Annotated in this window: 88 protein-coding genes, 6 pseudogenes and 3 CRISPR repeat arrays; of the genes and pseudogenes, 39 read left to right on the plus strand and 55 right to left on the minus strand. The window is 70.1% G+C overall.

The genetic code is table 11. From position 1 onward, the window contains the following. The first annotated feature begins 1,171 nt into the window (after nucleotides 1-1,171). Nucleotides 1,172-1,918 carry a hypothetical protein gene (locus ACFYUY_RS34575; protein ID WP_387906627.1) on the plus strand — a complete coding sequence of 249 codons (747 nt, stop codon included), beginning with the start codon at nucleotides 1,172-1,174 and terminating at the stop codon, nucleotides 1,916-1,918. Between the two features lie 5 nt (nucleotides 1,919-1,923). Continuing rightward, entirely contained in the window at nucleotides 1,924-2,460 is a 537-nt protein-coding gene (locus tag ACFYUY_RS34580) for a hypothetical protein (RefSeq protein WP_387906630.1), read from the plus strand. Between the two features lie 524 nt (nucleotides 2,461-2,984). On the opposite strand, the gene ACFYUY_RS34585 is transcribed toward ACFYUY_RS34580, so the two are convergent. The 3 genes from ACFYUY_RS34585 to ACFYUY_RS34595 all read right to left on the minus strand — a co-directional run bounded on the left by ACFYUY_RS34585 (nucleotide 2,985) and on the right by ACFYUY_RS34595 (nucleotide 6,675). Next, on the minus strand, nucleotides 2,985-3,329 hold the full coding sequence (locus ACFYUY_RS34585) for a hypothetical protein (RefSeq protein WP_387906633.1): 345 nt from the start codon (nucleotides 3,327-3,329) through the stop codon (nucleotides 2,985-2,987). Next, nucleotides 3,319-3,759, minus strand: coding sequence for a contact-dependent growth inhibition system immunity protein (locus ACFYUY_RS34590; RefSeq protein WP_387906636.1), 441 nt, complete (start codon nucleotides 3,757-3,759; stop codon nucleotides 3,319-3,321). Before ACFYUY_RS34590 ends, ACFYUY_RS34585 begins: the two co-directional genes overlap by 11 nt. Nucleotides 3,760-4,836: 1,077 nt before the next feature. Beyond that, nucleotides 4,837-6,675 (minus strand): hypothetical protein, encoded by a 1,839-nt coding sequence (locus ACFYUY_RS34595; RefSeq protein WP_387906639.1) that lies wholly within the window; start codon nucleotides 6,673-6,675, stop codon nucleotides 4,837-4,839. A gap of 734 nt (nucleotides 6,676-7,409) precedes the next feature. Between ACFYUY_RS34595 and ACFYUY_RS34600 the strand changes: the two genes are divergently transcribed. Together ACFYUY_RS34600 and ACFYUY_RS34605 are read left to right on the plus strand one after the other, a co-directional pair. Continuing rightward, nucleotides 7,410-7,787 (plus strand): hypothetical protein, encoded by a 378-nt coding sequence (locus ACFYUY_RS34600; RefSeq protein WP_387906641.1) that lies wholly within the window; start codon nucleotides 7,410-7,412, stop codon nucleotides 7,785-7,787. 308 nt (nucleotides 7,788-8,095) lie between these two features. Then, complete coding sequence (locus ACFYUY_RS34605; protein ID WP_387906643.1) at nucleotides 8,096-8,683, plus strand: DUF6939 family protein; 588 nt, start codon at nucleotides 8,096-8,098, stop codon at nucleotides 8,681-8,683. 288 nt (nucleotides 8,684-8,971) lie between these two features. Here the strand turns inward: ACFYUY_RS34605 and ACFYUY_RS34610 are convergent, their stop codons facing one another. Both ACFYUY_RS34610 and ACFYUY_RS34615 read right to left on the minus strand, forming a co-directional pair. Beyond that, nucleotides 8,972-11,452: an NACHT domain-containing protein gene (locus ACFYUY_RS34610; protein WP_387906644.1), complete on the minus strand. Its 2,481-nt coding sequence runs from the start codon at nucleotides 11,450-11,452 to the stop codon at nucleotides 8,972-8,974. Between the two features lie 504 nt (nucleotides 11,453-11,956). Beyond that, nucleotides 11,957-12,460 (minus strand): hypothetical protein, encoded by a 504-nt coding sequence (locus ACFYUY_RS34615; RefSeq protein WP_387906647.1) that lies wholly within the window; start codon nucleotides 12,458-12,460, stop codon nucleotides 11,957-11,959. Nucleotides 12,461-13,070: 610 nt separating this feature from the next. Here ACFYUY_RS34615 and ACFYUY_RS34620 point away from each other — a divergent pair. Both ACFYUY_RS34620 and ACFYUY_RS34625 read left to right on the plus strand, forming a co-directional pair. Then, the gene (locus ACFYUY_RS34620; protein ID WP_387906650.1) at nucleotides 13,071-13,538 is read left to right on the plus strand and encodes a transposase family protein; all 468 of its coding nucleotides are present in this window, start codon (nucleotides 13,071-13,073) and stop codon (nucleotides 13,536-13,538) included. Nucleotides 13,539-13,547: 9 nt separating this feature from the next. After that, complete coding sequence (locus tag ACFYUY_RS34625) at nucleotides 13,548-14,279, plus strand: transposase (protein WP_387906653.1); 732 nt, start codon at nucleotides 13,548-13,550, stop codon at nucleotides 14,277-14,279. 323 nt (nucleotides 14,280-14,602) lie between these two features. Here ACFYUY_RS34625 and ACFYUY_RS34630 read toward each other — a convergent pair whose 3' ends face one another. Further along, the gene (locus ACFYUY_RS34630) at nucleotides 14,603-15,343 is read right to left on the minus strand and encodes a hypothetical protein (RefSeq protein ID WP_387906655.1); all 741 of its coding nucleotides are present in this window, start codon (nucleotides 15,341-15,343) and stop codon (nucleotides 14,603-14,605) included. A gap of 543 nt (nucleotides 15,344-15,886) precedes the next feature. Here ACFYUY_RS34630 and ACFYUY_RS34635 point away from each other — a divergent pair. From ACFYUY_RS34635 to ACFYUY_RS34680, 10 genes are all read left to right on the plus strand, one after another. Continuing rightward, nucleotides 15,887-16,369, plus strand: a complete 483-nt coding sequence (locus tag ACFYUY_RS34635) for a hypothetical protein (RefSeq protein WP_387906657.1) — start codon at nucleotides 15,887-15,889, stop codon at nucleotides 16,367-16,369. Nucleotides 16,370-16,446: 77 nt separating this feature from the next. Beyond that, nucleotides 16,447-20,076: direct repeats of the CRISPR family, unit length 29 nt; unit sequence CGGCTGACCCCCGCGGGTGCGGGGAGGAG. A gap of 393 nt (nucleotides 20,077-20,469) precedes the next feature. Continuing rightward, on the plus strand, nucleotides 20,470-23,292 hold the full coding sequence (gene cas3 / locus ACFYUY_RS34640; protein ID WP_387906659.1) for a CRISPR-associated helicase Cas3': 2,823 nt from the start codon (nucleotides 20,470-20,472) through the stop codon (nucleotides 23,290-23,292). Between the two features lie 216 nt (nucleotides 23,293-23,508). Beyond that, nucleotides 23,509-25,119 carry a type I-E CRISPR-associated protein Cse1/CasA gene (casA, locus tag ACFYUY_RS34645; RefSeq protein WP_387906661.1) on the plus strand — a complete coding sequence of 537 codons (1,611 nt, stop codon included), beginning with the start codon at nucleotides 23,509-23,511 and terminating at the stop codon, nucleotides 25,117-25,119. Further along, nucleotides 25,116-25,955: a type I-E CRISPR-associated protein Cse2/CasB gene (casB, locus tag ACFYUY_RS34650; RefSeq protein ID WP_387906664.1), complete on the plus strand. Its 840-nt coding sequence runs from the start codon at nucleotides 25,116-25,118 to the stop codon at nucleotides 25,953-25,955. Before casA ends, casB begins: the two co-directional genes overlap by 4 nt. Nucleotides 25,956-26,007: 52 nt before the next feature. Beyond that, nucleotides 26,008-27,204, plus strand: a complete 1,197-nt coding sequence (gene cas7e, locus ACFYUY_RS34655; RefSeq protein WP_387906666.1) for a type I-E CRISPR-associated protein Cas7/Cse4/CasC — start codon at nucleotides 26,008-26,010, stop codon at nucleotides 27,202-27,204. Next, complete coding sequence (cas5e, locus tag ACFYUY_RS34660) at nucleotides 27,201-28,025, plus strand: type I-E CRISPR-associated protein Cas5/CasD (protein WP_387906669.1); 825 nt, start codon at nucleotides 27,201-27,203, stop codon at nucleotides 28,023-28,025. The genes cas7e and cas5e overlap by 4 nt, the downstream gene beginning before the upstream one ends. Further along, nucleotides 28,022-28,678, plus strand: a complete 657-nt coding sequence (cas6e, locus tag ACFYUY_RS34665) for a type I-E CRISPR-associated protein Cas6/Cse3/CasE (RefSeq protein ID WP_387906671.1) — start codon at nucleotides 28,022-28,024, stop codon at nucleotides 28,676-28,678. The genes cas5e and cas6e overlap by 4 nt, the downstream gene beginning before the upstream one ends. Before the next feature lie 59 nt (nucleotides 28,679-28,737). Beyond that, nucleotides 28,738-29,661, plus strand: a complete 924-nt coding sequence (gene cas1e / locus ACFYUY_RS34670) for a type I-E CRISPR-associated endonuclease Cas1e (protein ID WP_387906825.1) — start codon at nucleotides 28,738-28,740, stop codon at nucleotides 29,659-29,661. A 43-nt stretch (nucleotides 29,662-29,704) separates the two neighbouring features. Continuing rightward, complete coding sequence (gene cas2e, locus ACFYUY_RS34675) at nucleotides 29,705-30,025, plus strand: type I-E CRISPR-associated endoribonuclease Cas2e (RefSeq protein WP_387906673.1); 321 nt, start codon at nucleotides 29,705-29,707, stop codon at nucleotides 30,023-30,025. A gap of 1,785 nt (nucleotides 30,026-31,810) precedes the next feature. Further along, nucleotides 31,811-32,938, plus strand: coding sequence for a DUF6183 family protein (locus ACFYUY_RS34680; RefSeq protein ID WP_387906676.1), 1,128 nt, complete (start codon nucleotides 31,811-31,813; stop codon nucleotides 32,936-32,938). A gap of 61 nt (nucleotides 32,939-32,999) precedes the next feature. Here the strand turns inward: ACFYUY_RS34680 and ACFYUY_RS34685 are convergent, their stop codons facing one another. From ACFYUY_RS34685 to ACFYUY_RS34695, 3 genes are all read right to left on the minus strand, one after another. Next, nucleotides 33,000-33,389: a hypothetical protein gene (locus tag ACFYUY_RS34685; protein ID WP_387906678.1), complete on the minus strand. Its 390-nt coding sequence runs from the start codon at nucleotides 33,387-33,389 to the stop codon at nucleotides 33,000-33,002. Nucleotides 33,390-33,558: 169 nt separating this feature from the next. Next, nucleotides 33,559-34,695, minus strand: coding sequence for a hypothetical protein (locus ACFYUY_RS34690; RefSeq protein WP_387906680.1), 1,137 nt, complete (start codon nucleotides 34,693-34,695; stop codon nucleotides 33,559-33,561). 140 nt (nucleotides 34,696-34,835) lie between these two features. Continuing rightward, nucleotides 34,836-35,024, minus strand: coding sequence for a hypothetical protein (locus ACFYUY_RS34695; RefSeq protein ID WP_387906682.1), 189 nt, complete (start codon nucleotides 35,022-35,024; stop codon nucleotides 34,836-34,838). Nucleotides 35,025-35,538: 514 nt separating this feature from the next. On the opposite strand from ACFYUY_RS34695, the gene ACFYUY_RS34700 reads away from it, so the two are divergent. The 3 genes from ACFYUY_RS34700 to ACFYUY_RS34710 all read left to right on the plus strand — a co-directional run bounded on the left by ACFYUY_RS34700 (nucleotide 35,539) and on the right by ACFYUY_RS34710 (nucleotide 38,375). Then, a complete protein-coding gene (locus ACFYUY_RS34700; protein WP_387906684.1) occupies nucleotides 35,539-35,820 on the plus strand; it encodes a hypothetical protein in 282 nt (93 codons plus the stop codon). Then, entirely contained in the window at nucleotides 35,817-36,053 is a 237-nt protein-coding gene (locus ACFYUY_RS34705) for a hypothetical protein (protein ID WP_387906686.1), read from the plus strand. Before ACFYUY_RS34700 ends, ACFYUY_RS34705 begins: the two co-directional genes overlap by 4 nt. An 894-nt stretch (nucleotides 36,054-36,947) precedes the next feature. Next, nucleotides 36,948-38,375, plus strand: coding sequence for an ISL3 family transposase (locus ACFYUY_RS34710; RefSeq protein WP_387906689.1), 1,428 nt, complete (start codon nucleotides 36,948-36,950; stop codon nucleotides 38,373-38,375). Between the two features lie 993 nt (nucleotides 38,376-39,368). On the opposite strand, the pseudogene ACFYUY_RS34715 reads toward ACFYUY_RS34710, so the two are convergent. Continuing rightward, nucleotides 39,369-39,617, minus strand: a pseudogene (locus ACFYUY_RS34715) (transposase); the annotation flags it as partial. Here ACFYUY_RS34715 and ACFYUY_RS34720 point away from each other — a divergent pair. Together ACFYUY_RS34720 and ACFYUY_RS34725 are read left to right on the plus strand one after the other, a co-directional pair. Further along, nucleotides 39,547-39,978, plus strand: a complete 432-nt coding sequence (locus ACFYUY_RS34720; protein WP_387906840.1) for a hypothetical protein — start codon at nucleotides 39,547-39,549, stop codon at nucleotides 39,976-39,978. The pseudogene ACFYUY_RS34715 and the gene ACFYUY_RS34720 overlap by 71 nt on opposite strands. Before the next feature lie 295 nt (nucleotides 39,979-40,273). Next, nucleotides 40,274-40,738, plus strand: coding sequence for a hypothetical protein (locus tag ACFYUY_RS34725; protein ID WP_387906691.1), 465 nt, complete (start codon nucleotides 40,274-40,276; stop codon nucleotides 40,736-40,738). 305 nt (nucleotides 40,739-41,043) lie between these two features. On the opposite strand, the gene ACFYUY_RS34730 is transcribed toward ACFYUY_RS34725, so the two are convergent. From ACFYUY_RS34730 to ACFYUY_RS34760, 7 genes and pseudogenes are all read right to left on the minus strand, one after another. Further along, nucleotides 41,044-41,187, minus strand: a complete 144-nt coding sequence (locus tag ACFYUY_RS34730) for a hypothetical protein (protein ID WP_387906843.1) — start codon at nucleotides 41,185-41,187, stop codon at nucleotides 41,044-41,046. Nucleotides 41,188-41,377: 190 nt separating this feature from the next. Then, a pseudogene (locus ACFYUY_RS34735) lies at nucleotides 41,378-41,712 on the minus strand (recombinase family protein); the annotation flags it as partial. 124 nt (nucleotides 41,713-41,836) lie between these two features. Further along, nucleotides 41,837-42,445 carry a Fic family protein gene (locus ACFYUY_RS34740; RefSeq protein WP_387906694.1) on the minus strand — a complete coding sequence of 203 codons (609 nt, stop codon included), beginning with the start codon at nucleotides 42,443-42,445 and terminating at the stop codon, nucleotides 41,837-41,839. Continuing rightward, nucleotides 42,432-43,154, minus strand: coding sequence for a hypothetical protein (locus ACFYUY_RS34745; protein WP_387906697.1), 723 nt, complete (start codon nucleotides 43,152-43,154; stop codon nucleotides 42,432-42,434). Before ACFYUY_RS34745 ends, ACFYUY_RS34740 begins: the two co-directional genes overlap by 14 nt. Nucleotides 43,155-43,292: 138 nt before the next feature. Continuing rightward, nucleotides 43,293-43,553, minus strand: coding sequence for a Tn3 family transposase (locus tag ACFYUY_RS34750; RefSeq protein ID WP_387906827.1), 261 nt, complete (start codon nucleotides 43,551-43,553; stop codon nucleotides 43,293-43,295). 99 nt (nucleotides 43,554-43,652) lie between these two features. Then, a pseudogene (locus ACFYUY_RS34755) lies at nucleotides 43,653-43,784 on the minus strand (Tn3 family transposase); the annotation flags it as partial. A gap of 21 nt (nucleotides 43,785-43,805) precedes the next feature. Then, nucleotides 43,806-44,216, minus strand: a complete 411-nt coding sequence (locus ACFYUY_RS34760) for a ribosomal protein L7/L12 (RefSeq protein WP_387906699.1) — start codon at nucleotides 44,214-44,216, stop codon at nucleotides 43,806-43,808. Between the two features lie 221 nt (nucleotides 44,217-44,437). Between ACFYUY_RS34760 and ACFYUY_RS34765 the strand changes: the two are divergent. The 7 genes and pseudogenes from ACFYUY_RS34765 to ACFYUY_RS34795 all read left to right on the plus strand — a co-directional run. Beyond that, nucleotides 44,438-44,665 (plus strand): annotated as a pseudogene (locus ACFYUY_RS34765) (transposase); the annotation flags it as partial. 827 nt (nucleotides 44,666-45,492) lie between these two features. After that, nucleotides 45,493-46,329, plus strand: a complete 837-nt coding sequence (locus ACFYUY_RS34770; RefSeq protein ID WP_387906701.1) for a tyrosine-type recombinase/integrase — start codon at nucleotides 45,493-45,495, stop codon at nucleotides 46,327-46,329. Beyond that, the gene (locus tag ACFYUY_RS34775; protein ID WP_387906704.1) at nucleotides 46,326-46,505 is read left to right on the plus strand and encodes a hypothetical protein; all 180 of its coding nucleotides are present in this window, start codon (nucleotides 46,326-46,328) and stop codon (nucleotides 46,503-46,505) included. Before ACFYUY_RS34770 ends, ACFYUY_RS34775 begins: the two co-directional genes overlap by 4 nt. A gap of 5 nt (nucleotides 46,506-46,510) precedes the next feature. After that, nucleotides 46,511-46,720: pseudogene (locus tag ACFYUY_RS34780) on the plus strand (hypothetical protein); the annotation flags it as partial. A gap of 324 nt (nucleotides 46,721-47,044) precedes the next feature. Next, entirely contained in the window at nucleotides 47,045-47,404 is a 360-nt protein-coding gene (locus tag ACFYUY_RS34785) for a hypothetical protein (protein WP_387906829.1), read from the plus strand. 84 nt (nucleotides 47,405-47,488) lie between these two features. Next, nucleotides 47,489-48,073 carry a hypothetical protein gene (locus tag ACFYUY_RS34790; protein ID WP_387906705.1) on the plus strand — a complete coding sequence of 195 codons (585 nt, stop codon included), beginning with the start codon at nucleotides 47,489-47,491 and terminating at the stop codon, nucleotides 48,071-48,073. A 183-nt stretch (nucleotides 48,074-48,256) separates the two neighbouring features. After that, nucleotides 48,257-48,511 (plus strand): ATP-binding protein, encoded by a 255-nt coding sequence (locus ACFYUY_RS34795; protein WP_387906706.1) that lies wholly within the window; start codon nucleotides 48,257-48,259, stop codon nucleotides 48,509-48,511. 577 nt (nucleotides 48,512-49,088) lie between these two features. Here ACFYUY_RS34795 and ACFYUY_RS34800 read toward each other — a convergent pair. From ACFYUY_RS34800 to ACFYUY_RS34860, 13 genes and pseudogenes are all read right to left on the minus strand, one after another. Further along, complete coding sequence (locus ACFYUY_RS34800) at nucleotides 49,089-50,078, minus strand: tyrosine-type recombinase/integrase (protein ID WP_387906709.1); 990 nt, start codon at nucleotides 50,076-50,078, stop codon at nucleotides 49,089-49,091. Then, nucleotides 50,075-51,007, minus strand: coding sequence for a tyrosine-type recombinase/integrase (locus ACFYUY_RS34805; RefSeq protein WP_387906712.1), 933 nt, complete (start codon nucleotides 51,005-51,007; stop codon nucleotides 50,075-50,077). The genes ACFYUY_RS34800 and ACFYUY_RS34805 overlap by 4 nt, the downstream gene beginning before the upstream one ends. Then, a complete protein-coding gene (locus ACFYUY_RS34810; protein WP_387906715.1) occupies nucleotides 51,004-51,621 on the minus strand; it encodes a tyrosine-type recombinase/integrase in 618 nt (205 codons plus the stop codon). The genes ACFYUY_RS34805 and ACFYUY_RS34810 overlap by 4 nt, the downstream gene beginning before the upstream one ends. A gap of 32 nt (nucleotides 51,622-51,653) precedes the next feature. Continuing rightward, on the minus strand, nucleotides 51,654-52,103 hold the full coding sequence (locus tag ACFYUY_RS34815) for a hypothetical protein (RefSeq protein WP_387906717.1): 450 nt from the start codon (nucleotides 52,101-52,103) through the stop codon (nucleotides 51,654-51,656). A 251-nt stretch (nucleotides 52,104-52,354) separates the two neighbouring features. Further along, nucleotides 52,355-52,645, minus strand: a pseudogene (locus ACFYUY_RS34820) (ATP-binding protein); the annotation flags it as partial. A gap of 27 nt (nucleotides 52,646-52,672) precedes the next feature. Continuing rightward, the gene (locus ACFYUY_RS34825) at nucleotides 52,673-53,116 is read right to left on the minus strand and encodes a hypothetical protein (RefSeq protein ID WP_387906720.1); all 444 of its coding nucleotides are present in this window, start codon (nucleotides 53,114-53,116) and stop codon (nucleotides 52,673-52,675) included. A gap of 59 nt (nucleotides 53,117-53,175) precedes the next feature. Next, on the minus strand, nucleotides 53,176-53,613 hold the full coding sequence (locus tag ACFYUY_RS34830) for a DUF6262 family protein (RefSeq protein ID WP_387906832.1): 438 nt from the start codon (nucleotides 53,611-53,613) through the stop codon (nucleotides 53,176-53,178). A 219-nt stretch (nucleotides 53,614-53,832) separates the two neighbouring features. Then, entirely contained in the window at nucleotides 53,833-54,372 is a 540-nt protein-coding gene (locus ACFYUY_RS34835; RefSeq protein WP_387906722.1) for a hypothetical protein, read from the minus strand. Nucleotides 54,373-54,406: 34 nt separating this feature from the next. Continuing rightward, nucleotides 54,407-55,231 carry a hypothetical protein gene (locus ACFYUY_RS34840; RefSeq protein WP_387906724.1) on the minus strand — a complete coding sequence of 275 codons (825 nt, stop codon included), beginning with the start codon at nucleotides 55,229-55,231 and terminating at the stop codon, nucleotides 54,407-54,409. A 5-nt stretch (nucleotides 55,232-55,236) separates the two neighbouring features. Continuing rightward, entirely contained in the window at nucleotides 55,237-55,935 is a 699-nt protein-coding gene (locus ACFYUY_RS34845) for an integrase core domain-containing protein (RefSeq protein WP_387906727.1), read from the minus strand. Nucleotides 55,936-55,995: 60 nt separating this feature from the next. After that, nucleotides 55,996-56,148: a helix-turn-helix domain-containing protein gene (locus tag ACFYUY_RS34850; RefSeq protein ID WP_387906730.1), complete on the minus strand. Its 153-nt coding sequence runs from the start codon at nucleotides 56,146-56,148 to the stop codon at nucleotides 55,996-55,998. 169 nt (nucleotides 56,149-56,317) lie between these two features. Then, nucleotides 56,318-59,488: a tetratricopeptide repeat protein gene (locus tag ACFYUY_RS34855; protein WP_387906733.1), complete on the minus strand. Its 3,171-nt coding sequence runs from the start codon at nucleotides 59,486-59,488 to the stop codon at nucleotides 56,318-56,320. A 78-nt stretch (nucleotides 59,489-59,566) separates the two neighbouring features. Next, nucleotides 59,567-59,899 (minus strand): trypco2 family protein, encoded by a 333-nt coding sequence (locus tag ACFYUY_RS34860; RefSeq protein ID WP_387906735.1) that lies wholly within the window; start codon nucleotides 59,897-59,899, stop codon nucleotides 59,567-59,569. Nucleotides 59,900-60,823: 924 nt separating this feature from the next. Between ACFYUY_RS34860 and ACFYUY_RS34865 the strand changes: the two genes are divergently transcribed. Beyond that, entirely contained in the window at nucleotides 60,824-61,384 is a 561-nt protein-coding gene (locus ACFYUY_RS34865) for an RNA polymerase sigma factor (RefSeq protein WP_387906738.1), read from the plus strand. Between the two features lie 1,551 nt (nucleotides 61,385-62,935). Here ACFYUY_RS34865 and ACFYUY_RS34870 read toward each other — a convergent pair. Then, nucleotides 62,936-63,091, minus strand: coding sequence for a hypothetical protein (locus tag ACFYUY_RS34870; RefSeq protein WP_387906741.1), 156 nt, complete (start codon nucleotides 63,089-63,091; stop codon nucleotides 62,936-62,938). A 507-nt stretch (nucleotides 63,092-63,598) separates the two neighbouring features. Further along, nucleotides 63,599-63,796 carry a helix-turn-helix domain-containing protein gene (locus ACFYUY_RS34875; protein ID WP_387906834.1) on the minus strand — a complete coding sequence of 66 codons (198 nt, stop codon included), beginning with the start codon at nucleotides 63,794-63,796 and terminating at the stop codon, nucleotides 63,599-63,601. Between the two features lie 179 nt (nucleotides 63,797-63,975). Between ACFYUY_RS34875 and ACFYUY_RS34880 the strand changes: the two genes are divergently transcribed. Beyond that, nucleotides 63,976-64,296, plus strand: coding sequence for a transposase (locus tag ACFYUY_RS34880; RefSeq protein ID WP_387906744.1), 321 nt, complete (start codon nucleotides 63,976-63,978; stop codon nucleotides 64,294-64,296). Between the two features lie 76 nt (nucleotides 64,297-64,372). Here the strand turns inward: ACFYUY_RS34880 and ACFYUY_RS34885 are convergent, their stop codons facing one another. Continuing rightward, nucleotides 64,373-65,101 carry an endonuclease domain-containing protein gene (locus ACFYUY_RS34885; protein WP_387906747.1) on the minus strand — a complete coding sequence of 243 codons (729 nt, stop codon included), beginning with the start codon at nucleotides 65,099-65,101 and terminating at the stop codon, nucleotides 64,373-64,375. 49 nt (nucleotides 65,102-65,150) lie between these two features. Beyond that, entirely contained in the window at nucleotides 65,151-66,593 is a 1,443-nt protein-coding gene (locus ACFYUY_RS34890) for a hypothetical protein (protein ID WP_387906750.1), read from the minus strand. On the opposite strand from ACFYUY_RS34890, the gene ACFYUY_RS34895 reads away from it, so the two are divergent. Beyond that, nucleotides 66,592-66,921, plus strand: a complete 330-nt coding sequence (locus tag ACFYUY_RS34895) for a hypothetical protein (RefSeq protein WP_387906752.1) — start codon at nucleotides 66,592-66,594, stop codon at nucleotides 66,919-66,921. The genes ACFYUY_RS34890 and ACFYUY_RS34895 overlap by 2 nt on opposite strands. A 55-nt stretch (nucleotides 66,922-66,976) precedes the next feature. Here the strand turns inward: ACFYUY_RS34895 and ACFYUY_RS34900 are convergent, their stop codons facing one another. Together ACFYUY_RS34900 and ACFYUY_RS34905 are read right to left on the minus strand one after the other, a co-directional pair. Then, nucleotides 66,977-68,446, minus strand: a complete 1,470-nt coding sequence (locus ACFYUY_RS34900) for a hypothetical protein (protein ID WP_387906755.1) — start codon at nucleotides 68,444-68,446, stop codon at nucleotides 66,977-66,979. Between the two features lie 913 nt (nucleotides 68,447-69,359). Further along, on the minus strand, nucleotides 69,360-69,782 hold the full coding sequence (locus ACFYUY_RS34905) for a hypothetical protein (protein ID WP_387906757.1): 423 nt from the start codon (nucleotides 69,780-69,782) through the stop codon (nucleotides 69,360-69,362). Nucleotides 69,783-70,059: 277 nt separating this feature from the next. Here ACFYUY_RS34905 and ACFYUY_RS34910 point away from each other — a divergent pair, with 277 nt between their 5' ends. Continuing rightward, the gene (locus ACFYUY_RS34910; RefSeq protein ID WP_387906759.1) at nucleotides 70,060-70,410 is read left to right on the plus strand and encodes a hypothetical protein; all 351 of its coding nucleotides are present in this window, start codon (nucleotides 70,060-70,062) and stop codon (nucleotides 70,408-70,410) included. Nucleotides 70,411-70,528: 118 nt separating this feature from the next. Here ACFYUY_RS34910 and ACFYUY_RS34915 read toward each other — a convergent pair whose 3' ends face one another. The 4 genes from ACFYUY_RS34915 to ACFYUY_RS34930 form a co-directional block, all read right to left on the minus strand. Beyond that, nucleotides 70,529-71,284 carry a hypothetical protein gene (locus ACFYUY_RS34915; protein ID WP_387906762.1) on the minus strand — a complete coding sequence of 252 codons (756 nt, stop codon included), beginning with the start codon at nucleotides 71,282-71,284 and terminating at the stop codon, nucleotides 70,529-70,531. A gap of 95 nt (nucleotides 71,285-71,379) precedes the next feature. Beyond that, nucleotides 71,380-72,003 (minus strand): hypothetical protein, encoded by a 624-nt coding sequence (locus tag ACFYUY_RS34920; protein WP_387906764.1) that lies wholly within the window; start codon nucleotides 72,001-72,003, stop codon nucleotides 71,380-71,382. A gap of 200 nt (nucleotides 72,004-72,203) precedes the next feature. Continuing rightward, nucleotides 72,204-72,329 (minus strand): hypothetical protein, encoded by a 126-nt coding sequence (locus ACFYUY_RS34925; RefSeq protein WP_387906767.1) that lies wholly within the window; start codon nucleotides 72,327-72,329, stop codon nucleotides 72,204-72,206. 254 nt (nucleotides 72,330-72,583) lie between these two features. After that, nucleotides 72,584-72,778, minus strand: coding sequence for a hypothetical protein (locus ACFYUY_RS34930; protein ID WP_387906770.1), 195 nt, complete (start codon nucleotides 72,776-72,778; stop codon nucleotides 72,584-72,586). 142 nt (nucleotides 72,779-72,920) lie between these two features. Here ACFYUY_RS34930 and ACFYUY_RS34935 point away from each other — a divergent pair, with 142 nt between their 5' ends. Then, entirely contained in the window at nucleotides 72,921-73,067 is a 147-nt protein-coding gene (locus ACFYUY_RS34935) for a hypothetical protein (RefSeq protein WP_318277776.1), read from the plus strand. A 7-nt stretch (nucleotides 73,068-73,074) separates the two neighbouring features. Here the strand turns inward: ACFYUY_RS34935 and ACFYUY_RS34940 are convergent, their stop codons facing one another. From ACFYUY_RS34940 to ACFYUY_RS35010, 15 genes are all read right to left on the minus strand, one after another. Next, a complete protein-coding gene (locus tag ACFYUY_RS34940) occupies nucleotides 73,075-74,529 on the minus strand; it encodes a transfer protein (protein WP_387906773.1) in 1,455 nt (484 codons plus the stop codon). A 1-nt stretch (nucleotide 74,530) separates the two neighbouring features. After that, nucleotides 74,531-75,364 (minus strand): hypothetical protein, encoded by an 834-nt coding sequence (locus ACFYUY_RS34945; RefSeq protein ID WP_387906776.1) that lies wholly within the window; start codon nucleotides 75,362-75,364, stop codon nucleotides 74,531-74,533. A gap of 106 nt (nucleotides 75,365-75,470) precedes the next feature. Then, nucleotides 75,471-75,980, minus strand: a complete 510-nt coding sequence (locus tag ACFYUY_RS34950) for a hypothetical protein (protein WP_387906778.1) — start codon at nucleotides 75,978-75,980, stop codon at nucleotides 75,471-75,473. A 14-nt stretch (nucleotides 75,981-75,994) separates the two neighbouring features. Further along, the gene (locus ACFYUY_RS34955) at nucleotides 75,995-77,569 is read right to left on the minus strand and encodes a hypothetical protein (protein ID WP_387906780.1); all 1,575 of its coding nucleotides are present in this window, start codon (nucleotides 77,567-77,569) and stop codon (nucleotides 75,995-75,997) included. 939 nt (nucleotides 77,570-78,508) lie between these two features. Beyond that, nucleotides 78,509-78,691 carry a hypothetical protein gene (locus ACFYUY_RS34960; RefSeq protein WP_387906782.1) on the minus strand — a complete coding sequence of 61 codons (183 nt, stop codon included), beginning with the start codon at nucleotides 78,689-78,691 and terminating at the stop codon, nucleotides 78,509-78,511. Nucleotides 78,692-78,695: 4 nt separating this feature from the next. Beyond that, on the minus strand, nucleotides 78,696-79,211 hold the full coding sequence (locus ACFYUY_RS34965; RefSeq protein WP_387906785.1) for a hypothetical protein: 516 nt from the start codon (nucleotides 79,209-79,211) through the stop codon (nucleotides 78,696-78,698). Nucleotides 79,212-79,373: 162 nt separating this feature from the next. Further along, nucleotides 79,374-79,523, minus strand: a complete 150-nt coding sequence (locus ACFYUY_RS34970; protein WP_387906787.1) for a hypothetical protein — start codon at nucleotides 79,521-79,523, stop codon at nucleotides 79,374-79,376. A 118-nt stretch (nucleotides 79,524-79,641) separates the two neighbouring features. After that, on the minus strand, nucleotides 79,642-81,363 hold the full coding sequence (locus ACFYUY_RS34975) for a hypothetical protein (protein ID WP_387906790.1): 1,722 nt from the start codon (nucleotides 81,361-81,363) through the stop codon (nucleotides 79,642-79,644). 32 nt (nucleotides 81,364-81,395) lie between these two features. Beyond that, a complete protein-coding gene (locus tag ACFYUY_RS34980) occupies nucleotides 81,396-81,902 on the minus strand; it encodes a hypothetical protein (RefSeq protein WP_387906793.1) in 507 nt (168 codons plus the stop codon). A gap of 102 nt (nucleotides 81,903-82,004) precedes the next feature. Then, nucleotides 82,005-82,250, minus strand: coding sequence for a hypothetical protein (locus ACFYUY_RS34985; protein ID WP_387906796.1), 246 nt, complete (start codon nucleotides 82,248-82,250; stop codon nucleotides 82,005-82,007). Nucleotides 82,251-82,437: 187 nt separating this feature from the next. Further along, nucleotides 82,438-82,713, minus strand: coding sequence for a WhiB family transcriptional regulator (locus ACFYUY_RS34990; protein WP_387906837.1), 276 nt, complete (start codon nucleotides 82,711-82,713; stop codon nucleotides 82,438-82,440). A gap of 30 nt (nucleotides 82,714-82,743) precedes the next feature. Further along, nucleotides 82,744-83,199, minus strand: coding sequence for a hypothetical protein (locus tag ACFYUY_RS34995; protein WP_387906799.1), 456 nt, complete (start codon nucleotides 83,197-83,199; stop codon nucleotides 82,744-82,746). A gap of 91 nt (nucleotides 83,200-83,290) precedes the next feature. After that, complete coding sequence (locus tag ACFYUY_RS35000) at nucleotides 83,291-83,797, minus strand: ATP-binding protein (protein ID WP_387906801.1); 507 nt, start codon at nucleotides 83,795-83,797, stop codon at nucleotides 83,291-83,293. Between the two features lie 341 nt (nucleotides 83,798-84,138). Then, entirely contained in the window at nucleotides 84,139-84,561 is a 423-nt protein-coding gene (locus ACFYUY_RS35005) for a hypothetical protein (RefSeq protein WP_387906804.1), read from the minus strand. A gap of 107 nt (nucleotides 84,562-84,668) precedes the next feature. Continuing rightward, nucleotides 84,669-85,436, minus strand: a complete 768-nt coding sequence (locus ACFYUY_RS35010; RefSeq protein WP_387906807.1) for a hypothetical protein — start codon at nucleotides 85,434-85,436, stop codon at nucleotides 84,669-84,671. Nucleotides 85,437-85,825: 389 nt separating this feature from the next. Between ACFYUY_RS35010 and ACFYUY_RS35015 the strand changes: the two genes are divergently transcribed. The 6 genes from ACFYUY_RS35015 (at nucleotide 85,826) to ACFYUY_RS35040 (ending at nucleotide 90,923) form a co-directional block, all read left to right on the plus strand. Next, nucleotides 85,826-86,584, plus strand: coding sequence for a GntR family transcriptional regulator (locus tag ACFYUY_RS35015; RefSeq protein WP_387906809.1), 759 nt, complete (start codon nucleotides 85,826-85,828; stop codon nucleotides 86,582-86,584). Further along, nucleotides 86,584-87,315, plus strand: coding sequence for a histone deacetylase (locus ACFYUY_RS35020; protein ID WP_387906811.1), 732 nt, complete (start codon nucleotides 86,584-86,586; stop codon nucleotides 87,313-87,315). Before ACFYUY_RS35015 ends, ACFYUY_RS35020 begins: the two co-directional genes overlap by 1 nt. A gap of 889 nt (nucleotides 87,316-88,204) precedes the next feature. Continuing rightward, nucleotides 88,205-89,497 (plus strand): hypothetical protein, encoded by a 1,293-nt coding sequence (locus tag ACFYUY_RS35025; RefSeq protein WP_387906814.1) that lies wholly within the window; start codon nucleotides 88,205-88,207, stop codon nucleotides 89,495-89,497. Further along, nucleotides 89,494-90,342 carry a DciA family protein gene (locus ACFYUY_RS35030; protein ID WP_387906817.1) on the plus strand — a complete coding sequence of 283 codons (849 nt, stop codon included), beginning with the start codon at nucleotides 89,494-89,496 and terminating at the stop codon, nucleotides 90,340-90,342. The genes ACFYUY_RS35025 and ACFYUY_RS35030 overlap by 4 nt, the downstream gene beginning before the upstream one ends. A gap of 75 nt (nucleotides 90,343-90,417) precedes the next feature. Then, complete coding sequence (locus tag ACFYUY_RS35035) at nucleotides 90,418-90,735, plus strand: hypothetical protein (RefSeq protein WP_387906820.1); 318 nt, start codon at nucleotides 90,418-90,420, stop codon at nucleotides 90,733-90,735. Next, the gene (locus ACFYUY_RS35040; protein ID WP_387906823.1) at nucleotides 90,732-90,923 is read left to right on the plus strand and encodes a hypothetical protein; all 192 of its coding nucleotides are present in this window, start codon (nucleotides 90,732-90,734) and stop codon (nucleotides 90,921-90,923) included. The genes ACFYUY_RS35035 and ACFYUY_RS35040 overlap by 4 nt, the downstream gene beginning before the upstream one ends. Before the next feature lie 141 nt (nucleotides 90,924-91,064). Next, nucleotides 91,065-92,069: a CRISPR direct-repeat array (repeat unit 29 nt; unit sequence CGGGCCACCTCCGCACGGGCGGAGCGGAC). A 770-nt stretch (nucleotides 92,070-92,839) separates the two neighbouring features. After that, a CRISPR array of direct repeats spans nucleotides 92,840-93,851; the repeat unit is 29 nt; unit sequence CGGGTCACCTCCGCGCAGGCGGAGCGGAC. The last annotated feature ends 1,024 nt before the right edge of the window (nucleotides 93,852-94,875 follow it).

Below are 94,875 nucleotides of genomic sequence, written 5' to 3' on the forward strand. Positions count from 1 at the left end.
CCAACACCCCCCCCCGCGCGGGGGGCGCCCCGCCCCCCCCGGCGATGCCCCACGGGGGCAACCCCCCCCCCCCGCCCGCCGGGCGCCGGCCCCGGGGGGGGGGGGGGGCCCCGCGGCCGCCCCCCCCCCCCACCGCCGTTGTGCGCGGCGGCTCTCCGCGCGGTTCCTCCTGAAGGACGGCCTTGCCCGCCAGGAGGAACCCCGGGAACCGGACGGGCGTCCAGCCGATCGGCCCGGGAACGTGCAGGGCGCTCATCACGCGCTGGACGCGGGGCACGTCGTTCGCCCGTCCGGGCACGCGGCTGGGGCACAGCGGCAGGCGGCGACCTACCGGGCACTCCGCCGCGCGCATGATCGATAGCCTGCCGGAGGATCGCCGGGAAGCGGCAGGCTCCTCCACCCGCTCCGCACGAGGCCGTCGTCGCGGCGGAACGCGTCATCGGATCCGCCTTCCCCTCCCGCTTCTGCTGCCGAGGGCGGCTGCTGGCCGCAGGGGATCGATCGCGCCCAGTGGCTGGTAGCCGCGGCGGACGGGGAACTGTGCTTCGCCTGACCCCTGGTGGCGTGCTCCAGAAGGCGGCCAGCGCCCGTCCCACCGACCTGCAGGCGGGATCCGCGCGAAGCCGGGCACGGGCCTCTCGCGCTCAGGACCGTCCGGGTCCCAGACCTTCCCGGCCCCGCCAGCGGGCAGGTCCCGGGATGGGTCCCGCGTAGGCACGCCCCGCGCAAGAGCGATGCCATGACGCTCAGGGAGGGCGACCGTGGAGCGGTGAAGGCCGGATGGAGGCCGGCCCGTCCGCACTCCGGGCACACGTACGCTGCCGGTGCGGGCTCGTCGAGCCGGCCCTTCCGGTGGACGTCGAGCCACGTCGGGATCCTCGTCGGACCGATTTCGGGTCGCTGCCGTAAGGCCGGCCGGGATGCTCAGAGGATCCGGTCCGGCGAATTTCCGCGGAAAATTCTGTGGCTCCGGACGGTCGGCAGCACCGGTGTCCGGCTCGTCGACTCGGCCAGCCGAGGAGCGGAAGCCGCAGTCAGCCCGATCCCCCGGTCGCCGGTTCGGGCGGCTGCCCCGCCGGTGGCGTCGGGTCGCGGCGGAGCCGAATGCGGGGAGAGCAGCCGGGTCAGGAATTCGGATGTCCTGCCGGTGAGGCCGTGCGAGCATCGGCGGGTGATCGACGATGAGGAGTTGTTCGGCGCCGACCTGATCGGGAGGCGACTGCTGAAGGTGACCACGGCCTGGCACCACTACGCGGACGACGAGCCGTCGCTGGTGCACCTGTGGCTCCACCTGGAGGGGCTGGGCCCGGTCCTGTTCCGCACGCCCTCGACGGGCTTGTCGCTGCGGGCCTCCCAGCCGTATGAGCCGTACTCGATGGACGAGGACGGAAGCGTCTCGGTGAGCGAGTACGGTTCGCCGGACGTTGCGGTGACCCGCTTCATCGGGCAGTCGATCCGCTCGGTCCGGGAGATCGATTACGACGACGGCCGGGTCCGCTTCACCGCCGGTCTCACGCTCCAGTTCCAGGACGGGAGCGTCCGCCTGCTCGGCCTCGTCGACGAGCTCCTCATCGCGCACGACCAGTACCTCGGCCCGGTCGAGGCCCATCTGCACGAGGACGTGACCATCGCGCGAGTGGTGCGGGCCTGCAGGAGCGGCCCTTCGCAGTGGGACGCCTGGACGACCACGGGCCAGTACCTGTACCTGCGGTACCGGCACGGCGAGGGAAGTGTCGAGCGGCATCCGGACCAGTCCACCGGCACCTGGGACGGCGAGGAGTCGATCCTCTGGGCCAGGTGGGATGACGGAACCGACGGCGACTCGATCGCACTCACCGACTTTCTCGTCATGGCCGGCCTGCGGCTGGCCCCGGACGCCGAGGTCCACACCACACCGCCGACCGACCCGAAGGCCTGAGAACGATGGCCACGAGCCCCAGTCGCGATTACGCGATCACCGCGATGTACTCCGTACCTGACGACGCGTGGTATCTGGAACTGGACCTCGTCCGGGAGCAACGGGCCGTGGTGACCGCGGTCATCCCCGACGAGGATCCGGCATGCGAGCCGACGGTGTGCTTCGATCCCCAAGGACGGCACCTCGACATCCCGTACGAGGTCATGCGTTGGTTCATGGACCAGGTCGCGGAGGAGATCCGGACGGCCCGCGCCTGGATGCGGCTGCGGCCCGAGCTGGTGGAGGTCGTCCACCGCCTGCGTCAGGAGTATCTGGGCTGCGTCGATGACACCGACTTCCCCGATGTCCTGGCGGAGGTACGCGCGGCTGTCCCCGATGCGGATCTCCCCGCTGTCCTCGCGGCCGCCTTCGGGCGAGAGCCCGACGGCTCCTTCATGGACGGCACACAGGTGTTCCAGCTCGTCGATGCGATGGCGGCGGGAAGCGATCACCGCCCCGCCGCTCCCTCATCCGGGGTCGATGTCTCGTGTCAGGCCGGGTGAGTACCCGTTGGCCGGTGGCCCGCCACGCCACGGGTGCTCGTTCCTCCGGTCGACCGGCCAGGGTGACGACCTCGTTCGAGGTCGGTGATGCGGTGGCCACGCTCCAGGGCGTCGGCCGTGGCGTCCTGGAGCGACCCTGGCTCCGGTACATGTCGGAGCGGGCTCCGCCTCTCTCCCGGGCCTCTTCGACCTGAACCCGCTGGACCCGGACGTGCCGCCTGCCTCCGGGGCGGGCCGTCGCTGAGCGGGGATCACCGGTATGGCTGAGCAGCGGAGGTACAGCACCGCCGATCCGGCCGGGCGGAGGTGCCAGTGCGCGCTGGCCGGCTGGCTCGCGATTTTCTGCGGAAAATTCATGGCGCGGAGATCCGTGGACGGTGGAGCGTGCCTGAAGTCCGCCGGGTCCCGTTGCCGAGGCGTTGCCGGGCTCACCGTGAGCCGCTCGTTCGGCAGTCCTCGCAGACGGTCGGCCGACCTCTCGTCGGCGGTAGCATTCGTCGGACCAGTGATCTGCCCGCAAAGGTTCACCGGGTGCGCTGCACCCCTGGCGGGGAGTACTCCTTGCGCTGGCTCTCGATCTCGGCAGACAGCACGACCATGTCGTGCAGATGCTTGTAGTACTTGGCCGCGTACTCGTCGTCGATCGCCGGAAGGACCTTCCCGAACGCCGACGTCAGCCGCGTCAGGCGCGCGTGGGCCTGCTCGCTGAGCAGGTCTTCGTAGACGCAGGCGGCGTAGGCATAGGCGTCCGAGTCGAGCATCACCATGTCCCGACCCTCGATGTCCAGGCCGCGGAAGCCGGGCGGGAACGGCCTGGCCATGTGCTCTGCCATCATCTGCGCAAGCGCGTCGAGCTTCTCATCCAGCATGGGGAGATCCTGCCAGGCAACCCGGCGAACCTTTGCGGTCACAGCACTGGAGAGCCAGAAACGCCTCGACCTCGGGTGCCAGGGCAGGCGGTATGTCGGCCAGCCCCGAGATGGCCAGGCGGACATCCCGCCTGAGGTCGGGACGCTCGCTCCAGACCTCGGCACTCCTGGTGAGAACGGCGGCCAGGAGATCGCCCTCGTACATGTCACCCTCCGCCAGCGGGTCGACCCGGAGGGCCTCGACCGCCAGGGGGAGGACGTAGGCGAGGCCCACGTCCTGTCTGATCAGCAACCGCATGTCCTCGACCGTCAGGCTGCCGATCGGCTTGCGCCGAAGTTCGCGCACGGTCGCCGTCAGCCGGGTCTCGCCGGCCGATGGGGCCGCCCAGCGGTCGCGCTCAAGATCCTCGAGAGAGCGGTCACGGTTCACGTGTCGTAGCACCGCCCGATAGTTTCAGGCCGGATCCCGCACGCGGTCCCGGTACTGCCGACCGTGCGCCGTCGCGCGCCCTCCGGTGCCCGTCCTCGGAGGCGGTTTCCCGGGGCCCGGATTTTCCGCGGAAAATCGAAGCCCGGTGTCTGGGGGTCGCCGGGCGGTGATCCCGGGGCCTGCCGGCTCTCCCCCACCGGCGACCTCGCGGGGCGGAGATCTGCTGTGGGCCGGCCTCCGGCGGGTCCGGATTTTCCGCAGAAAATCCTCTGCGGGGACCGCGGTCAGTCCCGGCGGACCTAAGCCGGCACCGGAGGCACGCCAGCTGCTCCGGCTTCTCCTCGTAGTCCACGGGTGTGTCGCCGAGGTGGTGGGCGCCCTCCGCACGCGCGTCGATGGTGAAGAAGCCACTCCGGTCGTAGTAGCCGACGAAGACGTTCTCGGCGACACTGCCGGGGCAGTTGGTCGGGGGCGTGAGCTTCAGCCGGGCGCCGTCGTGGACGTCGTGGAAGCCGACTGTCCAGCCCTGCCCGGTCGGGGATCGGCGGGCCCGCTCCGTCGCCTCGGCGGCCTGTTCGTGGGTGAGCCCGGTGAGCGTGAAGGCGGCGCTGACCGCCGCCGTGCCGGGTTCGTGCGGAGGGGTTGTCCCCCAGGTTGCCGACGAAGTGGGCGAGCCCCCGTCGGTGGCAGTCGGAGGTGTCGGCCTGGACACCGGGGTTGTGCAGCAACTCGATCGGCAGCCCGTCGGACAGGCCGAGCGCGTCGTAGACGGCCAGCGTCGGGCCGTTCAGGTGCTCGGCGGTGGCGGCCGGATCGGCGACCGGGAAGAGCTCCCCCCTCCCAGACCCCGGTGACCCTCACCCCGCCGAACACCACCGCACCCGCCGCCGCGTAGCCCGCGAGCATGAGGGCCGCCCTGCGTGTCCGACTGCCCCGCCGACAGCCGATTCCCATGGTTCGTATCGTGTCCCGCGAGGTCCGGCCGTTTCATGAGTACCCGTACTCGACCCGGCGTCCTGTCCTCAGCTCCGCCCTTCCCGCCCACTCCCCCGCAGGCTCCGGTGTCTCCCGGCGGCGTCAGGCGAGCATCCGGAGGGCCGTCTCGCGTAGCTGTTCGTCCAGGTGCCGCTCCTCGACGGGGAACCACGGGTCGTACTCGCGCAGCAGGCGGCGCTCACTGGTCCCGTAGTGCGGCAGGCGCGGTGCCAGGTCTGACGGGTAGGGCGGTCCGATCCGGTGAAGTGCCTGCAGGGCTCGTACCCCCACCGGGAGGGACGGTTCGACCAACGCGGTCAGGACGGGAACCGCGAGAGACGGGTCGCCGATGATGTGCCAGTGGGCCTCGGCGGAGTGCAACCGGGTCCAGTCGGAGCCGTCGTCGAGATGCCGCTCGATCAGGGGCAGCAGGGGAGCGGCGGCTTCACCCAGGCGGCCCGCCTCCACGATCTGGCGTGCGCTGTCCGCCAGCCCGTGCTCCAGCAGCCGCAGGGCGGCGTCCGGATCGCCGCCGAGGCAGGCGGCGGTGACCGTCGCGGCGGTGGCGAGGCTGTCGTCGCTGGTGGTGCGGGCGAGGGTTTCCAGTCGGTCGAGGAGTTCGGCGTCCCGGATCGCCCAGTCGGCGAAGCGGTGGACGAGGGCCCGGGTGGGATGCCGCAGCAGCAGGCGCGTGAGGTCGGGCAGATGGGCGAGGGCTTCCTCGGGGGAGAGGCCGGCGTAGAGGCCGTCCAGTCCGGTGCCGTCAGGGTGCCGCAGGGCGAGGCGCTGGTGCTCGGGGCTGCGGGTCCGGACGGCGAGTGCGGCCAATGCCTCCGGGCTCGGGTCGGGAACCTCGGTGAGCAGGCGTGGATCACCGAGCTGACCGAGGACCGTCTGGGCCATGCGGGCGGCGAGGAAGTCGCTGCGGGTGTGGGGGAGGAGGCCGTCGGCGAGCGCCGGGTCGGGGTGGCGGACGTAGGGCAGCCACCGGGAGACGGCGCCGATCAGGATGCCGAGGTCCCAGGGGGAGTGCTCGTGCGGCAGGGTGGCGCCGAGCAGGCCGACGGTCTCGTCCTCGCGGTCGCGCCACAGCTCGGACAGCTGACGGGCGCGGCGTAGGCCTCGGCCCTGGTGGTCTCCTCGGGCGATCCAACCGCGGGCCACCGCCGCGAGGGCGTCCGCGTCCTCGGTCAGGATCCAGGCGCGTTCGTCGGTGGTTCCGATCCCCGGAACGAACTCGTCGGTGTCGGCGTCGAAGTCCGGGTCGCCTCCGGCCTCGGCCAGGACGGCGACCACGTCGGCCGGGTAGGGCGCCTCGGTCCGTTCCAGGAGAGCCAGGGCGGCCGCGGCGCGGACGGCCGGCACCGGGTCGGTGAGGGCGGAGCGGAGACGGCGGTGGGCGGCGAGCGGATCAGGGTCGAGGAGGGTCAGGACGGTCAGCGCCTCGGCGCGGACCGTGTCGGCGGGGTCGGAGTCGTAGCAGCCGGTCAGCTCGCGGAGCACCGTCGGGAGGGTTCCACCGGTGGCACGGCGGGCGACTCGGACGGTGTTCCGGCGTACGAGCGGATCGTCATCGCGCAGCAGGGGCAGCAGCCCACCCACCTCGGCGGCCACCTGGGCGCATCCCCGTACCTCGTCGTCGGACTCCGGCTCCGGCGTCGCCGCGGTGCCCCCGCACCCGGCCAGAGCCGCGAGCAGGGCGACCCGCTCGTGGGCGGTGTGCACCGCCGCGTGGGCGAGGAAGGGGACGGCGGCCGCGGCGGCCGATGACACCGACCCCTGGTGCAGGGCTCGGCCGAAGAACTCGAAGACGGCCGTGCGCGCCTGCTCCCGGTCGTCGGAGTAGAGGGCGCGTATCCAGCCGGGGACGTCGCCGCCGTCGCCGTAGGCGTGGCCGAGGGACGGCCAGTCGATGGTGTCCAGTTCTTCAGGTGGTCTCACGTTCGCGAACTCTAGGCGCCGGTGCCGACACGCGGGCCGGACGCGGAGCGGGCTGGGGCGGCCGGACGTGAACGTGCTCCCCGGCCAGGCGTCATCCGGCCCGTGCCCTGCCGATCGATTTTCCGCGGAAAATCCCACGGGCCCTGGTGCCTGTGACCGGGCCGGTGACACGGGCGCCGAGTGCGAGCGGCGATCCAGGCGGTGCCGAGGCATCGCCTCGCCAGGTCGGACGGGTCACTGCGGGCCGTGAATTTTCTGCGGAAAATTCCGTAGCACGGACTCAGCCGGGCCTCCGTGCGGAGTGTGACCGGTGGGGACGGCTGTCACTCGGAGCGGGCTCAGGCCTGGTTCTTTCGGAAGACTCTGATCGTCGTCGGCACCATCTGGTCGATCGATCTGTCACCGGCGCCGGGCTTCTCGCTGCGTCGTCACCGTGATCAGCTCTCACCTTGGAACGGGATACCGGCTGCCGTGGACCCACCCGGTGCCGAATCCCGTAGCCACCGTTGCGTTCGGTCTCCACAGTCACCGCATGGCCACCGAGGACGAGCAGGCAGGTCAGCCAGACATCTCCGCGATGCTCGGATGATCGAATGTCAAACGTACGCACGCACTGGCTCCGGACCACTGCGGAAGCGTGTTCTGCTGGCCCCGTGACCGTGCCTCGGCCGATCTCGCGTACCGGAGCGCAGAAGACGTGGGCCAGCTGGGTAAGGACATGGTCCACTGCGTGCATGAGCTTGTCGGTAGACGTGTTCACCGCTGATGAGAACGGTGAGTCCCGCTTTCTTGACGCCCCCGAAGGGTCGTCTGATCTTGCCGGCTTCGAGAGCTGGCGCACCACGGTGTGGGGATCGGAAACCGTCCGCTCACTCGGTGCGCGGTTCTTCCCTCAGCTGGCTGGAGACGATCTCCGTGTTCCCCCGGAGGACGTTCCGGAGTTCATCGAGGAAGTCCTCCTGCTCCAGGGAAACGTCGAGTCCATCGCCGCTCGCATGGACTCGTCCAAGCCCGTCGCCCAGCGCGTCGGCGAGATCGCCGGTCGGCTGAACAACATCCTCGACGCCGCCCACCGGGCCTCGCGGATCCGCGGCGGAGTCCAGATCTGGTAGGCAACGCGCCGATTCTGCGAGGCGGCCGATCACTCGCCGCGGACCGACCACAACGGTGCGACCGGAATCGAAATCGGTGAACAAGCCAATCGGCAGCCGATCGTCGTCGACACACCTGAACCACACAGTCCAGCGACCTGCCGAATCCACCGGCTCGTGGAACCGGTGCCGCTGACGGATTCCGGCGGGCCGGTGGCATCCCTCTCGACCAGCCACACGCAGTCGCGTCCACGTCCACGGTCGGGGTGGGATGTCAGTGCCATCGGGGATGCTCGGTGGCTGACGACCTCACGACAGGGGGACTTCAGGTGTCGATCAATACTGCCAGCCGTCGCCGTGCGACGCCGTCGCTGACCGCCGCGTTCCCCGGTGCGGAGATCATCGACGTGACCTCCAAGGCACCGGACCCGTGGGTGCGGCTGAGCCCGTTCTACCCGCACGGCGGCATTCCCGTCCCGTACAGCGACGGTGTGACCGGTGAATCGGTGGAGGGGATCTGGCAGGCCCTCAAGGTCTTCCAGGACTCCGACGTCGACCCCGCGAAGCTCGGCGTCACCACGATGAAAGGCCTGAAACGGACGGTCCGTCGACACGGCCCCGTCCGGGGACACCGAGCCGGCCTGCACGGCGACCGGCTGCTGTCCTACGAGACGGCCCGCCGTCGGATCTATCTGCCGGCCTACCGCTGGATCCTGGAGCACCGCGCCGCGGATCTGGTCGAGCTGATCGGGAGCAAGGACGACGTCGTACTCCTCGACTACACCACCAACGGGGACGTCACCGACCTCACCAGCCCGCTCTCGCACGCGGCGCTCATCCAGCTCTACATCGAGGGGCGCTGGTACGACGAGGAGGGGATCGAGGAGTCCGGCGGGATCGCCGGGCGAATGCCATGAGTGCCGCCGGGACGGGGCGCGACGGGTGGGCCGGGGTCCGCGGATGCTCGGTCGTCGCTGGGCGGGATCGGACCCGCTGATTTTCCGCGGAAAATTCCGAAGGACCCCGGAGCACCGACCCAGGGCCGGGATCCGCCTCACGGGGCACCCGGTCCGTGCCGCCAGGATCGGTGCCGTCGGGGTCCATGTCGACCGACTTCCCTCCGTCTCGAATTTTCCGCGGAAAATTCCCGAGGCCGATCCAGGAGCCGTCCGGAGCGTGCTCGGTCCGGGACGGCGCCTCAGGCCTCAGACATCACGGCGCCAGCGATCGCCGGCGAAGCGGGACAACGCGGCCTCCAGGGCCAGCGGCACCACCTCGGTGGAGCCCAGCTCCCACACCCTGACCCAGCCTTGCGAGTCGGTGAGGTGCCGCGGGGTCGCCAGCCCGGTCACCGGCCTCATCACGAGGCAGTAGGAGACGTTCACACCGGGGGCGCCGTCCTCCGCGTTCCGACTGAACCGGATCCGGCGCACCCGGACCTCCGTCACCTGGTCCCACCGCAGCCGCAGGCGGCGGCCCTCGTTGAGCTGCACGCCCTCGCCGTCGATGCGAAGCCGCGTCGCCACCATCCGCAAGGCCAGTCCTCCCAGGACGAGGACGCCGAGCACCGCCGCCAGCAGAGGCCACCAGCGCGCCAGCAGGAGCCAGCTCTGGTGCAGATCGGCACGGAAGTCCGGCCCCGAGGCCATCGGGGAGACCACCAGAAGGAAGACGGCGGTCAGCGCCGACAGGTCGGACGTCAGCGCCCGCAGGGCCCTGACGGTGCCCACGCTGCTCCTGAGGACCACCTCGCGTGGATCCTCGGCGCTATCGGCCGTCCCGCCTGGCGCCGCACCCGCAAGCCTGTCCCTGAGCGCGGCGTGCCGGAACTGGTAGACCGTGCCGACCCGCCGGAGCACGCCCAGCCGGCGGCCCTCCTCGAGGAAGCCCAGGACATCCCGTGGCAGACGTCGCCGTCCCGCAAGGAAGAGGCGTGTGGCGTACCAGCGGCCCCATCGGCTGAGAGCCATCAGCACCGCGGCCGAGCACGACCAGGCGATGGCGAGCCCGCCGACGATGAGAAGCGGATCACCGTAGAGCCAGTGGAAGAACGCCACGGACGTCCCTGCGACGGCCGGAGCGACCACCACGGCCTCCACCCGGGCGACCCTGCGCTCGCCGCGCAGCAACTGCGCCGGTCTGGCCGCCAGATCGGACTCGGACGAACGGGCCAGCAGCACACCGGACACCAGGGGGAGGACGAACACGCACAGGTACGCCGATGTGCTGCCGGGCAGGGCGACGCCGACGGCCGCGGTGGTCAGCGCCGACCCTGCCAGGAACAGCTGTCCACTGGTTCCGGGCGCGGGCCGGCGCGGGCGGTCGTCGAAGCCGCTGAACAGGTGCCTCGTCAGGATCCTCCCGAACGCCGTGGTGACGATGGCGACCGAGGCGACGGCCCCGAGTGCCTGGCCCACTCCCGCGATCCCGAGCCCGGGGCATGGGGGAGAGGCCCCGAAGAGGGCGGCGAGCCCCGCGAACGCGTAGCTCGCCGACGTGCCGCAGACGGCTGCGGCGACGATGACGACGGCGCCCCAGACGCCCGGTTCGGTCGGCAGGCTCCGCAGCTTCCACCACGCGATGGTGTGGGTGCGCCGACGGTGGAGCTCGGCGGCGAGGAAAGCGAAGTACGCGGGCGCCCTGGTGGGCCTCCAGCGGCGCACCGGTCCGGGGAGGTAGGACGGCCGCGGCCCCTGCGCGCAGACGGCGGGGATCACCCCGTCCAGGAGATGGCCCTCGACGTCGGCCCGCGTGGGCAGCCGCTTCGCGTCGAGCAGCTCACGCGGGTCGGCCTCCTTCGGCGTGTACACCGTCGCCGCGAGCCCGAGCATCAGGGGTGAGGAGAGGGCCTGGGCGACCGGGCCCTCGGGATCGCTCTCCATCGTCTCGAAGACCTGGCGCCAGGATCCGAGGCGTTCTTGATCGCACAGCTGGTCGAGGTAGGTCCGTCCGGCCTCGGGCGGTACCGGCAGGACACGCAGCACCGGAACACCCCGCAGGAGGGGCACCTCGTCGACGGCGTCCTGGTAGGCCTCCGGTCTGGACGTCAGGACCAGCGACTCTCCCGTATCGAACAGAAGGGTGAGCGCTTTGGCGGCATCCCCGCGGGCGAGCGGCAGGAGCTCGTCGAAGCCGTCCAGTACCGGAACGATCCGCCGGTTCTGCACCAGCGCCTTCACCGTGTACGGATCGAGGCCTTTGACGCGCTCCTCGTAGTCCTCGCTCACCCGCCTGACGACCCAGTCCCAGAGGTTGACCTCCGGGTTCCAGTCCGACAGTGACAGGATGACGGGAACGGCCTCCCCGGAGTCCGGCTCCCTGCCCTTCAGCAGTCCGAGGACGAGAAGGACGGCGATGGAGGACTTGCCTGCTCCGGGTGCCCCGGTGATCACCAGCTGGTGCGGCGAGAGCGCGGTGGCACGTGCGACCAGAGCCTCGAGCCCGACCGGCTCAGGGCGCCCCTCGTCCGGCTCGTTTCCGTGCCCCTGCTCCAGCTCGCAGGGAATCCCCATCGGAACGCGCCTCCGCAGGCCGCGAACGCCGGCCTCATCCCGCCATTGATCCAGGACCTCGCGGGCCAGCCCGTCCAACGCATAGCTCTCGGCGTCGGCGGAGGCGGAGCGTGCGCGATGGGAGCCGGGGGAGGAGCCCACGTAGATGTCGCGGGCGCTCCCGGTCTGGATCAAGTTCCGGACCGGACCCTCGTTGCGGTTGTGTACCTCTTCAGTCACCTCGACATGCTGTCAGGCGGGACGCCGGTGGCGAGGGGCTTCGATGGACTGCGCGGGCAGTGCCGCTCTGACTGACGCGGCTTGATGGAGCTTAGGTCTTCAGCGGAACATCGGAGTCCTGTTCAATCAAGATCTGTGCTCATGTCTTTGAACATAAAAGACATGGATAAACATGTTCTAGTCGTAAGCGATCAAGTCCCAGCCCGGCTCGTCCATCGGATGACCTTCACGATCACCGTCCGACTGGCCTTGGCCACGGTGATGCAGAACCCAAGCAAGCTGGCTGACGCGAAAGGCATCAGCGGGTACCGCCTCTTGCCGACGAATGGTACTGTCCGGCAAGTCAGCGCGGGCCCAGTGCTGACACAGGACTTGTGCATGACGGCCTGTCCGCAGTCTCACCGGCGGTCAACGGCTTGCCCCACGGGTGCGGGGCGGACCCTGCCCTCGGGGTCGCCCTCATGCGGGTTGGCCTCGGAGGAAGGCGTGGCCGGCCTCGTGGAGGGTGTACTCGTGTCGTGGTGTGGCGTGGCCGGTGGGTCCGGCACTCCAGAGCAGCCGTCCGCTCTCGGGGGCGACCGGGGGCGCGCCGATGAGGCCTGCGGCTCGGGTGGTGGCGGTGACGCGTACGTGGGCGCAGACGACGGAGCCTTCGTACTGGTCGCTGGAGAGGACCAGGCACAGGGGCGGCCGGTTGACTGGGTCGTGGATGAGACCGGCCGTGCGGACCATGAGTTGCTCGATTTCGTCCGGGCCGGCCGCGCGGATGGTGAGGGGCCCGAAGCTCTCCAGCAGGTCGACGGCCCTGACCCCGTCGAACCAAACGTCGAGCGTTTCCTGCCCTTCGTGCCAGGCGGCGCTGCGCAGCAGCAGCGTCATGTGGCCAATGCCGTAGCGCCAGATACGAAAACGCCGCCCCGTCGGGAAGCTTGATGATGCCACGTCGAGGGCTCGATCGTTCATCGCTCCATGATCGCCGACCCGGCCGGTCGGCGGAAGCCTCACCGCGGACCTCCGCCGCCTCCGATTGCTGCATCCTGGCCAGCCGTCAGACCTCCCGATGCGGCGGGGACCGGCTCGGGGCGAGCATCGGTGGCCTGTTCGTGCCTGCTCGTCCGGACTCCAGCCGGGTCCGGGTGCCAGCGCAGGTGATGGTCGACGCCGTCGCGCTGCTCCATGATCCGGGCGGCGCGTCCCGTCGGTCGGCCCGCGGCCGCCGGTCCGCCGTTCCGTCCCGCTGCCGTTCAGTCCCGTCTGCCGCCGGCGGGACGGTGTTGCTGGTGCTGGGTCGCGGCCTGCCGTCCGTCGTGGTGCCGTGCTTCCCGCCCGCTATCGGGCCTCGCGGTCCTGGTTGGCTGCCGGGCCCGGTCCGGGGCGGTGTCGAGGACGTGTTCGTCCGCTCGTCGGGCGGCCGCCTGTCGGTCGGTGCCGCTGGCTTTGTTCACGAGTTGCGGTTTCGGCTCAACTTCCGTGGTCTGAAAGCGGTGAGTGGTGGTGGAGCGGTGCGATAAGCGTCGGGAAGTCGCCCGAATGTCGCCAGCCTCCGGGCCGCGGTGGCCGACAGCGCGGAACCGTGGGTGATCTGGTGCCCCGGCTGGAGGGCTTGCTGTCTCCGTCGGTCGCGGGTGTCGCGGTGCTGTCGGTCGACGTGAACATCGAGTCGGTGAACGTGAGGCTCAAGTCCTCGGCAACGGGCCACAGCTGCCCGGGGTGTGAGGAGTGGTCGACCCGGGTTCACAGCTCCTACCTGCGGTTTCCCGTCGACGGGCCAGTCGGGGGTAGACGGGTGCGGCCGAGCCTGCGGGTGCGGCGCTTCGTGTGCCGCAACTCATCGTCCGGGCGGCGGACCTTCGTCGAGCATGTACCGGGGTCGACCCGTCGCCACGGCCGGTGGACCGAGCGGTTGCGGGCGGCGCTCGCCGCGGTCGGTCTGGCAATGGCCGGGGGAGCCGGGGCCCGGGTGGCCGCCGTGTTCGGGGTGTCGGCGAGCCGGAGCACGGTGCTGCGGCTGGTCGAGGAACTTCCCGATCCGGAGCCGTGAGCCCCGCGGGTGGTGGGCGTCGACGAGTACGCGACGCGCAAGGGCCGCGCCTACGGGACGGTCCTGGTCGACGCCGAGACCCGACGACCCGTGGACCTGCTGCCCGACCGGGAGGCGTCGAGCCTGGCGGCCTGGCACACCCAGCGGCCGGGCGTCGAGATCGTACGCCGGGACCGCGCACCGTTCTTCGCCGAGGGCGCCACCGTCGGAGCGCCGCAGGCCGTCCAGGTCGCGGACCGGTGGCATCTGTGGCACAACCTCAGCGAGGCGGCCGAGCGGGCCGTCGCCCGCCACCGGCAGCGCCCACACGCGGCAACTCCCCTGCCAAATTCGGCTGTTGTCGCCGATCCCGTGGTCCAGGAGGAAGACGCGGACCAGCCCTGGCCGACGGGCTTCCGGTTCGCCGACCGTACCCGGGCCCGGCACGCGGCCGTGCACGCCCTGCTGTCCGCGGGCCACAGCAAGCGCGCCGTCCAACGGCAGCTCGGCATGACCTACCGCACGGTCAGGGCCCTGGCCGACGCCGCGAACCCGGAGGAATTCTTCCGGGGCCAGTGGCAGAACCGGCCGTCCGTCCTCGACGAGTACAAGCCCTACCTCGACGACCGCTGGAACGAGGGCTGCACCAATGCCTGGAAGCTCTGGGAGGAGATCGTCCCGCTCGGATACAAGGGCAGCTACCAGCGCGTCGGCGCCTACCTGCGGCGGAAGCGGACCTCTCCCCGGCCCGTGACCGCGTAGCCGCCGTCGCCCCGCACCGTCGCAGGTCGGATCCTCCGGCGGCCCACGGCGCTGTCCGAGGCCGAGAAACTCCGGCTCCAGACCGTCCCGGCACGTCCGCTCCTTCGCCGTCATGCTGACGGATCGCCAGGGTGAACGGCTCCGGGAATGGCTCGACGCGGTCCGGCAGGACGACCTGCCCAGCCTCCACAGCCTCGCGGCAGGCATCGACCGCGACCAGGACGCCGTCATCGCAGGACTCGCCCTGCCCTGGAACTCGGGCGTCGTAGAAGGTCATGTCAATCGGATCATTCTGTGGAATCAGCTCTGTCAAGCAGCGGACGTCATCCGGTGGCTGACAGGGTCTGCTGTGTGGCCGCCGCTCGAGCAGCGGCCTCTTCAACCTGGCGTCGGCCAGCTTCACCTCGGCTCCAGATGAATGCGCGCCAACGACGTGGCGCGCCGCTGCTCCAGCTCCGGAACTCCTCGACCGCGACGTTGTCGGACAGCCGCCATCGAATGGTGCTGCCTGATGCTTCGGGAATGTCGGTGAGGCCGTCGAGTTGCTCGGCGAGTGCGAAGCTGTGGACCTCGGCGGTGGTGCGGTCCCAGGTCGAGACCGTGTCGGTGAGAGCGTGGGATTCGATGAGTGCCGGGATGGACGGGGCGATTTCGAGGAACGTGCCGCCTCCATCGTCCACTCCGACTCGTCCGTCCGTGTGCACCAGGTAGCGCACTGGGGAGGACACACGTTCCCCGAACCAATCGAAGTACCAGCCGTCAGCGGCGCCGGTCCACATGTTCTGGCCCAGGTCGTAGTGCCAATCGCGAAGCACCTCGCGGCGTTCGCCCTCGACGGTGTAGCTGCTTCGTACTTGGTAGCGGAGTCCGCCGTACTTCTGCTCGAATCCCTCCCGGCGGATCACGAGCATCATGGGAGTGGGAATCAACTGGCCGAAGTAGTCCCGGATCCGCAGGAACTCGGTGGAGAGCCGGGGTTCCGGCGGATCATCGCGCCGGCCGGTTCGTTCAAGCAGACTCTTTGCGCGAGAGGAAAGACTGGTGAGGTCATCCAGGATGTGCATCCTGCACTTCTTTTCCCAAGACAGGGTGTGGGTTCGCAGGACGGCACGATACCGGGTCGAGGCGGTTCGGTGCAGCGCGAACTCCAGTGGCCGCGACCGCCGTGGGTTCAGCATGGACCTCCCGGACCGCGCTCTCGGGGACTGGCGGTCACGTTGACGACAGGCAGGAGTGTCGCGGTGGCTGGGACACCGATCTGACGTGGCGTAGGCCCTGCTGGCGTGGGGGCATCGGCAAGCCGTTCCAGTAGCTGGTCCAGAGCGGACTGGCCGTCGTCGACGGCGGCTCGTTCGTCGTCGGTGAGTGGGATGGCCACGAGCATCTTCTGCAGCTTCTCCTTTGCCTCCAGCGGCTGGCCCTTGCTGCAGGCCTTCGGCGTGTAGAAGTCGCAGCGCGCGCAGGCCATGCGGTGCTGGCATTGCTCGAAGAATGTGTAGCTGCAGTAGCCGAGGCGACGGCGTCGCGCCAGATGTACGGACGTGCCGGCTGCAAGCGCGTCCTGTTGGCGGGGTAAGTGCTTCCCCGACCTGCGAACGGTAGAGATCATGGTTGACATGAATAGCCGGCCCGAGCAGGACACGACCGACACCAGCAGCGCTCCTCAGCCGAAGTGGACCGAGGAGATAGGCCTTCGGACCATCGACGCGGCAGGCCTGGTTCGTCACGTCAGCATCTACCTCGGCGATCCTTCCACAGCTCACATCACACTCCTTGATGCCGGCTCACGTATGGAGTTCAGCGGCGCCGACTATCTCGACTGCCTCACCCAGGTCCGGCGACAGCTGGAACGTGACGGCCGCCTGCTGTGCTGCCAAGGGGCTCGGCCCAATGTCCACCCTTCCGGACAACTACGACAGTTCACCAACGGGCGACAGGCATATGTTCGCCGCTCGGAACTGTCGAGCGAAGCCCCCGAGACAGTCGATATCTTCGCCCCGGCATCCCCCGAGGAGATCGTGAATCTCGACGACCAGCGAACAGCGATCATCGACTCCTGGAACGCCAGGCACCCGGGAAATCTAGTCTGACCACCTCGCCGCTTCGGTCACGCAGCGTGAGGAGGCCAAGGAAGTTGAGTCAGAACCGAAACTCGTGAACAGAGCCACGGCTGACCCCTGCGGGTGCGGGGAGGAGCTCGACGGCGTCGGCATCGGGGACCCGGTGTTCGGCTGACCCCCGCGGGTGCGGGGAGGAGAGCCTGCTCCGCGAGTTGGCGCAGCCGGTCCGCGGCTGACCCCCGCGGGTGCGGGGAGGAGTCGAACACCAGCATCACCGCCAACACTCGAGTCGGCTGACCCCCGCGGGTGCGGGGAGGAGTCGTACACCTCGACCATGGAGCCGCGCATGCCCGGCTGACCCCCGCGGGTGCGGGGAGGAGGACACCCGGTGGAAGAACCTCCAGGGGCACATCGGCTGACCCCCGCGGGTGCGGGGAGGAGTCGATCACCGCCCGCGCCCACGCCCCCAGCTCCGGCTGACCCCCGCGGGTGCGGGGAGGAGCACCACCTGCCGACGAAGACCTTGTTGCCCACCGGCTGACCCCCGCGGGTGCGGGGAGGAGAGCGTGGCGCCGGTCGGGGTGCGCCGGTCCGCCGGCTGACCCCCGCGGGTGCGGGGAGGAGTACGCGAAGGCTCGGGACTGCGAATCCCGGGCCGGCTGACCCCCGCGGGTGCGGGGAGGAGCTCCCCGGCGGCGTCCGCAGCGACGTCGTCGGCGGCTGACCCCCGCGGGTGCGGGGAGGAGCTGCCCGCGCACCTGCACCGCCGCGGCTACCGCGGCTGACCCCCGCGGGTGCGGGGAGGAGGCGGCCCCCAAGGCCGGCATCGTCTGGCGGGCCGGCTGACCCCCGCGGGTGCGGGGAGGAGGGATCTACCGGGCGATCTTCGAGCAGCCACTCCGGCTGACCCCCGCGGGTGCGGGGAGGAGCTGGCGACGGCACACTCCGAGGCCGAGGCCGTCGGCTGACCCCCGCGGGTGCGGGGAGGAGCGCGGCTTGGACTACAGGGAGACCTTCCAGATCGGCTGACCCCCGCGGGTGCGGGGAGGAGGGCCCGGTTCCAGGGCGGCCGGAACCCGAGGTCGGCTGACCCCCGCGGGTGCGGGGAGGAGACAACACGAAGGAGAGGTGGACCTGTGTCCATCGGCTGACCCCCGCGGGTGCGGGGAGGAGCTCAGCGCCAACGGCATCGACGTCCCGTGGAACGGCTGACCCCCGCGGGTGCGGGGAGGAGCACGTCCAAGACGCCTGGCACAGCATCGCCAACGGCTGACCCCCGCGGGTGCGGGGAGGAGCCCGTCGAGAGCGCCTCCGGCGCCGTCACCGGCGGCTGACCCCCGCGGGTGCGGGGAGGAGTCCACCTGCCGATCGCCCGACGGGCCCGCGCGGGGCTGCCCCCCGCGGGTGCGGGGAGGAGGACTCGGTGCCGGTCGCCGTGGACCGGTAGACCGGCTGACCCCCGCGGGTGCGGGGAGGAGGGATGCCAGGAGACGGAGAGCATGGCGGGAGCCGGCTGACCCCCGCGGGTGCGGGGAGGAGCGCCGCCGCGAGGTGGCGGCCGGCCTGGACGACGGCTGACCCCCGCGGGTGCGGGGAGGAGTCGCCCCGGGCTTCTCCAGCCAAAGCAGCCGGTCACGGCTGACCCCCGCGGGTGCGGGGAGGAGGTAGACCTGGGTAACACGCAGCTCTCGCTGGACGGCTGACCCCCGCGGGTGCGGGGAGGAGGCTGCACCGACGAGGCCTGCGTCGAGAAGACCGGCTGACCCCCGCGGGTGCGGGGAGGAGGATACCGAGCGCTGCCGCGGCTATGTCGTCCGCGGCTGACCCCCGCGGGTGCGGGGAGGAGTTCGCCACCGGGGCCTGTGCCGGCTGCGCCCCCGGCTGACCCCCGCGGGTGCGGGGAGGAGGTGGGGGAAGCGGGCGAGGTGGCGGCGCTCGGCGGTTGACCCCCGCGGGTGCGGGGAGGAGATCACCTCGCGCACGGCGGCGGCGACCGACAGCGGCTGACCCCCGCGGGTGCGGGGAGGAGAGCGCGTTGGTGTCGCAGCCCAGCTCGGACGACGGCTGACCCCCGCGGGTGCGGGGAGGAGGGACGCGGAACACGCCGAGCTGGCCCGTCGAGTGGCTGACCCCCGCGGGTGCGGGGAGGAGGTGTACTGCTTCGTCTTCTTGCCGTTGCGGACCGGCTGACCCCCGCGGGTGCGGGGAGGAGCACGTCCGCCGCGATGCCGACCGGCGCACAGCCGGCTGACCCCCGCGGGTGTGGGGAGGAGGCCCCGTCGGCGGGCCTGAACCTCAATCAGAGCGGCTGACCCCCGCGGGTGCGGGGAGGAGGGTGACCGGCCCCGACCTGCGGTGATGGACTGCGGCTGACCCCCGCGGGTGCGGGGAGGAGGACAGCGCCCGGCGGGCGTCCCGCACGAGCGGCGGCTGACCCCCGCGGGTGCGGGGAGGAGCTCACGGGCCTGCGCCTGGCGGGCGCGGAGTTCGGCTGACCCCCGCGGGTGCGGGGAGGAGGCCGTCGGCGCCGCGGTCTCGGCCTCGCGGGTCGGCTGACCCCCGCGGGTGCGGGGAGGAGTCCCGCGTCGTCCTGATCAGCACCGACAAGCCCGGCTGACCCCCGCGGGTGCGGGGAGGAGGCCCTCGACTACGCCTTCGCCGGAAGGGGACGAGGCTGACCCCCGCGGGTGCGGGGAGGAGCTGCGCAGCCAGTCCCGGCCGTTGTCGACCAGCGGCTGACCCCCGCGGGTGCGGGGAGGAGGCCAGCGCCTCTTCGTCCGTGCCGTTCAACTCCGGCTGACCCCCGCGGGTGCGGGGAGGAGATCCCTGGCACCGGTGTGTCAAAGGGGGGTCCCGGCTGACCCCCGCGGGTGCGGGGAGGAGACCAACGTCATCCGGGAGTGTGGAGCAGTGCCCGGCTGACCCCCGCGGGTGCGGGGAGGAGAGCACAGCCCGTAAGGGTTGGGCCGGAACCCTCGGCTGACCCCCGCGGGTGCGGGGAGGAGCGGCGGGCGGGGCGCACGGCGACGCCCGCGCCCGGCTGACCCCCGCGGGTGCGGGGAGGAGCGCCCGATCTCGGCGCGGGCCCGGGGGGACAGCGGCTGACCCCCGCGGGTGCGGGGAGGAGGACACGCCGACCAGATATGACGATGGCTGGATCGGCTGACCCCCGCGGGTGCGGGGAGGAGGCCTCCCCGGCTACGGCAAGACGATGCTGATGCGGCTGACCCCCGCGGGTGCGGGGAGGAGGACCTGCGCGCCCGGGTCGACGCCGTGATCGACGGCTGACCCCCGCGGGTGCGGGGAGGAGGACCTGCGCGCCCGGGTCGACGCCGTGATCGACGGCTGACCCCCGCGGGTGCGGGGAGGAGCAGTCCCTGCGGATCAAGCCGCAGGCCTGGGGCGGCTGACCCCCGCGGGTGCGGGGAGGAGATCCTAGTGTCTCCGCCGATTGTGATGCACAACGGCTGACCCCCGCGGGTGCGGGGAGGAGACCCAGAGCGGCCCGGCCCGGTCGGTCTACTACGGCTGACCCCCGCGGGTGCGGGGAGGAGGACCCCGATGTCCCTCAGTTCCACCCCGAGGACGGCTGACCCCCGCGGGTGCGGGGAGGAGGCTCCACAGCCTGAACCGCGCCGCACACCGCGCGGCTGACCCCCGCGGGTGCGGGGAGGAGCCAGCCCGGCAGGGCAACCTCCCGGATCTGGGCGGCTGACCCCCGCGGGTGCGGGGAGGAGACTTCGTGACCTGCGGCGTTGTGGAGGCTTTGCGATTTCTTGACCATGCGGGTGGTGTGTCTGATGCCCAGTATCGAAGTGTCAAGGAGCGCTCACATGATGCCACGGGTGCCGGTGACAGGCGGCGGCCCCCGCAGAGTAGGGGGCCGACCTGATCGCCGGAGGCTCGCCGCTCTCGTGTCGGACCCGCGAGTGGCCAAAAGCTCCAACTTAAAGGGTGGTTGGGGCTGGATGGAGGTGCCTGAATCGTTACACGACCTACGCCGCACGCTCCTCGGGTCCCAGTGACTTCGGACGATGCGTCGAGGGGCCCGTCGGCCAGGCTCTCGCCTGCCCTTGAATCCGATGTGAGGGCCATCAGCATTGTCAGTGACGGCTGATAGACCCTCAGGTATGAACGAGAGCCAGCCCATTGGTGGATTCGAGCCGGTCGATCCCGACTCCCGCCTGTGGGGCAAGAGGGCCGGCCTGCCTGGTCCGTACCCCGTGATCTGCCACCTCCTGGACACCGCCGCGGTCGCAGGCGCGCTGTGGGACGCGGTCCCTAGCGAGCGCGTGCGGGCGCGGGTCGCTGGGGCCGTTGGCGTCAGCGAGTCCGAGGCCCGGGCGATGGTGATGCTGTGGGCTGGGCTCCACGACGTCGGGAAGATCTCGCTGCACTTCCAGCAGCAGGTCGCCGGGGAGTTCGCGAAGCTGGTGGGGGACCCGGCGTACGCGGAGGACAATCCGGCGGCGAGGCGTAGCGGAAACCTGAGGCACGAGACGGCCACGCACTGGGGGCTGGTGGAGTTCTTCAAGCAGTGCGGCTACCCGCTCCACAAGCCGGTCAGGAAGTCGCCGGCCCACCAGATCGCCCAGTTGCTCGGCGGGCACCACGGATGCTTCGCCCCCACGCTGCAGGTGAAGGAGATCAATAACCCGTCTGGCTACCAACCCGCTCTCGGCACCGCCGAGGGCTGGCGCGAGCAACGGCTCGCGCACGCCCACGCGGTCAGGCGGACGGTTGGGGCCGAGAAGCCGCTGGGGTCCGTGCTGCCCGGTGAGCTGGCGGTGGTCGTCGCCGGGCTGGTCGTGGTGGCCGACTGGCTGGTCAGCCAGGTCGACGTCATCGAGCCGCGGATGCCCGGGGAGGGCTGGAAGACCGGGGACTCGGAGCTCGCCGAGCACTTCGATGTGGCAGCCAAGGCCGCGCCGACGTGGGTGCGGGAGGCGGGCCTCGGGCGGGCGGCGTTTCCGGGGAAGGCGTTCTCCCAGCAGTTCCCGTTTCCCCCGAACATGCTGCAGGCCGACGTCGCGGAGCACCTTCCCGCAGTGGTGGAGGGGCCGGGGCTGCTGCTGGTCGCGGCCCCGACCGGGGACGGCAAGACCGAGACCGCCCTGCACGCGGCCTCCGTGATCGCGCGGGCCTCGGGTGCCTCCGGGCTCTATTTCGCGCTGCCGACGATGGCCACGGCGGACGCGATGTTCACCCGCGTCCGCCGGTTCGCGAAGAAGAACGTCGAGGGCGATCGCGCGCTGACGCTGCTGCACAGCATGGCCTGGCTGAGCCCGGACTACGCCCCCGGGCAAGGGGCGACGGACGGGTCGGCGGTCCTCGCGGACACCGAGGCCGGCCAGTGGCTGCGCACGGGGCGGCGGGGCCTGCTGGCGCCGCTCGCCAACGGCACCGTCGACCAGGCACTCACCGGGGTGCTGCCGGTCCGCTACGGCTTCCTGCGGCTGTTCGGCCTGTCGGACAAGGTGCTGGTAGTGGACGAGGCGCACGCCTACGGCCCGTGGATGCACAGCCTGCTGGTGCGGCTGCTGGAGTGGCTCGGCGCGTTCGGCGCCCCGGTCGTGCTGCTGTCGGCGACCCTGACCGGCAGGGCGGCCTCGTCGCTCGTCGACGCCTACCGGCGCGGTGCGGGGTTCCAGGAGCCCTCCGCGGTGGAGCCCTGCTACCCGGGGTGGCTGTTCGTGGACGCGGGCAGCGGGGAGGTGTCCACGCCGCGCCAGGTGGGCAGCAGCCGCACCAGGACCCTGTGTATCGAGACCCGCCGGGTGCACTGGGACGTCCGGGACGAGGAGGTCGCCGGGAAGCCCAGACGGCAGGGGCGCCGGGATGCCCTGCGTGAGATCCTCGAACCGGTGACCACCGAGGGCGGCTGCGTCCTCGTCTGCTGCACCACCGTGGACGAGGCCCAGCGCACCTACCGCTACCTGGCGTCGGTCCTGCCCGACCTCGCCGCGCGCGAGGGCGGCCTGCGGCTGCTGCACTCCCGCTATCCCGCCCACGAGCGCCGGCGTATCACCACCGAGTGCGAGGCCGCGTACGGGACGCCCGCGAGCGACACGGCGGCGGCCCCGCGCCAGGGATCGATCCTGGTGGCCACCCAGATCGTCGAACAGTCCCTCGACCTCGACTTCGACCTGATCGTCTCGGACCTCGCCCCGCTCGCGCAGCTCCTGCAGCGGGCCGGCCGTGCCAAGCGCCACGAGCGCGCCGACCGTCCCGCCTGGACCGGTCCGGTGGCCGAGCCGCGCATGGTCGTGCTGGAGCCGACCGACGGGAAGGGCCGCGTGGCCGCACCCCGCTCCTGGGGCACCGTCTACGACGCATCGCTGCTGCGCCGCACCAGCCTGCTGCTCGCCCGGCAGTCCGGCGGCGTCGTCGAGGTGCCGGGCGATGTCCAGCGGCTCGTGGACGAGGTCTACGCGGACGACTTCGGCGCCGACCTGGAGAAGGCCGCCTCGGCCGAGCTCCAGCGCATGGACGTCGAGCGCATCGCCTCGGAGGCCGCCGAGGAACAGCTGGCGGAGATCACCGTGATCCCGTCACCGGACGACGTGGTCGACGACCTCTCCAAGCTCAGCGAGCGCGGCTTCGCCGTCTCGGAGGATCTGCTGACCACCCGACTCGGGGCGGACAGCGGCCGCGTCGTATGCCTCTTCGAACGGGGGACCGGATGGAGCCTCGATCCCGACCACGACGTTCCGCTGCCCACGGGTGCGGCGAACCGGGACGAGATCGCGCTGATCATGCGGCACACCGTGCCGCTGCCCGGGCGGTGGACAGCCGGTCGCACGGAGGAGAACGCCGTACCGAAGGCGTGGGGTGACCGGCCCCTGCTCGCCGACCTGGCGCTGCTGCGCATGCGCCCTGACGGTGACCGGTGGACGGCCCGGCTGGGGGAGCGGCGACTCATGTACTCGAACGTGGGAATTTCCGAGAACTAGCGTCATAGGCACCGCACTTGACGCTACGTTGGCTATGCCGGTCCCCGAGCGGGATCGTCGTCCGTCAGGGACCGGCGTGACCCCCGCGCGCGCGGGGACAGGTCTGCCGACACGGCCGTTTCCTAGGCACCGCACGGCTCACCCCCGCTCGCTCGCGGGGACCGCGCAGAGCCTACCCATCCTGTGACCACCCGCACCCGCCTCGCCGGAGGCCGCATGTCATCCGCACCACCTGCCTACGACCTCCTCGACGAACCGTGGATCCCCGTCCGCTGGATCGCCGTCCAGGGGACGAACGATACGGCGGTCTCCGCCACCGTCCGCCCGCCCAGGGTCGGCCTGCGGGAACTCCTCCTGCGCGCCCACGAGATCGCGCAGATCGCGATCGCCGACCCACCGGCGCTCTCCGCCCTGTACCGCGTCCTGTACGCGATCACCGCCCGTGTGGCCGAGCTCGACGAGGCCGGTCCCGGCGACTGGTCCGCGCGCCGGGACGACCTGATCACCGAGGGGCGGTTCGGCGATGAGCGGGTCGACCGGTACCTGACGCCGGTGCGCGGCCGCTTCGACCTCTTCGACCCCGTGCGTCCGTTCCTGCAGGACCCCCGGCTCGCCGAGCAGTGCGACCCCGCGAACACCGCCGGTGTCGACAAGCTCATCACCACCCGCCCCTCGGGCAACAACCACTCCTGGTTCCAGCACGTCAACAGTGCCGCCCCCGAGCTGCCGACCTCGGACCAGGCCGTAATGCACCTGCTCGTCTGGCACTACTACGGCCCCTCCGGACGGTGCTCCAGCCGTACCGTCGGCGGCGTCAAGGCGGCGAGCAGCAAGGCCGGACCGCTGCGAAGCACGCTCTCCTACCACCCGGAGGGCGAGACCCTGTTCGAGACCCTCCTGGCCGGACTGCCCGAGCCCGGCAAGGGCGTCACCCGCGAAGGCGACCTGTGCCCGTGGGAGCGTGCGGAACTGCCCGACCCCGCAGCCGCTCCACCGCCGCTGAAAGGGCCGTGCTCCGCCCTCACGGCCCGCTCCCAGCACGCGCTGCTGCTGGTGCCCGACGCCACGGGCCGGTACGTGCGCGACGCGTTCATCACATGGGCGAACCAACTGAAGATCCCCCGTGAGGGCGACCCTTACCTGATCTGGCAGACCAGCAAAGAGGGCAACCTCTACCCCCGCCCCGCCGACTCCCAGCGTGCTCTGTGGCGCGACCTGGACGCCCTGCTGCTCGAGAACCCCGCAGGCAGCACCCGCCCACGGCGCCCCGAGGTGTTCCGTACCGCACTGGACGTCTCGGAAGACCTGAGGGTCCGCGCGCTGGGATTCGAACAGGACGGCCAGGCCAAGGACATCCAGTTCGTCGACGCGCTCACCCCGCCGGTACTCGGCCTCGCAGAGGGCAAGGAGCCCGCGGTCGCGGTCACGGTCGCCGTCGAGATCGGCCGTCTGCGCGTCCTGGGGGAGCGGTACGGCAACCGGCTCGACCGGGCCGTCAAGAAGGCGTGGGCGGCCTTCACCTCCGCTCCCAAGATCCGCGACTGCACCTGGGCCGTCGAAGCCGCGGCCCGCTACTGGCCCGCCGCCGAGGCCGAGTTCTGGAAGCGCCTGAACGAACGCGACTTCGACGGAGCGGCCGCGGCGTTCCGCGTCCTCGCCGAGCAGGCCTACGACACCGTCACCTACGGCGCGCTGGGCACCATGCGCGGGGCCAGGGCCTGCACCACCGCCCGCATCGAGCTGTACGGCGGGCCGGTGAAGCGCCCCGCCAAGACCGGCGCGGCCGGCGCTACCGGCCGCAGCGACACCAGTACGGAGGACGCATGAGCACGACCGGCACCATTCCGGGGCCCGCCACACCGCTGGACGACGCGGTCGGCACGCCGAAGGGGACCTCCCTCATCCCCTCGCTGGGGCGGGCGCGTGCCTTCACCGCCAGGATCGACAAGCGCAGTCACGAGGACCCCGGCGTCCGCGCGGCCCTGCGCCGCGGCGTCGGCAAGGACCTGGACGCGGTGCCCTTCATGCACCGCTACGTGGCGTCCTGGCTCACCGAGGAGCAGACGCGCAGCCGCGACGTCCAGCGCGCCTTCTACACCGTCGCCTCCCTGATCGCCGCGCAGCGCCGCGACCAGTACGCCGCCGCGAAGGCCGAGGCGTCGAAGGAGAGCGAGCCGAAGGGCGAGGACGCGGCGGACGCGGCCGGTCACCAGGCGGACCGTCCGGAGGACGAGGAGACCGCGACGGCCAGGCGGATCCCGTCGCGCAGCCTCGGCCACGCCTTCGCCGACGGTGTCATCAAGGGCGGCCAGACCGGCGGTCTGCGCGAGAGCTCGGCCGAGACCCGCCTGAACCTGCTGAGCCGGCAGAGCGTCGACGGACTGCACCGCCACCTGCCCGGCGCGGTCCGCCAGCTCCGCGGCTGCGACGTGGAGGTCGACTGGGCCCAGCTCCTCGTCGACCTCTGCCAGTGGCGGCGCCACTCCGGCACCGTCAAGCGGATCTGGCTCCAGGACTACCACCGGGCCCTGCAGAGGGACGGCGAGCGCCGGGCCCGCGAGCACGACGACCAGAACGACACGGCGGAAGCCGCCGACGCCGACACCACCGACGCCGACACCACGGACGCCAGCACCACCGACGCCGCCGCCCCCGGGGCCTGAGCACTCCGGCCACCGACGGACCGCCACCCGCACCCACTCCAAGGAGCAGAGCATGCCCGGCCCCGACCGCACCACCGCCCGCTTCCTCGACATCCACGTCGTCCAGAGCGTCCCCTTCGCCAACCTCAACCGCGACGACAACAACTCGGTCAAGACCGTCCGCTACGGCGACACCGAGCGCACCCGCGTCAGCAGCCAGTCCTGGAAGCGCGCCGTCCGCGAGTACTTCCAGGACAGCTTCGGCGAACGGGCCCTGCGCACCCGCCGCATCGGCGCCCGCGTCACCCGCCTCCTCGAGGAGCAGCACGGCTGGCCCGCCGAACTCGCCCAGCGCGCCGGGCAGCACGTCGCCGCGGGCAGCAGCATCAAGTTCGAGACCGCGAAGGACTCACCCGTCATCACCACCAACGCCATGGTGTACGTGCCCGAGACCGCCGTCGCCGAACTCGCCGCCCTGGCCGAGGAGCACCGCGCCGAGCTCGAGAGCGCCAAGGACATCAAGAAGGCCGGCGACAAGAGCGTCCTGCCCAGGGACGCCGTCGACGCCGTCCTGCGCGGCCGCAACGGCGTCATCAACCTCTTCGGCCGCATGCTCGCCGAGGTCGACGACGCCGGGGTCGACGGCGCGGTGCAGGTCGCCCACGCCCTGACCACCCACGGTACGGATATCGAATTGGATTACTTTTCGGCGGTCGACGACGTCACCTCCGCCTGGGGGGACACGACCGGCAGCGCCCACATGGGACACGCCGAGTTCAGCGCCGGCGTCTTCTACCGCTACGCCACCGTCGACCTCGCCGACCTGGAGGCCAACCTCGGCGGCGACCGCGAGGCCGCCCGCGAACTCGCCGCCGGGTTCGCCGAGGCGTTCATCCTCTCCCTCCCGCGCGCCAAGAAGACCGCCACCGCCCCGCACACCATCCCCGACCTCGTCCACATCGCCGTCCGCAGCGACCGCCCGCTCTCCTACGCCGCCGCCTTCGAACAGCCCGTCGCCTCCCACGAGAACGGCGGCTACGGCCCCGCCTCCCGCGCCGCCCTCGCCCGCTACGCCGTGGCCGCCAACAGGCTCCTCGGCAGGCGCGGCACCCTCGCCGCCGCCTGGGCCAGCCTGGAGGACAAGGACCTCGAGGGCCTCGGCACCCGCGTCGACTCCTTCCCCCAGCTCATCGACACCGCCATCGCCGAGGCCTTCACCACCGGCCGCACCGGGGCCGCCGCGTCCGTCACCGCCGGAGCCGGCGCATGAGCACCCCCGCCCCCACCCGAGGACTTCTGCTGCGCCTGGCCGCGCCACTGCAGTCCTGGGGCGAGACCGGCCAGTTCAACGAGCGCGACACCGCGCTCTTCCCGACCCGCTCCGGCGTCATCGGCCTGCTCGCCTCGGCCCTCGGCCGCAAACGGGGCGAGGACATCAACGACCTCGCCGCTCTCTCGCTGACCGTCCGCACCGACCGTCCGGGCGTCATCCTGCGCGACCTGCACACCGTCGGCGGCGGCCTGCCCGCACCCCGCACGGTCACCACCGCCGAGGGCAGGAAGCGAAGCGGCGCCACCGCGACCCTGCTCTCCCACCGCTACTACCTCGCCGACGCCGCCTTCACCGCCGTCGTCACCGCGCCCCCCGGCCGCCTCGACGAGTGGGCCCAGGCGCTGCGCGACCCGCACTGGCCCCCCTACCTGGGACGCCGATCCTGCCCGCCCGAAGGCCCCCTGCTGCTCGGCCTCGTCGACGAACCGCTGCACCACCTCGTCCACCTGCCGATCGCCCGACGGGCCCGCGCGGGCACCAGGACCGTCGACGTCGTCTTCCACGGCGACCAGCCGCTCGACCGCCTCGGCGACCACCCCCAGCCCGGGGACGACGACGGCAGCACACCCGCCGGCGAGGTCACCGACGACCCGATCGACTTCCACCCCCGGCGCCGGGCCTACCGCGCCCGCCCCCGCTACCAGCGCACCCTCACCCTGCCCGCCGACCGCTGCAAGGGCCTCGCCGCCGGCTACCTGACCGCCCTCGGCGACCACCTGGCCCGGCACACCACCCGCCCGGAAAGCATCCCCGCATGACCCTGTGGCTCACCCGCATCATCCCCGACCCGCGCAGCCGCGAGGCCCGCCGCGACACCGCCGGCGCCGTCGACCTGCACCACCGCATGATGTCGCTCTTCCCCGACCACGTAGCCACCGATGAACCGCGCCGCCGGCTCGGCGTGCTCTTCCGCACCGAATCCACGCCCGCCGGCGACCAGATCCTCCTCCAGAGCGCCCAACGGCCCGACCTCGACCGTCTTCCCACCGGCTACGGGCAGGCGGTGACCAAGACCCTCACCCCGCTCCTGGACGCCCTGCGGCCCGGCCTCCACATCCGCTACCGCATCGCCGCCAACCCCATCCGCAAGCCCGGCCGCGCCACCCGTGAGCTCTACCGGCTCAAAGCCGTCGTCCCCCTCCAGGGCACGGCCGCCGACGAATGGTGGGCCCGCCAGGCCCGGTCCTGCGGCCTCGACCTCGCCACCCTCCACTCCAGCCCCCTCGACGCCGCCACGGGCCACCGCCGCAGCGACCAGCGCCGCATCAAGCACGACCGCGTCCTGTTCGAAGGCACCGCCGCCATCACCGACGCCGACCTCCTGCGCACCCGCCTCACCGACGGCATCGGCAAGGGCAAGGCCTACGGCTGCGGCCTGCTCAGCATCGCCCCCCACCCGGGGCCCCAGTGACCGCCCACCGCCCCGACCCCGGCAGCGCCCGGCGCAGACTCGCCGCCCCCACCGTCGCCATGCTGCCCCGCATCGCCGACTCCCTCTCCTTCCTCTACCTCGACATCGTCCGCATCGTCCAGGACGACACCGGCGTCTGCGCCGAGGTCACCAGCCCCCACCGCGGCACCGAAACCGTCTACCTCCCCACCGCAGCCCTCAGCTGCGTCCTCCTCGGCCCCGGCACCTCCATCACCGCCCGCGCCCTGTCCACCCTCGCCCGCCACGGCACCACCGTCGTCATCGCCGGATCCGGCGGCGTCCGCTGCTACGCCGCCACCGTCCCCGAGTCCCTCAGCACCACCTGGCTCGAACGCCAGGCCCGGGCCTGGGCCGACGACACCACCCGCCTGGCCGTCGCCACCGCGATGTACGAACAGCGCTTCGGCCCCGGCACCGCACCGGCCGGCAGCGGCCTCACCCAACTCCGCGGACTCGAAGGCCAGAGGGTCAAGGCCCACTACCGCCTCCTCGCCCAGCAGCACCGCATCGGCCGCTTCCGCCGCAACTACGACCCCAACTCCTGGGACACGCAGGACCCCGTCAACCTCGCCCTCTCCTCCGCCAACACCTGCCTCTACGGCATCGTCCACGCGGCCGTCCTCGCCCTCGGCTGCTCACCCGCCCTCGGCTTCGTCCACAGCGGCAACCAGCAGGCCTTCGTCTACGACGTCGCCGACCTGTACAAGGCCGAACTGACCATCCCGCTCGCCTTCTCCCTCCACGCCTCCCCGCAGCCCGAAGCCGACGCCCGCCGCGGCTTCCGTGACGGCCTGCGCCTGTTCCGCCTGCTGCCGCGCATCGTCACCGACATCCAGCGCCTCCTCGCCCCGGACCAGGAGATCGCCCTCCCAGACCCGGAGGAGCAGCTCGTCGACCTGTGGGACCCGGTCTCCGGCCCCATCCCGGGCGGGGTCAACTACGCGGGGGAGGAACTGCTGTGAGGGCCCGCAGGCCGGCGTGCCCTCGCGGGGGCGGGAGGTACCCGTGGCAGCCATGACCGTCCTGTCCGCCACGGCGGTCCCCGACCACCTCCGCGGCGCCCTCACCCGCTGGCTCATCGAGGTCACGCCCCAGCTCTACGTCGGCACCGTCTCCGCCAAGGTGCGCGAGGAACTCTGGCAGGCCGTCAGCGCCTGCGTCGGCGACGGCGTGGCGGTGCTCATCCACACAGCGGCCAACGAGCAGGGCTTCGAACTGCGGACTGCCGGCGAGCAGCGCCGCCAGCCCGTGGACTTCGACGGGCTGACTCTGGTCGCGATGAGGGGTATCCAGTCCATGAACGGTCGCGCCATGGTCGAAACGTAGGGACGATGCTGTCCGAACGGATCGATCCGGCATCATCGCCGGTCTTCCTTGTGCCAAGGGTGCAGCCGAGCAGTGGCGGCTGCACCTGGTCAAGGCCTTCTGACTTACCGGCGGTGCTGTCGCAGGCCAATCAGACAGCACCGGGACAAGGATCCTCGAGCGACCCCCGACGCTCGTCCAAGTCGTCGCCAGCGCATCGCAGCTGAAGGAACACGGTCGAACGCTCTCGTGGCTTGACGACATGGACCGTTGAGAGCTTCTGCTTGCTCGCACGTATTGTCCAGCGCCTACTCCTGCTGTGGGGGCGGATTGCCAGGACCACCGAGCCGGACGTGATCAGGCCCGTGTCGACCCTTCAGCGCTTTACACGGCGGCTTCCGCAGCAGAGCCGCCGTTCACGTTCCGAGCCCTTCTGCGGCGGGCGCGTGCGGCCCGCTGGTCGGCGGATTCCTGTACGACCGCGGCCTTGAAATCGGCGCCCGGCGCGAGGCCGGCCCTGCTGCCTTGATTTGCGGTCCTGCAGGCGCCGGATGAGAGCTTCGAGCGCCTTGGCGATGAGAGCCGAGAGCAGGCTCGCCATGAACTTCTCCAGTGACCATGGAAGCGATACGTGGTTGTCGTGCACCTGTTTTCCTTTAAATGAGAAAAAAGATTATCGGAAAATTCCTGCGGGTCATCGTGGGCGTGAATTGGACCTGCAGTGGTTCGGTGGCGATCCTAGCGCAGGCGTGCCGTTCGCCGCTCACGGGAGGTCGAGTTATGCATCACCGTCTCTCCTCAAGGTCCCAGCCAGAGGCTTAGATTGGGCGCGTTGAGTGTGGGGTATTGAGGAACGCTCCAGTGAAGAGTGGCATTGGTGATATTGATACTTCTAAAGTACTTGTGGCCATTAAAGATTTTTTCTCTGGAATCGGCGCCTGGTACTCTCGGACTGGTGCGCCCCTGCTATTCCCCGGAGTCCGGGGGTCAGCCGCCTCTCGCCGGCACCTTGGAGAGTCGATGTGCACCCTCCCCGCACTCGCGGGGGTCTATCCAGATCTGACCGGCATTCACGCGGCCGTGACAGTTGCCAAGCGGATGTCGCGCATGTCGGTCGCCTTCGAGGACAGGTACATAACCTCCCGCCAGGGGAGGCGCCTGGCGCTGTGAGTTGGCTGAGGAGGGCGTTGCCGTCGTAGGCCTGCTGCGCCCCGTTGGTATGTGGGGAAGTACGCAGCCGGCTGACGCGGCAGCCGCTCTCGGGCCGACCCTGCGGGTGCGGGGGAGGACCTCTTGAACTCGGTGGTGCAGCTGCGACTGCATCTCCTGGGTGAGGTGGCTGCACCGGGCATACCCGATGCGGACGTCCGCGCCCGCGGTGTCCGTCTCGGGCGCGGCCGGCGGAGGGGCGCCGGGCCGCCAGGGCCGGCCGGGGCCGCGGTCGGCCGGGGTCGGCACCCGCAGCAGCTCGGAGAGCCGGGCGACCCTCTTGAACCGGCCGCTGTGGTAGATCCCGGCGACCGCACCCGAGCGCGAGCGGCAGCGAGCCGGGCTGGACGCCGCAGCGCGGGCAGTCGTGGCGCTCAACGTCGTCGGCGTCGCTCTCGGTGGTGTCCTGAGGGTCCGTCACGCCCGGGTCCTCTCACAAACCATTCCCGGAACGGCGGTACGGCACCACTTGAGTGAGAGCCGGTTCTGAGAGCCGATCGGGCGTCAAGGGATCCTCCGGCGACTGTCTCCGATCTTGCTCTGGGAAAGGATCGATTATGAGATGTGGAGGGGCAGCCGGATGCGTAGGCTCGGCGCGTGGCCGATGAGATACAGAAGATCGTGGCGGGGTTGCCGGAGCTGACGGACGTCACCGGCGTGTGGGCGGTGGCCGATCGCCGGGTCGCGCAGGGGGACGCGGCCTTTGCTGCTGATCTTGGCATCGCTCTCGCCACGACGTACGGTACCGCGGGGCAGATGTGGCAGTACCGAAGTGTCTTCGACCATCTGCTTCGGCTGTTGGCCACCACCTCTGGCCCCGAGAATGTCATCCAGGCGCTGCGGCTGGTCTCCTCGGCTGAGGTCACCAGCAGGAAGCTGGATCGCTACACGGCCTCGTTGCTGGCTTCCAGCCATGAGGCGGCGGACCTGGCTGCGGCGTTCACCGGCCGGGCTTCGGAGGAGCTTCGGGCCTGTCTGGTCCATGAGCTGGTTCTCAGGGGTGCGGTCGTCGGGGAGGTGCCGGGGATCGCGGGTTGGGCGACGTCGCCGCATTGGAGTCACCACCCGCTGGGCTGGCTGCCCCTGATGCCGTCCGGTATGGAGGAGGGAGCGGATCTGCCGAGCTACGGCATCCGCGGCAGTAGTCACGCGATGCCGTACGGGCCATCGGAGAGTCGCGAACTGGCGGTGGACGCCGACGCGCGTGTGCCGGCGGCGGAGGAGACGACCACCCCGGCCACCGCCGCCGCGATGGGCACGGCTGTGGCGAACTGGGCCGAGGAGTCCAACGGGCGCATCGAGGCGCGCGCGTTCGAGCTCGCCGAACCGCTGGACGCCGAGTCCGTCCCGGCCGTGCTCCTGGCACTGGGGCTGGAGTGTCTGCGCGGGGCGGGGAAGAAGAAGACCCCTCTGTCAGTCGCTGTCCGTCCGCCGGCCCAGGCATGGCGGATGCTCTTCGCCGCGGCGTCGACGGGAGGGGCGTACAACTCGGGCTCCTACGGCGCCTACGGCCGTCTGGCGGCCTGGAGGTCGCTGGCCGCGCTGGCCGGAAGCCCGGCAGGAACCAGCGCTGCCGAGGTCGAGGCGCACGCGCTGGACTGCGTCTGGCACGGTCTCGGCGCCGACACCGAATGGTTCGAACAGGTGGCCTGGGACATCGGCCTGGCCGTGCTCTCCCCGGGCCGACGGCGCCTGGCCGTGCTCGCTGCGACCGACACTGACTGAGTCGGCAGCTGTTCGTGCGTCGAGAAGCCGGGCCACGTGAACTGCGCGAACCCTGCCGGGTTCAATGGGTCTCCAGCGGGTCAGCCTGGCCGAGCAGCTCGGCGAGCGGGGCGCCGGAGCGAGCAGCGACGATGCGGCGAGCACGCAGCTGGGCACGGGTACGGGGGCGGAACTTCGGGTCCCGTCCGCAACCGCATGGCCCGAAGCCCTCGTAGCGCAGCCCGGCGTTCAGGACCACGGCGACGACCGACCATGCCTCCCGATTGCTGCGTCGGGGTGCCGCGAAGTCGTGGCCGGCCGACAGCAGCGGCCCGGTGCAGCGCGGGCAAGTGTGTCCGGCTTCGCTGGGATGGCGTTTGAAGCTGATCCGGCACGACACGCACGCGTAGGGCAGCTCGTAGTGGACGAAAGCGTGGGTGCACACGGACTGACCGGTCCAGTCCTCGACCACCTGCAGGCCCTCGCCGATCTCCTGGCGTATTTCGGCGCCGGCCAGGTAGTCGCAGATTCTGGGGAATCTGGCTTGTCAGGTTTGCGGTCGCCGTCCGTGGGGTTTGGCCGGCTCCCAGGCACCCCAGCAACGAGGAACGCCACGTGCCACCTGCGCCGTCCTCCGGTACTCATGAGGTTCTGGTCGTGGATCGGAGTGTCCCGAGCGCGGCCATGCGGCGTATGACGGGGATGGGGATGACGGGGTTGTGGGCAGCGTGCTCGGCGCTGTGGGCATCGAGCAGCAGCGTCACCAGCGCATCCGGCGGTAGGGAGGGGTTGAGCCATGCTCGCCGGCGCACGCTCTGGTCGGTGTCGGCCGCCAGTCGTCGGAGCGATTCCGGCGAGAGGCGTCGGTCCTGGCCGGTGGCTCTGCGCACGATCGGATCGGGGTCGTGGCTGAGCTGCTCGACGAGTGAGCTCGTTGAGGCCGGGTCGTCGAGGGCGAGGGCCCGCAGGCGCGGGTTCGGGTCTGTCGCGTAGCGCAGCAGGCCGTCGCGGGGGAAGTTGGGGTGACTGTGCGGCCGGCCGGGGAAGGACAGGCTCCCTTCCCACCATGCGGCCACCTCCAGGAGCATCTCCGGTGGAGCGTCGTCGCATGACTCGGCGAGAAAGAGCCGCACGACGCGATCCTGGTCGCGGGCGAGCGCGGCCACCACGTCTGTGGGCAGGTGTGGCGCTCTTGCGACGCTGCGGCGGATCAGCAGTTTCGGCGAGGCCGCGAGCTGACGCATGGCTTCGGCGTTCCCGTGCAGGGCGCCGATCCACCACAGCGCGGTCGTCTGGCCGTCCGGGTCGATGTCCGGCACTTCGGCGGCCATCGCCGTGATCTCCTCCGGTGTCCTGGGCGGCGTGGCGTCGGGGTGCGGAGCACGGCCGACGCCACGGCCGCCGCGGGAGAGTCGCCTGGCGGCCAGCTGCTCTCCCGCAAGCTCCGCGAAGAGCGCGCGCAGCCCCGGATTCGGCGTGGCGGCGACGAGCCGGTCCCACTGTCTGGCCGAGAGGCGGCCGGACTCCGCGGCAATGACGCGCACGCGCCTGGCATCGTGGACGACCGCGGCATCCAAGATCTCTGGCGGAAGGTCCTCCCGCCAGAGGAACCCAGCCTCGTCGGCATCCAGGAGGGTAAGGAGCACGTCGACAGGCGCCGAGCGGTTGAAACCGAGCCCGGAGAGCCAGGAGAGGGCTACTCGCCGATCGAGGTCGGTAGCTGCAGTCAGCCTGGTCCAGGCCCCGTCAGACACGTCGGCAGCAGGTATACCGGTCATTGGCCAAAGGCTAGAGCACTGGACCATCAGCCGACCCGAGGGCGCTGCCGACCAGATCACCAGACATGCAGTGGCGGGAACGGACCGCGCCGCGCTGGCGCGGCGCGGATGACAGGACTCGCGTCCGGATCGCTGCCGGCTCAGGTGTGTCGCTGGCGGACATCGACGATCGGCAGCAGCGCTGCAGTGGCGGGGATGCCGATCCGACGGGGCGCCGGTCCCGCCGGGGTGGGTACGTCGGTCAGTCGCACCAGGGGTTGGCCGAGCGCGGCCTGGCCGTCGTCGACCGCGGCCTGCTCGTCATCGGTGAGCTGGACGCTGGCCAGCATCCGCTGGAGGTTGTCCTTGGCGCTCCCAGTCCTGACGCACGCTCGATCCCTTCTCAGCCGCACCGAACGCGACCAAGGTGACGCGCGCACATCAGGGCGCGGGTGAAAACGCTTGAACCCGGGACAGCCAACCCCCGATCGGCTACAGAGAGCTACCTGTCAGGCAGCGGCAGCTGCTATCGAGCACACGGTCGGCCAGGGCCGCCACGCGAGGCCTGGGGGCACGCCACCGCCGCCTCCGCGAGTACACGAGACGGCGGGCAGTGAACCATATGGTGCGGTGCCGTTCCCGCGAGCGTGTGGTCTGCGCCCACCAGATCCGGTAGGAGGGGCGACGAGCACACGAAGGGGGTGGATCGGTGCGGCCTGCAGGGCCACCGGATGCCGCGCCCGGTCCTCGGACGTCGACCGTAGCTCGTCGATGCCGGAAGGAGCAGGACCCGGCTACCGGAAGGAAGCGTCCACGGGGGACACTGGTACCGGTCCCGCCCGCACCAGACGCCTGGAGGACACGGTGAGCGCAGCGCCCCTGCACGGCCATCACGACGGCCGGCAGCCCATCCCTCGTACCCAGGACGCCGTCGCCAACGCCCTGCCGCCCGCGCAGCGGATGGAGTTCTACCGGGAGATGGGCGAGGCCGACGTCGACACGATCGGGGGTGTGCTGAAGCGGTGGTGGCTGCGCGCCGAGCTCTACCGCGATCCCGAGGGCGACCGGATCCACGACGACATCCAGGCCGGCACTGCCCCCGGTACCCCCGCATCCGCGGTCCTGCGCCGGCTCGGGGCCCAGTGACGGACTTCAGCGACTCTCCGGACGACGAGTACGACCCGCTCACCCTCTCCCCGGCCGTCGAAGAGTTCCTCGGCGACCCGGGCACGCCGGCCGACGTGTTCTCCGCCCTGGTGGCGTTCCTCGTCGACCTGCGCGAGAACCCCTTCCCGCACCTGAGCATGCCGGTGCCGGGCCGCCCGGGATGCACTCGGCGCCGCTGCGCCGGGATCTGGGGCTGGTGGAGTACGCGGTGAACGAGGCCTCCGAACCGCCCCGGATCTACGTTTCGCGGGTCCTGCGAGCGGACTGAGCGGCAGGCCCGCCTTCCTGGAAATGGGGATGCGCCTCTTGGTCGGCCCGCGAGGCGAGGGCGGAACGGATCGTTACCGGGCTGTCGCGGGGTGTGGCGGTCTGGTCCGCCGCCCCGCCGCCGGCCGACGATCCCCGCCAGCGCCGGCCGGTCCGTTACCGGGATTGGGCAGCCTTCCGTGTTGACGCCGTTGGCCCGGCTACCCCCGTGGGTGAGGGGAGGACACCTACGACCTCGACGGCATCAGCGGCGACTGCGGCTGACCTCCGCGGGTGGCGGGGAGGGCCAGCAGGCCGTCTGTGGGGTCCAGCCAAGGTGAGTCCAAAAGCCGCCACGGGATGATCTTGAAGCTCTGAGTCGCACTCCGCGTCTACCCCTGGGGGCTTGGCCCTGTCCTGGGTTCCACTGCTCTGATCCTGGCCCGGCGCGGACGACGCGACGATCCCGTAGGTGTGCACGGCGTTCCTGGCAGGGGCTGGGCATCGGGTGGGGTGGGGATGACTTCGATCGGGCGGACCGCGTATCCGCGGTTCAAGCGGCTTTGATCACCTCGCGTGAGCTGCACGTGTTCTTCACCCCGTCCGAGGAGGAACGGGCCTGGGCGGAGGAGACCGCTGATTTTGTCGGGTCATATGGGGGTCTGGCCCAGGTTCTGTGATCGGTGACACTGGGTGACGGATCCTGGGTGGTGGCGGGGTCTGGAGATCGTCCGGAACTGGTCGGCCGAGTCGCCTGGGCGGCTGACAGTCGGCGGCTGTGTCGCAATCGTGGTCGTGGCTCGGTGAGTTGTTGTTCCCGTCGCTGCCCCAGGTGGCGGTCGTCGGTGTAGAAGTGTCCGGTGCGGTGGTGCGGGTCGCTGCCCGCGTGGCTGTTCCGGGTGCGCCGCTTCGCCTGCCAGGCCCTGGTGTGTCGGCGGCGGACGTTCGTCGAACAGGTCGACGGGCTGACACGTCGCCACGGGCAGGTCACCGAGCGGCAGCGTTCGTCGGTCACCGGACTGGGTCTGGCGCTTGCTGGGCGGGCCGGAGCGCGGATGGCCGCGCTGCTGGGCATCCGGGCGAGCCGGAACACGCTGCTGCGGCGGGTGATGGACCTGCCCGACCCGGCCGTCGAGGCCCCGGTGGCGGTCGGGGTCGACGACTTCGCACTGCGCAAGGGCCAGACCTACGGGACGGTGATCACGAACGCGGTCACCCACAAGGTCCTGGACCTGCTGCCCGAGCGCGACGCGGCGACGCTCGCCCCGTGGCTGGCCGGGCACCAGCGGATCGAGGTGATCGCACGTGACCGTGCCAGCGCCTACGCGGAGGCGGCTGACCGTGCGGCACCGCAGGCCCGGCAAGTGGCAGACCGCTATCACCTGTGGGCGAACCTGGTCCGCGCCGTGGAGCGCGTCGTCACCGATCACCGCGCCTGCCTGCGCGTTCCCGAGTCCGAGCCGGAGCCCGAACCCCGGTGGGAGAACCCGTTACCCGCCGAGGCCGGCAACGCCGATGATGCCCAGCCGGTGAACCCGGCCGGGCGCGTCGCCGAACGGCGGCGCGCCAACCACACCCTCGCCCACGGGCTCCTGAACAGCGGCATGAGCCAGCGCGCCGTCGCGAAGCACCTGGGCTGGAGCCGCAACACCGTGCGCCGCTACGCGGAGGCCGGGAAGTGGCAGGACATGATGAAGGGCCCGCAGGCCCCGCGCACCGTCAAGCTCGACCCCTACAAGCCGTACCTGCTGCGGCGCTGGGAGGAGACGAGCGGCAATATCAGCGGCATGGCGTTGCTCGGTGAGATCACCGCCCGGGGTTACCGCGGTGGATACACCCAGCTCGCCACATGGAAGCAGCGCGAACTGCTTCCGGATGGCCCGCCGCCACCGCGCCCGCCCACGGTCCGCGAGGCCGCGGACTGGCTCACCCGCCACCCCGACGGCCTCACCGCCGACGATGCCATCCGGCGTAAGGCCCTCCTGGTCCACTGCCCCGACCTGGACACCACCGCTGACCTGGTCACCGCGTTCGCCGAGATGCTCACCCTCCTCGACGGGGACCGTCTGCCCGAGTGGATCAGCGAGGCCAAAGTTGCCGGCCTTCCCGGGATCAGCACCTTCGCCAACGGCCTGAACAGCGACTACGCCGCCGTCCATGCCGGACTGACCACGCAGTGGAACTCCGGCCACGTCGAGGGTGCCGTGAACAGGATCAAGATGCTGAAACGACAAATGTTCGGACGCGCCGGCTTCCCTCTCCTACGCAAGCGAGTGCTTCTCGCCTGACCGGCCGTAGCGGAGGGCCAGGGCCACCGGTCGGTCGTCCTTAGGTTCTGTCCGTCCGATCTTGGGTTGTGGGAGGATGTCGTCCATGATTTGCATCCGAAGGGGCCGTGCCTCGTAGAACACCAGCTTCGCTTCGGTCGCGGGAACGCGGCTGGGGAGGACCTTGGGTGCGGTATCGCGATGTCCCAGGTCTGTCGGGAGCGGCGAATGCCGCCGTCCGTGTGCTCGAACGGGAGCGGTTGTCTCCGGGCATCGTGGCGGTGGCGCTGAGCGTGTGGTCTGTGCGCGTCCACGGCACCAAGCGCCGATGGAGGCGGTGGGAGGCTGAGTTCACCTGCCCCTGCTGTGGTGAGGGCTGGGCCCGGGACAAACTGCAAGACGTTCTGTTCATGCTTCCGCCAAGGGCCGCCGGAGAACTCCGGGTGCAGGTGGAGCGCCTGGACGTGGTGTTACTCGGGCGAACGCATCACGAGCCGATGGCAGACCCGGAGTTGGCGTGGTGGCATCGCAGATCCTGACTGTACCCATGTCGCCGACCGATTCGTTGGCTCTTGCACGACGGGTCGGGGAGTTCAGTGGCGCCGAGGCAATCGGAGGGCCGGTCGCCGATCACCCGCCGAGGCTACGGGGACCTCTCCGACACCGAGCCCTATGTGTCCCACTCGGCCCGATGTTCAGCATGCCGAGACCGGAACCTCTTGTTGTCCTGCGGTAGCTGTCAGCCCCGGCGCCTACGGACCGTCACTGGTCACACAACCTGGGCCAGAACCTCATATGGGAGCCACTGCTCCGGTGTGAATGAGAGCCGGGTCTAGGCCGTTCGTGGCGATGGTGTACTCCACCGTGGCGGGTGTTCTTCGGTGAGTGCGGGAGCCACTGATTCCCAATGAGGTTGTCAAGTAGCGGTGGTGACGCACTGTGGTTGGATCACGTCGCTGCGGTGCTTGCGCGGACAGCAGCGGTCTCGAAGGGCCTGTGGTCGCGCAGGAGGGCTCAGAGCCCGTTCAGGCGACGCCTGGCGAGGGCCAGGACGGCCTGCTTGTGGGACTTTCCCTCCGCGCGTTTGCGCTGGTAGTACCGCTTCGATTCGGGACAGTACACGGTGGCGACCTGGGCGGAGAGATAGAACATCCGCAGCAGTCGCCTGTTGTAGCGCCGAGGTCGGCGGAGGTTGCCGCTGACCTTGCCCGAGGCGCGGGGAACCGGGGCCAAACCGGCAACGCCGGCGAGCCGGCTAGCCGTCCACGGCTCCCAGCGCAAGTACACCCTGGTCGCCCTGCGGTCGCTGTTCACCCGGGCCAAGAAAAGCGGCACGATCTTCAAGAACCCGACCAGCCGCATGCGGGTCGGCCAGCAGGCGAACGGCGTCATCCAGCCCCTGGGACCCGAGGACGTCCAGTCCTCGGTTGCCTCGGTTACCCGCCTGGCGGACCGGCTGATCCTCGCCCTCGCGGCCGTCCACGCCGCCCGACCCGGTGCGATCCGCCACATCCAGCTCGACGACCTCGACATCGGCAACCGCCGGCTCGTCATCAACAGCCGCGTCCGCCCCCTGGACGAGCTCACCCTGCAGACGGCCCTGGCCTGGCTGGAGCACCGGTGACGGTGCTGGCCCGACACCGCCAACCCACACCTGCTGATCAACAGGCAGACCGCACTGGAGACCGGCCCCATCAGCGGCGTCTCGGTCTCCGCCGCGCTTCGCTGCCAGACCGCCACCCTCGAACGGCTCCGCGTTGACCGCCAGCTCGAAGAAGCCCTCGTTCACGGCCCCGACCCGCTCCACCTCGCTGAGGTCTTCGGCCTGGCCGAGAAGACCGCGATTCGCTACCCGGACTCGGCCAGGCGCCTCCTGGAATCCAGTGCCGAGTCGTTGAACGCTGTGACAGCATCGGTGGATGATCAACGCTGAGGACCTGGTCGACAGACGCCTGTTGAAAGTGACGACGTCCTGGCACCACTACCAGGAGACCGAGCCCTCCCTCCTCCACATGTGGTTGCACATGGACGGGCTCGGCCCCGTTCGGTTTCACACTCCGGGCGACGGGTTGTCCCTGGAGATCGATCAGCCTCACGGCCCCTACGACATGGACGAGTACGGCCACACCACGGTCGAGGACGACCTGCCCGACTTCCCCATGACCCGGTTCATCGGGCAGCGGATTCTCTCCGTTCGGAAGATCCGCTACCAGCGCGGCGACTACGACATCGCCGTCGGCATCACCGTCCAGTTTCCCGACGGCACGATCCGTATCCTCAACCTCGCAGACGAGATCGTCCTGGCCCATGGCCAGCACCTGGGTCCTGTTGAGAAGCATCTCCACGAGGTGACGACGCCCACGAGCCAGGACGTCTCGCCGTGAGTCGGCACGAACTCACGGGTCGATCCCGGCAGAGCACACCACCATTCGACCCGCGGGTTCCCACTGAAGAGCCTTCGGTTTCCCTGAACCCACGGAGCTCCTGGGGTCCAGCCAAGGTGAGCCAAAAAGCCGCCATGGGATGATCTTGGTGAGTCGGCAGTGCGGTCCCGGGGAGGAGTCTTCGGCAGGGTCGGGCTCGTCGTCCCGGCCGTCGTGATCGGCCCAGGTTCCGAAGGGTCCGGGTAGGCCGGGCTCGTCGGCGCCGGGCTGGAGGGCGCCGCTCTCGGTCCGGTGTTCGCCGGGGGTCACCGGTTGCCCGCTTCGAGTTGGGCGGGGATGCGGCTGACACGGAGTTCTTGCAGGTCGGGGATGTGGTTGTAGAGGGTGCCGGGGCTGACGCCGAGGAGCTTGGCGATCGAGGTGATCGGGTGCTCGGGGTTGGGGAGCATGTCGTGGGCGGCCCGGATGATGTCCGCGTTGACGACAGTCGGCCGGCCGCCGACCTTGCCGCGGGCTCGGGCGGCGGCGAGGCCATCGCGGGTGCCAGAGACGATCAGCTCGCGGATGAACTCCGCGAGGGGCGGCGAAGACGTGGAACACCAGGCGGTCGCCAGGGATGGTGGTGTCGAGCCGTTCCTGCAGAGAGGTGAGGCCGATCTCGCGCTTGCGCAGTTCGCCGACCTTGGAGATCAGGTCCTGGAGGGAACGGCCGTACCGGTCGAGGGCGGGGACCACCAGGGTGTCGCCGGCGGCGAGGAACGCGTGGCACTCCTTCAGTTCGGCCGGGCGTCGTTCTTCCCCGACTTCTTGTCCGCGAAGATCCGGCGACAGCCGACCGCGTTGAGGGCGTCGAGCTGGCGGTCGAGCGTCTGTCTACCAGTGGACACCCGTGCGTATTTGATGCGGATCTCGGTACGGACGGCGGGCTCGGCGACCAGGAGTTCGAACTGGGCGTCTTCAAATGGCTTGCTCACATCCGGAATTCCTGCCAGGAGTCTTTGAAGGTCCTGGGGTGCTTCCGGCGGTCCGCCCGGCGATTTTCAGAAGACAATGGTTTGTTGAAGCCTGGCGGAAGGTCGGTGCCCTCGCCCGAACGCTTCAGTGGCGGCGGCGGTTGAGCACCCCGATGAGAGTGGCAAGGTCGGCGGCACCGGCCGGGTCATCCGCGTAGCGGGTGGTCTGGAGGGGGCCGACCTCAGGAAGGACGATGTCCTCCCGCGCCAGGACATAGACCAAGGTCAACAGTGCGGCGCGGGCATTGCCGTCGGCGAAGGGGTGGAAGAACGCCACGTCGAGGTAGGCGCGGGCCGCGCGGGCCGCCAGCGGGATGTCCGGGTCGGTCGTCTCGTCCAGGCAGGAATCGAAGTCGGCCTGCGTGTGACGGGTCAGACCGTAGCGCTCGCGGCCGGCCTTCGCATAGGCGTCGCTCACGCGGAACGGTGCCCCTGTTGCAGCGAGGACTTCGCGTTGCCAACGGGCCAGCAGGGCGAAGTTCAGCGGGGTCTGGCGTGCGGCGTCCTCCCGGGCCAGGGTGTGCGCGGCGAGCAGACGCTCAGCGCGAATCGGGTCGCGCCGACGCACCGGTCCCTCGCACCAGGACCTGAACCCGTCGCGGCCGGCCGGGACCCGTCGCAGAGCCGGTGAATGCCGCCAGTCGACCTCGCGGCGCACGCGCAGCCAGACCGAGAGGCTGTCAATAGCGGTCATGGAGCTTCTCCAGCGCTTCCCACTCGCGGTGGTCCCGGTACGGGGCGTGGCCGGTGAGGCCGACGGCGAGGTCCTCGCCTACCGACTCGATCAGACTCCGCTCCGGGTGGACCCAGCTCTTGAACCGGCCGCCGATCGCGCGCTCCACCGCTCGTGCGGCTTCGGCCCGGTCCATGCCGGTGCTGGTGAGGAACCAGCCCAGGACGATCGAGGTCTGGCCCCGCCAGGCGTTGTCCGCGCCCGAGTCCATGGTGTGGGTCACGAGCCGGACGCAGGCCCGTTCCAGGTGCCAGCTGCGGTCCTCGGGCGAGGCGTCCGGCGGCGGCGTCAGTTCGGCGAAGCGCTGGGCCGTCCGCTCCAGCCACTCCCGCCACTCCAGCAGCGCGGCTACGGCCCGGTCCGCGGTCTCGTCGGGGGTCGTCACCGAGCTCGGTCCGCCGGTCCAGTTGCCGATGGGCCCGCCGCTGTAGTGGTACCAGTTCCATCCCCAGGCCCAGGTGCCGTATCGCTCCCGGATGATCGCGTCCACCTGGCTCTCGCACCAGCGTTCTCCCTGCCACCAGCCGGCCATACCGGAGAGCACAGGTGGTACCCACTCGCGGACCAGCGAGCGGAGGTGCTCCTCCTCGTCCTCGTCCCAGGCGAACGAGTGGCGGGCAGGGTCGAACTCTTCCCAGTCCCGAATGCCCTCGTGGGTGATGGGGGGCACGCGGTTGTCGGGGAAGGGCAGGGTGTCACGGTTGTACGTCAGGGCTGGCCACTCTTCCTGTCCGATGTGATCGACCGATCAGTCTCGGCTCAATGCCCTGGGAACGCCAACGGTTTTCGGACCGCGTCGGCTTGTCCGTCATGCCGCTGCTGCCTTGTCGTCGCCGCCGAGCACGCTGAGGTCGACGTCCAGGCGGACGTCGTAGGCGTCGGGGGTGATGCCGAGTTCGTGGGTGGAGTACTCGCCGAACCGCTTGATGTGCTCGGTCAGGTACGGGAAGTCCAGGGCGAGGTCGAGTGGGTCGACCGGGCGCCCGTCGGCCTGCAGCTCGCGGACCACGTCGGCGATGTCCAGGGCGTTGTGGAAGATCACCAGGTTGGCCAGCAGCGACGTGAACATCACGTCCTTCCACACCTTTCATCTTGGGATGTTCGGATCATCTGCAAGACCGGGACACCCACGGGATCTGGAGTCGATGACGTTGCGCCCGGCCTCGCCGAACAGGGCGTCGATGTGGTCGTACTGGGCGGTGCGTGAGGGGCGGAAGAACAGCAGGTCCTTCCAGTTGCGGATGCGGGGCATCAGGTCGATGCCGAGCAGGTCGGCGATGGCAAAGACCGGGTAGCTCTTTATGTGGATAGCTCGAGTTGCTCATTTTTTGGTTTGCTCCGTGGGTGGAGAACTTGCCCGGCAGCTCTCAGCCGGCCAGTACGGGGATTCGCACGGGTCAGGGTCCAGTCCGACAGCCCCGCTGGGTATGCGGCGGTCGCACCACCCGCAGACCAGGACAGCGCGGGCGCCTGCTGCCTCCAACCGCTTCGCGACCTTGTCTGCGGCTTCGAACCAGGCGTCCTCCACGACCACGACCGGGGCGGCCTCCAGCAAAAGCTTGCTGTGCCAGAGACTCAGGCCTGAGATCGCTCGGACTCCTGGATGACGTCCAACTTCGTAGTGCCGACCTCGGTCAGCAGCACGCTGAACTCCGGTTCCTCCACGACCACCCCTCGTCGACGCGAGACGAACGACTGGACAAGTAAACCGCGACTGAGAGGTCGTTTTCATCTTTTTGGCCCGGATACAGGGCGATTCTCGAAGTGCGCGGGCATGGTGCGGAAGCGACTGTAGATGCGGCTGAGGTCTGCGGGTCGGACGGGGGTGCAGGTGGGGCGGGGTGCGGTTTGTACCTGTCTCATCCCAGGATGTCCGGTCTTCGCGGCTGTCTGCTTCCCGGCGCCGGTGTCGTGCGCCTGGGCGCACTCGGTCTGCTGCGGTACTTCGGAAGTATGCCGACGCGACGTCCTTGTCCGAGTGATCTGTCCGATGCCCGCTGGGAGTTGATCGAGCCGGTTCTGTCGGCCTGGCGCTTCGAGCGCCGCGGCAGGGCCCTGGACTTCGGCCGGCCGCCCGAGCACGACCTGCGCGACATCATGGACGCGATCTTGTACGTGGACCGCACCGGAGTCCAGTGGCGCTACCTCCCGCACGACTTCCCGAACTGGAACACGGTCTACGGCCTCGATCGTTGTCGGGAGCGGCAACTCCTGGACCCAGGGCGGCCGCTACATTGGGGAGGAGCGCCGCTACACCTGCGGCTGACGCCTGAGGGGCAGGGCCACGACTTGGAGCATCAGACTGAAGCCGACGCCAGCGTCGCGATGTTCGGCTGCGGCCTTCTCTTCGCCCTCCTCGCGTGGCTAGTCCTCGCCGGAATCGCCTATCTACTGGGAGTCGGATCCAGCCTCAACTGGGTTGCCTGGGTCATCGTCCCAAGCACAGGCGTGGCCGGAATCCTCTACGGCCGGACCCGGACCCGCCGACGCCGGCCGACACAGAAGACCCCGCCCCAGTAGTGCCCGGCGCTTCGGTCGTACGACCATGACTCCCCCCGCGACGGCAGACGTGGCCGGAATCCGCCACGGTGTGAACCACCCGAACGCCGACGGCCGGCCTCCCGCGCTCGAACCGCGGAAGGCCGGCCGTTTTGGTTCCACGGGGTCAGCGGCGCAGCCGCGCGGGGGCGGGGTTGCGCGGGAAGGGGTCGTTGAGCTGGGTGGTCTCGCCGACCCTCCCGGTGCTCATGATCGGGGCGCACCACTTTAGGCGGACCGGATCGGCACGTCATCACCCTGCGGCCGCCGGGCAGCCGAATCGGCGAGCATCGGTCTGACGGTCGCGGGCCAGTACGGTGCGTCCCCTGCGGCCTCGAGGGCTCGGACGAGTAGCCGGTCGGTGGCACCTCGGTGTCCGGGACGTCGTCGAGCCGCTTGGCGGGGAGACCCGCACCGTCGTTCACGACGCCCGGCAGGTCGAGCTGGCCGGCCTCGGACATCCCGCGGTCATGTGGGCCTGGCTCATTCAGGCCATGACCGGACGCCGGGCCAGCGAAGTGCTGATGGTGGACTTCGAACCACTCTCCGACATCCCCGGCCTGGACGCCGCGGCCGGCGTTGAGGGCGGGATGGTCGCCCGGCTCCGCTACCAGCAGACGAAGATCGACGCGGCACCGAACACCATCCTCGTCGGCCGCGATGTCGTCGAGATCGTCCGGGAACAGCAGGCGTGGGTGCGCGAGCACTGGCACCTGGGCCCCGTCGACACCATCCGCTACCTGTTCCCCAAGACCACCGGCAACCGGCACGGCACCAAGTCCTGGGAGACCAGCAACTACAACCGTGTCCTGAAGGACTTCAGTCACCACCTGGACCTGCGCGACTCACGCGGCGAGCTCCTCCTCTACTCGCGAAGCCACCGGCTCCGCCACACCAAGGCGACCACGCTGATCAACGTCGGAGCCCCCATCCACGTTGTCCAGCGCTACCTCGGTCACCATTCTCCCGAAGTGACGATGCGCTATGCCGCGACTCTGGCCAGCACCGCCGAGCGGGAGTTCCTCGCCCTGGCCAAGGTCGGCGGGGACGGCCGTGAGCTGGCATGGACCGCCGGGACATGTTGGACCTGGTCCAGCTCGATCGCCGCACCGACCGGATCCTGCCCAACGGCTACTGCCTCCTGCCGCCCACCCGCTCCTGCGGCAGGGGCAATGCCTGCCACGGCTGCGATCACTTCGCCAGCGACCGCACCTTCCTCCCCGACATCCAGCGCCAACTCGCCGAGACCGAGTCACTGGTCGCATCCCGGCAGGCCCGACACGCCGACCGCTACGGGGAGCCGATGAGCGCGGCCAACGTCTGGCTGGAACAGCGCAACGCGGAGATCCGCAGCATGCAGCTGGAGATCATCGCTCTGGAGGCCCAGTCGGACGGCACCGCCGCTGTCGTCCGCGGCGCAGGCGTACTCGGTCGAACCGGCTACCAGCAAACCGCCAACGCACCCGTTCACAAGAGAACATAGCCCGCATGACCACTCGCCAGACCGCCTCGGTTCCCGACACTGCCCCAGCCGAGAACCGGCGCATCGTCGCCCTGCGGCAGGCAGGCCAGGACCACGAGCAGGCCGTCCCACGAGCAGAGGCAGGCATCCGGCGACTGGTCAAAGCGGGCGAGGGAATCAACGTCCGGGCTGTCGCCCGCGCGGCGGGTGTCAGCCTGGACTTCCTCTACGCCCACACCGACCTGCGCAAACGCATCGAAACCCTGCGAGGCCAGCAACGGGCTGACCACCGGCCCCTCCGACAGGAGCCCGCAACCGACGACGGCACGGTGATCCATAGCCTCACCGAGGCCCTCCGCCGCGAACGCGCCGCCCACCGTGAGCGCGTCCACGAGCTCGAACAAGGTTTGCCGCCGCCCACGGCGAGATCCTCCGCCTCCAGCGTCAGATCCGGGAACGCGGCGACGCGCCCCGGTGAACGACATGCCAGCCGTCGCACGCCCGCAGCGTGCCAGAACAATGCGGTTGAGGCCGGAGGATCAGCCCGGCACACTCGCCCGGTGAGCCACAACACACACGCGGGCAGATGGGACGGGCCCTGGTTCAGGGTCTGCACGGAGCACTTCGAGGCGGCGTTCCTGCCGAATGCCGGCGAGGACTTGGAATCGGTGGACAACATCGACGTCTTCGTGGACCTCAACGACGGAACCCGGTGGAGTGCGACCGTCATCACCCTCGCTCAGGTGGAGACCACCATGACGCGGTGGGCGGCGACCGGGGAAGCCCTCGGCGGCGCCTACTTCTCGTGCCCGGACGGCCTCATCGTCCGCGACGCCGGCATCAGCAGGATGACCCAGGTCCTCGTCGCCCTGGTCGAGACCGGCGACTTCACGCACGTCCTTCAACGCATCGACGAATGACCGCAGCCCCAGTCCACGACGAGCTGATTCTGAGCCACCAGTAACCTGCCCCGGCCGAGCCTGGAACATCATCCTGAGGACACGGTGCTCTCCGAACACCAGCAGCAGCTGAGGGATCGTTTCCTCGCTGCCCCCGTCATCCCAGCACCACACTCCTGGCAGCCCGTCTCCACGCGGCGAACACCCGTCAGCGGGCTACTCGGAGTCGGTTTCGGGGTCGACCCCGACAGCGGAAACGACCTCCTGATGGTCGTCTCCAGCAGCGGTCACGGCATCTTCGACGCCTCCACGGGCCGGCGACTCGCCCGCGACCACGACCCCGACTTGGACCACAGCACACCAACTGGCCCCGACTTGTCCTGCCCTGGACTCGGACCGCTCGCCGGCACCGAGGTCCGGATCGCCGGCCTGTTCGGCGGCGGCCTCCACTCCACCACCGAAGACGGATGGACCGTCGAGGTCGTCAGCCCGGATTGGCCGCACCACCGCGTCCTCCTCTCGGCCGATGGCGGACTCTGCCGCGGCCCCGCCGGTGAGAAGTGGTGGCACATCTTCCACGCCCACTACTCCGAACTGCGAGCCGCCGGGTTCTCCCCCTCCGGACGCACGCTCGTCGTTGCCACCAGCAGCGACATCACGCTCTGGACAAGGCCCGGTCTCGACGCCTGAACCAGAGCGCCGTCCACGTTGCGGACGCCATCGGCAACGCTACAACCTCCACAAATGCGATCGCCGCCGCCACCGACCCTGGAGAACTCCAAGACTTCGACTTCGCGAAGAACCCGAACGTCACCCCGGAGGTCGTCGCGGACCTGAAGTCCCCGACCCTGGGTGCGCGAGGGCCGGCCGCTGGTGCTGATCGGCGACTCCGGCACCGGCAAGTCCCACCTGCTGATCGGCATCGGCACCCCTATCGCCGAGACTGGCCTGTCGGTGCGCTACACCACCACCTCGGCACTGGTGAACGAGCTCGCCGAGGCCGACGCGAACCGCCGCCTGTCCTCGGTGATCGCCCGCTACAGCAAGATCGACCTTCTCTGCCTGGACCTATGCCGAGACGACGACTATTCCGAACGGGGTGTCAGGGTGCTGGCTCGCAACCGGTGAGGAGGGGTGCTCGTTCCGCATAGTCGTGGGGGCCTGCCGGCGAGTGGCTGCCCAGCTTCTGACACACTGGTGCCATGACAGTGCAGCGAAAGGACCATGCCGCGTAGGCGCCCTTCGGACCTGCGCTCGGGCCGTCGAAGGTTCGCGGTTGAGCGTGGGAGACATTCGAAGATCGGTCAGGTGTCAGGCTCGGCGCAGGCCGAGATCATCCGCTTGGAGCGAAGTCGCTTCGCGCCCGGTGACGTGGGCAAAGCCCTGGCTGCGTGGAGCGAGCTGGCGCATACTCCACGACAGCGTTCGCCTGACATTCGCACGGGGTGTGGCGAACCGTCCTGCTGTCCGCCGGAGCCGGACGAGTGGCGGGAGCTCCTGGAGATCGTCATGCATGCCTTGCCTTCGAAGTCCGCGCGCGAGCTCGGCCGGATCGTCGGGCGCCTCGACAGCAGAATTCTCGATCATCCGGCCTTGAGACACACCGTTTCACCGCGCGGTCGATGGTGGCACTTCAGCCGGTGGCCGTGGGAGGACTGACTGAGGGGGCGTTGGGCTTTCCATCCTGGGGTGCAGTCGATCGGTGTCACAGGCGGTCGAGGAAGGCCAGGACCTTGTCGGTGGGCTGGTAGCGGCCCGGCCGGGCGGTGACCGGTGCGGTGAGGGCGAGTGCCTGCTCCTCGATGGTCATGTCGGCGTGGACGTAGGCGTCGGTGGAGCGGATGCCGGCGTGACCGAGCCAGAGCGCGATCACCGTGGTGTCGACGCCGGCCTGCAGCAGCGACATCGCGCAACTGTGCCGCAGGACGTGCGGATGGATGCTCTTGCCCAGCAGGGACGGGCAAGCTCGCGCGGCGGCCTGCGCGTGGATACTCAGGCGTTGGGCGACGGCGTCGCGGCTGAGGTGCCGTCCGGTGCGGGTGCAGAACAAGGGGTCGCTGCGGCGTCCGGCGCGTTCGTTCAGCCAGGCGCTCAGCAGGTTCTGGACGGGCCGGTCGAGCGGGACGGTGTGCTGTTTGCGTCCCTTGCCCTCGCAGCGGACGGCGGCGCCTTCGCCCAGGGTGATGTCGTCGCAGTTCAGACTGGTGAGTTCGGTGACGCGCAGGCCGGTCTGGACGGCCAGGGCCAGCATGGCCTTGTCCCGTCGTCCTTCCCACCGTTGCGGATCCGGTGCCGCCAGCAGCGCGTCGACCTCCGGGCCGGTCAGGAACGTGACGGTCCTCTTGTCGAACCGCTTGGGCGGGATGTCCAGGACCCGCTGGATCAGCAGGGCGTGTTCGGGGTGCTGAAGGGCGACGTAGGAGAACAGCGAGCGGATCGCGGTCAGGCGGACGTTTCGGGTTCTGGTGCTGTTGCCGCGCTCGTCCTCGAGGTGGTTCAGGAATGCGGAGATCACGTCCGCGTTCAGGTCGCTCCAGTCCAGCTTCGCCGGAGCGGTCCCGGTCCGCTGCTGGACGAAGCCGAGCAGAAGGCGGACCGCGTCGCGGTAGGCGGCAATGGTGCGGGGGCTGGCCTGGCGCTGGCGGGCAAGCCGATCGGTGAAGAACGCCTGCAGCGTGGGCGCGATCAAGGTCATGGGCGGGCCGCCGTCCGGACGCCGTCCCGGCGGGCCGCGGCCAGGGCGAGCAGTTCCGGGGCCGCCGACAAGTACCAGTAGGTGCAGGCCGGTTCGCGGTGTCCCATATAGGTCGACAAGGACGGGATCTTCGCCTGGACGTTGTCCTCGGTGCGATACCAGTGCAGGAGGGTTCGAACGGCGAAGGTGTGCCGCAGCTCGTGCAGCCGAGGGCGATGCGGGGCGTCGAGGCCGACGCCGGCGGTGTCGACCAGGGTCCAGAACACCGGATGCACGCAGGCGTAGATCAGCCGCTTGGCGGTGAGGGAGATGAAGAACGCGGGGTCCTTGACCCTGGGCATCAGGTCTTCGCGCAGCCTGTCGTACTCGAGCAGCGCGTTCGTGGTGCTGTCGTGCAGGGGGACCAGTCGGGACTTGCCGAACTTGGACTCGCGGATGTGCAGCACGCCCTCGGTCCAGTCGATGTCGTCGCGGTCCAGCTTGATGGCCTCGCCGATGCGCAGGCCGGACGCGGCCAGCAGCCCGATCAGCGTGTGATAGGTGGCTGCCCGCAGCGGCTGGGGGATCGTCTCTTTGGCTGCCGTCATGATCGCGGCGATGCCGGCATCGGAGTAGAGGAAGATCTGCCCCCGGCGCCGGTTGTAGGGCACCAGTCCCAGCGGCGGCACCTCGGTCGCCGGGTCGATCCCGCTCAGGTAGCGGGCGAACCCGCGAACGGCGGTGATCCGCCGGGGACTGACCGTCGTGATCACCTCGGGCTCGCGGGTCCGCATCCAGTCCAGCGCGGCCGCGACGGTCACGGTCTGTTCGCCACGGCTGTCCATGAAGCGCACGAAGTCCGGCAGCAGATAGGCCGCCTCGGCCATCTGGTGCCCCAGCGAACGGCGGAGCCGCAGGTAGTCCTCCGCCGCCTGGTGAAGATCGGTCATGCCGCCTCCGTCCCGAGCCAAGGCTGGGCGACCGCACGCAGGGCGATGAAGTCGACCTTCGCGTAGAGCGCGGTGGTGGCCAGGTCCTGGTGCCGGAGCACCTGCCCGATCGCGGTGAGCCCGGCACCGTGTCGCAGCATGTCGGCGGCCAGAGCATGGCGCAGCCGGTGCGGCCCGACCTTGAGCGTGCCGGCCCGGCGACAGGCTCGTTCCACCACGTCGCCGACCAGGTCCGCCCGGATCTGACCGTGCGGAGCCTTGCAGGTCAGGAACATGTGGCGGGCATCCAGGCGAGGCCTGGGGCCGGTCACGTAGGCGACCAGTGCCTCGCCGACGTCGGTCGGCAGCGGGAGCCTGTCCTCACGGCGTCCCTTGCCGCGGACGACGATCTCGCCGCATCGCCAGTCGATGTCGTCCAGCAGCAGCCGGGCCACCTCGATCGACCGCAGCCCGAGCCTGGCCACCAGCATCAAGATCGCGTAGTCGCGGACGCCGACCATCCCGTGGCGCGGAGTATGGTCCAGCAGCCGCTGGACGTCGCCGGCCGCCATCGTCGGCGGCACGGACGCGAAGCGCCAGCCGCCCACCGGAGGCACCGCTCCACCGAGCTTCATCGGGATGACGCTGTGCAGGTGAAGGAACCGCATCAGCGACCGGAGTTCGGCCACCCGTCCCTTCGCCGAGCCCGCCGAGACCTGGCGCACTCGCGCAGCAAGAACGCGTTCAGGTTCGCCCCGGTCAGACCATCCGGCGCGAACTGTCCGTCAATCATCGCCTGTTCGGCCAGGAAGCGCCGGGCAGTGTTCCCGTAGCGCAGCATCGTCGGCGCCGCCAGGCCACGCTCGGACTCCATCCAGCGCTGGTACCGCTCCAGCAGAACCTCCGCCGGCGACGGTGGCACTTGCGGCGCTGGCACCACGCCGGCCTCCCGCAGGAACATCAGCAGCGGGACCATGCCGCGCGGCCCGGCCACTCGGCGACGGCCCGATTTCCGCAGGTCAGCGAGGTGCTGCTGCATTCGCCCCTCGTCCAGATCAGCAACATCGAAGCCCTGCCGCGAAAGCCACAGGCCAACCTGCCCAAGATCCTTGAGCATGTTCCTGGCGGTCAGGGTCGTGTACCCGCGCTCCGCCAGCCATACCCGATAGCCCTCAACCTGCGGAGCCAGAGCCCCCGCCTTCCGACGCGTACTTCCGAACGGCATCGCCACCCCCTCGCGGGAGCACCCTGCCCCCACGCCCACGAGGCTGCCCGGCGCGGCAACTATGCAGAGCCATGAACGGCCGAAACCCCACGAAGGAGCGGAACGACTCACACGACTTCGGCATAGTCGTGGCCTCGGCATAGGTCGATGCACAAAAGGTCGACGCGGCCGTAGCGGGCGATGGTCTTGGCGAGCTGCTTCTCGTCGGCGGCCTCGACGAGCTCGTTGACGAGCTTGGTGGCCAGCACGTACTTGACCCGGAAGCCGGCCATCGCGGCCTCGGTGCCCAGCGCGATCAGCAGGTGGGATTTGCCGGTTCCAGAGTCACCGATCAGGCAGAGCGGCAGGCTCTTCTTGATCCACTCGCAGGTGGCGAGGGTGTGGATCACCGCGGGGTCGATGTTCGGGTTCGCGTCGAAGTCGAAGGTTCGCAGTTATCTGGGGCTGGTGATTCAGAAGGCTCAGTTGTCGCTGATCAGGACGTTGTCGACGCCGTCGGTCTCGTACGACTTGCCTTCTTGCGCTGCTTCGGCCTCGGCCAACTCCTGCCGCAGCCGCTCGTAGTGGGTGCGGGCCATCTCTTGCTGCATGGCTGACCTGCCCTCGACGTGTTGCAGCAGCTTCTCCGCACCTGCGAGGAACTCCCTGATCGCTTCGATCGGGCGCTGATGGCCGCACGGCGCCTCGTTGCCGTCTTTGTCGAAGACCTCGGCGGCGTTGGCGGTGTTCACCCACACGCTGATGCCTTGATCATGGACAACCACGTTGAAGGGCGACTCTTCGGGCTCGCCTTCGGTGACGACCGTGAACTGTTCTCCGGGACGCATCCAGTGATCCGTTCCCCAGGGCTCCAGCCACAGGCAGAGCATTTTCGCGGTGTCGTTGTTGACGCTCGTCTTCGGCATGGCAGCACCGTAGCGAAGCCCCAGCAGTCACGGGGTGGCAGCCCGTCGAGGCATGTGGTTCACAGATCTGCGAGGCCGTGTTCGCGGAGTCTGCGTTGGAGGCGGAGGATCTCTCCGTGGGCGGCGGCGAGCCTCTGCTCCAGATCACGGACCTGGTCTCGGCGGGTGCCGCGCTCGCGACGCAGCGCCTCCGTTAGGGTCTGGATTACGGTGCAGTCGCTGTTCGGCGCGGTGTTGGCCGGGGGCCGTGCCGTGGCGCGTTGCTGTTGCCCGCGGAGGGTCTCGATGCGGAGTCGCAGGTCGGGATGGTCGTTGAGGAAGTCGAGGCTGACACCGGCTGCTCGGGAGACCGATCGGAAGTTGATCTCTGTTCCGTCCTTGAGCAGGGACCGGATTCCGGCCTCTGCCCGGTCGGTCGCCGTCTTTCTCTTGTTCTGGGCTGCCTTCTTCAGGGCTTCGATGCGGCGAGTGCTGGTGTTCTGGCTGGCTGGCTGGATCGGGGAGACCGCTCATTGACCGGCACCGCCTTTCGTGGCCAGCGAAGCAGGGGTGTCTTGGTAGCCGTCGCGGCCCAGGATGTGGTGTGAGGTCTCAGGACTCAGTTGACACTTTCGGCTCATCAGATCCTTGACAGGCTCAAGACTTACTGGACATGGCCGGGCATCGTGTTTCGAAGCCGGTTCGCCGAGCCGGTGGCAGTGCTGTGATGGACGAGATCAGGGCCCGTCTGGGCGTGACGCGTTCGGATCGACGTTCCAGCGCCCGGGTAGGTCGGCGTCGCAGAAGACGCAGACGAAGTGGTCTTCTCGCACGATGTTGTGCTCCTGGCAAGTAAGACATCGCCGGAAGACCACTGCGTGGGTGAAGTAGTCCGGGTGGTCGAGGTCGGCTTGATCCAGTGCGTTCGCGACAGCCGGCCATGAGGCAACGTCCGGACAGTAGCCGGTCGACTGGTTGCTGACCTCGTTCACCGTCCAGCGTCCGGCTCCGGTGTAGAAGCTGATCTCGCCAGCGCTCAGTACCCGATCGCCGCTCGCGCAGGCGACGTGTTCCCTGCGGCGTGGGGCCAGCCGCAGCGCGCCGTCCGTGGCGATGACGAAGGTGAAGGGCTCGTTGAGTTCCTCGACGGTCCGGGCTGCCACCCAGTCTGCGAAGTCGGCGGCTGTGCGGATCGTGGCACCACCGTCCGCTGGCTGGACAGCATCGATCAAGTGGTGCGGCCCGACATAGCGGTAGGTCCGGCCCGAGGCGCTCATGTCGATCAACGTAGAGCACGCGGTCTCGGCACGCTCAGAGTTTCGGCGCGTGGATCTTGGCCTTCCAGCGGGTCACGGGATGTTGGTCCTGGCGGGCGTGAAGCGAGATCTCGGCGCCTTCGTAGGTGACGCGGAAGTGGGTGTCCTCGACGTAGATGGTGACGATCCGGCCCGCGTGGGTCCGGCCGACGCGCAGGCGCTGGCGTGCCACCATCACGACGCCGTCGTTCGGGACCTTGCGCTCAACGGTGGCGGCGGCTGGGGCCGGCGGCAGCTGGGTCGTGGCGAGCCTGGCGCCGCGGAGCCGTGGGTGCTCGCCGCCGGTGAAGGGCGAGGGCAGGGTCTTGACCAGCTGCCCGTTGCGCACCGCATGGGGGAGGTGCCCGTCGAGACGGACGGTGATCCGTCGGTTGGCGAGCTCTGGACCGATCTTCACGCGTTGGGTGGCCAGGGCGATCCAGCCGTCCTGATCAGCGGTGCGTTCGAGCTCCAGCGCGTGGCCGGCTGGGAGGTCACCCAGGCGGTCGACGGCAGGGAGAGCCGGTGGAGGCCCGGCCGGGCGCGCTCCGCGGAGTTTGAGCTGGTGGAGGTGCTCGGCATCGAGGTTGGACGCCACCGTCTTGACCACCTCGCCGTTCACCAGGACGTGGACGGTGTTCTCGTCGGCCCAGATTCGGACTCGCAGGCCGGCCCGCTCGGCGCCGAGTCGGATGCGCTGGACTGAAGGGATGATGCTGACCTGCCCGCCAGCGGGGACCACGGTGTCGAACTCGACCGCGCCAGCCGACGGCGTCATCACCAGCGCCGGCGGGGCCGACTCAGCGGGCACGGGCGCGGCCTCGGACCGCTGGGCAGGCACGACCTTTACGGTTCCGGCTGCGGGTTGGGGCGGAACAGGGTAGCCGGAGTGGCCATGTCGAGGGCCTGGTGCGGGCGGAGACGGTTGTAGGTCTGAACCCACTCGCCGATGGCGGCCTGGGCTGCCGCGAGGGACGCGAACGGCCCGCAGTCGTCGAGCAGTTCCCGTCGCAGGGTCCGGTGCCAACGTTCGATCTTGCCGGTGGTCGTCGGTGAGTACGGCTTGGTCAGCTTTGCGCCGATCCCGTTCTCCCGGCAGACCCGCTCGAACAGCACTTCTGCGGGCCTGGGCCGCGTGTAGCGGCCGGTGAACTGCTTGCCGTTGTCCGTGAGCACTTCGGCCGGCACGCCGTGGATCCGCATGGCCCGCACGAACGCGTGGGCGACCGCCCTGCCGGAGGGGACGGTGAGCACCTCGGCGACCACGATGAAGCGAGAGTGGTCGTCGATCCCGGTGAGCATCTTGCACTCGCGCCCGTCGGCGAGGTAGATCCCGCCGACCAGGTCGAGCTGCCACAGGTGCATCGGGGTCTCGCGCTGCCACCGCTTGTTCTTGCGCCGGTGCTGCTGTTCCTGTGGGCGCACGAGACCGTTGCGGTACAGGGCCCTGTGGACCGTGGCCCGCGACGGAGCGGGCTTCGTGCCGGTCCGCTCGATCTCGAAGGCGATCCGTCGCGCTCCCCAGCGCGGGTGGGATCGGCGCATCTCGCAGACCAGGGCCTCCACCTCAGCCGGCAACCTGGTCGGACTCGTCCGCGGCCTACGCTATGCCTCCCGCAGACCCTCGAAGCCACCCGCGGCGTACTTCGCCTTCCACGTGTAAACCGACTGCCGTGAGACCCCGTACCGCTGGGCGATCTCCGTGATCAGCGAACCGTCGAGCACCTCCAGCACCGCCCGGTACCTCTGCTCGACCAACCAATCGCCCTGCTGCTGGCCCTCCGCCTCCTGAGTCACCCCCGAAGCATCTGAAGCACCATCAGAAACTGTCAAGAGTGTCCCGAGAACTTCACGTCAACTATGTCCTGAGCCCTCACATGACACTATTCCGAACGTGCGATATTCCCCTCGGAGGGGCTGAGGTTGGCTACTCCAGCCCTTCGAGCCAAGCGGCCATCGCCAGCGATTGCTGCAGATCGACTCCGAATTGGCTGGGGTTGTCCTGGGCGAGGGTGCGGCGGATGGTGATGGCTTCTTGGATCGTGGCCAGGGCTTCCTTCTGCCGACCCACCTCGTTCAGCCGGAGGGAGAGATTGTGGAGAGCGTCGGCGAGGTCGGACAGATGGGCGTCAGGGTCGGCCTCGGCGAGGACGCGGAAGTGGGCGACGGCTTCCTGGATGGCGGCCAGAGCCTCCTCCCACCGACCCACCCAGCTAAGGCTGTCGGCGAGGTTGTTGAGGGATCTTGCGAGGTCGGGCAGGTAGGCGTCAGGGATAGTCGTTGCGAGGGTGCGGCGGATGGTGACGGCTTCCTGGATCGCGGCCAGGCCCTCCTTCTGCCGACCCACCTCGTCCAGCCGGAGGGAGAGATTGTAGAGAGCGTCGGCGAGGTCCGACAGGTGGGCGTCGGGGTCGGCCTCGGCGAGGGCCCGGGAGTGGGTGACGGCTTCCTGGCTTACTGCCAGGGCCTCCTCCCACCGACCCACCCAGCTAAGGCCGAAGGCGAGGCTGTAGAGAGCATCGGCGAGGTCGGACAGGTGGGCGTCGGGGTCGGCCTCGGCGAGGACGCGGAAGTGGGTGACGGCTTCCTGGATGGCGGCCAGCCCTTCCTGCTGTCGGCCGGCCTGGCCGAGCCGGAGGGAGAGGTTGTTGAGGGCCAGGGCGAGGGCGGGCAGGTAGGTGCCGGGGTCGGCCTCGGCGAGGGTGCGGCGGATGGCGACGGCTTCCTGGATCGCCGCCAGGCCCTCCTCCCACCGACCCACCCCGCCGAGGCTGACGGCGAGGTTGTTGAGGGACTTTGCAAGGCCGGGCAGGTCGGTGACGGGGTTGGCTTCGGCGAGGGTTCGGGAGTGGGTGACGGCTTCTTGGATCGCGGCCAGGCCCTCCTCCCACCGACCTACCCTGCTGAGGCTGACGGCGAGGTTGTTGAGGGAATTTGCAAGGCCGGGCAGGTGGGCCTCGGGGTCGGCCTCGGCGAGGACACGGTTGTGTCGGACGAGTTCACTGGCAAGGCTGGCGGCGGTGATGGCGAGGCGGTGGCTGGCCTCGGGGAACTGGTCGTGGAGCGCGTTGAGAGTGTCGAGAGAGGTGTCGGGGTGGGTGGTGATGATGTCGAGGGCGGTGATGAGCGGGGTCGGGTGGTCGGTGCGGGTGGCGGTGGTGACGATATGGGCTGAGAGTTGCCGATGGTGGCGGACGCACAGTTCGGTGAGCTGGGCGTCGAGGAGCCCCTGGAAGACGGAGTGTGTAGCGGCGCGGCTGTAGACAGTGAGGAGTTGTCCGGCCTTGGCGTCGTCGGCGCCGTGTAGGAGATGGTCGGCGAGGCGGGGGACAGCTTCGAGGGTGCGGCCGACGTGGCGTTCAGCGAGGCGGTCGGGCTGAAGGGTCCCCCAGAGCGGTCCGCCAGTCGCCGGGGTGGGGTACAGAGTGGCGAGCCAGACGGTGACCTGGTCGCGGCGGTCGCGGGGCTGGTCCGCGAGCGCGGGCAGGCGCCGCCACAGGTGGTCGGCATCTTCGCGGTCTGTGGCACCAGTCAGGTGGCCGGCGGCGATCGCGGTTTTCAGGGTGTCCATGCTCAGCGCCGGCGTGAGGCCGAGGGCGGCGGCGCTGTCGCGCCAGTAGCGGCTCTCGTGGCCGAGCAGCCGGTCCTCGACGTTCCGCGCACCTTCCACGCCCTCGGCGGCGTTGACGGGTGCGGGCCTGTTGCTGTCGGGTTCGGCCGGGACGGTGTCGAGAAGATCCGCGAGGGCGGTCATGTGAAAAGTGAGGGCGTTGCCGTAGGCGTCCTGGCAGAGGCCGCGGGGTTCGGGGAGGCTGGCTGCGGCCATTGTCCAGTCATGGCCTGCGAGGCCGTCGACGAACGGGAGCGCGGCGGCGAGGGCGCACACGGCTTCGCGGTAGTGGTCGGCGCGTTGGTCGGGGTCGTTCTCCAGGGGGGTTAGGTGGTGGGTGCGGGCGGTGGTGAGGTAGTCCTCGGCCTGGCGGGTGGCGGTGCGGGCCTGCTGCCACCAGTCGCCGTCGGTGCGGGCCAGGAGTAGGAGCTTGAACGGGCTGTTGCCGGGGTGTTCGGCGGCGGCTTCGATGAGCGCGGTGAGCTGTCCGGGGCGGGTTTCGGCATAGTCGAGTACGACCAGCAGGGGTTTGGCTGCGCGTCGTAGATCCAGCAACTGTTCGGGGCGGGCTCTGGTGCGCGGCCACAGGACGGTCCAACCGTCGGTGGTGAGCTGGTGGGTGAGGTGGTGGGCAAGGCGGGTCTTGCCCTGTCCGCCCGGGCCATGCAGCAGCCATGCCCCGACCCCGTCCAGTCGGCACCACGCGGTCAAATCGGCGGTCAGGTCCTGACGGCCATGGAAGGGGACTGTCTGCCGTCCGGCCTCCAGTAGTGCTACTGGGGTTGTGGGCCGGGGGCGCCGGGCCAGGTCCTGGGCGGGGTCGGCGAGGTCCTGGAACTCGACCGCCGTCAGTTTGGTCGCCGAACCACCACCGTGAGTCCCAAGGTTGGTGCGGAATGCCGGGTCGTGGTGCAGGACGTAGGCCGGGACGACGTTGAGCCGGCCGTGGGCGGAATGGGCCCGGTCCGCGGCGACGACGCCGGTCAGGTAGCGGTCACAGAACACCGCCGCCCCGGACAGTCCCCCAAACGGTGAGGTACCGTCCTCCGGCCATCCAGTGGCGGGGGTGCGCAGGTCCATGACGTACTGGTTGCCGACAAAGCCGCTGCCCGGGTTCACCTCACCATCGAGGTGCGAGGCTTCGATGGGGCAGTCGAGGCGCTGGGCCTCGTCGGGGACACCCCAGGTCTCGCACGGAGTGCCGGGGCAAGTAGTGTCCGGACGTCCCCACAGGACGGGAGCGGTGGGCGGTCGCCAGTGCGGGGAGTCGTCGACGAGCACGAGCGCCGCGTCGTCGCGCCCGCCTGCGGTGCCGGCCCACACCACGCTCCCGCCCGCGATGCCGGTGCCGGCCGGGTGGAAGACGGTCACCCTGGTTCCGGTCGAGCCGGTGACGTGGGCGCAGGTCAGAACCAGGCGGCCGCCGACCGCGTACCCGGACCCGCGTCCGCCCGGCCCGTTCACCCCGGCAAGACGTACCCGCTCCACCCACGCTCCCTACAGCCCGCCCTGCTTGTCACCACGTGGTCGCGGCCGGGCTACGTGGTGTCGGCCGCGGTCCGGTTCTCAGTCCTTGATGCGCCCGGTGGTGCCGCCGGGCCCTTCCGGGCGCTCCTGAACGGAGCTGATCAGGAGGTCGGTTCCGTCGGGGCGCTTGGGGGTGAGAGTGAAGGAGACCCGGTGGGTACGGGCGCGCGAGATTCCGGCCTCGGTCTCGGCACCGACGGCCCAGAGTTTGAAGCCGGCCTTCGCCTTCGCGTCGGCGCGCAGTTCAACCTCGAACTCCATCTCCACCTGCCCGACCGCGAAAACCACCCCCGGGTCGTCCCCGGCCCGGGCCGCTGCTTCCAGCAGCTCGTCGCGCACTGCTGCCACCGCATCCGCCAGCGGAACATCCATTCGTACCCACCCCTTGAACACCTGACCTGCAGTCATGTCGGTGCGGACACCGTAGAGCCCGGATGCCGGCCCGCGCAGGCGAAAGCCGGTTTCGACCCCGGTCCGCCCGCCTGTCCGACGTGGAGCAGGCAGGCAGACCGGTCGCTGGCTATGCGCAGGTGTCGAGCATCTCGGTGAGCGCGATCTACTCGGAGGTGGTGATGCTGAGGCCGTAGGTGTACTTGATCTCGGTCCAGGCGCGGAAGTAGGTGCACCAGTAGGCGGCGGACGGCGGGCGCCAGGCGTCCGGGCCCTTGTCGCCCTTGGCCCTGTTCGAGGCCGCGGAGACCGCGTTCAGCTGGCTGTTTTCCAGGTCGCTGGTTATCTGGGGTCAGAAGCCGATCATCGCAGGTCAGGCCAAACCCGCCGGGTCAGTGACATAGGTCACATGCGACCGGGCATCGTCTCCAGGTTGGACCCGAGCACGCGGGGATGGACACCGTTGGGTCTGCCCGCAGAGGTCGGTGCGGGGTATCCGCATCCAAGTCGCATGAAGAATCTGGCGATCGGGTTACACAAGCACGGCCTGCGGAGCGTCGTAGGGGGTGAGAGTGCACCCTCGCATCCGATCACCCGGTTCCATCGACCATACGAAAGCCCTGCATCTATGACTCCGCATCAGCCGCCCGACTGGATCTCGCTCGTCTTCCTCGCCACGGCGGTGCTCTCCGGGGCCGCTCTGAAGCTCAGGCTCCCGGAGATCGTCGCCGCATGGTGGCGGGAACGGTTCACCGAGCGCCTCGCGCGGGAACGGCGTCGGCGCCTGCACGCTGTGCTTCGCTCGCTGCCTCCGGGCACCACAGTGCACGAACGCGGCGCTGATGGAAGCGAGCTGACCGTTCGACGGGATACGTCACCGGCAGTGCGACGGGAGGGCTATCGGCTGTGGTGACCCCGCCCGACTCGCGGGGTGAGGCTTGCCTCGACCTCACCCCCGAGGAGCTCCGAACCGCTGAGGAGCTGCACGACGAGGTATTTGATCTCGTAACACGCGCGCTGGTGAAAAAGCACGGCCTCAATTTTCAGGACAGCGAGGACATTACGTCAGCGACGTTCGTCACAGTCCTCAGGAGATGGAGGAAGATCGACGCGGACAAGCGCCGTGGCTACTTCTTCACGGCGGCAATGCACATGGCTATTAATCACTTTCGCAAACAGCAGAGCATCCGTGATGCGGAGTCCAAGGCAGCTGAGCGTGACTGGGGTGCGCCGTCCGCAGAGGCAGAGCTGGAGCGCAAGGAGAAGATCGGCGCCGTACGGGCCGCCGTCGAGGCCTTGCCCGGGAAGAAATCGCGCGAGGTTCTGATCTATCAGTGCGACGGACTGGACGACTCGGAGATCGCCGAGAAGACGGGGAAGAACGAAGCAACTGTCCGGAGCCAACGGAGTAAGTCCCTGCCCTATCTCAGAGAGGCCCTCAGTGACTATGGAAAGGCTGGTGAGTGATGGAGCCCGATCTGACACCTCCGCTTGGAGATCAGAACTCGGAGGAACGGTCGTACCGGCCGGCCTCCGGTAGGTTCGCGGCCCTGCTGCGAGAAGCGCAGAATCAGAGCGATGTCTGGGACGTCGAACCGGACTCGTATCACGGTGAATTCACGATGACCGCAGCCCCGGGCGAGCTCTGCTCGCCCGGGGCTCCGGCCCGCCTTGCCCCAGAGCTCTCAAACACTGCCTATCGCCTCGGTAACAAGGCAATGGAGCGGGGACACTTTGAGGCAGCGGCTGCCTGGTATGACAAGGCTGCCGAACTTGAACATCCTGGCGCTGCGTGGCGCCGGGCATGGGCTGAGCTTGAGATGGCACTGGTGCGACTCCGAAACGCAGATAGCGCACTCTCCGGTTCGAAAGTTTGCGAGAATTCTCATCTCGCGCACTCAAGGGTTGTGTGGCTTTGGCTCTCCTCGGCCTCCGAAATGGGGCATCGAGATGCAGTCAGGGTTGTCCAAGCCGCGAGGTTCGTGAAATCCGTGGAGTCGCATCGGGAATTTAGCCCAAGCGAGTCATTCTCTGCAATTTTGCTTGGAGTCCCAGAATTTGGCTCTCGAAAGCACAAGCCATCCCCTGCATTTGATGATTTCAGGGAGTGGACAGCTTCCGGAAATTCGGATGACCCTCGCGTGCTACATAGGTTTGCGGTATCCGCATATCCGGTCCTTGCTCCGCTGTTGAGCTCCTTTCCGTCTAGCGTAGATCTAGATCGTGATTGGCACCTCGTCGAGGCGAAGCGCGCCGGGAGTCCAGGAGTCACACCTCAGCTTCGGCGCTCGCATATGGAGTCTCTAATCTGGCTCAAGCGGCGACGTAGCCAGAATCAGAGCATTAGGCTCCGATTGAGGAACTCTTCAATGGCGGACGCCATTCGCAGGTCTGATCTGCTCTGGCTTCATGCGCGAGTCTTGGATTGGAGCTTCGAGCAAGGTTGCGGCGTCCTCATGGTCCATGGAGTAGGTGTCGACTCAAGGTGGGAGTTTCAATTCAAGCCAGGGGATTTCCATAGGGACCGCCTTCGACCCGGGCAAGAAATTGAGCTTGGGGTTTCAGAGGTGGACGGATCCCGATGCGAGGCCGTGATGATCGAAAAATAAGATGGCCGTGACTCGGATGCCTCGTGTGCGCTGCTAGCTCCAGCTGAAGTCACGTGATCGTCCGGGCCGTCAGAGCTGCTGACGGCCCGGACGATTCGCCGCTGCGTCAGTTTTGCGTTCCCGAATCATGCGGCGGAGGCTGGTGCGGGCTGCCGCGAGATCATCCTCAAGAGCGGTCACACGTGCTTTGAGCTGCTTGTTCTCTGCCTCGGCATCGCGTGCGGCAGCAGCGAGTCGGTGGTTCACCTCGGTGAGTTCGGCGACTCGCTCAGTGAGGTCCAGGGCGCCGAGCTGGTCAAGCTGTTGACCAAGACGAGGCGCATTCCGCCGCGGAGACTGCTGACCTCGCCGCGAAGCCGCTTGATCTCTTCGCGCGCGAGCAGCAGGTCCGTGCGTACGCTCGATCCGCTCACGCGTAGCCCGGCGTGCTCAGCTCGGGCGGGATCAGTGGCTTGTCGGCCCTGTGCCATCTCAATGTGCTCCCGGACTCCCGGGGCAGCCAGTGGGAGACCTCGGCCCGCTTGGCGACGGCGGCGAAGGTGACCGGCTCACCGTCTCTGAGCATGTCCTGGACGCCTTCAGAGCCCGGCCAGGCTTCGTGAGGCTGTCCTGTAGTCGTGCGTCCAGTAGCACAGAAGCGAGCCGAGCGGGGCATGGAACAGGTTCACGAACACCATGTCGCAGGCCGTTGCTTCTGGGACCGCGTCACGCTCGTACTGGTAGTCCGCATAGAGCCCAACCACATTTTCCGTCACTGGAATTGACCGCGCGAACCGCGACTTGGCCAAGGCGTGTCTTGTTGTCGTAGGGGCTGAGCCAGGTGCTGGCGACGGGCGGCTGCGAAGGGCGGCAGCCTTTCCCTCACGTAGTGCAGCTAACTCAGAAGGGCCTCAAAATGGTCGAGCGAATTATTACGGTTGAGCCAATTTAGAACGCAGGACGCCACACAAGGCGGGCAGCCAACGCCAACTCAGCGACACCAACCTTGGAGAGCAAGATTGGACGTCGAGCGACACTCAGGCCCTCCGGGCAGGTATTCGACTCGCCAACCGCGCCAACGAGCGCCTCAAACTCATTCACACTCATCAAAGATGACAAGAAGAGAAGACGGCTCGACACCCAAGCCTCGCGCAAGGTTGAGAAGGGTGATCAAGCTTGGATTGCGCCGTCCGTGCTCAATGTAGACCACGCCGCGGAAGCTGTGTCCACTCCTGCTCGCGAGCTCCTCAAGGCTGAGCCCCCGGGCCTCGCGAAGGCGTCGAAGGTGCATGCCGAACGCGTGGAACTGAGGGTCCGGCGGGTCGGTGGGCGGCACGAGTTCGACTCGAACATCGACAGCCGTTTGACTGCCATGAACAGCTGTGCATAATCGGCGCTGATCGTTGCTTTAGCGCGCCGAGCCGCGGGTTCACCGTCGGTGGAGCTGAACTCTTCGAGAGGAAGCGCCGCATGCCAGCCCCAAGGAAGTACCCGCCGGAACTGATCGAACGCGGAGTTCAGACGGTCATTAAGATGAGGCAAGACAATCCGCGCCGCTCAGGCATTGTCAGAGAAGTAGGCGAGCGCCTGGGAATTCACCCGGAGGTGTTGAAGCATTGGGTCAATAAGTCAGATGCTAACGCCGACTCGCTCTCCAACTCTGCTGACACGGATGCCGCTAGAGTTCGCCGGCTAGAGCAAGAGAATGCGGACGTGCGCCGGATCAACAAAATTCTCAAAGCTGCCGCAGTCCTGTTCGCGGCGGAACTCGAACCAGGCACGTCGCTCTGATATGTCTCAACAGATATCGGACCTCGAACGCTGCCGCGCCCGCCCGAAGCCGCGTCCTCAAATAGCGCTAGGGTGGTCACGCGCCAGCTTTCCTCGGCCCAGCCCCGGAGGTCACATAGGTCGCCGTGACCTCCGGGGAGTCAACCTCGCCGTGAAACTTGACACGGTGCCTGATCCACTCTTCAAAGATGGGGATGGGAACATTCCCTGGGTGTGATTGGTACGTATTCTCGTACCACGCGATCGCAAGTCGGTTGCAGGAGATGCACAACGAGCCTCGAACGCAGTCCTTGCAGTAGTTCCTGGGTTCGTGCCCGCTAGCACAATCGTGCGCATGGTCAAGTTGCCAGCCGCGCATGCCCGGGTCTGACGTCCCACACAGGCAGCGACCGCCCTGCAAGGCGAGGATCGCATCACGAGCGAACTGGGATATCCCGCGGCCATAGTGCACGATGCAGAGGCCGCGCGAGTGGGTTCTGGCGTCGCAGTCCCTGTACCGGCACGTCGACCCCCACTCCGCCTGCGACTTCCAGCCCCTGATAGGACTGAGCGGCTTGCCGTCCGACCACTGCTGGTAGTGCCTGTCGCAGTAACCGCTGGAGGAGTGCGGCCAGCCACACGGTGGGCTGCTGAACTGGCATGTGGTGTAGGTGCCCGCCGGCAACTTAGGCCTGATCGGCCTGAGGGGGAGTCCCTTGCGAGCTTGATCGTAGTACGACTTGCACAATGGCACGCCGTTCGATCGGGCGCGGAAGCGGCGCCCACATCCCTGGAAAGCGCATGCCTCCGTGGCCTGGTCAGCCATCTCTCCGTCTACCGGTACTCGCTTTGATCAAGGTGCGGTTCCCAGTCCGTCAGCTCTCGAAACGCTTGAGCTGGATCTTGATCCCGGGGTCCTTCACCAACAGATGAGGCTTTCCGGCGAATCCCTGTACGGCCTCGAAGAGCTCACGATCACTGCGGCCGGTCAGCTTGTTTCCGATCAGGCCTAGAAGCTCGGCCCACTTCCCTTGAGAACGCTCCCACTGCAGCTTGCTGACGATGACGGGGTCCGAGAAGGACGTTAGGGCCAGTGAGGCCTGTTGCGGGCTGAACCTGGCGATCAGGTCCTGATAGATCGGGTCGGCGTTGATGGCCACACCGTTGCCGTTGGTCAGGAAGACCTCGATGACTCCGAGCACGTACTTCCGGTTCAAGCTGTCTGGGACATCGCCATGCTGGCCGACGAGTTCCTGAAGTCGACGTGCGATCGGCGGCTCGGTGTAGAAGTTGCTCCAACCGTTGTGTGCGTCGATCAGCTCGTCGAGAGTGCCGTCGATCTCCCACGCCTTCTCCTCGGACGGAAGATATGTCGCTCCGTCAACGAGGTCGATAAGCTGCCGAGCGAGGTCCGCCTGTTCCTCGTCACCGTTCGCTCGGAAGCGACCGAGTCGAAGGCCGAAGTTGTAGCGGGCCTCGTCCGAGACTCGGTCCCAGAGCTTCGGCCAGAGTCCTCGGATGTTGTCCAGGGTCTCCGGCGTTGTGGTGAGGGTGGTGTATCGACCGAAGAGGCCAGAGGTAAGGGGATCGGCCTGGACGGACGGGAGGTTCACGAAGAAGGACGTGATCTCCTTGATCGTGCTGTCATCGAGTCGCTTCTCCTTGACCTTCGCGAGCAGCTTCTTGACCTGAGCCGTGACCTGGTCGTAGGGAAGTGTGATCGCATGCTTGATGCAGGTTCCCAGCCAGTTGGCCAGCTGGAGACCGTCGAGCTGGGCCTGATTGGGGTGAGCAGCACTCGCCCAGTTCCGCATGTAGCGGATGAGATCGAGCTCCTGGAAGCCGATGTCGGAGATCAGGCCGATCTCGCGGCTTCCGTTCAGAAGCTTCTGGTCGTCAAGCTTGGGCAGGTCATCCTCGTCCTTCAGCTCCATGCGCTTCTTGTCGGACTTCTCGGCGACGTCGTAGAAGTACTGGAGATCGAAGTTCACGACGCGCTTGCGAAGCTCAGAGACCGTCTCGTCCCACAGGTAGTTCAGCGCTGCGTCGAAAAGCCCGACAGACCCAGCAATGATCATCTTGGAGATGTAGCTCGCCTGTCCCCGCTTCTCGACAGGCAACCGTTTGAGCGCGAATCCAGTGCTCTCCATGAGCGCGTTCCGCTCCTCGACACCGACCAGCACACCCTCGGTCGGTAGCCCGGACTGCGCAAGGATGCCGAGGATCAGGGCTTCGAACGACAGCAGCCCTTGAAGCGCAGTTTCGCGCGAGTCAGCCGTGACCTGACCAGTCGGGCGGGGCTCAAGGTGTCCAGTCATGGCCGCGAGCGTAGAGCACCGACACGCGCCGCGGAACCGATCTCCTTTCATCGGTAACCAAGTTGATAGCCGGCATGCAGGCATCGCCGACTCGGCGGGCAGTGTCCTGCGACGGCCGCGCGATCTGGCGAAGACGCTGGAAGCGGTCCAGGCGCTAGTCGACGAAATGGCACGGCTCCTTATCCAGCAGGCCGGCGTCTTACCGCGCATGACCAACGACCCGTACGCCCCCGGGGCTGGGCGAGGCATCGCCGAAGCCTCGGCCATCGTTACCCAGCTCAACAACCAGCTCATCAAGGCAGACGTAGCGGCGGACTACGAGCACTGACCCACCTCAGCGGCAGAACACCCGAACATTGCGGAACGACCAATCGCGACGAAGCTCAGGCCGCCTTGTCCTTGAAATCGCCGGACTGACGGATAGCTCCCATGACACGATCGTGGGCGGCCGGGTCCAGCGTGGTGGCGACACCGATGGCGAAGACGTAGGCCACCGCGGTCAGCCCCGCCTGTTCGACGGTCTCGATCCAGGTGAACGGCTTCACCGTCATGAGCGCCCAGGTCCCGACGAGCACCACGACGGCGGCGAGCCGACGTGCCCAACGCCCCAGCCGTCGGCTCAGCAGGTCGCGACCAGAAATCTCTGCGGCCATGGACTTCCAGTCCCCGTCAGCGGCGTTCACCACTGCGGCTGTGAACGCCCCGCGCATAGCCTCCAGCTCCGGACCGCCGACGGCGGCTACCGTCTTCCAGTGGCGTAACCGCGCCGCGATGCCCTCGGCGACCCGGTTGATCTCCATGTCCCCCGCGCGATCGCCCGTGCGCATCGCGCGACGCCACCGCCCTTCGACGAGTTCGGCCAGTTCTTCGGCTTCTTTAACTAGAAGACGGCGGCCGTCACTGGCGATGTAGCTTCGCAGGCCGACACCCGCCCGCTCGAAGGCCTCGTCCTCCTCGTCCATTGCGCCGGCCTGCACGGGGGCGGCCATCTCCGCAGTCATCACCTGAAGGGCGAGCGCGATTTCCAGGAGCCGGTCCAGCAACTGCGCGCAGAGGAGGTCTCGCCGCGGCTCGCGCGGCCCGAAGAGCTGCATCAGGTACAAGATGATGAAACGCAGGATGAAGAAGGCTTTCACGACGGCAGAGGCGGCCAGCGCGTTGATGATGCTGCCGTCCAGGCTGAACGAGGCCACGGTGATGTCGCCCTTGCCGCTCGAGTGCCAGGCCATGACGTCTGGCTGGCTCTGCCAGTCGTCGAGGTACCGCTGCCAGCTCGCTGGACGGCTGGCCAGACTCACCATGGCGACCACCGTCAGAATCTGAACCAGGAACAGGCCGCCGTCCCCAAACCGACGGGAGACGCGGTTGTTGAGTGGCGTGGTCACCAGTAAGAGGACGAGCATCACCCCACCGACAGTCCAGATGTTGATGCTGGGGGCACCACGGGTGATGACGTGGGCCGTCCACCACCCAAGGGTCGCGATGTAGAACACGAACACCCAGAACAGGACGACGTCCAGTCTGAAGAAAAGCCTGTAGACCGCCCGCGCCCAACTGGCCCGGATCTCGACTGACCGGGCTGCGGCAGCGACCTGCGGCCCGATGCGCTCACGGGTCTCGGCGTCAAGCTCCGGGAGCACATCTAACTGAGCTCTCCGCTCTTCCCCCAGGCCCCAGAGTTCCCGCCGCCGCTCTCTCGGCCATGAGGTTACGTCGTCGACGAAGTCTCGCCAGGCCTGCTTGATCGCCTCCGCGCCTTGGGGGACGAACTCCTCACGTACCTCGCGGGCGAGTTCACCCCAGAACGACTCCTGTGTCGAACTGGCGCCTCGTGCCCGCTCGTTGTGAACCACGGTCCCCGCTGTTGGTCTTCTCACGCCGAGTCGGCCACCACGGTAGCCAGACCAACGTGCTTGCGGGCCCGTTCCGGGATCCCGCGCCGACGGGTTCTCCAGCGGTGGGAGCTCTGGAGCCGGGGTGCGGATACTTTCGGCCAGATGCGATGCCGAGGAGGAGGACTTTGCAGGGCGCGCATCATGCGCCGCGCCACCTCTTCCTTGCACTTGGGAGTGGCATCTGAGGTGCTTGGCTCCGCATGTGGGACCAATGGCAACCCCCAGCCTCCGTGGTCTGCTGGGCTGTGCGGAGTGCCCCTGACAGGCACGGGACTCACTGCTGGCGAGATCTTCTCTCCGGCGTCGGATTTGCAGCGGAGTATGGGCCTGTACTTCCAGGATGCAGGTCGCCCGGGAGGCCCACCACACAGCGGACTCCGCCGACTGTGAGTTCTGGCTTCTGGACCGAGGCCTGAGCGGGCTGAGCGCCGTGGCGGGCAGCGTCGGTGTTTAGGCGGGTCAGGTGCTGGTGAGCGCGGTGAGTTGCTCGCGTTCCTCGTCGCTCAGCTCGGAGCAGGAGCAGGCAGCAGCCGAGCACGCACAGCGGGGGGCAGTAGTCGTAAGGACGGAACGGGTCAGAGCCAGGCCCCGGTGGGGTCGTCGCTGGTGGTCTGGGCGACGACGGGTGCGGGGACGGTCCAGGGGGCCGTCGTGGGCACGGCGGGGGACCAGGTGGATGTGCAGGTGCTCCACGGAGTGGGTCGCCTCGGGGCCGATGCTGGTGATGAGGTTCGCCGGGCTGGCGTACTGGGCGGCAACGGGTTCTCCGATCTGGTCGGCGTCGGCCGGGCGGCCGCGCCCCGCACCACGACGCCCGCCGTCCCGGCCTGGATGGCTCGGGAGCGGCGGGCGTGGTGGTGGGCAGCGTCGGTCAGCTGTGCTGGAGCTCGGAGGCGCTCTCGGCGTGGGTGGGCAGCGTGTGGGCGGCGGCGGTGGCAACGCGGAGCCGGAGCTCCTCGGCTGCACCGACGGTGGCCAGCAGGTCCTGGTAGAGCTGGCGCTGGTCGGGGTCGTGGAGGTCGAGGTTGGTCTCGGAGGCGGCTGCGGCGTTGCAGAGGTAGACGACGTTGTCGGCCGCCTCGCGGTGCAGGCCGATCAGGCCGGGCTGGAACTCCATCGGCGAGGTCGACCTCGCCAGGGCCCTGCGCAGGTCCGCGGGCCGGGCCGCTCGGGCGGCGTCGAGGTTGCTTTCCAGCACGGCCGCCAGGGCGGCCGGGTCGTGGAGCGCGAGGTGGTAGCCGAAGCGGTGGAGCATACGGGCGGGCAGGAGCTGGAGCAGGTTGCGGCGGGGCATGGTGGTGGGTCCTCTTCGGTGGTGTCGGGTGGGCGGTGCCGTGGGGCCGGGCGAACGGGTCAGTCCAGCCCGGCGCGCAGCTCGTCGGCGCGGGTCTGGGCGGCCAGGGCGGCCTGGGGGTTGATGGCGGCGCCCCGGGCGGCGGCCTCGGTGAGGAGGCGGATGAGGGCCTGGCGGGCGGCGGGGTCGAGGGCGGGAGCGGGACGGGCCGTCTCGGGCGGCGGCGACCCTGGCGGCGAGGGGTTCGAGGTCGCGCAGGTCGCCCCGGTGCTGCGGGATGGCCGGGGTGCTGTCGTGCGTGCTCAACGGGTTCTCCGATCTGGTCGGTGTCGGCCGGGCGGCCGCGCCGCGCACCACGGCGCCCCGCCGCCGGGCCTGGTTGGCACGTGGGCGGGGCGCGGTGGTGGGCAGCGTCAGAGCCCGGTCGTCAGTGGTGGAGCAGGCTCCAGGCGATCAGCAGGATGAGGCCGATGGTGACCAGGACGGCCTTGGGGGAGATGCTGACGGCGGCTTCAAGGCGCCGGATCTCGGCGTGGAGGGCGTCGCATTCGGCCTGGATGCCCGCGTGGGAGGGGCTGCCGGCGGTGAGGCCGACCAGGATGTGGAGCGGTGGTGGAGCCGTTCGTAGAGTGCTGCGATGCGGGCTTCGCGGGATATCGCCCAGCTCATCGGTGGTGGGGCCTTCCTGTCGGCGGTGCGGGGCAGGTGGTGGGGCGGCGGCCGGTGGGCCGCCACCCGGGGGCGGGTCAGCGGCGCTGGTCGAACGGGCCGGAGGGGTTCGGCAGCGACGTGAGCCGGGCCGTTGCGGGGGAGGGCTTGGGCGCGGGTGCCTGGACGGTGATCTGCGGCTGGACTTCGGTCCTGTTGATCACCAGCGGGCGCAGGCTGAAGGTGATGCCGCGCAAGGCGAGGGCGGAGGCGGCGGCGAGGGCGGCCGCGGTGATGCCGACGGCGACCGTGCGGCCGGCGGGGTCGGTGCCGCTCCAGACCATGGCGACGGTGGCGATCGCCCAGGCGGTCCAGGCCAGGCGCCAGGTCGCGGCCTGGGAGAAGCAGGCGAAGGCCCCGGCGGCGAAGCCGAAGGTCTTCCACGTGCCGGCCGCGGCGGTGGAAGTGAGCGGTGCGGGCGTGTGGACGGCGAGGTAGGCGTGGACGGGGCGGGTGATAGTGGCGGCCAGGCCGCTGCCGGGGAGCTGTTCGGGCAGGTGGACGGCGCCGATGACGGCGGCCGCGGCCTGGAAGAGGATGCCGCCGGCGGTTGCGAGGACCAGGACGCCGAGCGCGAGGGCCACGGTGTAGGTGAGGACGCGGACCCAGTGCTCGGCGTCGTCCCAGTCGTCGATGGCGTTCACCAGGTCGCGGCGGCGCTGGTCGAGCCAGCCGCCGGGGGCGGTGGCGGTGCGGAGCTTGCGGGCGGTGGCCTCGCGCAGCGTGTCGGCCTGCTGCTCGTCGGAGGAGGTGCCGGGCTGGTGCTGTCCGAACGGGGAGGTGGGCTGGTTCACGGTAGGGTTCCTGTTCTGGGTGGTGGTGTGGTGAAGGGCCGACCGCGTCGTGCGGCCGGCCCGGCGGCGTGGTGCCGGTCGACCTGTGGACCGGCTCAGCCGTTGTGGTTGTTGATGACCCCGCGCCAGCTGGCGGACTGCTTGCCGATGGTCGTGGTGTGGTTGCGGTGGACCAGCGCCAGGACGGTGCCGGTCGCGCTGGCTCCGTCGCCGCTAGCCGTCGCGGACGCACCCTTCGCCCCGGCGGTGACGGAGCGGAGCTTGCCGAGCAGGCCGGCCACGCCGAGCACCACGGCGGCGACGAGGACGGCAGCCCACTTGAGGAGGTCGCCGAGCTGGTCGGCGTGCGGGGCGACCTCGGCGACGGCGGCGCCGAGCATCCACACCGCCCCGCCGGCCGCCAGGGACGCGATGGAGCCGTACAGGACGTACTGGCGGATCGCCAGCGGCAGGCCCGGATCGGCGGCCGGTGCGGCCGCGGGGACGGGGACCTGGGCGTCGACGGCGCGGCGGTGGTCGGCCAGGCGGGGGGCCATGGCGTCCAGGTGGGTGCTCACGTCGAAGACGGGCACGGCTGCGGCCTCGCCGTCGACGAGTGCGGGCACGCTCGTGGTGTCGCGGGCGTCGGGACTCATCGGGACGGCGACGAGGCTGCCGTCCACGTTCGCGGGAAGGTAGCCGGGCTCCAGGAGGATGACCTGCCGGTCGGTGCCGGGCATGGCGGTCTCCTTCGAGGTGGGAGGTGGGAGGTGGGTGCGGGGGCGCCGCGGCGCCTTCTGGGGCCGCCGGGCCCGGCCCGTTGACGGGCGGGGTCCGGCGGCCCCGGAGAGGCCGGGAGCGGGGCGGCTGCTGCGCGGCAGACGGCCGTGCCCGCCGCTCCGGGTGGGGCTGCTGCACGGCCGAGGTGGCGGCGAGGTGTTCAGTCGTTGATGCGGGTGGTGCGGCCGGCGGCGATGATCTGGCGGATGAGGCGGGCCGTCTCGGGTGACTGCTTGCCGGTGCAGGAGGGGCCGATCAGGTACGCGGCCTCGTCCAGGACGACCACGTCGGCGCGGGCCGGGCCGGACGGCAGCTCGCAGCGCCCTGCGGGAGCGCAGCTCCATCAGGGCCCGGTGGGCGTCGAGCGCGGTGACGGCGTCCTCGGCGGTGCCCGAGCAGGGCTGGAACCGCATGCGCGGGTCGAGGGAGGCCTCGGCGAGGAGCAGGTCGACGGTGCTGACCTGGCCGCGGATGCGCATGGGCGCGGGACGAGCGGGGCGGCTGGGGTTCACAGGCGGGTCCTTCCGGGAGCGTGGCGGGTCAGGAGGCGGCGTTGCTGAGCGCGGTGACCAGGTTGGTGAGCAGCTGGTTGATGGCGGGGCCGGCGCCGGTGGAGGAGAGCGTGAAGCCGAACAGCACGAGGGCCAAGGCGGGCCAGAAGCCGACCGCGCGGCCCCGGTAGAGAAAGACGGTGATGACGTCGAAGAGAACAGCGAGGGAGACGGTGACGGCCACGGTTGGCTCCTGGCGGGTCGTTGACGGGTTGGGCAGACGGGCGGACCGGGTGTGGTGTTTGCTGATCCGGCCTGGTGGTACGTCAGGTTCGGGCTGCGCTCCGCACCACTGGGGTGCGGGGCTGGGAGACGAGGGGGTTGTGGTGGCGCACGTGCACTACGCCTGCTGGAACTGCGATGCGGACAACCGGGTACACGGCGAGGGCTGCGACTGCTGCAACGTCGTGGAGGTCCCCGAGTCCTGGTTCTGCTGGAACTGCGACGCGGAGAACTTCTGCGACGACGACTGACCGCTGATCAGCCGCCGCGCAGGCCGGTGAGTGCGTTGCGGACGCCGCCGAGGCTGACCTTGCGGCCGCCGTCGGCGTTGACGGCGGCGAGGATCTCCAGGTCGTCCAGGTCCTCGCCGTCGGTGCTCTCCAGCACCGCCAGCACGCGGTCGGTGAGGTTGAGCCGGGAGGCGGTCCTCGGCTCGGGAGCGGAGGCGGGGATGACGGGGACCGGCGCGCTGCGCGCACCCCGACCGCCCCCGCCCCGGTGCCCGCCGTTGCCGCCGAGGCCTCGGCTGCCCGCGCCGTCGGCTTCGCCTTCCTCGGACTTCTCCGGGCACGCGGCCTGGTAGGCCTCCATCCCGTCGAGCTTTCCGACGTAGGCCTCGCCCGCAGGCTCCCAGGACTCCTTCTCCAGCGTGGCGTGCTCTCCGTCGCCGTAGAGTGCGAGCATCTCGGGGTCCAGGCCCTCGGTCGGCACGTCGGAGCCGACCTTGAAGAACCGCATGCGGGCGGTGGGGTGCAGGCCCGAGAGGTGGTAGCCGCTGCCCTGGGTGCCGGGCCGGTCCTCGTCCGCCTCGGTGTCGTCGAACTGCGACACGAGCTCGACGGCGCCCGCGTACTTCGGGATCGCGGCGAGCTTCTGCCCGGCCGGGAGCAGGCCGTCGGAGACCAGCTGCCGCATGAGGTTGGAGGTCCAGCGCAGCAGGATCACCTCGCCCTCCTTGAGCATGGAGCGCAGGGTGTCCGAGCCGCCGAGCTCCTCGAGGTGGCCGGCCTGCGCGAACAGCGCAATACCCATCCCGAGGGAGCGGCCGGTGCGGCCGATGTCCTTGATGTAGAACGTCGCCTCGTCCCGGTACGGCGCACCCTTCTCCAGCAGCCGGTTCGCCTCGTCCACCACCATGTACATCAGCGGGTCCGGACGGTCCATCAGGAACTTCGACCGACCGGCCGCCGCGTACCTGATCTCGCGGGCCTTCATGACGTTCCAGAACACCCGCAGCTGCGCGATGGCGCCCTCCTGCGTGTAGACGCACCAGTCGCAGTTGCCGCGGGCCTCCGGGGCGGACTGGCCGCCCTTGAGGTCGGCGTAGAACACGCCGACCCCGGAGCGCTTCATCCCGGCGAGAATGATCTGCCCGCCGGTGCTCTTACCGGCGCCGGTGGTCCCGAACAGCAGCATCCGCTGCGCCGAGCCGGACTTCGGGTCGTACAGGCGCAGCCGGGTGCGGCGCCCGTTGTGGTGCAGCCCGACCCAGATCCGGCCGGTGGAGTCCATGACCAGGCACTCGGGGTCGGGCAGCAAGACGTCGGCGAGCGGGTCTTCGGGGTAGATGGTGACCAGGCCCCGGCTGCCGTGGGTCTCGACGGCCAGGCGGGCGGGGTCCTTGATGTCCATGGCGTCAGCGAGGCGGGCCATGTCGTAGCCGATGACGTCGCCGGGCGGGGCCTGGACGGTCAGCTCGTAGATGAGGCCCACGTCAGTGCAGTTCCTTCGTGTCGGTGTCGATGATGCGAACGCCGGTGATGACCGTGCCGGGCATGCCCTTCGGGGCGATGTTCTTCACCCAGTGCGTGTAGGGGTCGAGGGCCTCCTGGTCGGCGGTACCCACCGTCAGTCGCCGCACCCCGGCTCCGCGGCCAGCTACCTTCGCGACGCTGATCTCCTCCTCGTCCCAGTCCAGGAGCGCGGACAGGGCGGTGATGGAGATCGTGGGCACCGGCGTGCCCGGGACGGCGGCGCGGATCAGCCCGGACATCCCCTTCTCGCCGGTGCGCTCGACGTCGGTCAGCACGGTGCCGGGGGCGACACCGCCCTCGACGGCGACCCGCTGCGCCCACCAGATCGACATCGGGTGGGTGGATCCGGCCGGGACGAGGGCGGCGGCCTGCTGCTCCTGGACCTGCTGGACGGCCTCGGGGGTGAGGGAGCGTTCGCGGCCGGCCAGGACGCGGGCCATGCGGGCCGGGCGGACCTTCCAGGTGACCAGCGCCCACGTGGCGTCGAGCGCGAGCTCCCACCAGTGCAGGCCGTGGACCAGGCGCTCGGTGACGAGCAGTCCGGCCGCGCTGACGGGGGCCACGAGGTAGAGGGCGGTGGCGGCGTCACGGATGCGGCCCGTGGGCAGGGTCGCCGACCAGATCAGCCCCCAGGCGGTGGCGGCGCCGGCGCCGCTGATCGTGACGACGAAGGGCAGGGTGTCGGTGGTGAGCGCGCCGACCGCCAGGCCCGCCGTGGTGGCGAGGGTCGCGGTGCGGCCGATGTAGCCGCGGGCGACGGCGATGCGCCCGCGCAGCGGGCCGAGGGACATCATCGGTGGGGGCTCCTTCGCGGGTGCCGCCGGGAAAGCGGCGGGTTCGGGGGGCGAAGGGGCGGCCAGCCCGGCCCGTCGGGGCGGCACCGGCCGCCCCTGGGGTGGGTCAGCGGTTGGCGTAGAACTCGCGGTCGGCCAGCTCGCCTTCCTTGGCGGCGATCGCGTCGTCGACCGGCCCGTAGTCGGCCTCGTGGGCGTCGGCGGTCTGCTGGAACAGGGTGGAGAGGTCCTCGGTGGCCTGGGCCATGTCCCGGGCCTCGTCGAGGACGGAGAGCATGACCGTGGCGGCGTCGCGGTGCTCGCCGACGGTGTCGCGGTCGACGTTCATCCCGGCGGCCTGGTCCGCGAGGCGCTGCACCGAGTCGGCGCAGCTCTCGATGTACTCGTAGGTGCCGGTGACCTTCTCGGACAGGTGGGCCAGACGCACCGCGGCGATGGCGAGCTGGGTGACGACGATGCCGTAGCTGACGGCGTCGTGGATCATCTCTCCGGCACGGGCGAGCGCCCCGCCGGTGGAGGCGGCCTCGGCCCCGCCGGCGGGGGGCTGGTCGGTGGGGGTGTCGTGGACGGCGGCGGGCGCGTGGCTGGTGAGCGGCGCGAAGTCGGTGTCGGGCATCGGGCGGGTCCTCCTTACGTGTCGTGGTAGTCGCGCTCGGCGGGAGCGGCGTGGCCCATGTCGCGTGTCGTGTCGGCGACCTGCTTGTCGCGGCGGGCCGCGTTGGTCCCGGCGACGGCGATGGCCTCGGAGGCGGCCGGGATCTTCTCGGCGACCGCATCCGCCTTCGCCTTGACCTTCTCGGCCTTCTCGATGAGGGAGGCGACCATGCCCTCGAGGACGCCGGGGACCTTCAGGTCGAGGATCTTGGCGTGCAGGGCCTCCAGGCGGTCGAGGAGCTTCTCGCAGCCCTCGGCCGCCTCGCGTGCGTCGTCGGCGCCCGCGAGGATCTCTTCCGACATGTCGGCATCCGCCCCGATGACGTCGTAGATCGTCAGCTCCGAGTCGCCTTGGTACTGGGTTCCGGATGCCGTTCTGGGCACGGGGATGGTCACGTGTCGTCCTCCAGCGGGTGGTGCGGTGGGGGGTGCGGGCGGCATCGGGATGGGGCGGGTGGTGCGGGGTCGGGTGTGCGGGCCGGAGTGCGGGGCACGCGGGAGCGAGGCCTGACCGCGGCCCAGGGCCGGCGCAGCGGGCGCGTTCGGGTCGGCCCGGTCGGCGCGACGCACCGTGACGGTCTGGGACCAGACCCACCCGGGTGGCGGCCCGAAGTCGACCGGCTCTTCGTTGTCGTCGGGCCAGGTCCAGGTGCTTCCCGGGCGCCACCAGGTGTGGCTGCCCCAGTCCGTCGACTCCTGTTCGGTTGTGCTCTCCGTCGACTCCTCTGCCCGGTGTTCGTCTCCGTGCTGGACCTTCTCGAAGCGGCGGGCGTTCGCCCGCTCGGCCCGCTGACGGCAGCGGCGCGTACGACGCTTCTTCTTCTCCTCCTTCTTCTGCTCTTTCTCCTGGCGCTTCCTGCGCCGGTTGTCCTCGGGGCTGCCCGGGGCGGTGGTGCCGGGCCTACGCAGCCGCCAGGGCCGCGATCCGGTCGCCCCGCCCGGAGTGAACACCCGTCGGAAGCGTCGACTGGTGCGGGTGCCGGTCGACGCCGACCGCGTGTCCGACTCGGGCACTGCTGCCGGCCCGGTGTCGGCGCCAGCTCCGGCCGCCTGCGGCCGCACGGCCAGCCCGGTGCCCGGTGTCGTGGGGGTTGCCGGCGCCTGCGGGTCCTTCGGGGGGTCCTTGGGCTTTCTGCCGTTCAGGATCCGGTCCACCGCCCGTTTGCGGACCGCGCCGCGGATGGTAGTGGGGGTGGCTGCGGTGGCGCCGTGGACGCCGGTGGGCTTCCAGGTCCCGGTGGTGATCCGGTCGGCGACCCGCTGACGGGCCGCACCACGCACGGTGTCCAGCCCGGCCGACTGCCGCCCGGAGCGGCCCGGCCGCTCACCCGACCCCTTCCGGCCGGGGCCCGGCTGCTTGTCCTTCGGACCGTTCAGGATCCGCTCAGCGGCCCGCCGGCGGGCCGCACCGCGCACGGTGTCCGGCCCGGCCAGCTGCCGCCCGGAACGGCCCGGCTGCTCACCCGACCCCTTCCGGCCGGGGCCCGGCTGCTTGTCCTTCGGGCTGTTCAGGATCCGCTCGGCGGCCCGCCGGCGGGCCGCACCGCGCACGGTGTCCGGCGCGGCCGGCTGCCGCCCGGAGCGGCCCTGATCGGTATTCAGGGACCCGTTCCGGGAGTTGTTTTGGGCCCCGGTATTCCCTCCTTGGCGACCCTTGCGGCCGGAGTCTTCCAGGGCCCTCCTGCGGGCCTCCTGGACCCGCCCGGGCCCGGTGCTGCCCGCCAGACCTGGGCGGCTGTCCTGCCCGCCTCCACGACCCGTGTCGGGCTTCTTCGAGTGCGGGCCGCTGGGCCCCGTCTGCCCGGTGGACCGGAACATCGAGGGCACCTGGCTATTCGTACGGCCTGAATTCTGGGAGGAGTTCGGGCCGGAATTCCGGGAGTTCCGAGCATATTCCGGACCGGACTGGATACGGCTTCGCCGCTGCGCCGCCAAAGCCGCCGCGCGGGCCCTTTCCAGTTCGGTATTGACCTTTCCCGCGGCCGCGCCCTGCTGGTCCCGGACGGCCTTGAAGTGTTCCGCGCGGGCCTTCAGATAGCCGACCGCGTGATAGGCGCCACGCAGGGCGGCGACCGTGATTCCCGCCATCATCACGGTGGACATCGAGGTGACCTGGGCCAGGGAGCCGGACCCGGCGGCCGGGACGGCGTCCATTCCGTGGGCGGGGGTTTCCGCATTCTCGCCGAGGGCGGGCCCCTCGGGAACGGACAGGGAGGCGGGCGGGGCGAATTCGGTGGTCAACGGGGCCAGGGTCGGCAGCCCGTCGCCGGGGCCGTCTTCGCCCACCACTCCAGGCAGGGTCAGGCCGGGGAAGCCGAGCACGGTCCCCGTGGTGTCGTCGGCCATCCGGCCGCCTCCAATCGTTGGTCACTGTCCGTTACCGATTCGGGGTCCCTCGCGTGCGCGCACTGTGCGCGCACGCGGCGACCCCGGATCGCGGCATCGCAGTGGATTCGGTGAGCGCGAAGAGTCACCCCGCCGCCGGGCCCGTCAGGAGCCGGCCCGGGCCTGCGTCCACGCGGTGAGCATCCGCACCAGGTCCGCCCACGCCACCTCGTCCCGGCCGGCCATCGTGCGGGCCAGGTCCCATAGCGCCTGCGCGCGGTCGGAATTCGTCGCGGTCGCTGCGATGCGCTGATTCCAGTGGGCGGCCTGCCCGGGTGTGAGCGGCATGGATTCACGCCTCCTTAAGGAAATCGAGGAACGTCGCCGCGGGCCTTTCCTGGGAGTTTCCATCGCCGTTTCCGTGCTGGTTTTCGGAGATTCCGACGGCGATTCCGTTCAGGTTCGCCGCCGTGTTCACGGCCTGCATTCCCTGGCCGCTCTTGATTCCGGCTTTATGGGCCTTCTGGAGCGCCTTTGCGGTCGCGCGCTTCTCGCGCTTGACCGGGAGTTCGACATACAGCCGGTTGTAGACGGCATCGATCTTTCCGGCTTCGTTCACGGCCGCCCGCAGGTGCTTTTCCAGCGCCGCCATCGGCCGGGTCGCGCGGAATGCGCGGACCTTCGCCTCCAGCGGCTTGTCGCCGTCGATGTGAATGTCCTCCAGGGCCGCGCGGTACTCGCTCAGCAGGCCCTGGACCTCGTTGGCCATCTGCCGCAACCGCTCGCGCTGCTGGGCGGCGTACAGGTTGGTGCCCTGCGGCTTGAGCAGGTGCTCCGACGTCCACCCGCTCTTGTGGTTCTGGGACATGGGTTCTCCAGGTGATGGTTGTCGACCCGGGCTCCGGCCGGATGTCCGGGTCGCTGCAGTGGTTCTCGGCGCCGGGCCGGACGCCTTCGCCGGCCGCCGGACCCCCTTTCGAAGGCCCGGCGACCGGCCGAGATGCCCGGATCTCGGTGGGTGGGAGGACGGTCAGCGGCGACGCAACCGCGGGTGGCACCACCAGCAAGCCGAACCGTGGTCCCGCCCGCGGGCGTGGACCAGCAGCAGCGGGGTGACCACCGCCAAGACGACGACCAGGACGACCAGCACGACGCCGACCAGGTACAGGGGGGTATTCATCGGGGGCTCCTTCAGCAGAGCGATGCTCGGTACGGTGGTGCTCGGTGCCGTCGGCACCTTCGGCAGCCACCAGGGCGCTTCCTTCGCCCTGGTGGCCACCGGAGAGACCGACATCCCGTCAGGCCGCCTCGTCGCCAGCCTGGGTGTCGCTGTCGCGCGCCTCCTCGGAGACCGGCATCTCGTCCTCCAACGCGGACGTGATGACCTCGTTCTCGAACTCCGAGTCGTTCGCGAGACGCTTCTTCGCGTTCCGGACGCGGTCTCCGACCCACGTCTCGCCCTTGCCGTAGCGCTCGCCGATCGCCTTCTGGTCGATCTCCGAGCCCTCCAGCATCAGCCGCGCGACCTCGCGCTCGGCCTGCTCGCGAAGCTGCGAGCGCAGTTCGCGAGGGACCGTGCCGCCGTTCTGCGGGGCGATTTCCGAGGGGACCCGCGAGGAGCCGGTGCGGGGAGTCCGAGCGGTCTGCGAGGCGAGTCGCTGCTGCCTCGCGGCCGCGCGCTCCTCGGCCTTGCGGCGCTTGTCGGCCGCCTCGGCGGCCTCCTTCTCCCGGCGCTCCTGCTCGGCCGCCTGCTGCTGCCTGACCTGCTCTTCCGCCAGCAGGATCTTGGCCTTGGCCTCACCCTCGGCCTTGATCCTCAGCGCCTCGCGCTCGGCTGCCGAGCGCTGCCGGGCGTCCTCGCTTTCCCGGACCTGACGCAGCTTCTCCGCCTCGTTTTCCTGCTCCCGGCGGGCCCGCGCGTCCTCGTTTTCCCGGGCGATCCGGGCCTGCTCGGCCTCGCGAAGCGTCCTCGCGTTCTCCAGCTCCCGCTGCTCGCGGATCCGCTCGATTTCCGCCTCGCGTTCGCGCCGCACCTGCTCGGCCTCAATCTTCGCTCGCGTTTCCTCCAGCTCCTTCTCGCGAAGCAGCTGCTGCGCCTCGAACTCGCGGGCCTCGCGAAGCTTGCGCTCCTCGCGTTCGGCCTTCTCGGCCTCCAGCCGGGCCTGCTCGCGAAGGCGCTCGATCTCCGCCTTCGAGGCGCGCTCGGCCTGCTCGGCCATCGCCGCGACCTGCTCGCGCTCGCGGCGCTCCTCGTACTCGCGGTCCTCGCGAAGCTTGCGCGCCTCGCGTTCGGCACGAACGGCCTCGGCGCGCTCGGCCTCGGCCCGCTCGCGCTCGGCCCGGACCTGGTCCTCGCGCTCCTTCTTGGCCGCCTGCTCCTGGTCCTCGTAGTCCTGGATGACCTGGCGCAGCTTCTCCAGCCGCCGGGCCAGGTAGGCGCGGTAGCCGGAGGACGCCTCCGCCAGGCCGATCAGGAGGAACGGGGCCACACTGTGGAGCAGCAGGCCGCCGGCGTCCGGGTGCTGGGGCACCAGGTAGAAGACGCCGTCGGGGTATAGCGAAGTCCAGGCGTTCATCGACCAGGTGGACAGGCCGGCGAACCAGCGCAGCAGGAACGGCCAGCCTTTGGCCCGCTCGCCGCCCTGCTCGGTCAGAACCCCGTCCACGTAGAGCACGGTGATCAGTGCCAGGGAGGCCAGCGGGTCGAGCATCCACGCGATCCAGCCCGGGATGTCGTGGCTCATCGCGAACAGCGTGACGTTGACGCAGGTGAAGACCAGGGCGCCGCCGCCGATCGTCATCAGCGACCTGGTGATCAGCTCGCCCAGGCGCTCCAGCTTGTGCAGCGCTTTCTTCGCCGCCTGGTACTCCTGGCGGGTCACCACGTGCCGTACCGCCCCGGCCGGGGTGCCGGCGGTGCGGTCCTGGCGCGGCAGGCTCAGCGTGTTCAGCGGCCGGTTGCTGCCGTTCACCGCGGCCGGCGGGGCCGGCGGCGGCGGGCTCTCGTAGGTCGTGCTCAAGGCGGTTCGTCCTCTCGGGGAAGCGTCCGGCGTCAGGCCGGCTGGCCGACGAGGTAGTTGATGTAGGTGCCGCCGAGCAGCTCCAGCAGTGCGGGCAGGCCAGCCACCGGCTCTACGTCCCGGGCGCTGCGGCTGCCGATCACGCAGACCCGCTCCGACTCCGGGAAGTAGTGGGCCCGGCCGGTGCGCAGCTTGGTGCGGCCGGGGTGGTAGTGCAGCCAGCGGTCGGCGCCGAGGTAGTGGACGGCGCTGCCGTCGGGGTAGCCGGTCCAGCGCTCGGTCATGGCCAGGCCGAGCACGTTCTCCTGGTCGAGGTGCTGCTCGGCGTAGTCGGCGGCCCGGCAGACGGCCTCGTCGCGAACACCGGCGTCGACGTAGCGCAGGACGTCGGCCAGGTCGCCGTCGACCGGCGGCTGCGGCGGCTCCCAGCCGGCGGCCTGGGCGGCGAGGATGGTGACGGCCGCTTCCAGTTCGCCCTCGGTATCGAGCAGACGGCGGCGGGTCGCGGTCCAGGTGGTGGTGCGGATGAGACGGAACACGGAGGTCCTCCTCGTGATCGTGGGGCGGTGCGTCGGGCACCGTCGAACACCGCCGCCCCGCATCCGGTGAGCTGGGTGCGGGGCGGCGGCCAACCGACGCGGTCAGGGGGCGGCGTAGCCGAGCTCGCCGGGGTCGACGCCGTCGCGGACCGCGGCGGCGTCGGCGCGCAGGTGGTGGGCGCGGTCGTCGAGGATCCGGGCGGCGGTGGCGGCCTGCGCGCGGGTGGTCGGGTCGGCCGTGGCGTCGTTGGCGAGGGCGTGTCCGTTGGCCGCGCCGTCGGCGGCGGCGGCCGCGGCGTCGTCGATGTTGGCGGCGAGAGTGGTCCGGGCGGAGCGGTTCCAGCGCATGACAGGGGTCCTTCCGAGTGGGGGCGCCGCCGGTGCGAGGCCGGCGGCGCGAGAGAGTGACTGGCTCGTGTGACTGGCTCGTGGGCGGCATCTGCTTCACCGCACGGGCTGGTGCCGGCGCCCCGTGTCAGGGGCCGGGACGATGCGCGGTCGCGGGCGACAGCACCGGCGCGGGCGGGAGGTGCGGTCAGGTGGTGCGGGCGCGGTTGCGGGCGGCCCGGCGCTTCATCGCGCGTCGCTCGTCCTCGCTCATCCCGCCCCACACGCCGTGGTCCTGGCCGGTGGTCAAGGCCCAGGTCAGGCACTGCTCCAACACCGGGCATCGACGCCGGCAGACGGATCGGGCCTCCTCGATCTGGATCAGGGCCGGGCCGGTGTTGCCGATCGGGAAAAACAGCTCCGGGTCCTCCTCCCGGCACGCCGAGCGCATCCGCCAGTCGGTCTCGGCGGCGGTCGTGAGCATGATCTTGGTCATGGTGCGGGCTCCTCTCGGTCAGCTGATCCGGGCGGTGCGGGCGAGCCGCTGGAACGCGATGGTGCTCACCGGGTGGGCGATCTCGTCGAGGACGTGCTGCCAGGCCGGGCTGTCCGCCTCGCGCCGCGTCCACGGGTCCGGGTCATGCGTCAGCTGCCAGGCCGCCCAAGCCTGGGCGAAGTCCTCGTCCTCGGGCTGCGCGACGACGACGTCGCGCTCGTGGTCCCAGGCGGTGCAGTGCCGGCGGATCCGGTCCTCGCCGACGGTACGCACTGTGATCTCCCAGGCCGGCCAGCCCTCGCGCGGGCCCGGATCGATCGCCAGAACCTCGTAGGGGGTGTCGCTGACGTAGGCACCCCGGTAGATACCGCCGACGCAACGCGGGCCGATCTGCCGGGCGATCCAGCGGCGGGTGCTGTCCGCGCAGTAGTACACGCGGCGAGCGTCGGTGGAGATACGGGAACGCTGCTTCATGCTTGGCCTCCGGCCAGGGAAGTTCACGAAGCGCCCGCTGCGCCCCGGGCCGAGGTCCGGGGCGCAGCGGGCGTGAGGGAGGGGCGGTTGGTCAGCCGGCCGCGCGGACGCGGCAGCGGATCGTCTTGCCGATGGGCGAGGGCTCGACGGTCCAGCCGGGGGCGAGGATGTCGAGCAGGGTCAGGCCGCGGCCGCACTCGGCCTCGTCGCTGTCCGCGGGGGTGCTGGTGCGGCGCGGGGTGATGTCGGCGAGCGGGTCGTGGACGGCGACGACCGCGTCCGTTCCGCGGGAGCGGTGAACCTCCACGACCAGCGGGACGTGCTCCCCGCCCGCGCGCACGGCGTTGCCGAGCAGCTCGGACAGGACCAGCTGCGCGGACTCGGCGGTCTCCAGGTCGACGCCGTGGGCGAGCAGGACGGTCAGTGCCAGGGACCGCACGGTGTGCACGGTGTCCTGGCTGGCGGTCAGGTGCGCGACGATGCCGCCGGGACGCTGGCGCAGGTAGAGGCCGGGGCGGGGCGGGGGCAGGGCCGGGTCGTGGGCGGTCAGGCCGGGGGCGGTACCGGTGCCGAAGGTCGTGGGGGCGGGGGTGGTCATCGTCCGCCCTTCGGCTTGCCGGGGGTGCTGGGCTTGGTCACCGGCGTGCCGCCGGCGAAGCTCCGGGCCGGCATCACCGGCCACCGCCCTGGCGGACCCGGCGCAGGGCCTCGTCCATGTCCGGGTCGCTGTCCCCCGGGACGAGGTCCGTCTCGGGGCGTGCCATGATGTTGTGCAGCACAGTCGTTGCCTCCTGTTTAGGCGCGACGATGACGGCCTCGGGAGGGCAATCCCGGGGCCGTCGGCATTTTCAGGGCGACTCCTGCCATCCCCCCACCGCCTCCGCACCGGCGATGCCGAGGCGGAAACGACGGGCAGCGTCGCAGGAGAGAGCTGGCTGGTCAGGCGGCAGACCGCAGCGCCGTCAAGTGCTCGACGGTGCTGGTGGCGGCAGGGCGATGCGGGCGGGGGACCGGCCGGTGACCGGTGCCATCGACCGAGTCGGCGGCGAGCTCTGCGACGTCGGCCGGGTCGGCAACGGTGTCGTTCCGACCCGCCAGGTCCAACTCCGGCCCGTCGCGGAGGCGGTTCACCAGGCGGCCCGCCTTCTCGTCCAGCAGGTCCAGGATCTCAGTGAAGGAGCGGCCGTGAGCCATCGCAATCTCCGCAGCGTGGAGCCACAGCTCGCCGCACAGGTCGCCGACCAGGTCGTTGGCGGTATCCAGGCCGGAATCGTCCAGTAGCTCCTTCACCAGGTCCTGCAGACCGGTCGAGAACCAGGTGTAGGCGTCGGCGAGCAGCGCGGCGGCGGGGGTGTTGGGCATGGCAGTCTCCTCAGGGCGGTCACTGTGTGGGCATACGGCGGCCGCCGGCGACCCCGTCGTACTCGGGGTCGGCGGCGGCCGTGGGAGGTAGTGCTGTTGGTGGTGGGCTAGACGGCGGGGTGGAGCGTCTCCGTCGGGACCTGGGCGCCACGAATCGGGCCCACCGCGTCCTCCAGTGGAACCTCCCGCTGAACATCCGCAGCTAGAACCGCCAGCCGGACACCAGCCCACTCCGCCGCGCGGCGGGCCGGGAGTTCCCGGGCCATAGCGCGCTCGCTAGCGCGGCGGGACGTTTCCTGCTGCGCCTGGGCGGCGCGGCGCTCCGGCTCCTGACGCAGCAGCTCGAGGTATGTGGCACCCAGGCGCAGGCCGTCAGAGCAGCGCTTCCGCGGATCGGTGCAGGCCGTGCAGCGGCTGCGGTGGCCGACGTAAGCAGCGTGGGCGGTGTCAGCGGTGGGCGCGGCCGGCTCCAGCTGGTGAAGCGCCGGAGTGACCGGCGTCTTCACCTTCTTCAGCACCTTGGTCGACCGCCGAGCGGCAACGTCGGCGCTAGCCTCCACCCGCTGCTCCTGCCAGCGGGACAGGGAGATGTCGATGACGAACAGCCGGTTCGAGTTGCCGCAACGACGGGCGCCAGAGGAGCCGGCCTTCGTAGTGTGATGCGGGACCAGCTTCCACTCCTTGGTGCCCTTGTGGGCGGTGAGCGGGCACCAGGTCCCGCAGCCAGGGCAAGCGAGGTGTTCGGCGCGGGGAGTCAAGTCGACCAGATTGCGCGGCAACTCCGACAGGAGGAGCGCCGGCTTGCAGGAGACGTTCGTCGTACGGGTCCGACGCTTGCGCGGCTGCGCCGTGGGGATCGCGGTCGAGATGGTCATCAAGGACTCCTCGGGTGCGGAGGGAATTGGTGGCCGGGGCGCGGTGCTCTCTCCGCCCCCCAGGCCGACCGGAGGATCCGGCGCCCTGGCGAGCGGACAACGCATCAGCGCTGCGGCGTGCCGCCGGGAGGTTTGGTGGAGCTACCGTCCCGGCGCTAGAGCACGCACTCACCACCAAAGATGTAGACTTTGGTGCCTAAGTCTGTGGCGACATCCAAGACCGTACGCAGCAGGTGACGCACCGTCAAGGACTTTGGTGCATAAGTTCCATGACTGAGCACCAAAGCTGGCCACATGGGGCAGTCAAGCCACCATCAGCCTGGGAAAAATGCAGCCAGGAGCAGCAAGTTAGGTACCAAAGTCATGCAACGTGGAGTACCTTGACACCCATGACTGCGACAGATCAGACCAGGCGGGGCAGCGCGCGGTCCGTGGCCGACGCTCTCCGCGAGCAGATCAGGTCCGGCCTGCTAGGCCCCGGCGCCGTTCTCCCCACCGGTCGGGAGCTCGCGGAGGCGTTCCAGGTGGCTCCCAAAACCGCTGCGGCTGGGGTGGATATTCTCAAGGCTGAGGGCCTCGTCGTCGGGGAGCAGGGCGGTCGCCGCCGGGTTCGGTCTGTTCGCCGCATCACCTGGAACCTGTCCGAGTTCGAGCGAGGCCGGCGCCGTGACTCACACGCACTAGATGACTGGGCAACCGCCATCAAGGATGCTGGGCGCCAGCCCAGCGAAACGATAGTCAAGACCGTGGAGCCTGCTGAGCCGCAAATCGCGGAGTGGCTGGGCATCATGCGAGGCGACGAGGTCGTCAAACGCGCCCGAGTCCGCTGGGTAGATGACGAGCCCTTCCAGATCTCGACTTCCTATTTCCCCGGCGCGATCGCCAGAGGAACCTTGCTGGACGAGGACCGGGAGCTGTCCGTCCCTGGCGGCGTGTTGCGTCACATCGGCCACCCTCAGACCAGAGTGCGCGACGAGATAAGCACCCGGATGCCCACCCCTGAAGAGACTGAGCTCCTCCAACTCCCGGTGGGCACCCCAGTGCTCCAGCACGTTCGCATCGGATACGGGGCCGAAGGGCCGGTCCGCGCGATGGTCACCATCGCCCCAGGCGACCGCAATCTGCTCGTCTACGAGATGGAGGTCTGATGACCGCCTCCGCTGACGTCTCCCTATTCAACAGCGGTGTTCAGCAGCTTTCTGCGACACCACACCCCGATGTGCGCCGCGCGGAGCCGTTGACCGGTGATCTGGGTCAGACGAGGTTGGTCTGGTATGCGGCGTATGGGTCGAACATGCACGCCAGCCGGCTAAAGTACTACATCGTTGGCGGCCAGCCGCCAGGCGGGGCTCGCACTTACCCTGGCTGCCGCGATCCGCGATTGCCCAAGCACACCCTTCCGGTACTGCTACCCGGCCTGCTGTACTTCGCGCTGGAATCCGCGGTGTGGACTGGCGGCATGGGCTTTTATGACCCCGCCCAAGAGGGGGAGATGCCTGCCCGGGCCTACCTGGTGACCACCGAGCAATTCTCCGACATCGCCGCCCAGGAGATGTACCAGGACCCTGGGGCCAACCTCGATCTCACCCGGGCACTTGCGGCTGGCCGCGACCAGCTCGGCCCCGGCCGCTACGAGACCCTGGTCTGCCCCGGCACGATCGATGGCATCCCCGTCTGTACCTTCACTGCTCCCTGGAGCCTCCCCGAAGCCGAGCTGAACCCTCCCTCCGCCGCATACTTGTCCAACTTCGCCACTGGCCTGGCCGAAGCTCATGGCTGGCCCCTAGAGGCCGCTGTGGAGTATCTGGCCACGCGTCCAGGCGCCGTGGGGCATTGGACCGCTCAGACTGTCCTGGATGCTCTCCAAACCCGAACCTAGCGGTCCAGCTGACCGTCGAGACGTCAGATCGACACAGTCGGTGGGCAGATGGATACGCGCTGCTCGCACGCGGTAGGCTAGCTGGGCACTTAGTGCACAAAAAATTTCGCCGCCCAGGCCTTGGACAAGCCGGGGCGGCGCGAGTGGATCGGCGCCCCCGGCAAGGGGCCCTCTCCGCGGTCGGACCTGATCATGAGGAAGGTCGACATGATGCAGCGTACCCGTACGCGCGCTCTGACACACACGCGGCACCCCGCCGTGGACGCGATCAGTCGGTCGCTCCGGCGGGGTGCCGTCGTGTCTGTATGCGGATACACCTCGCCCCCGAAGGGGGTTGAGATGACGTAGTCGTCGCGGGCGGCTGCCGACCCGTACCACCGGGTCTCCACCGCCCGGCCGCAGCCGGTGTACCACCACCAGCACCTGCGGCCCGACATCACCACGACCGAGCTACCAACTCGGTCGCGAAGGCCCGATCTCCGGCTACCAACCGGGCTACCGAGCGAATTTCAGGTTCTGCGAGAACCAGCACCCACGAAGGGCGCCTTTTGCGTGCCCACTATCCCTAGGAGGCATTGCCATCATGCAGCAGCCCGGCTCGGGCTGCCAGTGCCGTCGTGCTCGTGGTGTCGTCGTCGACGCCACGGGTCCCGGCGATGCCGGCACCACCGCCAGCCGTCCCGCGACCGTTTTTCCCCGTTCCTGCCTGGTCTGTGAGGCTGGCTCGAGAGCAGCGCAGACCTCCACACCGCGACCCCACCGCTCGGGCGACGTGACGCATATCACTCACCCGGGTGAGCGTGCCTGGGGCGCCGTTGACGCCCCTGCGGGTGTATCAGACGCCCTCCGCCTTCCTAGTCAGCGGTCGACCACGACCGAGGCCCTGCCGATGCCGACCCCGGCCCGGGCGCCGTGGGTGCCGGCCGAGCACCAACTGGTGTTCGGTACCGCGGGCCGGATCGCGCTGGACGGCTACTCGTGGATGCAGGCGGTGCACTGGGTGCACGGTGCCGGCCTGTACGTCCCGCCACAGCGGCGGCCGAAGTTCAGCGAGACGACGCTGCGGCTGGCCCGGATCCTGGCGGAGCTGACTCCCTGTCGGCCGAGCATCGCGTTCCTGATGCGGGCGATGCAGTGCAGCCGCCGGACGGTGCAGTACCACCTGGAGATCCTGCGGGCAACAAGCCTGCTGGCCTGGCGCGCGGTTGGCACCCGGCTGCCGATGGTGCCCGGTCAGGTCCGGGTGGACTGCCGCGCCAGCGAGTACGAGCGGCTGATCCCGCCCTCCTACGACCAGGCGCTCGGCATCCGGACTACGGGCGAGGGCCTGGAGCGGCGGATAACGGGGATCTCGGACGAGGGTCGGGGCGTGATCGCGGAGCTCGGGAAGAAGGCCGCGAAGCGCCTGCGCCGTACCGGCCGCACCGTTCGTCACAGCCGTGCCCGACAGCCCGTCAGCACCCCGCGTTGCACCCCAATGGAGGGTGGTACCACTGACTACCTCAGCTCTCCCTCCGTGCGTGATTCAAAAACTACGGGCATGGCCCGTGAGACAACGTCCAGCACCAGGAAGAAGCGCGCTGCGCAGCAGGCCGGGGAGCGGCAGCGCACGGTGCTCGGGCAGGTCGTGACGGCGGCGATGATGGCCGCCGGTGACCAACTGGCCCGGGTCGCGTACCGGCGGGTGCCGTGGGTGGGGCAGGCCTCGCACGACCAGCTTCGATGGGTCCTCAACGACGTCGTGGCGCGGGGCTGGGACGAGCAGCGTGCGGTGGCCTGGCTGGGCGAGATCGCAGGTCAGTACGGGTGCGCCGGTCTGCTGTGGCGTCCGGAGCGGCCGCACTCGCTGATCGCGCATGCCCTGCGCCAGGACGCCGAGCAGGAGCAGCACGACCAGGCGGTGGCCGAGCGGGCCGCCGTCCAGGTCGCCGACACCAGCGTCGCCGCGGTCCGCGAGCTGGCCGACGAGCTCACGTTCATGGCCGACCTGTTCGGTGCGGCGGCTGCCACCGCACCCGCGACCAGGCAGGACCTGCTCGAAGCGGACTACCTGCCCGCGGCCGCGCTTGCCCAGATGGAAGCCGCCGGCGACCGTGCCTTCGAGCGCTTCGGTGCCGACCTGGTCGCCAAGTACGCCTCCCTCGACGCCAACCCCAACATCCAGCTGGGAGTAACCCGATGACCGACGACCTGCGCGGCACCACCCAGGAGCCCGGCGGCGCTGACCTCGCCCGCACCGCGCTGCGCGCCGCCCGGCGCACCGCCCGCCTCAACGGCACCGCGACCGTGAAGAAGACCACCCCGACCCGCCAGCAGATCGCCCGCGCCGGCCGCGACGCCCGCGACCCCTCTCCCCTTGCCACCCTCATGCCCGCCATGGCCGCCGCCCAGGGCTGGGCGCTGGGCACCGCCCAGGGCACCATGCGCAACAACTGGGCCCAGCTGGTCGGCGCCGAAGGGTCCACCCACTGGTTCCCGGCCGGCTTCAACGCCGACACCCGCACCCTGCGCATCACCTGCGACTCCCCGGCCTGGGCCACCAAGCTGCGCCTGGAGCAGCGCCAGCTCCTCGCCAAGCTCAACCACGCCCGGCCCGACACCGTCCGCGCCCTCGAGATCCGGGTCGGCGCCACCACCGCTGGCCCGGCACCCGACATGGAACCGACCCTCGCCCCGGCTCAGCAGCACCCGACCCCGGCCTCCACCGCGGCCGAGCGCCCGCTCGCCGACAGCCCCGCCTACCAGCAGCTCCGCCACCAGATGCGCGACCAGGCCCAGGCCCGTCAGGCAGCGCTCGACGAAGAAGCCGCCGCCCGGGAGGAGATCCTGCGCCAGCACTACAACCGCCTGCGCGAACCCGAGGGGGCTCACCGCCCCTGCGTCGAAGACGAGGAGGCCCTGGCCCGAACCGCCCGGGCTCGCGAAGCCCTCGCCCGCCACCACGCGGCTCTCGCCGTCGCCCGCGGCCACGCCGTCCCGCTGCGCACCAACCGCGCCCAGTCGACCGCCCTCTCCGGTGCCGCGTGACCAGGACCACTCCACCACCCGCCCGCCGACCGCTTACCGTCGAACCTGCGGCCCGCCACCACCGAGGAGGACCAGGTGACCACCCAGCCCGACCACCAGGACGCCGCTGCTCCCAGGCCGGCCACCCTGCACGAGCTGCGCACCGCCCTGTCGCGCTACGGTCTGTCCGGCGACCGCGACCTGTTCGAGCAGGACCTGGCCGCCGCCCTCGACTCCTCCCCCATCGGTGACCTCGCCGCCGTCGCCGATGTGATCGCCACCTACCGCCACCGCCTGACCCTGCGCACCAGCCCCGAGGCCATGGGCTCGCTCGCCGCACCGATCGGCGGCCAGCAGTGGACCCCGGCCGCTGACGCCTTCGCCCGGCTCCGCGCCGCTGGCGGCGACCGGTGACCGACCAGCCAGCCCCGCTGCACGTCTTCCTCTCCGACGCCGCCGAGCCGCCCTCGCCGCGCTGCGCCCCGGCGAACCGGGCGCGGTCGAGAGAGCTCGTCGAGCGCCTGGCGGTCCACCCGCGGCTCGGCATCCCAGTGCCCGGCGGTAGCGGCCCGGGCGAGCACGAGGGCGACATCTGGGCGTGACCGGACGGAGCAGCCCTGGTCCGCAGCGGAAGCGACCTGACCGCCGTCCGCTGGTCGCGGGCAAAGGTCCAGCGCGGGGACCGGGGCTGCTCCACTCGGCGGCGCGGACCTGGCCACGTTCGGGAACCCGGCGGAGGAGTCCCGGTCACCTCCGTGCAGGCGAAGCGGACCCCACGTTCCGCCAACCGAACGCGGCGGTTGTCGGGCCACCTCCGTACCGACGGAGTGGACCACTTCCTGACCACGACCGAGAGGGCTTCACCGGACCATCTCCCGCACGGGCGGAGCGGACCAGTGTCCGGCCTGCGCGGGCGGCGAGCACCGCGGGTCACCTCCGCACGGGCGGAGCGGACTGGTCCGCGATGCCGGTGGTGGCCGTGTCTAGCGGGTCACCTCCGCACGGGCGGAGCGGACCCCATCCGCATCGGCGCCGAGGACTGGGCAGCCGGGTCACCTCCGCACGGGCGGAGCAGACGGCCACAAGGTCACGGACGAAAAGGGCACCCGCGGGTCACCTCCGCACGGGCGGAGCGGACCACCCAGCAGCCACCGGACGGGCATCCGAGCGCGGGTCACCTCCGCACGGCCGGGCCGGACTACCGGCCGGAGTTGTGTGAGTGGGCCGGCGGGGGGTCACCTCCGCGCGGGCGGAGCGGACACCAGCGTCCCGTTGGCGTTGAGGATGACCGGCGGGCCACCTCCGCGCAGGCAGAGCGGACCAGCTCAAGAACGGCGGGCCTGCCGACGAGACCGGGTCACCTCCGCGCAGGCGGAGCGGACACCGGGTGGGCCGCTCTGATCCTCGCGGTGATCGGGTCACCTTCGCACGGGCGGAGCGGACACGCGTCCGGGAACTTCGTTGGGTTGACCAAGCGGGCCACCTCCGCACGGGCGGAGCGGACCCCGGGGTCAGCATGTCGTCAGCGTCCAGGACCGGGCCACCTCCGCACGGGCGGAGCGGACGAGGAGGCGGGCCAGCTCGGCGGGGGCGAGGCCGGGCCACCTCCGCACGGGCGGAGCGGACCCCCGCGAGACCGCCCGCGCCCTCGTCCGCTACGGGCCACCTCCGCACGGGCGGAGCGGACCCGGCGGAGCACAAGGTCGCCGCGGTCGTCGGCGGGCCACCTCCGCACGGGCGGAGCGGACACTTTCTGACCTGCGGCGCAGCAGGGCCTTTGATGTTTCTTGACCATCGCGGGGCGGGTCAGGTCGGTGGTGCTGTTGTGATGTCGAGGAACGCTGTCATCGTGACACGGGCCGCGGGCAGCGGACTGTTCGCGCCACCGGGAGCACCCTGTCCGCCGTCCCGTCGGGAGCTGGCGACGGTCCGGCGCGGGGAGCCCCGGACGGAGCGGACCACGGCGCCGCGGGCCCGCCGTCGGGGAGGTTGGGTCACCTCCGCACAGGCGGAGCTGGCGACTTCTTCTGCCGGGCCAGGACCTGGATCCGCTGGCAACCTCCGCACAGACGGAGCGAACCAGGGCACCTACCCGCTCCCGCACACCAAGCACGGGGCACCTCCGCACAGGCGGGGCGGACGAGGCGCTGAACCCTGAAAGCCACCTACCCGCGGGAGAAGCGGAACGCCTAAGACCGGCATCCTGACCCAGCGGCACGGGCCACCTCCGCGCAGGCGGAGCGGACCCCAGCAGCCGGTACGTCTCTGCGGTCTCGCCGGGTCACCTCCGCGCGGGCAGAGCGGACCCGGGCGTCGTTGCCGTGCTGGCCCTGGACGATGGGTCACCTCCGCGGAGGTGGAGCGGAGAACTAGGTCTGCTCCGAGGACACCTTCGGCCGCGGGTCACCTCCGCGCAGGCGGAGCGGATACCTCGGAGAGGAGCCGCATGGACCGCCCGCGCGGGGCTCCGCATGGGCGGAGCGGACCGCTGGCGCGCCGCCGTGATCGGGAAGTACGACGGGTCACCTCCGCGCGGACGGAGCGAACTACCGCTGGGACATCAACCAGACCGGTTGGGCCGGGACACCCCCGCCCAGGCGGGGCGGACGAGGCGCTGAACCCTGAAAGCCACCTACCCGCGGGAGAAGCGAAACGCCTCCGCGCAGGCGGAGCGGACCCGGCCACGATCACCATCTGCCCGCCGACCAACGTGGCACCTCCGCACGGGCGGAGGGGACGAGGGGCGAGGATGACCGACTACCGCGTGATCGGGTCACCTCCGCACGGGCGGAGCGGACGTCAAGGCCCGTTGGACCGTACCGGTTGCGACCGGGTCACCTCGGCACGGGCGGAGCGGACGCGTCGAAGAGTTCGGCGGCCTGCTCGGGGAGCGGGTCACCTCTGCACGGGCGGAGCGGCCTGGTCACCGCGGCCCACGGTTCTCGTCGCGCCCGGGTCACCTCCGCACGGGCGGAGGGGACGACGTCGCTCCCGCCGCCCTCAAGCTCGGCCGCGGGTCACCTCCGCGCCGGCGGAGCGGACTCGCCCAGGCGCTCCAGTTCGGAGCGGACGAGCGGGTCACCTCCGCGCAGGCGGAGCGGACCTGGGCAAACGTGGGGGTGCACCAAACTGCGACGGGTCACCTCCGCGCAGGCGGAGCGGACGCCCCCGACGGTGGACGCGCCCAGTACACAACCGGGTCACCTCCGCGTAGGCGGAGCGGACGGGCGGTGCGGGTCGCCACCGGTGTGCCTCCGCGGGTCACCTCCGCGCAGGCGGAGCGGACGACGCCTCGGCGATAGGCACGCCGTATGACTGCGGGTCACCTCCGCGCAGGCGGAGCGGACTCGGCGCGGCGTGGGAGCGGACCCAGCAGACGTGGGTCACCTCCGCGCAGGCGGAGCGGACCCGGTTGTGTACAGCGGCACGATCTGCACCTGCGGGTCACCTCCGCGCAGGCGGAGCGGACCAGGCGAGCGAGGTGGCGAAGGAGGCGTTGCCCGGGTCACCTCCGCGCAGGCGGAGCGGACCCTTCCCGAGCTGCGACGCAGCGATGCCTTTGCCGTTTCTTGACCATGCTCGAGGGGCCGGTCGGTTGTGCTGTTGTGGTGTCAAGGAACTCGGGTTCATCGTGCCATGGGCTGCGGACAGCACCTCTGGTCGAAGCCGTCCGGCACCACACTGCGCCGGGAGACCGGGCCCTGTCCGCATCGACGGAACATCCAGAGCCAGCTACCTCTGCGCGGCGGGGCAGACGCGGACCAACCGGCCGCATCCCGGTTCGGTGGCGGCCTCCTCCGCCACGGGCGGAGCGGACACCCGCGTCTCCGTGCTGGCGGCCTCGGCCTGCTGGTCACCTCCGCGCAGGCGGAGCGGACCCCCTGCGCAGCCCGGGTCTGGTCTTCACTGGGATACCTCCGCGAGGGCGGAGCGGACAGCTCCACGGTGCTCTACATCCCGGTCGTGCATGGGCCACCTCCGCTCGGGCGGAGCAGACTCGAACGCATCGATGAGCTCACCCTCACGTCGCGGGCCACCTCTGCACGGGCGGAGCGAACCTCGACGTCCCGCGGTTCTGGCACACCGTCCGCGGGTCACCTCGCGCAGGCGGAGCGGACCAGGACTCCATGGTCAAGAACCTGGTCTCCTGCGGGTTACCTCCGCGCGGGCGGAGCGGACTGTCGAGCATGCCAACCGCAGCGTTCACGAGCGGATCACCTCCGCGCGGACAGAGCGGGCTGCCGCGACGACTACGACGAGCAGCGGAACACCGGGTCACCTCCGCGCGGGCGGAGCGGGCACGCCCAGAATCTTGGCCGCAAACTCGGCCACCGGGCCACCTCCGCGCAGGCAGAACGGACCTCGGCGGGCTGCTGCCCCGCTACCTTCTTTGTGGCCCTGAAACGGGGCTCCTGGCCTCCGGGTCCGGCATGACTGTTGCCCCCTGTCGATCGCATGACAATGCCGTTGCGTTAGTGGTCGTGCCATCGGTGGTTGAGTGTGATGACTACCGGTGAACGGCGTTTGCTGGCAGGTTCGTTGAGGGCCTTGCTG

This window comes from Kitasatospora sp. NPDC004745, assembly GCF_042873275.1.
GTDB lineage: Bacteria > Actinomycetota > Actinomycetes > Streptomycetales > Streptomycetaceae > Kitasatospora.

What these genes read in the sequence shown, in the direction of transcription:
- ACFYUY_RS34580 (WP_387906630.1), top strand. Translation starts at nt 1,924, where the DNA reads ATGGCCACGAGCCCCAGTCGCGATTACGCGATCACCGCGATGTACTCC.
- ACFYUY_RS34585 (WP_387906633.1), bottom strand. Translation starts at nt 3,329, where the DNA reads ATGCTGGATGAGAAGCTCGACGCGCTTGCGCAGATGATGGCAGAGCAC.
- ACFYUY_RS34600 (WP_387906641.1), top strand. Translation starts at nt 7,410, where the DNA reads ATGAGCTTGTCGGTAGACGTGTTCACCGCTGATGAGAACGGTGAGTCC.
- ACFYUY_RS34615 (WP_387906647.1), bottom strand. Translation starts at nt 12,460, where the DNA reads ATGAACGATCGAGCCCTCGACGTGGCATCATCAAGCTTCCCGACGGGG.
- ACFYUY_RS34630 (WP_387906655.1), bottom strand. Translation starts at nt 15,343, where the DNA reads ATGCACATCCTGGATGACCTCACCAGTCTTTCCTCTCGCGCAAAGAGT.
- ACFYUY_RS34635 (WP_387906657.1), top strand. Translation starts at nt 15,887, where the DNA reads ATGGTTGACATGAATAGCCGGCCCGAGCAGGACACGACCGACACCAGC.
- cas3 (WP_387906659.1), top strand. Translation starts at nt 20,470, where the DNA reads ATGAACGAGAGCCAGCCCATTGGTGGATTCGAGCCGGTCGATCCCGAC.
- casA (WP_387906661.1), top strand. Translation starts at nt 23,509, where the DNA reads ATGTCATCCGCACCACCTGCCTACGACCTCCTCGACGAACCGTGGATC.
- casB (WP_387906664.1), top strand. Translation starts at nt 25,116, where the DNA reads ATGAGCACGACCGGCACCATTCCGGGGCCCGCCACACCGCTGGACGAC.
- cas7e (WP_387906666.1), top strand. Translation starts at nt 26,008, where the DNA reads ATGCCCGGCCCCGACCGCACCACCGCCCGCTTCCTCGACATCCACGTC.
- cas5e (WP_387906669.1), top strand. Translation starts at nt 27,201, where the DNA reads ATGAGCACCCCCGCCCCCACCCGAGGACTTCTGCTGCGCCTGGCCGCG.
- cas6e (WP_387906671.1), top strand. Translation starts at nt 28,022, where the DNA reads ATGACCCTGTGGCTCACCCGCATCATCCCCGACCCGCGCAGCCGCGAG.
- cas1e (WP_387906825.1), top strand. Translation starts at nt 28,738, where the DNA reads ATGCTGCCCCGCATCGCCGACTCCCTCTCCTTCCTCTACCTCGACATC.
- ACFYUY_RS34690 (WP_387906680.1), bottom strand. Translation starts at nt 34,695, where the DNA reads ATGACCGGTATACCTGCTGCCGACGTGTCTGACGGGGCCTGGACCAGG.
- ACFYUY_RS34695 (WP_387906682.1), bottom strand. Translation starts at nt 35,024, where the DNA reads ATGCTGGCCAGCGTCCAGCTCACCGATGACGAGCAGGCCGCGGTCGAC.
- ACFYUY_RS34725 (WP_387906691.1), top strand. Translation starts at nt 40,274, where the DNA reads ATGATCAACGCTGAGGACCTGGTCGACAGACGCCTGTTGAAAGTGACG.
- ACFYUY_RS34730 (WP_387906843.1), bottom strand. Translation starts at nt 41,187, where the DNA reads ATGCTCCCCAACCCCGAGCACCCGATCACCTCGATCGCCAAGCTCCTC.
- ACFYUY_RS34740 (WP_387906694.1), bottom strand. Translation starts at nt 42,445, where the DNA reads ATGACCGCTATTGACAGCCTCTCGGTCTGGCTGCGCGTGCGCCGCGAG.
- ACFYUY_RS34750 (WP_387906827.1), bottom strand. Translation starts at nt 43,553, where the DNA reads ATGTTCACGTCGCTGCTGGCCAACCTGGTGATCTTCCACAACGCCCTG.
- ACFYUY_RS34760 (WP_387906699.1), bottom strand. Translation starts at nt 44,216, where the DNA reads ATGAAAACGACCTCTCAGTCGCGGTTTACTTGTCCAGTCGTTCGTCTC.
- ACFYUY_RS34770 (WP_387906701.1), top strand. Translation starts at nt 45,493, where the DNA reads ATGTGGGCCTGGCTCATTCAGGCCATGACCGGACGCCGGGCCAGCGAA.
- ACFYUY_RS34775 (WP_387906704.1), top strand. Translation starts at nt 46,326, where the DNA reads ATGAGCGCGGCCAACGTCTGGCTGGAACAGCGCAACGCGGAGATCCGC.
- ACFYUY_RS34800 (WP_387906709.1), bottom strand. Translation starts at nt 50,078, where the DNA reads ATGACCTTGATCGCGCCCACGCTGCAGGCGTTCTTCACCGATCGGCTT.
- ACFYUY_RS34805 (WP_387906712.1), bottom strand. Translation starts at nt 51,007, where the DNA reads ATGACCGATCTTCACCAGGCGGCGGAGGACTACCTGCGGCTCCGCCGT.
- ACFYUY_RS34810 (WP_387906715.1), bottom strand. Translation starts at nt 51,621, where the DNA reads ATGAAGCTCGGTGGAGCGGTGCCTCCGGTGGGCGGCTGGCGCTTCGCG.
- ACFYUY_RS34815 (WP_387906717.1), bottom strand. Translation starts at nt 52,103, where the DNA reads ATGCTCAAGGATCTTGGGCAGGTTGGCCTGTGGCTTTCGCGGCAGGGC.
- ACFYUY_RS34825 (WP_387906720.1), bottom strand. Translation starts at nt 53,116, where the DNA reads ATGCCGAAGACGAGCGTCAACAACGACACCGCGAAAATGCTCTGCCTG.
- ACFYUY_RS34835 (WP_387906722.1), bottom strand. Translation starts at nt 54,372, where the DNA reads ATGAGCGCCTCGGGCCGGACCTACCGCTATGTCGGGCCGCACCACTTG.
- ACFYUY_RS34845 (WP_387906727.1), bottom strand. Translation starts at nt 55,935, where the DNA reads ATGCGCCGATCCCACCCGCGCTGGGGAGCGCGACGGATCGCCTTCGAG.
- ACFYUY_RS34860 (WP_387906735.1), bottom strand. Translation starts at nt 59,899, where the DNA reads ATGGATGTTCCGCTGGCGGATGCGGTGGCAGCAGTGCGCGACGAGCTG.
- ACFYUY_RS34870 (WP_387906741.1), bottom strand. Translation starts at nt 63,091, where the DNA reads ATGCTCAGAGACGGTGAGCCGGTCACCTTCGCCGCCGTCGCCAAGCGG.
- ACFYUY_RS34875 (WP_387906834.1), bottom strand. Translation starts at nt 63,796, where the DNA reads ATGCACCTTCGACGCCTTCGCGAGGCCCGGGGGCTCAGCCTTGAGGAG.
- ACFYUY_RS34880 (WP_387906744.1), top strand. Translation starts at nt 63,976, where the DNA reads ATGCCAGCCCCAAGGAAGTACCCGCCGGAACTGATCGAACGCGGAGTT.
- ACFYUY_RS34885 (WP_387906747.1), bottom strand. Translation starts at nt 65,101, where the DNA reads ATGGCTGACCAGGCCACGGAGGCATGCGCTTTCCAGGGATGTGGGCGC.
- ACFYUY_RS34895 (WP_387906752.1), top strand. Translation starts at nt 66,592, where the DNA reads ATGGCCGCGAGCGTAGAGCACCGACACGCGCCGCGGAACCGATCTCCT.
- ACFYUY_RS34890 (WP_387906750.1), bottom strand. Translation starts at nt 66,593, where the DNA reads ATGACTGGACACCTTGAGCCCCGCCCGACTGGTCAGGTCACGGCTGAC.
- ACFYUY_RS34905 (WP_387906757.1), bottom strand. Translation starts at nt 69,782, where the DNA reads ATGCCCCGCCGCAACCTGCTCCAGCTCCTGCCCGCCCGTATGCTCCAC.
- ACFYUY_RS34910 (WP_387906759.1), top strand. Translation starts at nt 70,060, where the DNA reads ATGGCCGGGGTGCTGTCGTGCGTGCTCAACGGGTTCTCCGATCTGGTC.
- ACFYUY_RS34920 (WP_387906764.1), bottom strand. Translation starts at nt 72,003, where the DNA reads ATGCCCGGCACCGACCGGCAGGTCATCCTCCTGGAGCCCGGCTACCTT.
- ACFYUY_RS34945 (WP_387906776.1), bottom strand. Translation starts at nt 75,364, where the DNA reads ATGATGTCCCTCGGCCCGCTGCGCGGGCGCATCGCCGTCGCCCGCGGC.
- ACFYUY_RS34950 (WP_387906778.1), bottom strand. Translation starts at nt 75,980, where the DNA reads ATGCCCGACACCGACTTCGCGCCGCTCACCAGCCACGCGCCCGCCGCC.
- ACFYUY_RS34960 (WP_387906782.1), bottom strand. Translation starts at nt 78,691, where the DNA reads ATGCCGCTCACACCCGGGCAGGCCGCCCACTGGAATCAGCGCATCGCA.
- ACFYUY_RS34965 (WP_387906785.1), bottom strand. Translation starts at nt 79,211, where the DNA reads ATGTCCCAGAACCACAAGAGCGGGTGGACGTCGGAGCACCTGCTCAAG.
- ACFYUY_RS34970 (WP_387906787.1), bottom strand. Translation starts at nt 79,523, where the DNA reads ATGAATACCCCCCTGTACCTGGTCGGCGTCGTGCTGGTCGTCCTGGTC.
- ACFYUY_RS34985 (WP_387906796.1), bottom strand. Translation starts at nt 82,250, where the DNA reads ATGCGCTGGAACCGCTCCGCCCGGACCACTCTCGCCGCCAACATCGAC.
- ACFYUY_RS34990 (WP_387906837.1), bottom strand. Translation starts at nt 82,713, where the DNA reads ATGCTCACGACCGCCGCCGAGACCGACTGGCGGATGCGCTCGGCGTGC.
- ACFYUY_RS34995 (WP_387906799.1), bottom strand. Translation starts at nt 83,199, where the DNA reads ATGAAGCAGCGTTCCCGTATCTCCACCGACGCTCGCCGCGTGTACTAC.
- ACFYUY_RS35000 (WP_387906801.1), bottom strand. Translation starts at nt 83,797, where the DNA reads ATGACCACCCCCGCCCCCACGACCTTCGGCACCGGTACCGCCCCCGGC.
- ACFYUY_RS35005 (WP_387906804.1), bottom strand. Translation starts at nt 84,561, where the DNA reads ATGCCCAACACCCCCGCCGCCGCGCTGCTCGCCGACGCCTACACCTGG.
- ACFYUY_RS35010 (WP_387906807.1), bottom strand. Translation starts at nt 85,436, where the DNA reads ATGACCATCTCGACCGCGATCCCCACGGCGCAGCCGCGCAAGCGTCGG.
- ACFYUY_RS35015 (WP_387906809.1), top strand. Translation starts at nt 85,826, where the DNA reads ATGACTGCGACAGATCAGACCAGGCGGGGCAGCGCGCGGTCCGTGGCC.
- ACFYUY_RS35020 (WP_387906811.1), top strand. Translation starts at nt 86,584, where the DNA reads ATGACCGCCTCCGCTGACGTCTCCCTATTCAACAGCGGTGTTCAGCAG.
- ACFYUY_RS35025 (WP_387906814.1), top strand. Translation starts at nt 88,205, where the DNA reads ATGCCGACCCCGGCCCGGGCGCCGTGGGTGCCGGCCGAGCACCAACTG.
- ACFYUY_RS35030 (WP_387906817.1), top strand. Translation starts at nt 89,494, where the DNA reads ATGACCGACGACCTGCGCGGCACCACCCAGGAGCCCGGCGGCGCTGAC.